70 protein-coding genes, 1 tRNA gene and 1 pseudogene (1 of these 72 only partly in view) are annotated in these 93,773 nt (G+C 63.0%); 34 read left to right on the top strand and 38 right to left on the bottom strand.

The window, feature by feature from the left end:
• On the bottom strand, window positions 1-644 hold a 644-nt coding region (locus tag MRY80_RS15480), incomplete at its 3' end, for a carboxyl transferase domain-containing protein (RefSeq protein WP_293291948.1).
• Window positions 645-968: 324 nt separating this feature from the next.
• Here MRY80_RS15480 and MRY80_RS15475 point away from each other — a divergent pair.
• Window positions 969-2,135 carry a PcfJ domain-containing protein gene (locus tag MRY80_RS15475; RefSeq protein WP_293291947.1) on the top strand — a complete coding sequence of 389 codons (1,167 nt, stop codon included), beginning with the start codon at window positions 969-971 and terminating at the stop codon, window positions 2,133-2,135.
• Between the two features lie 52 nt (window positions 2,136-2,187).
• Here MRY80_RS15475 and MRY80_RS15470 read toward each other — a convergent pair whose 3' ends face one another.
• Entirely contained in the window at window positions 2,188-3,351 is a 1,164-nt protein-coding gene (locus MRY80_RS15470; RefSeq protein WP_293291945.1) for an isovaleryl-CoA dehydrogenase, read from the bottom strand.
• A gap of 168 nt (window positions 3,352-3,519) precedes the next feature.
• Between MRY80_RS15470 and MRY80_RS15465 the strand changes: the two genes are divergently transcribed.
• Complete coding sequence (locus MRY80_RS15465) at window positions 3,520-4,296, top strand: GGDEF domain-containing protein (protein WP_293291943.1); 777 nt, start codon at window positions 3,520-3,522, stop codon at window positions 4,294-4,296.
• A 10-nt stretch (window positions 4,297-4,306) separates the two neighbouring features.
• Here MRY80_RS15465 and MRY80_RS15460 read toward each other — a convergent pair.
• Both MRY80_RS15460 and MRY80_RS15455 read right to left on the bottom strand, forming a co-directional pair.
• Window positions 4,307-4,759: pseudogene (locus MRY80_RS15460) on the bottom strand (cell wall hydrolase); the annotation flags it as partial.
• A gap of 665 nt (window positions 4,760-5,424) precedes the next feature.
• Window positions 5,425-6,438 carry a methyltransferase gene (locus MRY80_RS15455; RefSeq protein ID WP_293291941.1) on the bottom strand — a complete coding sequence of 338 codons (1,014 nt, stop codon included), beginning with the start codon at window positions 6,436-6,438 and terminating at the stop codon, window positions 5,425-5,427.
• Between the two features lie 207 nt (window positions 6,439-6,645).
• Here MRY80_RS15455 and MRY80_RS15450 point away from each other — a divergent pair, with 207 nt between their 5' ends.
• Window positions 6,646-7,056 carry a hypothetical protein gene (locus MRY80_RS15450; protein WP_293291939.1) on the top strand — a complete coding sequence of 137 codons (411 nt, stop codon included), beginning with the start codon at window positions 6,646-6,648 and terminating at the stop codon, window positions 7,054-7,056.
• Window positions 7,057-7,068: 12 nt separating this feature from the next.
• On the opposite strand, the gene MRY80_RS15445 is transcribed toward MRY80_RS15450, so the two are convergent.
• The 5 genes from MRY80_RS15445 to MRY80_RS15425 form a co-directional block, all read right to left on the bottom strand.
• Window positions 7,069-7,461 (bottom strand): hypothetical protein, encoded by a 393-nt coding sequence (locus MRY80_RS15445; RefSeq protein ID WP_293291938.1) that lies wholly within the window; start codon window positions 7,459-7,461, stop codon window positions 7,069-7,071.
• 42 nt (window positions 7,462-7,503) lie between these two features.
• Window positions 7,504-7,755 carry a hypothetical protein gene (locus tag MRY80_RS15440; RefSeq protein ID WP_293291933.1) on the bottom strand — a complete coding sequence of 84 codons (252 nt, stop codon included), beginning with the start codon at window positions 7,753-7,755 and terminating at the stop codon, window positions 7,504-7,506.
• Window positions 7,756-9,448: 1,693 nt separating this feature from the next.
• Complete coding sequence (locus tag MRY80_RS15435) at window positions 9,449-9,676, bottom strand: RHS repeat-associated core domain-containing protein (RefSeq protein WP_293291957.1); 228 nt, start codon at window positions 9,674-9,676, stop codon at window positions 9,449-9,451.
• A gap of 24 nt (window positions 9,677-9,700) precedes the next feature.
• A complete protein-coding gene (locus tag MRY80_RS15430; protein WP_293291932.1) occupies window positions 9,701-9,913 on the bottom strand; it encodes a hypothetical protein in 213 nt (70 codons plus the stop codon).
• A gap of 219 nt (window positions 9,914-10,132) precedes the next feature.
• Window positions 10,133-10,624 (bottom strand): hypothetical protein, encoded by a 492-nt coding sequence (locus tag MRY80_RS15425; RefSeq protein WP_293291931.1) that lies wholly within the window; start codon window positions 10,622-10,624, stop codon window positions 10,133-10,135.
• A gap of 536 nt (window positions 10,625-11,160) precedes the next feature.
• Between MRY80_RS15425 and MRY80_RS15420 the strand changes: the two genes are divergently transcribed.
• Window positions 11,161-11,769 (top strand): IS5 family transposase, encoded by a 609-nt coding sequence (locus MRY80_RS15420; RefSeq protein WP_346433405.1) that lies wholly within the window; start codon window positions 11,161-11,163, stop codon window positions 11,767-11,769.
• A 38-nt stretch (window positions 11,770-11,807) separates the two neighbouring features.
• Here the strand turns inward: MRY80_RS15420 and MRY80_RS15415 are convergent, their stop codons facing one another.
• Together MRY80_RS15415 and MRY80_RS15410 are read right to left on the bottom strand one after the other, a co-directional pair.
• A complete protein-coding gene (locus MRY80_RS15415) occupies window positions 11,808-12,332 on the bottom strand; it encodes an SMI1/KNR4 family protein (RefSeq protein WP_293291930.1) in 525 nt (174 codons plus the stop codon).
• 486 nt (window positions 12,333-12,818) lie between these two features.
• A tRNA-Leu gene (locus MRY80_RS15410) sits at window positions 12,819-12,903 on the bottom strand.
• Window positions 12,904-13,130: 227 nt separating this feature from the next.
• Between MRY80_RS15410 and MRY80_RS15405 the strand changes: the two genes are divergently transcribed.
• A complete protein-coding gene (locus MRY80_RS15405) occupies window positions 13,131-13,940 on the top strand; it encodes a competence/damage-inducible protein A (protein ID WP_293291929.1) in 810 nt (269 codons plus the stop codon).
• Between the two features lie 17 nt (window positions 13,941-13,957).
• Here the strand turns inward: MRY80_RS15405 and MRY80_RS15400 are convergent, their stop codons facing one another.
• Complete coding sequence (locus MRY80_RS15400; RefSeq protein ID WP_293291928.1) at window positions 13,958-15,703, bottom strand: bifunctional diguanylate cyclase/phosphodiesterase; 1,746 nt, start codon at window positions 15,701-15,703, stop codon at window positions 13,958-13,960.
• Window positions 15,704-16,041: 338 nt separating this feature from the next.
• Between MRY80_RS15400 and gpt the strand changes: the two genes are divergently transcribed.
• Window positions 16,042-16,539: a xanthine phosphoribosyltransferase gene (gpt, locus tag MRY80_RS15395; RefSeq protein ID WP_293291926.1), complete on the top strand. Its 498-nt coding sequence runs from the start codon at window positions 16,042-16,044 to the stop codon at window positions 16,537-16,539.
• A 121-nt stretch (window positions 16,540-16,660) separates the two neighbouring features.
• A complete protein-coding gene (locus MRY80_RS15390) occupies window positions 16,661-18,844 on the top strand; it encodes an autotransporter outer membrane beta-barrel domain-containing protein (protein WP_293291925.1) in 2,184 nt (727 codons plus the stop codon).
• Window positions 18,845-18,849: 5 nt separating this feature from the next.
• Here the strand turns inward: MRY80_RS15390 and MRY80_RS15385 are convergent, their stop codons facing one another.
• Complete coding sequence (locus tag MRY80_RS15385) at window positions 18,850-20,391, bottom strand: fused MFS/spermidine synthase (RefSeq protein WP_293291923.1); 1,542 nt, start codon at window positions 20,389-20,391, stop codon at window positions 18,850-18,852.
• Window positions 20,392-21,059: 668 nt separating this feature from the next.
• Between MRY80_RS15385 and MRY80_RS15380 the strand changes: the two genes are divergently transcribed.
• On the top strand, window positions 21,060-24,884 hold the full coding sequence (locus MRY80_RS15380) for a vitamin B12-dependent ribonucleotide reductase (protein ID WP_293291922.1): 3,825 nt from the start codon (window positions 21,060-21,062) through the stop codon (window positions 24,882-24,884).
• A 339-nt stretch (window positions 24,885-25,223) separates the two neighbouring features.
• Here MRY80_RS15380 and MRY80_RS15375 read toward each other — a convergent pair whose 3' ends face one another.
• On the bottom strand, window positions 25,224-25,487 hold the full coding sequence (locus tag MRY80_RS15375; protein WP_293291921.1) for a helix-turn-helix transcriptional regulator: 264 nt from the start codon (window positions 25,485-25,487) through the stop codon (window positions 25,224-25,226).
• Window positions 25,488-25,667: 180 nt separating this feature from the next.
• On the opposite strand from MRY80_RS15375, the gene MRY80_RS15370 reads away from it, so the two are divergent.
• The 5 genes from MRY80_RS15370 to MRY80_RS15350 all read left to right on the top strand — a co-directional run bounded on the left by MRY80_RS15370 (window position 25,668) and on the right by MRY80_RS15350 (window position 30,696).
• Window positions 25,668-26,009 (top strand): DUF6634 family protein, encoded by a 342-nt coding sequence (locus MRY80_RS15370; protein ID WP_293291920.1) that lies wholly within the window; start codon window positions 25,668-25,670, stop codon window positions 26,007-26,009.
• A 12-nt stretch (window positions 26,010-26,021) separates the two neighbouring features.
• Entirely contained in the window at window positions 26,022-27,551 is a 1,530-nt protein-coding gene (locus MRY80_RS15365; protein ID WP_293291919.1) for an AAA family ATPase, read from the top strand.
• A complete protein-coding gene (locus tag MRY80_RS15360) occupies window positions 27,548-28,252 on the top strand; it encodes a hypothetical protein (RefSeq protein WP_293291918.1) in 705 nt (234 codons plus the stop codon). The genes MRY80_RS15365 and MRY80_RS15360 overlap by 4 nt, the downstream gene beginning before the upstream one ends.
• Window positions 28,249-29,007, top strand: coding sequence for a metallophosphoesterase (locus MRY80_RS15355; protein ID WP_293291917.1), 759 nt, complete (start codon window positions 28,249-28,251; stop codon window positions 29,005-29,007). The genes MRY80_RS15360 and MRY80_RS15355 overlap by 4 nt, the downstream gene beginning before the upstream one ends.
• A 114-nt stretch (window positions 29,008-29,121) precedes the next feature.
• Window positions 29,122-30,696 carry an exonuclease domain-containing protein gene (locus tag MRY80_RS15350; RefSeq protein WP_293291916.1) on the top strand — a complete coding sequence of 525 codons (1,575 nt, stop codon included), beginning with the start codon at window positions 29,122-29,124 and terminating at the stop codon, window positions 30,694-30,696.
• A 177-nt stretch (window positions 30,697-30,873) separates the two neighbouring features.
• Here the strand turns inward: MRY80_RS15350 and MRY80_RS15345 are convergent, their stop codons facing one another.
• Both MRY80_RS15345 and MRY80_RS15340 read right to left on the bottom strand, forming a co-directional pair.
• Window positions 30,874-32,136, bottom strand: a complete 1,263-nt coding sequence (locus tag MRY80_RS15345; protein WP_293291915.1) for a hypothetical protein — start codon at window positions 32,134-32,136, stop codon at window positions 30,874-30,876.
• A gap of 34 nt (window positions 32,137-32,170) precedes the next feature.
• The gene (locus tag MRY80_RS15340) at window positions 32,171-33,331 is read right to left on the bottom strand and encodes a RusA family crossover junction endodeoxyribonuclease (RefSeq protein WP_293291914.1); all 1,161 of its coding nucleotides are present in this window, start codon (window positions 33,329-33,331) and stop codon (window positions 32,171-32,173) included.
• Window positions 33,332-33,625: 294 nt separating this feature from the next.
• Between MRY80_RS15340 and MRY80_RS15335 the strand changes: the two genes are divergently transcribed.
• From MRY80_RS15335 to MRY80_RS15275, 13 genes are all read left to right on the top strand, one after another.
• Window positions 33,626-35,926, top strand: a complete 2,301-nt coding sequence (locus MRY80_RS15335) for an AAA family ATPase (protein ID WP_293291913.1) — start codon at window positions 33,626-33,628, stop codon at window positions 35,924-35,926.
• A 1-nt stretch (window position 35,927) separates the two neighbouring features.
• Window positions 35,928-36,188 carry a hypothetical protein gene (locus MRY80_RS15330; RefSeq protein WP_293291912.1) on the top strand — a complete coding sequence of 87 codons (261 nt, stop codon included), beginning with the start codon at window positions 35,928-35,930 and terminating at the stop codon, window positions 36,186-36,188.
• Between the two features lie 655 nt (window positions 36,189-36,843).
• The gene (gene drmD / locus MRY80_RS15325; RefSeq protein WP_293291911.1) at window positions 36,844-40,011 is read left to right on the top strand and encodes a DISARM system SNF2-like helicase DrmD; all 3,168 of its coding nucleotides are present in this window, start codon (window positions 36,844-36,846) and stop codon (window positions 40,009-40,011) included.
• Between the two features lie 2 nt (window positions 40,012-40,013).
• Entirely contained in the window at window positions 40,014-44,003 is a 3,990-nt protein-coding gene (locus MRY80_RS15320; RefSeq protein WP_293291910.1) for a DNA methyltransferase, read from the top strand.
• Window positions 43,996-45,045: a DUF3883 domain-containing protein gene (locus MRY80_RS15315; protein WP_293291909.1), complete on the top strand. Its 1,050-nt coding sequence runs from the start codon at window positions 43,996-43,998 to the stop codon at window positions 45,043-45,045. Before MRY80_RS15320 ends, MRY80_RS15315 begins: the two co-directional genes overlap by 8 nt.
• Window positions 44,973-45,848 (top strand): hypothetical protein, encoded by an 876-nt coding sequence (locus tag MRY80_RS15310; protein WP_293291908.1) that lies wholly within the window; start codon window positions 44,973-44,975, stop codon window positions 45,846-45,848. The genes MRY80_RS15315 and MRY80_RS15310 overlap by 73 nt, the downstream gene beginning before the upstream one ends.
• Window positions 45,849-45,893: 45 nt before the next feature.
• Window positions 45,894-49,346: a DISARM system helicase DrmA gene (gene drmA / locus MRY80_RS15305; RefSeq protein ID WP_293291906.1), complete on the top strand. Its 3,453-nt coding sequence runs from the start codon at window positions 45,894-45,896 to the stop codon at window positions 49,344-49,346.
• Between the two features lie 8 nt (window positions 49,347-49,354).
• On the top strand, window positions 49,355-51,262 hold the full coding sequence (locus MRY80_RS15300; protein WP_293291905.1) for a DUF1998 domain-containing protein: 1,908 nt from the start codon (window positions 49,355-49,357) through the stop codon (window positions 51,260-51,262).
• Window positions 51,263-52,068: 806 nt separating this feature from the next.
• The gene (locus MRY80_RS15295) at window positions 52,069-53,364 is read left to right on the top strand and encodes a site-specific integrase (RefSeq protein WP_293291904.1); all 1,296 of its coding nucleotides are present in this window, start codon (window positions 52,069-52,071) and stop codon (window positions 53,362-53,364) included.
• A 262-nt stretch (window positions 53,365-53,626) separates the two neighbouring features.
• The gene (locus tag MRY80_RS15290; protein WP_293291903.1) at window positions 53,627-55,354 is read left to right on the top strand and encodes a hypothetical protein; all 1,728 of its coding nucleotides are present in this window, start codon (window positions 53,627-53,629) and stop codon (window positions 55,352-55,354) included.
• Window positions 55,355-56,042: 688 nt separating this feature from the next.
• Window positions 56,043-57,386: a hypothetical protein gene (locus tag MRY80_RS15285; protein WP_293291901.1), complete on the top strand. Its 1,344-nt coding sequence runs from the start codon at window positions 56,043-56,045 to the stop codon at window positions 57,384-57,386.
• A 15-nt stretch (window positions 57,387-57,401) separates the two neighbouring features.
• On the top strand, window positions 57,402-58,004 hold the full coding sequence (locus MRY80_RS15280; RefSeq protein WP_293291900.1) for a hypothetical protein: 603 nt from the start codon (window positions 57,402-57,404) through the stop codon (window positions 58,002-58,004).
• Between the two features lie 337 nt (window positions 58,005-58,341).
• Window positions 58,342-60,003, top strand: coding sequence for an AIPR family protein (locus tag MRY80_RS15275; protein ID WP_293291899.1), 1,662 nt, complete (start codon window positions 58,342-58,344; stop codon window positions 60,001-60,003).
• A gap of 196 nt (window positions 60,004-60,199) precedes the next feature.
• On the opposite strand, the gene MRY80_RS15270 is transcribed toward MRY80_RS15275, so the two are convergent.
• Complete coding sequence (locus MRY80_RS15270; protein WP_293291898.1) at window positions 60,200-60,490, bottom strand: GIY-YIG nuclease family protein; 291 nt, start codon at window positions 60,488-60,490, stop codon at window positions 60,200-60,202.
• 569 nt (window positions 60,491-61,059) lie between these two features.
• On the opposite strand from MRY80_RS15270, the gene MRY80_RS15265 reads away from it, so the two are divergent.
• Window positions 61,060-61,584 (top strand): hypothetical protein, encoded by a 525-nt coding sequence (locus MRY80_RS15265; RefSeq protein WP_293291897.1) that lies wholly within the window; start codon window positions 61,060-61,062, stop codon window positions 61,582-61,584.
• A 382-nt stretch (window positions 61,585-61,966) separates the two neighbouring features.
• Window positions 61,967-62,629, top strand: a complete 663-nt coding sequence (locus MRY80_RS15260; RefSeq protein ID WP_293291896.1) for a spermidine synthase — start codon at window positions 61,967-61,969, stop codon at window positions 62,627-62,629.
• 40 nt (window positions 62,630-62,669) lie between these two features.
• Here MRY80_RS15260 and scpA read toward each other — a convergent pair whose 3' ends face one another.
• The 9 genes from scpA to MRY80_RS15215 form a co-directional block, all read right to left on the bottom strand.
• Window positions 62,670-64,805: a methylmalonyl-CoA mutase gene (scpA, locus tag MRY80_RS15255; protein ID WP_293291895.1), complete on the bottom strand. Its 2,136-nt coding sequence runs from the start codon at window positions 64,803-64,805 to the stop codon at window positions 62,670-62,672.
• 188 nt (window positions 64,806-64,993) lie between these two features.
• A complete protein-coding gene (locus MRY80_RS15250; RefSeq protein ID WP_293291894.1) occupies window positions 64,994-65,374 on the bottom strand; it encodes a DUF559 domain-containing protein in 381 nt (126 codons plus the stop codon).
• A gap of 65 nt (window positions 65,375-65,439) precedes the next feature.
• A complete protein-coding gene (locus tag MRY80_RS15245) occupies window positions 65,440-67,545 on the bottom strand; it encodes an acetyl/propionyl/methylcrotonyl-CoA carboxylase subunit alpha (RefSeq protein WP_293291893.1) in 2,106 nt (701 codons plus the stop codon).
• Between the two features lie 197 nt (window positions 67,546-67,742).
• Window positions 67,743-68,120, bottom strand: a complete 378-nt coding sequence (locus MRY80_RS15240; RefSeq protein ID WP_293291891.1) for a hypothetical protein — start codon at window positions 68,118-68,120, stop codon at window positions 67,743-67,745.
• Window positions 68,120-69,031, bottom strand: coding sequence for a glutathione-dependent disulfide-bond oxidoreductase (gene yghU, locus MRY80_RS15235; RefSeq protein WP_293291890.1), 912 nt, complete (start codon window positions 69,029-69,031; stop codon window positions 68,120-68,122). Before yghU ends, MRY80_RS15240 begins: the two co-directional genes overlap by 1 nt.
• 93 nt (window positions 69,032-69,124) lie before the next feature.
• On the bottom strand, window positions 69,125-69,688 hold the full coding sequence (locus MRY80_RS15230) for an RNA 2'-phosphotransferase (RefSeq protein WP_293291889.1): 564 nt from the start codon (window positions 69,686-69,688) through the stop codon (window positions 69,125-69,127).
• Between the two features lies 1 nt (window position 69,689).
• Entirely contained in the window at window positions 69,690-69,944 is a 255-nt protein-coding gene (locus MRY80_RS15225; protein ID WP_293291887.1) for a hypothetical protein, read from the bottom strand.
• 8 nt (window positions 69,945-69,952) lie between these two features.
• Window positions 69,953-71,485, bottom strand: coding sequence for an acyl-CoA carboxylase subunit beta (locus MRY80_RS15220; RefSeq protein WP_293291886.1), 1,533 nt, complete (start codon window positions 71,483-71,485; stop codon window positions 69,953-69,955).
• Complete coding sequence (locus MRY80_RS15215) at window positions 71,485-72,063, bottom strand: biotin transporter BioY (RefSeq protein WP_293291885.1); 579 nt, start codon at window positions 72,061-72,063, stop codon at window positions 71,485-71,487. Before MRY80_RS15215 ends, MRY80_RS15220 begins: the two co-directional genes overlap by 1 nt.
• A 119-nt stretch (window positions 72,064-72,182) precedes the next feature.
• Between MRY80_RS15215 and MRY80_RS15210 the strand changes: the two genes are divergently transcribed.
• The 3 genes from MRY80_RS15210 (at window position 72,183) to MRY80_RS15200 (ending at window position 77,210) form a co-directional block, all read left to right on the top strand.
• Window positions 72,183-73,601, top strand: coding sequence for a helix-turn-helix transcriptional regulator (locus MRY80_RS15210; protein ID WP_293291884.1), 1,419 nt, complete (start codon window positions 72,183-72,185; stop codon window positions 73,599-73,601).
• Window positions 73,602-73,846: 245 nt separating this feature from the next.
• A complete protein-coding gene (locus MRY80_RS15205) occupies window positions 73,847-76,207 on the top strand; it encodes a PAS domain S-box protein (protein ID WP_293291883.1) in 2,361 nt (786 codons plus the stop codon).
• An 82-nt stretch (window positions 76,208-76,289) separates the two neighbouring features.
• The gene (locus MRY80_RS15200) at window positions 76,290-77,210 is read left to right on the top strand and encodes a DMT family transporter (RefSeq protein WP_293291882.1); all 921 of its coding nucleotides are present in this window, start codon (window positions 76,290-76,292) and stop codon (window positions 77,208-77,210) included.
• Between the two features lie 22 nt (window positions 77,211-77,232).
• On the opposite strand, the gene MRY80_RS15195 is transcribed toward MRY80_RS15200, so the two are convergent.
• Window positions 77,233-77,742, bottom strand: a complete 510-nt coding sequence (locus MRY80_RS15195; RefSeq protein ID WP_293291881.1) for a hypothetical protein — start codon at window positions 77,740-77,742, stop codon at window positions 77,233-77,235.
• Between the two features lie 679 nt (window positions 77,743-78,421).
• On the opposite strand from MRY80_RS15195, the gene MRY80_RS15190 reads away from it, so the two are divergent.
• Window positions 78,422-79,153 carry a YrbL family protein gene (locus MRY80_RS15190; RefSeq protein WP_346433404.1) on the top strand — a complete coding sequence of 244 codons (732 nt, stop codon included), beginning with the start codon at window positions 78,422-78,424 and terminating at the stop codon, window positions 79,151-79,153.
• Window positions 79,154-79,180: 27 nt separating this feature from the next.
• Here MRY80_RS15190 and MRY80_RS15185 read toward each other — a convergent pair whose 3' ends face one another.
• Window positions 79,181-80,548, bottom strand: coding sequence for an FAD-dependent oxidoreductase (locus tag MRY80_RS15185; RefSeq protein ID WP_293291880.1), 1,368 nt, complete (start codon window positions 80,546-80,548; stop codon window positions 79,181-79,183).
• Window positions 80,549-80,704: 156 nt separating this feature from the next.
• On the opposite strand from MRY80_RS15185, the gene MRY80_RS15180 reads away from it, so the two are divergent.
• The gene (locus MRY80_RS15180; protein WP_293291878.1) at window positions 80,705-80,992 is read left to right on the top strand and encodes a hypothetical protein; all 288 of its coding nucleotides are present in this window, start codon (window positions 80,705-80,707) and stop codon (window positions 80,990-80,992) included.
• Window positions 80,989-82,194: a GTP-binding protein gene (locus MRY80_RS15175; RefSeq protein ID WP_293291877.1), complete on the top strand. Its 1,206-nt coding sequence runs from the start codon at window positions 80,989-80,991 to the stop codon at window positions 82,192-82,194. The genes MRY80_RS15180 and MRY80_RS15175 overlap by 4 nt, the downstream gene beginning before the upstream one ends.
• A gap of 15 nt (window positions 82,195-82,209) precedes the next feature.
• On the opposite strand, the gene MRY80_RS15170 is transcribed toward MRY80_RS15175, so the two are convergent.
• The 10 genes from MRY80_RS15170 to ccoO form a co-directional block, all read right to left on the bottom strand.
• Window positions 82,210-83,163, bottom strand: coding sequence for an NAD(P)-dependent alcohol dehydrogenase (locus MRY80_RS15170; protein WP_293291876.1), 954 nt, complete (start codon window positions 83,161-83,163; stop codon window positions 82,210-82,212).
• Window positions 83,164-83,326: 163 nt separating this feature from the next.
• Entirely contained in the window at window positions 83,327-86,533 is a 3,207-nt protein-coding gene (locus MRY80_RS15165; RefSeq protein WP_293291875.1) for a calcium-binding protein, read from the bottom strand.
• Between the two features lie 180 nt (window positions 86,534-86,713).
• A complete protein-coding gene (ccoS, locus tag MRY80_RS15160; RefSeq protein ID WP_293291874.1) occupies window positions 86,714-86,869 on the bottom strand; it encodes a cbb3-type cytochrome oxidase assembly protein CcoS in 156 nt (51 codons plus the stop codon).
• Window positions 86,866-89,157 carry a heavy metal translocating P-type ATPase gene (locus tag MRY80_RS15155; RefSeq protein ID WP_293291873.1) on the bottom strand — a complete coding sequence of 764 codons (2,292 nt, stop codon included), beginning with the start codon at window positions 89,155-89,157 and terminating at the stop codon, window positions 86,866-86,868. Before MRY80_RS15155 ends, ccoS begins: the two co-directional genes overlap by 4 nt.
• Window positions 89,158-89,161: 4 nt before the next feature.
• Window positions 89,162-89,653, bottom strand: a complete 492-nt coding sequence (locus MRY80_RS15150) for a FixH family protein (RefSeq protein WP_346433403.1) — start codon at window positions 89,651-89,653, stop codon at window positions 89,162-89,164.
• Window positions 89,654-89,664: 11 nt separating this feature from the next.
• Window positions 89,665-91,254, bottom strand: a complete 1,590-nt coding sequence (gene ccoG / locus MRY80_RS15145) for a cytochrome c oxidase accessory protein CcoG (protein ID WP_293291872.1) — start codon at window positions 91,252-91,254, stop codon at window positions 89,665-89,667.
• 156 nt (window positions 91,255-91,410) lie between these two features.
• Window positions 91,411-92,142: an ATP-grasp domain-containing protein gene (locus MRY80_RS15140; RefSeq protein WP_293291871.1), complete on the bottom strand. Its 732-nt coding sequence runs from the start codon at window positions 92,140-92,142 to the stop codon at window positions 91,411-91,413.
• 186 nt (window positions 92,143-92,328) lie between these two features.
• The gene (gene ccoP, locus MRY80_RS15135) at window positions 92,329-93,201 is read right to left on the bottom strand and encodes a cytochrome-c oxidase, cbb3-type subunit III (RefSeq protein ID WP_293291870.1); all 873 of its coding nucleotides are present in this window, start codon (window positions 93,199-93,201) and stop codon (window positions 92,329-92,331) included.
• A gap of 3 nt (window positions 93,202-93,204) precedes the next feature.
• Window positions 93,205-93,360 carry a cbb3-type cytochrome c oxidase subunit 3 gene (locus MRY80_RS15130; RefSeq protein ID WP_293291869.1) on the bottom strand — a complete coding sequence of 52 codons (156 nt, stop codon included), beginning with the start codon at window positions 93,358-93,360 and terminating at the stop codon, window positions 93,205-93,207.
• Window positions 93,361-93,371: 11 nt separating this feature from the next.
• On the bottom strand, window positions 93,372-93,773 hold the 3' portion of the coding sequence (gene ccoO / locus MRY80_RS15125; RefSeq protein WP_293291868.1) for a cytochrome-c oxidase, cbb3-type subunit II. The gene runs 330 nt beyond the window's last position; 402 of the gene's 732 nt are visible here — the last part of the coding sequence; the start codon falls outside the window, past its right edge; its stop codon occupies window positions 93,372-93,374.

The following is a 93,773-nucleotide window of genomic DNA, read 5'->3' as shown; positions in this document are numbered from 1 at the left end:
CCGGCGAGGAAGATCGTGCCCTGTTTCTTGACGATGATCGTCTGGTCGCTCATCGCCGGCACATAGGCGCCGCCCGCCGTGCACGAGCCCATCACCACCGCGATCTGCGCGATACCCTTGGCCGACATGTTCGCCTGGTTGAAGAAGATGCGGCCGAAATGCTCCTTGTCGGGAAACACCTCGTCCTGGTTCGGCAGGTTCGCCCCGCCCGAATCCACCAGGTAGATGCAGGGCAGCCGGTTCTCCTCGGCGATCTCCTGGGCGCGCAGGTGCTTCTTGACGGTGAGCGGGTAATAGGTCCCGCCCTTCACCGTCGCGTCGTTGACGAGCACCATGCAGTCGCGCCCCTCGACGCGGCCGATGCCGGCGATCGCGCCGGCCGACGGGATGTCGTCCTCATAGACGCCCGAGGCAGCAAACAGGCCGATCTCCAGGAACGGCGAGCCGGGATCGAGCAGGCCGGCGATCCGGTCGCGCGGCAGAAGCTTGCCGCGCGCAACATGGCGCTCGCGCGAGGCCGGCGAGCCGCCCGCCATGACGCGCGCCGCCTCCGACGCAACCGCCTCATATTGCGCCTCCATCGCAACGCGGTTCGTGCCAAAATCAGCGGATGCATGGGCGACCGTGGACTGGATGACCGACATGTCAGAGAATCTCCCGCAGACACTTTTTCATCCGGTGTAGCAGCCCCCGCCCGCAAGCGACTAGCCCCAATGCCGGACCGAAGGCCGCAGAGGCGGTCGATCCGGGCGATCCCCGCGGTCCCGCGAGCCGTTGCACATCGGCAACAATGCCCTTCGGTCATGCCACGACCGCATTTGTGCCACCTTCCGGCCCGTTTCCACGCCTAAACGCCGCCTCCGACCGAAAAGGAGACAGTCAGATGAAAACGCAACCGAGTTCGCCACGATCCGTGCCGACGCTCGAATTGCGTCCGGCTGACTGTGTTCCAACAAGGTCTGAAAACCATGGCACGTTCCATGATCAAGCGTCGGCAGGAGGCCGACCGCGCCCGTATTGAAGCCTATGAAGCGACGCTTCGGACCGTCTCGTCCGAAGCGAGGCCGGCACCCGATTTTGCCCAGGCCCTGAAGGAGGCAAAGCGCGGTTTCGTCAACGACATCATCCGCGATTCCGCTTCCTGGCACCCGAAGATGAAGACCCGCAACGAGGCGCGGCTTCGGCTCGCCGCGGCGCGCCACCTCTTTGCCCGGTACACCGTTCCGGCGCCGCTGGAGCGGATCTGGCTGGACAGCGACGGGCTTTCCGAAGAGGAAGTCCGGCTTCGTAAGAGCTGGTATGTCATCGTCGCGCGGGGCGGATCGCTCTACAAGGAAGGGGCCAAGCAATGGCTCACCCGCAAGGAAGTCCATTGTTTCCTCAATCCGCCGGGCGATCTGGGTTTCGAGGAAGCCGTGTGGCACGCGGTGGCCCGTTCCTACACCGAGGATACGGGCGTCGCCCTGCGCATCGCGCGGTCCAAGGTCGCGCGCGGCCGGCGCCGTGAGTTCGACTTCTGGCGCGAGGTCGCGCGGTTCTTCGCCGTCAACCCGCTGCCGATCGAGGAGATCGACGATCTGTGCGATCTCCTCGCGGACCGGCGTCGCCGCGACGCGAAGTTCACCCTGAAGGGGCGGACGCTCGGCTCGCTGCGCCGGCAGATGCACGAATGGCATCGTGACGTCGCGGTGATCGCCCGCATCGAGGCGGCGCGCAGGCGGGCGGAAGCGGCCGCCCTGCGAACGGGAGCGCGCCTCGACGCCTCCCGTGGCGGACGGTGGGCGGGGTCGCAACTGACGAACTGGTCCTGGCACCCCTCGGCGAAGGACTCGCGCAAACCGCGCGAGGAATACGCGGTGACGCAGTTGCGAAGCGCCGAAGACCTCGTCTTCGAAAGCCGGGCGATGCAGCACTGCGTGTGGACCTACGCGTCGCGATGCATCGCCGGCCGGGCGTCGATCTGGTCGCTGCGCCGCACCGCCGAGGGCGCGACCAAGCGGCTGCTGACCATCGAACTCGACGGTCAGAACCGGGCGGTCCAGATCCGCGGCTTCGCCAACCGCCTCGCCCATGCCGACGAGCGCAAGGTGCTCGAACGCTGGGGCAAGGCGCGCGGCGTCACGCTGCGCTGCTGACAGGCCCGCGCGTCACCCCGGCGCGCGGGTCATCTCCCTGGCCGGACCGACATCACGTCGTCTCCTGGAACAGCTCCCGTCCGATCAGCATGCGGCGGATTTCGCTCGTGCCCGCGCCGATCTCGTAGAGCTTGGCGTCGCGCAGCAGCCTGCCCGTGGAATAGTCGTTGATATAGCCATTGCCGCCGAGGCACTGGATCGCTTCCAGCGCGACCTGCGTCGCCTTCTCCGCCGCATAGAGGATGCAGCCGGCGGAATCCTTGCGGCTCGTCTCGCCCCGGTCGCACGCCGCAGCCACCGCATAGACATAGGCGCGGCAGGCGTTCATCGTCGTGTACATGTCGGCGAGCTTGCCCTGCATGAGCTGGAAGGTGCCGATCGGCTGGCCGAACTGCTCGCGCTCGTGCACATAGGGCACCACGATGTCGAGCGCCGCCGCCATGATGCCGACCGGGCCGGCCGCCAGCACCACGCGCTCATAGTCGAGCCCGGACATCAAGACGTTGACGCCCCTGCCCTCCTCGCCGAGCACGTTGTCGAACGGCACCTCGCAATCCTCGAACACCAGTTCGCAAGTGTTCGACCCGCGCATGCCGAGCTTGTCGAGCTTCTGCGCCGTCGAGAAGCCGGCGAAGCCCTTCTCGATCAGGAAGGCGGTGATCCCGCGCGGCCCGGCTTCCGGGTCGGTCTTGGCATAGACGATCAGCGTCGAGGCGTCCGGCCCGTTGGTGATCCACATCTTGTTGCCGTTGAGCACGTAGCGGTCGTTGCGCTTCTCGGCCCTCAGCTTCATCGACACGACGTCCGAACCGGCGCCCGGCTCGCTCATCGCGAGCGACCCGACATGTTCCCCGGAGATCAGCTTCGGCAGGTATTTCGCCTTCTGCTCGGCCGTGCCCCAGCGGCGCAGCTGGTTGACGCACAGATTGGAATGCGCCCCGTAGGACAGCCCGACCGAGGCCGACGCCCGGCTGATCTCCTCCACCGCGACGCAATGGGCGAGATAGCCCATCGCCGAGCCGCCATCCTCTTCCGGAACGGTGATGCCGTGCAGGCCGAGCGCGCCCATCTTCTCCCACAGATCCATGGGGAACTCGTTGGTCGCGTCGATCTCGGCGGCGCGCGGCGCGATCTCGTCCGAAGCGAAGCGCCGCACCATGTCGCGCAGCGCCTCGATCTCCTCACCCAGGCCGAAGCGCATCGTGTGATCAAACATGCTCTCTCTCCCTTGCCGCGCCATTTGCTCGTCAAACGCGGGCGATGGCAAGTCCGCAAAGCGACGCGGGGTCAGATGGTCTGGGGAAAGGGCCGCCGCCCGAATGGTGAGCAATTGCTTAACGCTTTTGGGCCATATACACGCCAGCATCAAACGGGATGCTGCAAGATGAAGATTGACTGGTCATCGCGAGGAAGACCACGCATCTACGCCATCACGGTGCTCGGCACCGCGATCTGCATCGCCGTTGCCTTCGTGTTCGACAGCTACACGCCCTCCACCGGCACATGGGAGTGGGGCAGCGACCCGTGGAACAACGTCATCATCCCGCTCTTGCTGGCGCCGCCCTTCTTCTTCCTCCTGCTGTCGAAGATGCGCGAACTGGCGATCGCCCACCAGGAACTGATGTCGGTCGCCTCGACCGACAGCCTGACCGCGCTTTTGAACCGGCGCGCCTTCACCGAGATGGTCGACGGCTATCTGAAGCGCGTCGAACAGGCCAACGGGCCGCCGCGCGGCGCGCTGCTCGTCATCGACGTCGATCATTTCAAATCGATCAATGACAGTTTCGGCCACGAGAGCGGCGACGAGGCGCTGAAGCTCATCGCCGGAACCATTACCGCCAATGTCCGCGACACCGACCTCGTCGGGCGCATCGGCGGCGAGGAGTTCTGCGTCTTCATCCCGGGACAGACGCCCGACCGGGTCGTGACGGCCGCCGAGCGCATTCGCGCGGCGGTCAACGAGGCGGAATTCGTCGCCAACGGGCAACGCCGGACGCTGACCGTCAGCGTCGGCGGCATCACCTTCGACCGGGCCGCGCCGTTCAGCGACCTCTACCGCATGGCCGACCAGTATCTCTACGATGCCAAGCGCAACGGCCGGAACCGCGTCGAACTCGCGCCCTTCGACGCGAACCCCGACATCATGCCCACGATGCACTGAGAAAAAGGCGCTAGCGCCAGCCGCCGCTGCGCGTGCGGAAGAAATGATGGTCGCCGATGCTCGCCATCTTCACCATCGAGCGCGCCCAGCCGGGCCGCACATGGCTGGCGAAATAATGCGTCGAGGAACCGACTTCGCCCACATAGGTCTCGCCGGACGTGACCGCCATGGCGATCTTCTTGGCCCGGTTGTAGGCGCCGGGCTGGCGGATGTTGTCCTTGATGCCGTCGCAGGCAAACGAGAACTGGCAGCGGTTGCGCTGGTTGGCGTTCTGGTAGACCACGCCGCAGACCGTGTTGGGATAGGCCGGGTTGCGCACGCGGTTCAGGATCACCTGGGCGACGGCCGCCTGCCCCTTCGACGTCTCGCCGCGCGCCTCGAAATAGATCGCCTTGGCCAGGCAGGTCTGCTGGTCGGAGGCAAACATCCGGTTGGACAGCGGCTGGCGCATCCAGTCGTGGTCGTCGGCGCGTTCCGGCGGCATGGAGTAATAGGCGAGCGGCGACCAGACGAGCTTGCTCTTGTCATAGGGCGCATAGGCGATCGCGAAGGCTTCCGCCTGCTCGTCGGCGCGCATGTTCAACTGCGCCGGCGCAATGCCGGCCAGCCGCTCCGGCGCGACCGTCTGGAAAACCCGCGCCATCGCGCGGTCTGGATCGACGTCGACGAGATCGGGCGCGACGTCCGGCCAGGATCCGCGGCTCACCGCCCACCAGCGCGCGCTCTTGCCCGAGGCGGGCGCGACATCGGGCGCGGCGACATTGCCCAACGCGGCCATTGGGCGGGCACGTTTGGCGTCGGAACCGGGGCTGGCGTCGAAAGCTGAGAAGGCAGCGGCCGTCCATTCGGAGGAACCGAGTTCGGGAAGCGCGGCCTGGGTGGGAAGCGACAGGTTCGCAAACAGCGCGATCAGCGGCAAAACCGCGATCCGCAGTTTCCATCTGCGATGACCAGCATCTCCCCCTGAGAGCCGCACGACCCCTCCATTTCCAATTCGGGACGTTTTTTGACGAATCCTAATAATGCATTAAATCCGCTGCCGAACCTCTCTTTGCAGAATGAGGCGAAAGCGAGGCAATTGGGGCAAACCGCCACGATCCGCGGCATTCGGCCCGCAATTCAGGGCCCTCACCGCGGCTTGACCGCCTCCGCCAGCATGGTCAGTTCGGGGATCATCGGCCGCACCTCCTCCACGCGAAAGCCGATTCGCGTCAGCGTTTCGGCGAGCCAGCCATCGTCCAGCGAACGGGCATGCGGCGTGAAAGCGGTGTGCTGCAGCTGCCAGAGCGCCGTCAGGCCCGGCCCCGTACGGTCGGCCCGCACGACGAAATCATGCACCAGCAGCCGCCCGCCGGGCTTCAGCGCCCTGAAGGCCTGGCGGAACAGGTCCTCGTGCATTTCCGCCGGCACGCCGGAGAGCAGATAGGACATCAGCACGACGTCCTGATCGCCCGGCCAGGCGCCCCGCGTGGCGTCGGCATCGTCATAGGCGATGCGCTCGCTCAGCCCCGCCCTGGCGACATATTCACGGCCGACGGCGGCGACATTCGGAAAATCGACGATGACCGAATGAAGCGCCGGATTGTCGCGGCAGAAGGTGATCGAGAACGCCCCGGTGCCGCCGCCCACATCCAGCATCCTGCGTGCCGACGACAGGTCGAGCTTGCGCGACAATTGCCGCGCCGGGCCCAGCGACCCCTTGTGCTGGCTTTCGGAATAGAGCCGCGCCTGCGCCGGATCGGAGAACCAGTCCGCATAGGAGCCGGTCGCCTCGTCGTCGAGCGTGTCGGCCAACGCGTCCTCGATCTGGTCCATCAGCGGATACATCTGCTGGGCGACCTGCCGCGTCAGATAATCGGAGAAATCATATTTCGCGCCATTGACCAGGAAGGCCTCTGCGGCCGGAGAATTGGAGAACTCTCCATCCTCGACGGCCACAAGGCCGAGACCGGCGAGCGCGGTCAGGAGCGTCAGCGCGCGGTCGGCGTGCAGGCCGGACTTTTCGGCCAGTTGCTCGGCCGTCAGCGGCCCGTCGGACAGGTGGTTGAAGCAGCCGAACTCCAGCGCCGCGAACAGCGCCTTCGACCCCATGAACCCGAACGCGATATCGGAAATCTCGTGCGCCTCCGTGGCGAGCGCCATATCCTTCTCCTCTGTCGTTGCCATTGAGCGGGCGCGACCGGCCCGCGCCCTTCCTAGCATGGTTTTCCCTCCTTTCACCCCGACGGCCCGCAAGGACGCCGGCTGAATGGCCGTTTGTCACCGCGCGAAGAAAAAATTTCTCGCCGGTGAAACTTTTCGCGCGAACCGCTCGTCTGCTTGGACGTAACTCGAAAAAAGGAGATCCCCATGAAGACCCTCATTCTCGCATCCGCCACCGTCATCGCCATGTCGACCGCCGCCTTCGCGATGGATCACGCATTGAAGGTCGAAGGCATGGACCAGGACGTGTCCGGCGGCACGGTGACGGCCTCCTCCGTGATGGCCGAGAAGAACGGCTGGCTCGTCGTCCACCGCACCGGTGACGACATGAAGCCCGGCCCGGTCGTTGGCCACGCCCCGCTGAAAGCCGGCGAGAACACCGACGTCGCCGCCATCCTGACCGAGGAAGTCAAGCCCGGCGAGAAGCTGATGCTGATGCTGCACGGCGAAGACGGCGGCATGCAGACCGGCAGCTTCGAATACACCCTCGGCGCCAAGGAAGACGGCCCGGTGAAGGTCGACGGCAAGCTCGTCATGACCGTCGTCACCGCCCAGTAATCGCCCCACCCCTCACACGCCGCCCGCGAAACCGCGGGCGGCTGGTGCGATGCGCCGTTGTCGTCCGAGGACGACGCGCGCAACGGCGCATCGCCGCCGATCGGAGGGATGGACCTGCCACCCTACCTTCCGCGCCTTCGGACCAAATGGGGAAGTGTGCGACCGCCGAAATCCAACCCGCTTCCTGATCCTGTTTGACCCAGAGCCCGTCCCGACCGACGAGCGCGACAGCATTTCGCCGCCATTGCCGCAACTGAACGCCGCGTCGCGCGTGTCGTCGCCTAGATTGTCGGCCGAGAGAAGCTGGTCGAGATGGACATGGGCGTAGACCCAGCTCTCCGCCGCCGTCAGCCCGTCGATGCGGGTGATGCGGCCCGCCGAGTCGCGCGTGTAGGTGTAGTCCATCAGCGCGGTCACCCCGTCGGGCGCGATCGTCTCGATGCTGATCTAGTTCATTAATTCCGACTCTATTTCATCAATGATTCCATCCGGGCCGGAGATGGAAAGTCCTATGAAGGTTTCAGACTCAATACCAACCACGTCACTCCCGATGCGAACTGAGAGTTGGCTAAGCTCCTGAGAGCCTACGAGCGACCAATCCGACGACAAAGGCACCGCCCCGATGGCCTTAAGTTTATCAATCAAGCGACGTTTGAGTGCGTAATCAAAATCGTCCCCGATAACCACCTTCTTGGCCAATGCCGCCTCCGGGAAGTTCAAATCCTTGCCACAAGCGCGCGAGGCAGATTCGATGATCTGTTCCCACGATTTCCCTTAAGTTCGAAGCCACTCAATGGAGGGCCCAAATTTATTGCCATCAATCGTTAGGTTTCTTTCGTATATTTCTACGCCACTAGCTTCGGGGGTCAACTCTTTGAATTTGACACCCAATTCCCGTCGTTCAGCGTGTAGAGCGCGTGCAATTACCTCTGTTGATCGACCAGCGACCCGCACGCGACCTGCTTTGGCTGCCAACGTGTTTACCGGTTCGACGTACTGCTGACGCAAGATTAGACCACTTCGCATCGGTCCTTTGACGGCGCTGAAGACCAGTGCATTGGCAACACCTTGCGTCCAAGCACTTCGATACTTGCATGAATCGGCGCGATAGCTAACCTCGTTCGTTCACGGGCTTTTGCTCGAATCCCACAAAACTACGCGCATCGGCGAAGCCAAACCTGAACCTGACAACGCGAACACCGCAGCACCAGTCGGCATACCGTTGTCGATAAGATAGCAAATGGCGTGGCGGATTTCTTGTCGCGCTGATCGGCTGCTACTTTTCGGCCCACTCTCTAAGCCGTTCCAGATTGGATTCATCTACTTCTTCTGGACACCTATCTCCGCTGCTCATGTAGGCATGCCCGTTCGGATCACTCTTATTGGCGGGATCATCGAGCGCATAGGCATACCTGTTGGCGCCCCACCGCCGGCAGCACACGATCCCAGTCATCGGGCGAGATGAACTGTCCGATGTCGGGGTCCATGTAGCTTGCGTTGAGGTAGAGGAGGCCGTTCGGCGGGTGAATGACTCACTTGATCATTCGCTTGTCCGCCTCGCTCCATGCAAATGTCCGCGCGCCGTCCGTCGTTGCGTTGCCGTCATAGGCGAACGAGCACCCATCGGTTACTCCCTCCAGACACAGCTACCGGCGATCAGTCCGCGCACTGCGATTATGACGCTGGAGGATTCAACTGCGTGTATAGACCAGCCGCAGAAATCAATACAACCATCAATATGTATAAGCGAAATGCCGAACGATTCGGAATTACTAAATAGGCAATAATAAAACAAATCATAGCCGGTACAAATGCGTATAACATAGTATCGACAACAAAAAATGGATATGGTCCTTTCACTCCCCTCGGCGTCCGCATCGCAATTCCGATTAAACAAGATTCAATAATAATAATCGCGAATGAAACAGCATAAAATGCCAGCGCTAGAATTTTATTATATCGAATCATTAAAGACCACCCTTCACAATTTGCTCTGCAAGATCCTTCGCACGTTTACTAACTTCCTCATACTCGTAATTGTAATATAAATTCCGACACCACCTTGTCATATTTGCTCAATTACCCCCTTCACTGCTCTGATGATTTCAGCACCTGTCATTTCGGGACGAATCGATCACAATTTTTGGTAAGCTTGATGTATTCGCCATTTCGAACAACGTTGGCTTTTCCGGTGCGATGAATAGAATTTTGTTCAGAGGCACCGCAATAAGAATCAGACTATCGACAGCCTCTCCTTTTCGAAACATCGATAATGCTTGCCGTGCAGTTTCGACAGAGCTCCACGAATACCAGACTCGTTTAAACTGTGGGTCCTTGGAAGGCCGAGCCTGAGACGCGGCTTAGATTCCAGCATTTTTTCCTAGGTCATGGCTCATTGAATGCTTGAGCGCATACGTGTGGCGATTTGTGTCCACCCCTTCTTTTCCGGATCAAGCGCATCCGGCGAGATGAACCTGCCGAAGGCGGGGTCCATGTATCGTGCGTTGAGATATAGCAGCCCGGTCTCGGCGTCATGGCGTTCGCCGATATAGGATTTCTGGGTGGCCATCGCCTGGTTGGTCGGCTCGCCATAGGGGGCATGTTCGGTGGCTTCGAAGATACTCCTGTTCGACGAGCAATCGATTCACTGGATCGATTGCTTCATCGCGTTACCATCGGTGACCATGCGCGCCGAGGCGAAGTGATCGCGGTGCAGGACCTGCGGGGCAGGCCCGACGATCTTGATATTCATCCACGGATAGCGGGTGTAGGCAATGGCCAGACTGCCCGCCGTCAGCCCGTCACCCTTGCAATCGATGGAGGCGACCAGCCCCCGGGATCGGAAAAAGCAGGCCATCGGACGAATAGCCTCAAGGCCTGTCGTCTTGCCAGGGAAACCTGCAGAAATAGCTTGAAAAGCGGACAAAATGCCAAAACCTGAAGGCAGGTCTGCAATGCGGCATCGAGAACCGTCTGGTCATTACCGCTCAAGCAGAGGCATTTCTATTTCGCCCTTCAAGAATTTCCTAGATCTCAAACCTCTCCTCCGCATCTCTATATTCCTTCACATAATTTCTCAGGAAATAATAAAAATATAGAATTTGATAGAATCTAGATTGAAAAAATGAAAAAAACCTCCGTTCATTTCCACTCTTTTCGACATTTCATACAACGCCATAGGATATCTATTTTTCATCGAATGCATGAAACAACGCTCCATGTCTTCATTTGAAAAATTCAATTCTTTAGAGATCCTATAATAGAAATACGAGCACTCAGGATCATAATCCTTGATTTCGGCTATCTCACTCAGAGACTTATCAAGCTCTCCTTGAGCCAAATAGGCCCTGGCGAGATCTCTCTTCGCCCAGACAATTCCTTCACGGGAGGCCTTCTTCAAGTAACAAACGGCTTTTTTCAGATCCTTGTTCGCGCCATACGCTCCGCTATATATTATCCCGAGGTAATAGTTTGCCACTCCCTCATCTTCCGTTCCAGCGAGCTTGGCGAGCATAGCCGCTCCCTCATCGACCATGCCATCTGAAATGGCGTTATGAATCTTCTTCATCGATTCACTATGATAGTAGTGCTTCCTATCGGGCAATAAATACAATCCTGATATTTCAATCTACTCATACTGAAATCTATTACAACGGACCCGATAGGTAAATCGCCTTTCCTCTGCATCGCTTGAAGTTTTACAGTTTGCGTACGTGAGGAGCACAGTTGGCAAATGCCCGAGATTGCAATTTTCCAGGCAGGAATTCGCTGCGATATTGCCACTTCATGAGGTGGGGCAACTGGCTCCAGTATAGGGAATTCTGCAGGACCAATCGGTTTCACAGGCCGCTTTGTACTTAGGCCGTGTTGACAAAAGGGATTCCCAAAATCAGGCGGGCTCTGATTCAAGACTGATTTTTAGGAGGCATTCTTGGCGCGCGGCGATCTTACAGACGACGAATGGGCGGTCATCGCATCGCTCCTGCCGTCCGAACGAGGCCTCTGAGCGCGATCGGCCCAGGACAACCCTCGTTATCTTGACGGCATGGTGCATGTGCTGCGGATCGGCTGCCCCTAGCGCGACATGCATGAACGAATTGGCAAATGGAATTCGGTCTGTGTCCGCTTCCGGCGATGGGCGGAACAAGGCGTATGGGATGCGCTGCTGGAAACGCTTGTCGAGATGGGGCTGACCGACGACTGGCAACACATGGTCGACAGCACATCCGTCCGGGGTCATTCGCAGGCAGCCGGCGCAAAAGGGGGACTCACAAGGAGGGTTTTGGTCGAAGCCGCGGTGGCTTTGCGAGCAAGATCCACGCCCGTTCAGACGGTCAGGGACGCCCTCTTGGCTTCGTCCTGACTGGCGGAGAGGCTTCCGACTACAACGCCTTCACGCCCCTGTTAGAGATGCCGGTTCGCCGGCCGCGCCTCATGCTGGCCGACAAGGGATATGACGGTGACACCATCCGCGAAGCGCTGCTTCGTCGGGGCATCCTGCCGGTCATCCCACCCAAGTTGAACCGCCGGGCGCCCGTCAAATGCGACTACCGCGCCCACAAGGATCGCAACCGCATCGAGCGCAGGCTCAACCGGCTCAAACAATTCCGCCGCATCGCAACCCGTTACGATAAAACCGCCAGATCCTTTCTCGGCGTCCGATGTCTCGCTGCAGCAAGGCTCTGGCTGCCTTCTTTTGTCAATGCGGCCTAAGCTTCGTAGGAAGCCAGTAGTTTTCCGCGCAGTTATTTTCACAGCACCCGGAAATCAGAAGGATTTTGAAAAACAGATTCCGGGAATGCCCCCACGCGAATTGACCCGTCTATCATACCAGCCAGCAATTCTGTCAAACCGCACTCGAAGTGCTGGTATTCCTCACTTCTCGCTTCGTTCACGACAATTGACCAATTCTCAGGCAAATCGACAGTGAGCCAAAAAACTACATCCCCATTGTCCGTCATGGCGACCGGTAACAAACCATCGCGCTCGGGAAAAATGGCAAAAGGACTTGGCTCCCCATACTTGTCGCGCAACTCACGAAACACGTCGAGTTGGCGTTTCATTTGTTTTAGGAGGTTCAATCCAGGCTGATCTGCAAATGGATTGAAGACCGTGAGAAATCCCCCAACTGCTCCACTTCCGTAGACGCCAATGTACTCCTTGTAATCCTCGGGTAACGTTACACCAAGATTTTCTTCAACTTTTTCCCAGTTCCCTTCTGTTTCCAGGGGCCGCTGTGGGGGAGGAAGTCTTGCAGTAAGCTTACCGAGTTTCATTCATTCAGCTTCCATTACGAACGGTCACATCAAGAGCAAAACCTCCTGATCCTCTTGCACTCAAAATTATACCAAAAAGAGCCGGTTTCGATCCGTCATATATCGGTGTTTGAACAGCCCCGGTTTCATGGACGCCCTCGGGCTCGTCGAGCTTGGAAGGCAAGAGGGCGATATGGTCCAGCGACACCTAGAATTCGGGATCGCTTTCCAGTTCAGAACGTCGTAGCGCCTCAAGCGCTGACATTGGCCGTGCCGTACTCTGCCTGCGTTCGTCAGATCGTCGTGAAGGATCGTCTGTGCGTAGCTGCGCCGAACACCGTGCACACCGTTGCGGAAAACCCGGCCGGGCAAAGCGCTCAATACCTCAGTTCATGCCAGTCGGGCGTCTGGCGACAACATCGCTGCCCCGATCTCTGCCAGCGCGAATTGTCGATGACCTTCGACGTCATCGGTGGTGCCAACGGATGAAGGCCCACGATTGCGAATTGGTGCGGGCGGCGGGACTCGAACCCGCACGGCCAAGGGCCTCCAGATTTTAAGTCTGGTATGTCTACCATTCCATCACGCCCGCACGGCGCTGTTGGGCCTATATCGGGCCTCGGCGGCTGCGGGAAGGCCCAGGCGCCTGCGATCGCTGCCTTTGCGGGCCCCGCACACGGGATTTCACCTCCCTCGTGTCTGCCGGTTCCGCCAAGGAGGCACGTCCAACCGCTAGCGGGCCGGTCCCGTGCGATCAACCCGCATGGCGTGTGCGATGGGCGCTTCACAAGCCGGTGGTCGGCCCCTAGATATGGAGGCATGACCGACGCGCGCCCTGACACCCGTTTTCCTTCACTGCCGGCCGACGATGCCGGCGACGGCCTGATCATCACCGCTGCGGCGCTGGTGATCGGCGACGAGATTCTGTCCGGACGCATTCGCGAGAAGAATGCCGGCCATCTGGCCACCGTCCTCACCGCCATCGGCATCGACCTGAAGGAAGTGCGCATCGTCGGCGACGACGAGGCGGCGATCATCGAGGCGGTCAACGCGCTGCGGGCCCGCCACACCTATCTGTTCACCTCCGGCGGCATCGGCCCGACGCATGACGACATCACCGCCGAGGCGGTGTCGAAGGCGCTGGGGCTACCCTGCGAGCACGACGCCGCCGCCATGCGGCTTCTCGGCGACCACTACGAGAAGCGCGGCCTGGAATTCACCGAGGCGCGCAAGCGCATGACCCGCATGCCCGAAGGCGCGGTGCATATCGACAATCCGGTGTCGGTGGCGCCGGGCTTCGTCATCGGCAACGTGCATGTCATGGCCGGCGTGCCGGCCGTCTTCCAGGCGATGCTCGACCATGTCGTGCCGACGCTGCGCACCGGCCGCGTGCTGCTGTCGCGCTCGGTCCCCTGCCCGCATGGCGAAGGCGTGATCGGCGAGCCGCTGGCCGCCATCCAGGGCCAGTTCCCCGACATCGCCATCGGTTCCTATCCGAAATTCGACGCCGGGCGCTTCTGGACCGAGATCGTCATGCGCGGCGCCGACGACGCGCAGCTCGAGCGCGCGCAGGAGGCGGTCGCGCAGATGATCGCCGGCCTCGACGCCGACACCGCCGCCGCGTCCTGAGCGGCCCCCGCGCCTGATCAGGCGGCGCCGAGAAGCGGCCTGCCGGCCACCAGCATCTCGCGCAGGCGGTCTCCGCCCACCGGCCTGGAGAAATAGTATCCCTGCAGATAGTTGACGCCGATGCCGCGCAGCAAGTCCGCCTGCTCGGCTGTCTCGACGCCTTCGGCCACCACCTCGAAGCCGAGTTTCGCGCCCAGTTCGACGAACACCTCGACGATGCGCAGGTCGCGTTCGTTCGCACCAATGTCGGCGACGAATTCCTTGTCGATCTTCAGCCGCGTCAGCGGAAGGTCCTTCAGGAGCGACAGAGACGAATAGCCGGTGCCGAAATCGTCGATATGGATGCCGACGCCGGCGTCCTTCAGCGTTTCCAGGCAGCGTCGCGCCACGTCGATATTCGACATCAGCGCCGTCTCGGTGATCTCGACGGCCACGGCCGACGGCTCGATGCCGTATTGCAGCAGCGCGCCGGTCAGTTCCAGCGCGAAGCCGGGCTCGCGGCACTGGATCGGCGAGACGTTGACGGAGATCGGCACGCTCGGGATCCCGCTCTGCTTCATGTCGCGCATGAAGCGGCAGGCCTCGTCGATGAGATGCGCGCCGAGCGCCGAGATCCAGCCGCATTCCTCGGCGATGGGGATGAACTCGCCCGGCACGATGACCTTGTTCTTGCCGTCGCGCCAGCGCGCCAGCCCCTCCGCGCCGACGATCGCCGCGTCCGACGCCGCCACGATGGGCTGGAAGTCGAGATAGAGGCTCTGCGACAGCGAGCATGAGGTGATCTTCTTCTTGATGAGGTGCCGGTGGGTGGCGTCGCGATGCATCTTCTCGTCGTAATAGAAGACGCCGTGGCCGGGATCGCGCTTGGACTTGTACATGGCCATGTCGGCCTGGCCGACCAGCGTCGCCGCGTCCTCGCGCGGATCGTCGAAGACGGAGATGCCGATGCTGACCGACGGCTGCAGCGCATAGCCCTCCACCGCGCCGGGACTTTCGATGCAGGATTTCAGCTTGTCGGCGATCTCCAGCGCGTCGCTGATCGAACTGAGATTGCAGGCGATCACCGCGAATTCGTCGCCGCCCACCCGCGCCACGACGTCGGTGCGCCGCAGCCCGTTCGACAGGCAATTGGCGATGTGGCGCAGGATCTGGTCGCCGACCAGATGGCCGTAGATGTCGTTGATGCCCTTGAACTCGTTGACGTCGAGCAGCAGCACGGCGAAGCAGCGCGTCGTGCGCCGCGCCTGCTCGATGGCCCGTTCCAGCGCATGGTCGAAGGCGCGCCGGTTGCTCAGGCCCGTGAGCGGATCGGTCTGCGACAGCGCCTGCAATTCGCTCTCGTTCTGCTTGCGCTCGATGGCCAGGCGCACGCTGCGCCACAGCCCGTCATTGTCGATGTCGCTTTGCGAAACGACGCCCGTCGCGCCGCACCGCAGGGCCTCGATCGCGGATTCGGCGACGAACTTCTCGACGATCGTCAGCACGGCGATGCGGGTGTCGATGGCGCAGATCGCGTTCAGCGCCTGGTAGTGCGCCTCCGCGTCGAGAGCCGTGGCCAGCACCACGGCGTCATAGGAGGAGCCGCGGGCGCTCAGCTCCGCCAGAGCCCGCTCCACCGAGCGGACGACCAGGGTGTTCTGGTGGATGGCCTCCCGCCCCGCGCCCTCGGCGATCGCGGCTTTCGTCGTCCGCGTTCCCAGTCGTGCGGGCTCGACGACCAGGATCGTGAAATGCGGTTTGGCGTGCGCGTGCGGTTGCGCCATATGAATTCCCCCATTGGAGCGAAAAGCTCACGAGGTGGCCGCATCCCGGGGGGACCAATCCCGAAAAGATGCGCCACCAATGTATAATTTAGCTAGGCAAAGTATTGCAGGAAATAATTGACAGGTTTCTTCTGACCACACTCCTTCAAGTCTGCTAACGGAATAGACTGGTAATATTGCCAGTCGCCCGCACGACGTGCCGCAGGGGAACTGCTCGCGGGTGGGGAAGTCGCCACAAACCCGGGGCAAAGCCCGGGCCTTCGCCGCCGCGCGCTTGCCCCGTTTGGAGCAAACGGCTATGTGCGGCTCCACACGCGAACCCTACGACAGAGACGCCCATGGCCTTGCCCGAAAAAGCCTTCCCGGTTTCCTGGGACCAGTTTCACCGCGACGCGCGCGCGCTCGCATGGCGCATCGCCGGCTCCGGCAATGGCTGGAAGGCGATCGTCTGCATCACGCGCGGCGGCCTCGTACCGGCCGCCATCATCGCGCGCGAGCTCGACATCCGCATCATCGAGACGGTCAGCGTCGCCTCCTATCACGACTATCAGACCCAGGGTGAGATCGAGGTCCTCAAGGAAGTCGATCCCAAGCTGATGGCCAATGACGGCGAGAACATCCTCATCGTCGACGACCTGACCGACACCGGCAAGACGGCCGGCCTGGTGCGCGCCATGCTGCCCAAGGCGCATTTCGCCACGGTCTACGCCAAGCCGAAGGGCCGGCCGCTGGTCGACACCTTCGTCACCGAGGTTTCGCAGGACACCTGGATCTACTTCCCGTGGGATCTGGGCTTCACCTACCAGAAGCCGATCGCCGAGGGCCATTCGGGCTGACGCCGCCGGCTGTTGCCGTCGGGTCACATTGGCCGAAAACAGTCCCCGCGCTTGCTTGCGCCATCCGATGCGAACCGTTTACCTAGCGTGAACCAGTTCGTTTTCCGGGTCGGGGGACCACATGCGTTTCAGGGGGATTGCCGCCCACATGGCGGCGATGGGGGCGGCAGCTTTTGTCTGGACCGGCTCGACGACCGATGCGGCGGCGATTTCCGCCGGCTGCGCCGCCTTGCCGGATTCGCGCACCGAGACCGCAAGCACGTCGATCGGCAATTTCACCTTTTCCGTGACCGGCACCTTCGAGGCCGGTGAGACGGTCACCTTCACCCAGTCCGGCCATCCGCTCTATTCCTGGCAGATCAGCTTCAACAGCTTCGACGCGGGCAGCAATCCGTCGGCCAACGGATCGATCCTGGACGCCAGTTCCGTCGGCGGCACGGTTCCGCCCAGCGCGCAATACACGATCGCCCAGGACGGCTATCACGACTTCTACCAGTCCTTTCAGACCTACGATTCCAGCGGCGGATTTCCGGATTCCACCATCACCGTCACCTGCACCGAAGCGCCGGGCGACGGCGGTGGAGGAGATGGCGGAGGTGACGGTGGTGGTGACGGCGGCGGCGATGGCGGCGGCGACGGTGGAGGAGACGGCGGCGGCGGTGACGGCGGCGGCGATCCGGTCGGCGACGCGGTACCGGGTTCCGAATTCGACCAGGTCATCGACGTGCTCCTGTCGGGTCGAAGGTCCTTCGGAGGCCGCTACGGCGCCTTCGACACGGAGGCCGTCGAGGAGGTCCTCGACGTCGACCGCTTCGGCGACGGGCGCGACAGCCTCGCCATCAAGCCCAACCCGAACGCGCCGTCCAAGGCGGTCATCGCGAGCCCGGGCGGCGGCAAGGAGACGATCGATCTCGGCCTGCTGATGACGCAGTCCAGGATCCGTGCGGCCTCGCTCATGCAGGAGATCGTCTGGCTCGACGAGTTGCGCGCCACCACGACCGACCCGGCGGTCCGCGCCGAATTGTGGAACCGGCGCGCCGCCTTGCTCGACCAGTTGAAGAAAGTGGTCGAGAAGGGCGTGCAGGACCGCGTCCGGATCATGACCGCCGAAAAGCGCTACGCCGACGCCCAGGCCGCCGTCATCGAGTCGAGGATCGAGCGCGACGGCTATATCACCCGCGTCGCGATCGACGGCGTCGATGCCGGCGACAGCCTTGAACGGCAGCGCGCGGCCGACCAGGCCCGCCTCGAAGCGCTGCAGGGCGAAGCCGGCGACCTGCAGAAGACGATCGACGCGCTTGAACTCGACGCGCTCTTCCTTCTCAACAAGCTTCGTCGCGCCGGTGGCGAGGCGCCGGAGGTGCGGCCCATCCGGGGCGACCTCGTCAACGGGCAGGTGCCGCTCAGCTATGCGCCGGACGCCGAGCCCGCCTCTCCGCTCGACATCTTCATGCAGGGTGCCGACGGAAGCGTCGAATTCGCCGCCCGTTTCGCCGGCCTCGACGCCTATCGCATGGCCTCGGCCAATCGCCGCATGTCGACCTGGGTCGCCGGCGGCGTCACCCTGTTCGACGACGGTTCGGCGGCAGGCCGCGAAGGCGCGGAAGGCAGCGTCGGCGCCGGCATCGCCTATCGGCTGACGCCGCAGACCGCGATCTCGACCGTCTTCAAGGCCCGCTTCGGCTCGCTCGACATGAAGGGCCTCGACCTGGAGAACGAGTACAGCTCCGTCGGCGTTTCGGTTTCGCTGACCCGCCGCCTGTCGGAAAACCTGAACGCCTCGGTGAAGCTGTCGCATGACCACCTGTGGGTGGACACGGATGCGGCCGGCACGACCGGCAGCTTCGACGCCGGCAAGACCGCGCTGGCCGCCCGCCTCGCCGGCAAGACCGCCTTTGCCAACGGCGTCGTCGTCCGACCGTCAGCGAGCCTCGGCTACGCCTGGATCAACCGGGCCGGCTTCACCGACAGCAGCGATACCGACATTCCGGGCAGCCGGCGCGAGGCCGCGACTGCCTCCATCTCTCTCGGCCTGGAACGCAGCTATGCCTCCACCTCGTCGGCGGTGCGCAACTGGACGCCCTTCGGCGAGGTCTCGGTCCATCACGATTTCGACCGCAAGGCGACGCTGACGGTCGATGACGAGACCGTCGAGGACGCCGCCACGCAGGCGTCGTTCACCGCGGGTCTGCGGGCGAGCTTCTGGAACGACATGGCCTTCGACGCCCGCGCCACCTACTCCACGGGCTTCGACGACGGCCTGAGCACCCTTGCCTTCAGCCTGCGCCTGAACCAGCGGTTCTGACGCGGTCAGTCGAAGCGGGTCATCAGCCGGTCGATCGGGGCGTAGTCGTCGGTCAGCACCGGCGGGTCGAGCCGCGCCACCAGCGCGTCGACGGCCCGCGGCGACAGCCGCGCCGCGCGGATGAAGTCGGGTCCGGGGCCGTCCAGCGCGGCGACCGCGGTCGGCGAACGCCCGGCAAGCACGATGAAGACCAGCCTCTCGTCAATGCCCGGCGGGTTGGGCTCGGCCCAGATCTCCACGACCGGAAAGACCTCGCGCAGCGTCCGCGCGATCGCCGCCAGCGCGCTCAGCCCGTCGGCATGATCGATGACGTTCATCAGATAGACGCCGTCCGGGGTCAGCCGGTCGGCCACGAGCGCGAAGAACTCCCGCGTCACCAGATGCGCGGGCACCGCGATGTCGGTGAAGGCGTCGCCGATGATGACGTCGTGGCGCGCCGGATCGGCGGCAAGCGCGAGGCGGGCGTCCTCGTGGCGGATGTCGGCCGTTGCCGGATCGAACCAGAAATCCCGCGCGGCGACCTCGGTCACCGCCGGATCGATCTCGGCGACCGTGATGCGCGCCTTCACCCCTGTCCCGGTCCAGGCGCGCGGGATCGAATAGGAACCGCCGCCGATGAAGAAGGCGCCGAAGCCGGCCTGCGGCGTCCGTTCGCGCGCGAGCAGGTCCAGCATGGCGGTGTGCGAGGTGACCAGCCGGCCGGGATTGTCGCGCACGGCGATGCCGTGGCCGAGATGGTCGAGCACCATCAGCCGCGCCGGTTCGCCGACATCGTCCGTCACGTCGATCACCCGGATGCAGAAATAGTCGCTCTCGCGCGTGCAGGGGTCTGGCCGGGAAAGCGCCAGCGCGGCCACCCCCAGCGGCAGGACCGCCGTCGACATGATCGACGCCATGCGCCCGCCGCCGCGCCCGGCGGCGAACAATGCGGCCGCCAGCAGCACGTAGATCGCGGTCACGGCGGCCAGCGTGCCGGTGGAGCCCAGCCAGGAGATGAACAGGAAGCCGGCCAGCAGCGTGCCGGCGATGGCGCCGAGCGCGCTTGCGGCATACATCGCGCCGAGCGCCCTGCCCGCCTTGTCCGGCTGCGCCAGCACGGCGACATGCGACAGGACCGGCGCCGGAATGCCGGCGAAGAAGGACGGCAGGAAGAAGGCGAGCGTCGTCAGCACCGCGATCGAGGCGATCGGATCGCCGAACCCGCCGATCACCGGTGCCGCGCTCCAGCGCAGCACCAGCGTCGCGCCGGCCGCGGTCAGCGCCGCGCCGGCCATCGACCAGCCGGTCAGGGCGAGCGCCCGGCGGGGTTCGGCCTCGGCTATGCGCCCGCCGGCCCAGTGCCCGGCCGAGAAGCCGGCGAGCACGACCGCGATCACCGACGTCCAAGTATAGAGCGACATGCCGAGATAGGGCGCGAGCATCCGGCCCGCGACGATTTCCACAACCAGGCTCGCCGCCGCGACGGCCGCCTGCGCGACGACCAGCATGAAGACAGGCGGAAGCCCGCGCGCCCTGTCAGGTCCCTTGACCGCTTGCTCCTGCGTCATGCGATTCGCTCCCCCTGCCCGACCGGCGGAATTTTATGTTGATCCACTGCCGTCGCGGAATTGTCCACAAAATCGACGTTTGCGGCGACGGATTCCCGCGTTTCCGGACGCTTCGATTTCGCAAGCCTGATGGTCGGTTTTCCCCGCCATTCACACATGCGCGCACTACATGTTGCGTTAACCCTTTTGTCGAATCCTCTCCCTTGACCGTCCCGCCCGAGTCGCTTCTTATGAAGGACACGTGACGGGGGTCACCGTGCCGGAGCGTAGCTGTTCCGCCGGCGCTTTTCGAAATTGTTCGCGTAGTCGGCCTCGCGGCCGGGCATTTTCGCTCACCGCGGGACGGAGATTTATGTGCGTTTTGGGGCGTGTGGGCCCGGTCGATTGTGTGCGTAAACGAGCTGTTAATACTATATTTAGCATTTGCAGGAATCGTAACCACAACATAGTGTGATCCTCCCAGTCGGGAGAGACTCACCGTCAAGACCGGGTGGCAATCAGTTTTTGTGTGCGTTGCGCATCGGATCACTTCCACGGGAAGCGAATTCGGGGCCGACAGAGTGGGACGGGTGGTTTCGGTCGCCCGAAGGAAGAATCGTGTGCCGCGAAAACGGTTTTGGCCAAGAGGCCGGGCACACTATATATTGAGGGACGAAGGTTAGAAGACCATGCGCATAGAACGCCGCTTCACCAATGAAGGTCAGTCACCCTACGCAGAGATCGCCTTTCGCAAGGCGACCAGCGAAATTCGCAACCCGAACGGCTCCATCGTCTTTCGTCTCGACGATATCGACGTCCCGTCCCAGTTCAGCCAGGTTGCGGCCGACATTCTGGCCCAGAAATATTTCCGCAAGGCTGGCGTGCCCGCGCGCCTGAAGAAGGTCGAGGAAAATTCCGTTCCGTCCTGGCTGTGGCGCTCTGTCGCGGACGAGGACGCGCTTGCCGAACTGCCGGAAGACGAGCGCTTCGGCTCCGAGACCGACGCGCGCCAGGTCTTCGACCGGCTCGCCGGCACCTGGACCTACTGGGGCTGGAAGGGCGGCTATTTCGACGGCGAGGACGACGCCCGCGCCTTCTTCGACGAATTGTGCTACATGCTCGCCACCCAGCGCGTCGCGCCGAACTCCCCGCAATGGTTCAACACCGGCCTGCACTGGGCCTACGGCATCGACGGCCCCGGCCAGGGCCATTTCTACGTCGATCCCTTCACCGGCAAGCTGAAGAAATCCGATTCGGCCTACGAGCATCCGCAGCCGCATGCCTGCTTCATCCAGTCCGTCGGCGACGATCTCGTCAATGACGGCGGCATCATGGACCTGTGGGTCCGCGAGGCGCGCCTGTTCAAATACGGCTCCGGCACGGGTTCCAACTTCTCCATGCTGCGCGGCGAAGGCGAGAAGCTGTCGGGCGGCGGCAAGTCGTCGGGCCTGATGAGCTTCCTGAAGATCGGCGACCGCGCCGCCGGCGCCATCAAGTCGGGCGGCACCACGCGCCGCGCCGCCAAGATGGTCGTGGTCGACATCGACCATCCCGACATCGAAACCTACATCGACTGGAAGGTGAACGAGGAGCAGAAGGTCGCCGCCCTCGTCACCGGCTCCAAGATCGTCCGCAAGCATCTCGAAGCCATCATGAAGGCCTGCGTCAATTGCGAGGGCCACAATGACGACTGCTTCGACCCCGCCAAGAACCCGGCGCTCAAGCGCGAGATCCGGGCGGCCAAGAAGTCCATGGTGCCGGAGAACTACGTCAAGCGCGTGATCCAGTTCGCCAGGCAGGGCTACAAGGAGATCGAGTTCAAGACCTACGACACGGACTGGGATTCCGACGCCTATCTCACCGTCTCGGGCCAGAACTCCAACAACTCCATCTCGGTCAAGGACGAGTTCCTGCGCGCGGTCGAAGCCGACGGCGACTGGAACCTGATGAACCGCATCGACGGCCAGATCGCCAAGACGGTCAAGGCCGCCGAATTGTGGGAGCGCGTCGGCTACGCCGCCTGGGCATCCGCCGATCCGGGCATCCACTTCAACACGACGATGAACGACTGGCACACCTGCCCGGCCGAAGGCCCGATCCGCGCCTCCAACCCGTGCTCGGAATACATGTTCCTCGACGACACGGCCTGCAACCTGGCGTCGATCAACCTGCTGCAGTACCGCGACGCGGCGACCGGCGAATACGACATCGCCTCCTACGAGCACACCGTGCGGCTGTGGACCGTCGTGCTGGAAGTCTCCGTCATGATGGCGCAGTTCCCGTCCAGGCGCATCGCGGAACTCTCCTACAAGTACCGCACGCTCGGCCTCGGCTACGCCAATATCGGCGGCCTGCTGATGACCTCCGGCATCTCCTATGACTCGGACGAGGGCCGCGCCATCTGCGGCGCGCTGACCGCCATCATGACCGGCGTCGCCTATGCGACGTCGGCCGAGATGGCCGGCGAGCTCGGCCCCTTCCCCGGCTACAAGCCGAACGCCAAGAACATGCTGCGCGTCATGAAGAACCATCGCCGCGCCGCCTATGGCGAGGCCCAGGGCTATGAGGGCCTGTCGGTCAACCCCGTGCCGCTGAAGGCCGAGGACTGCCCCGACGCCCGCATGATCGCCCATGCCAAGGCCGCCTGGGACAAGGCGATCGAGCTCGGCGAGAAGAACGGCTACCGCAACGCCCAGGCCACCGTCATCGCGCCGACCGGCACGATCGGCCTCGTCATGGATTGCGACACCACCGGCATCGAGCCCGACTTCGCGCTGGTGAAGTTCAAGAAGCTCGCCGGCGGCGGCTACTTCAAGATCATCAACCGCGCCGTGCCGGAAGCGCTGCGCACGCTCGGCTATGCAGAGCACGAGATCGCCGAGATCGAGGCCTATGCCGTCGGCCACGGCACGCTCGACCAGGCGCCGGGCATCAACCCGGGCTCGCTGCGCGCCAAGGGCTTCTCGGAAGAGACGATCGACAAGATCAACAAGTCGCTGAAATCGGCCTTCGACATCAAGTTCGTCTTCAACCGCTGGACGGTGGGCGACGAGCAGATGGCGGCGCTGGAAGTGCCGGAGGAGAAGCTCTCCGACCCGGCCTTCGACCTGCTCGTCCATCTCGGCTTCTCCAAGGCCGACATCGAGGCCGCCAACATCCACATCTGCGGCGCGATGACGCTGGAAGGCGCCCCCTTCCTGAAGGAAGAGCATTACGCCGTCTTCGACTGCGCCAACCCCTGCGGCAAGATCGGCAAGCGCTACCTGTCGGTCGACTCTCACATCCGCATGATGGCCGCCGCCCAGCCCTTCATCTCGGGCGCGATCTCCAAGACGATCAACATGCCCAACGACGCGACGGTGGACGACTGCAAGTCGGCCTACATGCTGTCGTGGAAGCTGGCGCTGAAGGCCAACGCCCTCTACCGCGACGGTTCCAAGCTCTCGCAGCCGCTCAACGCCTCGCTGATCGAGGACGCCGACGACGAGGACGACGTGATCGAGGCGATCGTCGAGGCGCCCGCCGCCGCGCGCGCCGTCGAGGTCACCGAGCGCATCGTCGAGCGGATCATCGAGAAGGTGTCGCGCGAACAGGAAAAGCTGCCGACGCGCCGCAAGGGCTACACCCAGAAGGCCAAGATCGGCGGCCACACCGTCTTCCTGCGCACCGGCGAATATGACGACGGCCGCCTCGGCGAAATCTTCCTCGACATGAACAAGGAAGGCTCGACGCTTCGCGCGCTGATCAACAACTTCGCCATCTCCGTGTCGCTCGGCCTGCAATATGGCGTGCCGCTCGAGGAATATGTCGACGCCTTCGTCTTCACCAAGTTCGAGCCGGCCGGCATGGTCCAGGGCAACGACGCCATCAAGTCGGCGACGTCGATCCTCGACTATGTCTTCCGCGAGCTGGCGGTCTCCTATCTCGGCCGCCACGACCTCGCCCATGTCGACCAGTCCGAATTCGCCTCGACCGCGCTCGGCCGCGGCATTTCGGAAGGCAAGACGCAGCCCGTCTCCACCGGCTGGACGCGCGGCCACAAGCTGTCGGTCGTCACCGGCCAGGGTTCCGGCCGCGCGGCCGGTGATCCGGTCGGCTCCGCCGGCGGCGCCCCGGTCCGCAGCACGGCCCCGACGGCAACCGGCGGCGCCCGCGTCACCGCGGTCGGCGGCGGCACGGCCCGCGCGGCGCTCGCCGCCAAGCCGGTCGGCGAACTCTTCGAGGAAGCCTCGGCCTTCAAGCGCGACTATGCCGACCGCCAGGCCGATTTCCAGGCCGAGACGGAAGCCGAAATGGAAGCCGACGCCGTCAAGGCCGAAGCCACCGGCCTCTCCCCCGCCGCCGAACGCGACGCCAAGGCCGACATGAAGAAACTGGAAGCCGACCGCCGCATGAAGGCAATGATGCAGGGCTACACCGGCGACATGTGCCCGGAATGCTCCAACTTCACCATGGTGCGCAACGGGACGTGCCTGAAGTGCGACACGTGCGGAAGTACAAGTGGCTGCTCATAGTATGCCGAGTGTACACTTGGCATAGGCGCTGAAGAGGAGCTGTCGGGGCGGCGCGCCATCCAACTAGCGCCGTAGCCGCCCCGACAGCGAATCCATGGCACTCCAATGGACCCGGCCGCAGGCCGGGCCTTGAGACTTCAACTTCACGAAGCTCGGAAACTTATATTCGGCTGTGAAGGCCGTGTTCGGCTCGAAAAAATGGGTCCAGCCGGCTGGCAGCGGACAAAAGCCACAGGAAGTCTACGAATTGGCCCACCGTATCATTAAGGCCGCGACATAGAGCTGTTCGCGGTACGGAAGATCGCTTGAGCAAAGGGCCATCTCCCGTGACTAACCCGGTCATTCTATCTGAAACCCGACCTTCCGGACGACGCCTTTCTTTACTCGAAGGCCAGGTCCCTCCTTCTTCGTCTCCGGCAGGAACTCCACACCGGCGTCTTCCAGCGCCTTCTGAACGCGAAGGCTGGTTTCAAGCGCCACCGGTTCGCACGCTTCGATTCGCACGAGTGACCGTTTGCTCACGCCGGCGCGTTTCGCCAACTCGGCTGCGGGTATGTCCAGCGCAACGCGCGCGGCGCGGAGGAGGTCGTAGGAAGCCTGCATGAATCCCTCCTACCGGCGAGCAATCGAATCTTCCAGTGGAAAACGCCGGGCTTGGCGTCGCGACGCCAGCGAAGACTGATAGACGCCGAGCCTGTGGCGCCGTAGGGAAGGATTCGGATCTCAGAGATCGCCCGCGATCCGATCCCCCTTTTCCTCGGCCCAACTCCGGAGGTGTGCCCCATGGTGACGTTCCGCAGATACGACGAACAGGATCCGGTTTTTCACCGCGAGCTCGGACGCCTCTCTGCTCTCGTTGCCGACATGGAGGCCATCAGCCGCGGCGTTTCACCGGAACGATTGATCGAGGGCGAAGCGCCGCTGCTCGATCGCTGGATGGTCGCCAGCCGGATCATCCCATGCTTGGCCGGCATGTCGACGGGCCATCCGTTGCTGCCCGGCGACAAGAGGATGATCGGGACCTCGGATCTTTGGCTGTTGTCGGAGGACCGGACGTGGGCCCGCACGCTGTCCCGTTGGTATCGCCTCGGCCGGCCCGCCGGTCAGACCGATCTTCAATCCTGAAGGAATGGATCCTTGGCAACGGACCGACACTTCCTTCGTCGCCTGATGGCAGCCAAGTCGGGAATGCACCTGCCGAGCGAAGAGGAACTTTTGCGGGGGATGCCTTTCTTCAAGGCCGCGCTTTCGGAAGACATTTGCGAATTTGCGGTCCGACTGGGGCGCCGGATCAAACAGCGGCGCCAGAAATATCTTCTTCCCGTAGTCAAACGGCTGGATGACCTCTCTCGCGTCCCGAGCGACGACTGCGTCATTGCTCTCTTCGAAGAACTTGACCGTCTTCCGAAGACGAAGGCATTCCCGGTCGAGGCATGTCGATTACGGTGCCGGATCTATCTTGCGTTTCTTGGCGAACCCGATGCCGCCTTCAGGATGGCTGGCGAGATGGCGCGGCTTGCGTTGTACGATGTCCAGCATGGACGCCGGCACGACATGGTTTCGCGATCGCTCGGTTGGGCGATCGCCTCGACCTATCTGGACGACTGGAAGAAGCATGACGGGCAAGGCACGTCGTATCGCGTGGATAATGATGCCAACACTCATGAACACCTTTTCCAGCGTGCCTTCAGAGCTGCGTCCAGGAAGCAAGCAGAGGACTGGCAGCGCGATGATCACGATCCGGCTGTCGATGTCGAGAGGCCCCTGGTGGAACCATCGTTTCGCGACGAGGGATCCGCGCTGTCTGGCTCCGTTGTTGTCATCGGCTCCATCGGCAATGGTTCGACCTCACAAGGCAAGCGTGTCGCCGGGGAATTCGCGACGCTCCTGAACCGCCCGCTTGCGCTGAGCAAGGTTCCGGACCTCGCGGACGTGAAATCTGTGCTCGCCACGGAATTCCCCTATGCAGAGGTTGTGGTCGACAAGGTGCTCAACCCGTTGGCCGGCCGTCGGCATGTCTGGCTCCATCCCACGATCTTCGTCGGGCCCCCGGGATGCGGGAAATCGCGGTTCGCTCGCCGTCTTTCCGAGGAACTGCGGGTGCCATACGAGATGATCTCCTGTGGAGGCATGAGCGACAGCGCCATCGGCGGCGCATCACGACGCTGGTCGTCGGGAGAGCCGAGCCTTCCGGTTATGGCCGTCCGGCGACACGACTGCGCCGGACCGATCATCATCTTGGACGAGGTCGAGAAGGTCGCGACCAGCCGCCACAACGGCAACGCGCATGACGTACTCCTCGGCCTGCTGGAAGGCGAGACGGCCAAACGCTGGCACGACCCATACATCGAGGCGGAATGCAATCTCGCTTTCGTCACCTGGCTGATGACCGCCAACGCGGTCGAACCAATTCCTGCCGTGCTGCGGGACCGCTGCCGAGTGCTTCGCTTTCCCCTGCCAGGTCCCGAGCATGTGGCCTCCCTGGCACCCCGGATCCTTGAAGGGCTGTATCTCGAAGCCGGACATGACCCGCGTTGGGCAACACCGCTCGACGCCCTTGAGCTTGATGTTCTCGCCGCTGCCTGGAGCGGCGGATCGATCAGGTCGTTGAAGCGCTTCCTGGAGGGCTTGTTGGAAGCCCGCGAGCAAGAGAGGTCACGGCAATGACGGATCCCGCATCACCACGCCCGGCCGAAAGCGCTGCTGCTCGAAAACGATCACGACGACAAGCCGGAGGCGTACGCTCTCCCCGCAACGTCGACGGCCCGCAGCACGACGAATCCTTCGCAGCACCGTCGGCTCCGAAGCGCTCGGTCGAGCTCCTGCTTCGCATGGCAATCCATGAAGCGGGCCATGCCGTCACTCGCCTCTATCTCGGCCTCGGCGTCATCGAGCAGATCACCCTGGATGTTCCCGAAGGCGGCGGCATAACCTGGCGCATCGAGAGGCACGACGACTCCACCGAGGAACGGCTGACTGCCGAGCTGGTGGCTACCTTGGCCGGAAGGGCTGCCGAGGAGGTCGTCCTCGGCAACGTCGCGGCGCATTGCGGTGGCCAACCCTACAGCGACCTCGCGCTGGCAACCGATCTCGCATTCCGGATGGAGACGACATTGGGCTTCGGCCAGAAGTGGCCGCTACTCTACCGTTCGGCCGCCGACCGCTCACTCCTGCTCGCACAGGACCCCGATCTGGCAGACATGGTGCATGCACGTCTGGAGTCCGCGCATGACGCGGCGCGCGCGATCGTCGCCAATCAGAAAGAGGCTATCGAATTCCTTGCTGCGCATTTGCTGAACCACGGGACTTTCGACGGTCCCCGCCTGACGCGAATCCTCGAAAAAGTCCGGGAGCGAATGCAGCAATGAAACTCTGGATCTTCTCCGACCTTCACCTCGAATATGCCGATCTGCCGGAGCCTCTTGCCGTTCCGGAAGCGGACGTTTGCGTCGTCGCCGGCGACATCTGCAACGGTCCGGCCAACGGAGTTCGCTGGCTGGCCGAGCATGTCGCCCCCGCGATGCCCTGCGTCTACGTCGCCGGAAACCACGAGTTCTACAAGGGCTCGATCAAGGAGGGGCTCGAGGAAGGCTGCGCTGAGGCTGAAGGATTCGCGAACGTTCATTTCATCGAGAACGACTTCGTCGTCATCGACGGTGTTCGTTTCATCGGCGCCACCCTCTGGACCGACTATGAAGTCGAGGGACATTCGCAGTTGGCCATGTCTCATGCCCGGGAACGAATGAACGACCATCGGAAGATCGCCTACCAGCGAAAGCCGTGGAAACGGTTCGTTCCGGAAATAGCCCGAAGGATTCATTTCGAATCCCGGCGCTTTATCGAAACGGCATTGAAAACCGACCCGATCCGGACCGTCGTCGTCACGCACCATCTTCCCCATCCGAATTCCCTGTCCGGTCGGTTCAAGGGTGATCTGCTGAATGCCGCCTACGCGTCTGACTTAACGGATGTCATCGAAACAGGACGCCCGGCGATGTGGATTCATGGCCATGTCCACGAATGTCGGAACTATCGAATCCTCGAGACGGTGATCGTGAGCAATCCGCGCGGATACGGGGACGAGAATACCGCATTCGATCCGGCCTTCGTTGTCGAGGTCTGACACCGTCACGAGCTGCCTAATCGCAGTTGAACTCCCGCTGTGTTCCGAACTAGACCTGAAATTCGAGTCGCAGGCTTGGCAGTTTGCCGCAAAGGAATCAGAAGGATCGCAGAGATGGCGAGTTTCTTTCGCCGAGTGCCCGTAAGCCCCAGTGCACAGGATATTCTGCACCGGCTTCTCGCGGCAGAGCCTCAGCCGACTGCGGTGGCGCCTAAGGATTGCCGTGGCATATACGGCCTCGTCGATCACCTTGGAGCGCTCCGCTACATCGGCTCCACAAGTTCTGCGGAGGAGACCTTCCACAAGAGGATTCACCAGCGCCATCGCACCGGATCCGAGACAGGCAGCCACTACTTCTCGCGCATGTACAACACCGGGCGGATGTGGCGGCTGCGCAATGATCCGGCAACCAAGCCTGATGGTGACATTGCGAAGAAGCTGCGCAACGCCTTCATCGCCGAGTACTGTAAGGCGGTCTGTGTGCCTCTCCCGGATGAAATCGACATTGCGGGACTCGAGCAGGAGGTGATTGCGCTCGCACCTCGGGACGTCATCGCATGGAATCGCCGCGGCATGGATGCCTATGAAGAACCGGTAGATTTGGTGGACCGTGTCATCGGCCACTTGGGTTTTCGCGCTGCGGAACTGGCCGCCATTGATCGCCAGAAAGCGCGTTTCTTAGGCACAGCCTTCGTTCCCGCCACCATTAGTTCTGCCCAGAAGGTCTCTGTGCCACCGTTTCCGGCAGGTCCCTTCCGGTTCATGGCGCTCGACGTGGAAACAGCGAACAATGATCGCGGCAGCATCTGTCAGATTGGCGTCGCTTGCGTTCGTCCGGACAGCTCAATCGAGACATGGGTGACCTACGTCGATCCGCAGACGTCCCGCTGGATGTTCACAAGCATCCATGGGATCACCAATACGATGATTTCCGGGGCACCCACCTTCGAACAGGTGCTCCCCGTTCTGGAGGGGGCGCTTAGCGGCATTACCGTCTATCAGCATTCCGGCTTCGACCGTAGCGCGATCCGTGCGGCCTGTGCCGCCGCGGGTCATCCTGAACCGAAGTGGGAATGGCGAGACAGCGTGACTGTCGCCCGCCAAGCCTGGCCTGAACTGAAGGGCAATGGCGGTCACGGGTTGGCCTCTCTTAAGAACCATCTCGGCCTGTCATTCGACCACCATGATGCCGGCGAGGATGCGCGAGCGGCTGCGGAAGTGGTGTTGCATGCGGAAGGCGCACGCATGGCTATCGTCCCCGAAACCGAAAACGTCGAAGTGGCCGACGACATCTATGCCACAGCTTCGGAGAAGTCTATCGGCGTGGAAACGACGCCAGCCAAGGAGTCCCCTGCCTCACGAGTAGCTGAAGGCTCAGTACTCGGATATGTGACGCTCACACAGGGCAACATCAACAACAACCACTTCTACCTACGTGATGTCTTGTCAGCCTTCCCCGAGGATTGCATCGGAGGCTCCAACGCCGCAGCCGCCGCAGCCCGAACAGTCAATGTAGACTGGGGCGGACACTCTCCGGCGTTCACCGATATCGACGGATCAAAGAAGCTGTTCCGTAAGCGCGGTTGGGTTAGTGAATTCTTCAAACGGAACGGTGCCTGCGTCGGAGATCAGGTGAAGATCGAGATAATGGGCTCGTATGGCTACAGGGTATCGATCGTGAAGTCGTAAATCCGCGAACGCCCCAAAGCCGTCGAATAGCAATTCTCTCGATCACCGCTTCGCGCCCCATATCGGTCGTTCGGCGATAGATCGAGGAGGCCCAAAAGCCGCCATTCGTTCAGGCGACGAGGGAACGGCAGGGATTGGGTCGCCATCTTCCTTATGGTTTGCTGTGTCCCAGACCGGTCACTGAAGTTTCAGCTTCGCCGGAGGCCGGGGCTGGCCACGCGCGATGGGAGGCATCTCGATCTCGTATTGAACCCACTCGTGTTCGTGCATCCGGGTACGATCCAGCCTGTTGTGTGGTTCGATTATTATGACCTGGCAGTGCTTTGTGCATTCATCGATCGGGCCTGCCACCTGCCTGAAGACCTCTTTCGCGAACCCCCAGCCGGCAGCCTCGATTAGCAGCAGGGTTGGAAGAGATCGGCTTTTGAACTTCGCAAGTTCGATGGCCATCGAAAGCAGCACCTCCGTATGGACGCCGCCGCTGAAGCTCGAGAGCGGGTAGCGCTCGGCCGGCGAATACGTTTCGACGATGAGCCGCATCTTCGGCGCCCCGTCTTCGTGAATGACGCTTTCCGGTGGCTCTCCCTCATCCAGGGGGACCGGCTCGAATTCCATGTGGCGAAAGCGCTTGTTCCCGCTCGCGCCCACCTCCTCGGCGACGAGGCGGATCGTGTCGGCGTCGACCGAGAAGAACTTCGCGAGGCCGCGGAGGTCGTCCTCGGCGTCGGGCGGGAGGTAGCGTTCCCTTAGAAACACCGTGTCGATGACCAGCGGCGGAGCCAGCTGCGGGGCCCCGTCCAGCGTGAACCGAGCCGTCCCGCCAACTGGTATGCCCATGTCGAGCACGTGCTCCTTGTCGGAGGTGAAAGAGATTTCGAGGTTGATGGCGTGCAACGCGAGACTCCCGGTCCAGCGATCGAGCAATCCTTTGTCACGCACGGCTCCCACCCACTCGCAGATTGCGGTCTTGCCGGCACCATTGGTCCCGCCGATGACTGTCACCTTGCCGAGATGGAGGACGCTGTCCGGCTCGAACAGCGGCGTCCTCGTGAACCGGACGTGTTCGACCCAGCGCTCCGCTGGAGCGCCCGTACTCATTCGCTTGACCCGCGCCTCGTGCAGCTCCTTCCAGCTTCGTAGGAGGCCGGCGGGGAAGGCGTCGCCCTTGTTGTTGTCCACGTCCTTGCCGTGCAACTCGCAGGTCCAGATGCCGTTGCTTGGGTCGGCGAGCTGGGCATCGGACAATCCGCCCCGGCCGCGCGGCCCGTTCAACCCAGCGCTGTAAATGTGCGAGGCCTGCCCGACCCTGGCGGTCTGGGTCGCGGCGGCACCCGGACCGACGGTCCGGACCCGGCAATATGGCATGCTGCACTCGTGTCCGGCGCGATCCGCCAGAAGCTTCTTGATCGTCTCGGTAAAGTCGCCTGGCCTCGCGCTCAATGCTCGTTCCTCTCTGTCGCCTGCAGGCGCTTGGTTAATCTCCAGGTGCATCGCGAACCAACTGGGGCTCACGTCCGGATGGTGTTGTCAAAGCTACCACGGCAGACAGCGCATTGCGCGCCAAACCTTCGTTTGCCTGCGGCCCAAGGGTTGACGAATAAAATCCCGATGTCGCAATTGGGTCGTTGGCTGACGGGCCGCGATGCGCCCTAAGTCGGCCGTTCCACGGCTCGACGCACGAGCCCGAAAGCTGCCGCTTGCTCGGCGATCGGGCGAACAAATTGGGATGGTAAGCTGCCCGCCGATCAGTGGCCTGCCTTTGGCTGCTCGGATCGCTTAGTCGCCCGGCCGCTTGAGTTCTTCTGGAAGATGGCCGGGCCAGTAGCGCGGCTATGTTACCGTAGTTGTCTCGGACGTCCGCGACGATCCGCTCGATCTCGGCAATCTCCTCGGCATGATCGGCCCGCCACGTCTCGAACGCTGCCCGCCAATCCCGGCGGGGGTGCATGGGGAAGCCCACGATCCTGCTCCGATGAAAGCCACGGGCCGACGACGACAAGTACATGCCCTTCTGATAAGCCCTTAGCCGGTCCATACCGCTTTTGCGGAAGCGCTGGCGGGCACCCCGCTTCGCAGAACTCATCGCCTCCAAGATCAACAGGCCCGAATAGTGGTTGCGGTCAGACTGATCCTCCTGGTCGCCGTCGCTCCACATCCTGCGGCCGTGTGGATACCAGAGCCCGTCCGGCATCTCGTAAAACTCAACCGGCTTCAACATGAAGTCGTCGGGCGACCTTGATATGGACACCTCGAAGTAGGTCCGATCCCTGCCGTAGGAGTCGAGCCAGTAGATCGTGAGTGCCTGGACCTGGGTGTCGTCGAACAGGATGCCATTCGGTCCCTTCAACCCGTCCAAGATCGCCTTGGCGTAGTTGTCGACGTCGGCAGTCTCATCAGTCTCCAGCACAGTCTGCACGTCTAGGTGAAGGACGATGTCGAGCCGGACCTCGTTGGTGTAGAAGAACCGGTTCTTGAGCTCCGTCTGGATGGCCTCCTGGAAAGCCGCGCGCTTTAGCCCACCGGCCGCGTAGGAAATCGGCGCGAATTCGAACCGGTGCTGCCAATTGCCAAACATCGGGTTCAAGCCGGCGTCCGCGCCATTTCGCTCGTGCTCCAACGCCTTGTCTGAATGCATGGTCGGTTAGTCCAATCTGCGCTTATATGGCCGGCGCGATGAAGACGCCACCGAAACTCTACCGCTACGCGGGTGGAACCCAAGCGTGTCGCCTGCCGATCCGGCTTCGCGATATACCTCGGCCCACTGCGGCTTGGCCCAGTGCTGCTAAGCCACCAACTACCCGATCGAAGTGAAGCATGTGTCACCCCTGCACTCATCCGACGTGAGCCCTTACGCGGTTTAGCAGACCAATACAGAACATGTACGTAAACAGCTTTGACTCCAACTCGTTTCGGAGTCAGCTATTCATTTATGTTTAAGAAGATCGTTATTCGCAACGTGGGGGTATTGAAGGCGTTTGACGCCGGGACCTCACCGCCGCTTTCGCAGCTCACGATGTTCTACGCCCGAAATGGGCGGGGCAAGTCCACCCTCACGGCCGTAATGCGGGCGGCCCGGGATGGGTGCTCGAACACCGTCATGGCGCGGCGCTCATTGGGCAACAACGCAGCGGACCCTGAGATTACGCTCATCTCGGACAGCGGCAACCGACTGTTTAAGGGCGGCAAGTGGCAACACAAGCGCGCGCCCATCGAGGTTTTCGACGCCACATTCATTGCCGACAACGTGTTCGCCGGGGAGATGATCGACCTTCCACAGGATCGGGGGCTGTTCTCGGTCATCATCGGGGAGGAAGGGGTGCGGCTAGCCAACCTTCTCGAGCGCTTTAATGCTTACGCCAAGACGGCGGCAACGAAACTCAAGGAGGCTGAGGCGGCGATGGCGGATGACTTGCCGTCCGACATCAGCCGGGAGGCCTTCATCGCACTCGCGGCCAATCCCGCGTACGCAGACCGCCTCGACAAGGCCGAGAAGGCTCTCAAGGCGGTGCAACAAGCCGACAAGATCGCGGCGCTTAAGCAGCTCGACACCATCACTGTGCCAGAGCTCCCTGCCGACATGGCGACGGTCCTCAGCGCGACGATACCGGACATCGACGCGGCGGCGCGCGACGAGCTGGCCGACCACTTCCGACACTTCAAGCTCGGCAAGCAGGGCGAGGCGTGGGTCAACTACGGCGTGGAGCACATCCATGACGATGCCTGTCCGTTCTGCGCCCGGCCGAACGTGGACGAGCTCGGCATGGTCACGCTCTACGGGCAGATATTCGGGGAGCAGTACAAAGCCCACATGACGACCATCACCGACGCGACGACCGCGCTGGACGATGCATTGGACGAGGATGCGCGGACGACGATTGCTGCGACACTGACGGCTAATGCCGTCTCGGCAAAGGCGTGGGAGCAGTACGTTCAGCTCGGCCCCGTATTGCCCGACTGTGCGGACTTGGGGATCGACCTTGCGGAGGCCCACTCCGCCGCGAAGGACCTGTTGGACCGCAAGCGGCAATCCCCACTCGATGCTGTAGAGGATGCGATGCTGATCGCGAAGGCGAGCGGGGCGCTCTCCCGGGCTGCCGCCACGCTGACCGCCTACAACACCGCCGTTGAGACTACCAACGCCGCCACCAAGACAGCTCAGTCCGCGGCAGCGATGACTGAGGATGATGCGAAGTTGGAGGTCACGAATGCGAAGCGCCGAATTGCGCGGAACGAGGACCCGGGCGTCCAGCGCCGCATTGAAGAGTACCTCGCTGCGTCGCGGCGAGATGAGCGCGCCAAGAGCGCTCGCAAGGTGACACAGAAAAAGCTCAAGGACACCAACGAGGCGGCGGCCGATCACTACCACCTCCGCGTGAACCACTACCTCGAGCGTTTCGGGGTCTCGGCTCGAATCACGCGGCCCACGAACAGCATGGCGGGCAACGCCGGGTCCTCCGATTACTCTTTGGTCATCCGGGGTGAATCAGTGCCAAGGGGCCGTGGGCCCGGAGCCGCGCCCATCCCAAGCTTCCGCAACACCCTCTCGACCGGCGACAAGACCACGCTCGCCCTCGCCTTCTTTCTCGCCAAGCTCGACCACGATGGGGCGCTAAACCAGAAGGTTGTCGTGTTTGACGATCCGCTTGCCAGTCACGACAGCCACCGTCGCGGCAAGACGGTCGAAGCCATCAAGGAGCTCTGCGGCCGCTGTCTCCAGCTAATCGTTCTGTCTCATGACGAGTATTTCCTCCGGGATGTCGAGAAGCTCTGTGCCAGCGCAATGAAGGCGTCCTATCAGATGGAATACAGTGACGGGGGCGAGTGGTCAGCCGCGAAGCCTGTACGCCTTGCAGACCTCTGCCGGTCCGATCACACCAAGCGCCTCGACAAGCTCGCTGCCTATGCTGACCACCGGCAGGGCGACCCGGACGACATCGTGCTTCACGTGCGACAGGTGATCGAGACGCACTTCCGGCGCTCGTACACGGCCTATTTCCCGCACAACCGGAACCTCGGCCAGATGGTGTGGGACATAGACCATCACGTCGGCACGCATCCTTGCGCCGGGGTGCGGGACCGTATGGACGCCCTCAACTCAGCTACTTGCGACAACCATCACGGGGACGATGCCGACGTGATGCCCAAGAAAGGCGTTGATCCCGACGCCTTGAAGGTAATCGTCAGTGACGCACTGGAATTGGTCGGGGCGCGACGCCCGGTGCAAGAATAATATGACCGATCTCGTCTGGGTCGAAGCCCAACCCCGACGCTTGGCGCGCTACAACCGCAATCTCGCGATCGCTTATGAGCGAGCGCTAACGAAGGAGCACGACCGCGAGGGCGTGCTGATGGCGCATCTTGGGAAGGGAGCGGTCGAGCATATGCAGGTGTCACGCTTCCCGGTCGTGACAGACAATACGCGGATCGTGGCGTTCTGTAGGATCGATGGTTTCTCCGCGCGCGCCGACGCCAGCTACCCGTCGCCAGCATAGCCGCAGCCGCCGGCCCGATGAGTTTGCTCGCCCCCAATCACCCGGCCGTATCATTGAGCACTTGGCCTCGGAAGGCGTTGTCGGCCCTGCCAATGCGAGCTTTCTTCGATCGATGGCCCAAACCCGAAATCGCTTCGTGCACGGCGATCTTCGCGAAACGGTCGCCCAAAACGAAGTTAGAGGTTCGTGTACTTGCTGCGGGACCTCGTTGTCTCACCCGCGTTGCGCTCCTAAGTCATACCTATCGGCGTCGCGTTGACGCGTTCTGACAATTGCCACAGGTGCTTGACGATCGTGGGTTATCCTATGTGTCGTCAGCGTCCGCCTTCTTGCAGATGTTTCCCAGAAACCGACAGTCCGGAATCGGCCCCTTTGCAGACACCACCCGACCGACGCCAGCGCCTTTTAGCGATGAGCGGGTCACGGGCTGTACATCTGCCTTCGGAGCAAAATTTCATTCACGATCAGATCGCACTTTCACTTATACCGGAACACATTTGGTCGAGCGAAAGTCGACTTTTCGTTTCGCATCGACATTTTCATGCGCTGAGGCATGAACTGACTCAATGTTCTTCTTAATGCCGACTGAAAATAGACGGGTTGATACGCAGCGAGCTTAGCATGTTATCCCTTCTTCGTCGGGAGGCAGGGAATCATGGCACCATCCGCTGGAGAGTTCGTCCGAGTTCGTTCGCGTCGCTGGCTAGTCGAGAGCGGAGCGCAGGACGGGAAGTTCCCCGTCGTGCGACTCGCCTGCATTGACGACGATGCCGCCGGTGAGACAGTCGAGGTTCTCTGGGACGCAGAACTCGATGCCGAAGTGCTGGGTGACGAAGGCTGGGGACAGATCGCCAAGCAGGGCACAGACGATCCGGCAACCTTCTCAGCCTATCTCAAGACGCTTCGTTGGAACACGGCCACGTCGTCGGATCGGGAGCTCTTTCAGGCTCCATTCCGTGCCGGCATCCATCTCGATGCCTTCCAGCTTCTACCCCTTCGCAAAGCGCTCAGACTACCTCGTGTGAACCTGCTGATCGCCGACGACGTCGGCGCGGGTAAGACGATCGAAGCAGGCCTCGTCCTCCGCGAATTGCTGCTCCGACACCGGATCGACTTCATTCTGGTGGCCGGTCCGGCAGGGACCGTGCGCCAGTGGCAGGATGAGCTGGAGACGAAGTTCGGCCTATCATTCACGATCGTTGACCGCGAGCATCTGAACGTGCTGCGACGGGAACGGGGGTATAGTGCCGAACCTTGGTCGTCGGGCTCTCGCTTCATCCTGTCGCATTCGCTGCTGACGGACGAGACCTATGTCTCGGGATTGCGCGACCTGCTCGGCGCCTTTCGACCGCGGTCACTGCTGATCCTGGACGAGGCACATCATGCGGCGCCTGCAAGCGGCATGAAGTATGCGATCGAAAGCCAGTTCACGCGCGTTGTGCGGGGGCTTGCCGATCGATTCGAGCATCGACTGTTTCTGTCGGCCACCCCCCACAACGGCCACTCTAACTCCTTCTCCGCGCTGCTTGAGATCCTCGACCCGCAGCGCTTCACCCGGGGCGTGCCGGTCCGGCCGAAGGATCTGGATCCGGTCATGGTCCGACGGCTTAAGTCAGACCTGCGCTATTTCGGTGAGCGGTTTCCACTCCGCAAGGTCGAGCCCATCCGGATCGCCGACCTGCCGCAGAGCGCGTCCGAACTCGTGCTTTCCTCCATGCTGCGCGCATATGCGGACGCAGTGCGGACGAAGGCGGAGGGGCTGCCGCCCCGGCAAGCGGGATATGTGCGGCTGACGTTGGTCGGTCTGCAGCAGCGGCTCCTGTCCTCCATCGCGGCCTTCGCGCGCACGCTGGAGGTGCATCGCAAGGGCCTGCTGCGGGCGGCCGAAGGGGAAACCGCAAGCCACGCGGCGAGTGCGCTCGGCCAGGCTGCCGAGATGGAGGAAGAACCGCAGGACGAGGCCGCCGCCGAATTGCTGCTGGATCAGGAAGAAAACGCGGCCGCCGAAGCGGCTGGCATGGCCACGGCCGCCGTCTCCGATCTCGCCATGGTCGACGAGATGCTGAAAGTAGCGCGCCGGCACGCGCAGGAGCCTGACGCCCGTGTCGTTCGCCTTGCCCAATGGATTCGCGAGAACATGGCTCCCGGCGGGCGCTGGAACGAGCGCCGTCTCATCCTTTTCACCGAGTATGAGGATACCCGCCGCTGGCTGGAGAAGCGGCTCCAGGAGGCGCTCGACGATCTTGCGCCCGACGATCGCATCGCCTGTTTCACGGGAGCGACCTCGACGGATCACCGCGAAGAGCTGAAGCGCCGCTTCAACACCGATCCCGCGGAGGACCCGCTGCGAATCCTGATCTGCACCGATGCCGCCCGCGAAGGCATCAATCTGCAGATGCGCTGCCACGACCTGTTCCATGTTGACCTGCCTTGGAATCCTGCACGGCTAGAACAACGTAACGGCCGGATCGACCGTAAGCTGCAGCCCTCTCCCGTCGTGTACTGCCGCTATTTCTTCTACGAGCAGCGCGAGGAGGACGTCGTCTTGCAGGCGCTGGTCCGCAAGACGGAGAAGATCCAGGACGAGCTCGGTTCCGCTGGCCAGGTCATCGCCGAGCGTGTCAACCGGCGGCTGATGCAGGACGGCATCCGAGGCGCAAGCGGCCTCGCTCGTGAAATCGACGGCGACGGCGAAACCCCGGACGAGCAAACCAGAACGGCCGTCGAGGAGATGGACGACACGGTGGTCGCGCGTCGCGCTCGCCAGGCGAAGGAGCTCGACGACCTACGGTCCGCGCTGGAGGATTCGCGTGTGCGGGTCGGCGTCGATCCCAACGACCTCAAGGCGGTAATGTCGGTCGCGCTCACCCGCACGGGCACCACGCTGGACGCGCACCGCGATGGCGCGGTTGGAGAGATCCCGACCTTCCGCCTCGACCCGTCGGAACCTGCCTTCCAGACGGCAGGCTGGGCCGAGGCTCTGGACGACCTGCGGGTCCGCCGCCGCAAGCGGGGCGAGACGCTGAAGGACTGGCGTCGCGACGCGCCGGTCCGCTCCTTCAGCTTCAGGCCCGCGATCACCGAGGCAGGAGTCGATGCGGAAGGCGTCGTCCAAGTGCATCTGGAGCATCGGCTTGTCCGGCGGCTGCTCGCGCGTTTCCTGGCGCAAGGATTCGCGTCCGGCTTGTCACGGGCGAGCGTGGTGATCGGCCCCGGCGCCCAGCCGCGTGTCGTACTGATCGGTCGGCTGGCGCTGTACGGCCCGGGCGCGGCCCGCCTGCACGAGGAGATCATTCTGGTCACTGCCGCCTGGACCGAAGCCGGCCGTGGCACGAAGCCGCTGAAGCCGTTCGGGCCGACCCGGGAAGCAGCGACGCTCGCACAGCTCGAGGAAGCCTTCCGGGCAGCGCGCGTGCCAGCGTCACAGATCGTCGACCGCATCCGCCAGTTCGCTGCGCAGGACGCCGCCGATCTCGAACCGGAGCTGCGCGCACGAGCCGAGGAAGCAAAGGCCGAGGCGGCGAAGGATCTCGCCAAGATCGCCGAGGCGGAGGCGAACTCGTTGAAGCGCCTGCTCGAAGATCAGCGCGCACGCATCGCCAAGGCCGACGCCGAGCCGGACGACAGGCAAATGAGCTTCCTGCCCGAGATCGTGGAAGAGGTGGAACAGCGACGGCGGGACCGGCGGCACTGGAAGGCGAAGCTCGATCGGCTGACGAGCGACATCGAGACCGAGCCCAGGCGTGTCCGCGAATCCTATGGCGTGGTGGCAGATCGGCTCGAGACCATCGGTCTCGTTTATCTCTGGCCGGAGGGGAACTGAGAATGGCGGGGTTCGATCCGAACGAGGAATGGCTCGGCCACGTCCAGCCGGTGGGCCTGGTCGTGGCCCCGGTGGTGCTGAAGGCCTACGACCTCGTGCCCGAGCAGCAGACGCGCTCCGACACGGAGGCGGTGAAGCCGCATCTTTCGCACACGGAGAGCGGGCCCGCGCTTCTCGATCCATGGGCCTTCTTCGCCGACATTCTCGGCTGGCGGCCGGGCCGCGTCGCAGGCAGCCCCGGCGGCGCGCCGATCCCCGACGAGCTGGTTCTCCGCATCGAGGAAAGCGATATCGAGATCGCGCCGCACTGGGCCGTCGCGGATCCCGAGGGTGGTTGGCAGATGCTGGTGCGGATTGAGGCGACGGGCGTCGATCCGGACGGGCGCGGTGCGCTGGAAGGCTGGGAGGCGACGCCGCACCAGCGGCTGGAGCGCCTTTGCAAGGATCGGCAGGTCCGCACGGGAATCCTTGTGACCGACGGCGAACTGCGTCTGATTCACGCCCCACGCGGCGAGACCAGCGGCTGGCTGCGCTTCCCTCTGCGCTCGCTGGGCGAGGTTGGCGGACGGCCGATGCTGGGCGGCCTGAAGCTGCTGCTCTCCTCCTTCCGGCTGCACAACGACGCGCCGGAACGGAGGCTTCCCGCGCTGCTGCAGAAGAGCCGGGACGAGCAGGCCGAGGTGTCGACCAAGCTCGCCGCCCAAGTGCTCGGTGCGCTGCACGAGCTGATGCGCGGCCTGCACGATGCTGACCGCGCGCGCATGGAGCGGCTCGCCCGTGAGCGGCCGGAGCATGTCTATGACGGCCTCCTGACGGTCCTGCTGCGCCTCGTCTTCCTGCTCTATGCCGAGGACCGCGAGCTGATCCCGTCACGAACCGACGCCGAGGCGCGGCGGCTCTACGACCAGGGCTATGGCGTGCGGACGCTTCATGCGCGGCTGACGGAGGATCGCGCGCGCCATGAGCTGACCATGCACCTGCGCCGCGGTGCCTGGGCGCGGCTGCTCGCGCTGTTCCGGCTGGTGCATCAGGGCGACCGTTCCGGCGACTGGATTCGCGGGCGCGGCGGCAAGCTGTTCGATCCCACAACCTTTCTCTTCCTGCAGGGCCAGGACGATCCGAAGGATTCGCCGAGGCCGGCCGAAGTCTCGGACGAATGCGTGGCCAACGTGCTCGACCGCCTCCTGGTGCTGGGTGGCGAGAAGCTCTCCTACCGCACACTCGACGTCGAGCAGATCGGCAGCGTCTACGAGACGGTGATGGGTTTCACGGTGGAGACGATGGACGGCCCGGCGCTGGCCATCCGCGCGGGCAAGAACGACCGGACGCCGGTCTTCGTGGATCTGAACGGACTGCTGGCGGCGAAGCCGAACGACCGGGCCAAATTCCTAAAGGAGGAGGCCAATCGCGGCAAGGTGACGGACAAGGTAGGAAAGGCGCTGAAGGGGGCCGGCACGATCGACGAGCTGGTCGCGGCGCTGACCCCCATCGTCGACGAGCGCGCCTCGCCGGGTGCCGCGATCGCCGCCCCCGGCACGCCGCTCCTGCAGCCAACCGACGAGCGGCGGCGGACGGGCAGCCACTACACGCCGCGCTCACTCACCGCCCCGATCGTGCAGCATGCGCTGGAGCCCGCCTTCGAGCGCATCGGTCTGGATGCAAAGCCGGAAGATGTGCTGTCGCTCAAGGTCTGCGACCCGGCCATGGGCTCGGGTGCTTTCCTGGTGGAAGCCTGCCGGGCGCTGGGCGACCGGCTGGTGTTGGCTTGGGCGCGCTGGCCGCAGACCCGCCCCACCATCCCGCCCGACGAGGACGAGCCCCTGCACGCCCGCCGACTTGTGGCCCAGCGTTGCCTCTACGGCGTCGACAGGAACCCTCGCGCGGTCGACCTCGCCAAGCTGTCGCTGTGGCTGGCGACGCTCGCCCGTGACCATGAGTTCACCTTCCTAGATCACGCGTTGAAATGCGGCGACAGCCTAGTCGGGCTGACCAAGGACCAGATCGCGGCCACGCACTGGGACACGACGAAACAACCGACCTTTGTTGGAAAGCTCGTGTCCGACCATCTGAAGGAAGCCGAACGGCTGCGTTTCGAAATTCAGAAGCAGGCGGAATGGGCGAGTGCCGCAGACCTAGGCGCACAGCTGCGTATCGTCGACGGGCGGCTCGAAATGGCGCGGCTCGTTGGCGATGGCGTGCTCGCCGCGTTCTTCTCGGGAGGCAAGTCGAAGCCTCGCATCGCCGCGCTGGTGGATTTCCAGAAGATCGTCCAGACGAATATCACGGCATCGGACTGGTTCGACCGCATCGTCGCACATTCACGCAGCCTCACCACTGGTAAGGGCGCACTGCAGCCGTTCCACTGGGAAGTGGAGTTTCCCGAGGTGTTCGATCCGCGAGCCTGTGACGACAATCCGGGTTTCGATGCCATTGTCGGAAATCCGCCATTCGCTGGCAAGAACACGATCATCGCCGGAAACTGCGACCATTATCTGCCTTGGCTGCAGACGCTCCATGTAGGCGCGCACGGCAATGCCGACTTGGTAGCGCATTTCTTCCTGCGTGCCTTTCACCTGTTGCGACAGGGCGGCTCGTTGGGACTTATCGCCACCAACACCATTGGCCAAGGTGACACACGTGCTACCGGGCTGACCAAAGTCATATCCGAGGGAGGCGCTATCTCTCGCGCCACGCGGCGACTGAAATGGCCGGGCGAAGCGGCGGTCGTGGTCTCCGTCGTGCATATTGTGAAGGGTCAAGCTGTCTCGCCTGTGCTCGACATGCGAACTGTGCGCCGCATCTCGGCCTATCTGGTCGAAGGCGATCTCGATACCTCGCCGATGGCTCTTGCTGCCAACTCTGGAAAGGCATTCCAGGGCTCTATCGTGCTCGGCATGGGCTTCACATTTGATGATTTCGCCGCCGCGAAGGGCGAGGCCGAAAGCCTTGAGACCATGCGAGCATTAATCGCAAAAGATGCGAGAAACGCTGCGAGGATCTTCCCGTATTTGGGTGGGGAAGACGTCAATTCTTCGCCTGCTCACGAGCACAAAAGGTACGTCATCGATTTTGCAGACTTTCCGCTCCGTCGAGTGTCGATGGGGAAGGCGTGGAGAGACCTAACCATTCCTGACCGCGAGGAATGCCGTCGGATTGGCATCGTGCCAGCAGACTACCCCGAGCCGGTAGCTGCGGATTGGCCTGACTTGCTTCAGATCGTTGAACGACGTGCTAAGCCTCAGAGGCTCAAGCAGAAGGACAAGGTCGGAAAACGAGAATGGTGGCGTTTCTTACGACGTCGTGACGCACTCTATAGTAAGATCGCTCAGCTTGATCGCGTGATGCTAACGCCCCGCGTATCATCCTCACCGAACTTCACCATCGTACCCAACATTTATATCTTCAATGAAAAGACGATTGTTTTTTCGTTTTCTACCCTAAGTTCCTTTTCTTGCTTGCAAGCTCGGCCACACGAGGTTTGGTTAAGAGCATTCACTTCCACGCTGAAGGACGACTTGAACTACGCGCCATCGGATTGCTTTGGAAATTTTCCCTTCCCCGTCGATTCCGAGCACGAGCACTCGCTTGAAGCCATTGGTTCGGCCTACCTAGCTTTCCGTTCAGAGCTAATGATCGCCCGCAACGAAGGTCTCACCAAGACCTACAATCGCTTTCAGGATCGGGGGGAAAATGGCCCCGACATCGCACGCCTCCGGGCCCTGCACCACGAGATGGATGTTGCTGTGCTACGTGCATATGGATGGAGCGATCTGGCCAACCGCGCCTCACCGGAATTCATCGAACAAGAAGCAGATGAGGGCAAGACGCCGAAGACCCGCCTCGACTGGCCATCCGAATTCAAGGACGAAGTCCTTGCCCGCCTTCTGGCGCTGAATGCTGAACGCGCCGCCGAAGAGCGCGCCGCTGGATTGGTGGCGGCCGACGAGGGTGAAGATGAAGAGGCGGACGGAGGGGAGGACCAAAGTGCCTGATATCGTCGTTTTTCACACAGCGTGGATGGCCAGGTATGATGGCGACCGTACCAGCTTGAGTGCTGGGGGCTTCAAGTTTGCCGTCGAGAATGGCTACGGCCATGAAATGTTCAATTTTCGGGACATCGACGGTGTTCGATATGGCTATGTGCCGCCTACGGGAAACCTGCACCTGGAGAAGCATTTCGAAGTGCCTCGGCAGGCTGGAACGCTCGAAGGAGCGACCGTCGTCTGGACTGCCCCGCATCCGGAACAGGGGGGCCGCGCTGTCGTCGGCGTCTGGCGCGATGCCACGGTCTTTCGCGAGGTTCAGCACCCGACGGGCAAGCTGGCTCGCCAGAGGATGATCGACGGAGAGGCCGCCAGTTATCGCTGTACCGCGAAAGCAGAGAATTGCGTGCTCTTGGAGCCTGACGCGCGCCCGATCTTCGTCCGGCCGGGCCAGCCACGAAATGGTGAGTCGTGGCCCGGCCAGCAGAAGGTCTTCTATCCCAAGCCGGGGTCCCCTGCTCTCAAACTGCTGAACAGGATTCTCAAGGACGTCGATCCTCAACAGGCACCGAAAGGCGAGCCTGACACTCGGAAGCCGAAGGCCGGGCGGTCCAATTGGCGGGTGGATGTCGAAAGGCGCCGGAGAATCGAAGAGGCGGCTGTCCTGGCGGTTGGCATCAAACTCGAAGGCCTCGGCTTCACCATTAAATCGGTGGAGAAAGACAATCTAGGCTACGATCTGGTCGCCACCCGTGACGACGATGTTCTCCACGTCGAAGTCAAAGGTCGATCCGGAAGCGATGTCAGTGCGGAACTGACTGTAAACGAGTTTGACTGCCTCAAGAAATACCAGAGGAGCCGCAATCCAAACGCGCACTACAGGATCGCGATTGTTACCAACGCGCTCACAAACCCGATCATTAACGAGTTTGTTATGGTGCGCGGTCAGAAGTCTCAGTGGTGTACGCTCGACGGCGAATGGCGCTTGAACTTCGAGGAGCGGATGGCAGCGAGGATTACAGGTGTTTCAAACCTGGAGGCGGCAAAGTGAGAAAGGCTGAAACGATCCGCTCCGCTAAGCTCGGCAAGAAGGAGCTTCGCCTCGTCCGGATGAACGGTCGGTTCTTCGGACTCGCCGATGGCGTCCGCTGCACCGAGGGGGAGAATGCCGACGACGTCTGGCAGCAGTTGCATGACGACGCGGGCAAGACTGATCCGAAATACTTCGGCTTCGACGGCGCGCGAAAGCGCTTCCTGAAGTTCTTCCCGAACGGCTTCCATTCGGACGGATACGCTTCGCAGGAGCGCGACTACAAGCTTGCGGCGAAGGCTAAGCTCGACGAGACCGCGCCGCTCGATAAGGCGATCGACGGGACAGGATTCGGCGAAGCGGTGCTTGCCGTGTTCCGCGCTACCAACATGCTTTCACCCTTCGAGAAGACCCGTCTGCAGGACGTGCTGCGCGGTCCCCATGCCGATGACTTCGTCCGAGCAGCCGCCCGCTTCACGCTGGATGCCAGCAAGTCCCATCTTCTCGCCATGGAGCAGGCGCTGAAGCCACACGACAACGCGAAATGGACGGTTGCAACGTACCTGCCCTATCTCTGGCGGCCCGATGCGCACATGTTCCTGAAGCCGGAAGCCACCAAGGACTTCGCCGCCCGCGTCGGCCATCGCTTTGCCGATGACTACGGGGCACGGCTCAACCTGCCGGTTTACGAGAGCCTGCTCGATCTCGTTGCCAGGACCGAACGGGAACTGGCCGACCTGCGCCCGCGCGACCGGATCGACATCCAGAGCTTCATCTGGGTGGTCGGCGATTACCAGGAAGGTCGGGAAACCGTCTACGAATAAGAAGCCGGTATCGCCGGAGGCCGACGAAACCGAGAAAGTGGAAGAATGACGACCGACCCGAAATCCCCCACCGCCGTGCGCGGCCGGCTCGTCGAGACGCTGCGGCGCGACCTGATCGGTCCCGACCCGCGCGATACCGACCTGGCGGACGAAACGCTCGAAACGAATCCTTCGCGCTGGTACCTGACCGGATTCCTGGTGCCTGCCCCGGTGGACGGCGTCGACGAGGATGACCAGCTCGAAGAGACCGGCGACACCGCGACGGACGGCGAGGAGCAGAGCGACCCGGAAACGGGTCCCGCCCGTGCAGCCGACGATGCCGCCCCCGACGACCCTGCGCCGCGCCGCCCACTCGCTCCCTCGGCCTGCGGACTGACCGTTCTGGTCGACGCACGCACCCAGAGCGTCGACGTCACCGCGACCTGGGGCGACTACGTCACCGAGCCGCCGCTGCCGCCGGAGGTGTTCATCGACGAGACTGCCGCCTTCGATCCTAAGCACAAGGATGTCGTGTGGAAGCGCATTCCCGGACGGGCAAGCGTGACCATTCCGGTGCCGAAGCCCGGCGAACGCGTCAAGCGCACCCTTACAGGCTCGGCCGGACGCCAGCGGCCGGGCGGCGGGCTCGTGGTCGAAGCCTTCGCTCGACCCTACAGCCTGCCTCAGCCGGACGGCAGCAAGGCCGAGGTAGTAGCGCTGACGATCATGCTGGTGAACCGCCGCGACCCGGCGCGCCGCCGCTTCGCCGACGTGACCTTCGCCTTCCAGGTGAAGCTCGAGGTCCGGAGTGAGCTGCCGCTTCATCCGCGCATCGACATGACCGGCTTCGGTTCCGCCGATCCGGACGCCGCGACCTCCGACCTGCACTATCGCGACGTGGCCGAATATGCCGTTGGCAACGCCACCTCAGCAAGTTGGACGCCCGACGAGGATCGCCTCGTACGCGCCGCGCAGACCGACTTCCTGCCAATGGCCGAAGTTGAGCGTGTCGAGCCAAACGAGAAGATCGGCGCGACCTTCGGCATGGAGGATCTGGCGAAGCTCGCGTCAAGCGATCCGGACGCGCTGGTAGCCGCGCTATCGGGCCTCCCGGCCGAGTATGCGAACTGGATTACCGCAGAAGCAAGCGGGGTTGGCAGGATTGATGGAGAGCCGCGGCGCAAGACGGCCGAGCGCCTGCTCGACGCGGCCCGTCGCGCGCAGGGCCGGATCGAGGCCGGCATCGCGCTCCTCAAGAAGGACAAGTGGGCAAGGCTCGCCTTCCTGGCGATGAACGAGGCCGTCGCCCGCGCGGCCCGGCAGCGCACGGCGGGCCGTGGCGGCGATCCGGCGGCGCAGAAGCAGCCGACCTGGCGGCCATTCCAGCTCGCCTTCGTGCTGCTCAACCTGCCCGGCCTGAATGACAAGCTGCACGAGGACCGGGAACTCGTCGACCTGCTGTTCTTCCCCACCGGCGGCGGCAAGACGGAAGCCTATCTGGGCCTCGCCGCCTGGACCATCGCCCGCCGCCGCCTGACCGCAAGCGGGAAGCTCGGCGCGGGCGTCTCGGTGCTGATGCGCTACACGCTGCGCCTTCTGACTCTCGACCAGCTATCGCGCGCGGCAGGCGTCGTCTGCGCGCTGGAGCTGATGCGCGGTGAACCCACCTGGATGGAAGGTACGAAGCGTCTCCTCGGAGACTGGCCGATCGAGATCGGCCTCTGGGTCGGCTCCGCCGCCTCGCCGAACCGCCTCGGCGGCAAGGGCAATGCGAATCCTGATACCGCGGTCATACGCGTCAAGCGCTTCAAGACCTCGGGGCGGGAAGCGCCCGCGCCGATCAAGGCGTGTCCTTGGTGCGCCTGGCCCTTCACGGCTGACAGCTTCGCGTGCACGCCGAATCGTGACGCGCCGAAGAACATGGAAATTCGCTGCACCAACGTGGACTGCGATTTTACGGGTGCGCGGGCTCTGCCAATCCTCACAGTGGACGAGGCGATCTATCGCCGGCTTCCTGCCTTCGTCATCGCCACCGTGGACAAGTTTGCCGGGCTGCCTTGGCTCGGCGAGGCGGGCGCCTTTTTCGGCCACGTGAACCGCACGGACGAGTGGGGCTTCTACGGGGCGAACGACAAGGCGGGGGACGGAAGGCCGCTTGATAACGACTACACGCTCGACCCGCCGGACCTCATCATCCAGGACGAGCTCCATCTGATCAGCGGCCCGCTCGGGACTGTCGCGGCGCTCTACGAGGTCGCCCTCGACCGCCTTGCCACCCGTACAGTGATGGGACGCCGCGTGCGACCCAAGATCGTTGCCTCGACAGCGACCGTCCGGCGCGCGTCGGCGCAGATCAAGGCGCTGTTCGACCGCGAGACGACGGAGATTTTTCCGCCGCCCGGCCCGGACCGACGCGACAGCTTCTTTGCAAAGACCGTGCCCCCGACCGAACGTCCGGCACGCCTCTATCTAGGACTCGCCGCTCCCGGAAAGGGCCCGAAGCTCGTCTTCCTGCGCACGCTGACCACGTTGCTCGCTGCCGCCCAGAAGGAGGCGGACGACGGCAACGATGCCGACCCTTATATGACAGCGCTTGGCTACTTCAACGCGCTGCGCGAACTCGGTGGCGCGCGCCGCATCGTCGAGGACGAGGTGCGCAGCTATCTTTCCGACTATGGGGACAAGCGGCGACGCGTCGAGCCACACGACCAGCCCTTCGCGAGCCGTCGCCTGCGAGACGTGCTCGAACTCACCTCCCGCGAAAGCACCGACAAAGTAGCCGCAGCGAAGGATTCCCTTGCTGTGGTCGCCACCGACAAGGCCGGCGTGGACGTGGCGCTCGCCACCAACATGATCTCCGTCGGTCTCGACATCGGCCGTCTTGGGCTGATGCTGATGCAAGGGCAGCCGAAATCCGCGTCGGAGTACATCCAGGCATCGAGCCGTGTCGGACGATTGCCCGACAGGCCCGGCTTGGTAGTGACGCTCCTCAACGCCCAAAAGCCGCGTGACCGCCTGCACTTCGAGCGTTTCCGGCAATTCCACGCCGCCTTCTACCGCGTCGTCGAACCAACCAGCGTAACGCCCTGGGCAGCGCGAGCGATCGACCGCGCTCTCGCCGCCGTCATCGTGGCCTGCGTGCGGCATCTACATCCCGAGCTGACCGACGAGCGCGATGCCGTGGAGATGCCTGACCATGTACGAGCACAGGAGATCGTCGACGTGATCCTCTCCCGCGCGCCCGCAGACGCGGTTGTCGGCGGGCACGCGGCGTTGAAAGCGATTGTCGAGGGCTTGCTCGACACCTGGCGGCGTATCGCCGACGACCGGCGCGGAAATGCGGAGAAGCTCTACTACGGCTATCCCGGCACGCAGGCGCTCCTGCACCAGCCGCTCGACCCACTGCTGGCGGGCCTTGATCCCGACCTCAAAGCCTTCAAGGCAGGTCGTTCCATGCGAGATGTGGAGCATTCCTCGGCCCTGAAGATCATCGACAATTTCGGCAACACGCTGAGCTGAGGACCACCATGGCGAAAGTCCAAATCCGCATGGGCCAGGTGGTCGGGCTCTTCGGCCCGGGCGCTATGATGGACCTGCCCGACCGCTCGGTCCTCGTGATGGGCCTCGACCACTGGGAATCCTTCGGGCCCCAGGCATTCGAGCCGATCGAGGAACCACGGCTCGCGCAGCTCTTGGAGCGCAGGCTTGCAGGCGGCGACGACAAGCGCATTTCCTCTGACAAGCCGCTGAGCTTCCGCACGCCGCCGATCGATCCCGGCGATCCGCGCCTGCCGTCGCCGGCTATCAAGGCAAAGGTGTTTCCGGAGTGGTTCGCCTGCGATTCCATCGCCGGCGATCCGCCAAACCGTCGCCGGATCGTGCGCTTCAGCGAGCTTGAGGCACCCAAGCGGCTCGACTGGAAGGGCGACGATGGCAAGAAGCGCCACGCATCGCCGCTCCGCTTCGTCTGCGGCTGCGAGAAGGGGCACCTGCAGGATATCGAGTGGCGGCGCGTCGTGCATGCGGGCCGCTTCGGCGAGACACTTGGCGAAGGGGGTGCCTGCCGCCGCGCGATGTGGCTCGAGGATTCGGGAACCAGCGCCGACCCTCGCGACACACGGATCGTCTGCGAGTGCGGTGCGCAGCTTTCGCTGGAGGAGCTGTTTCAACCCGGCCGACTCGGTCCGTGCAGCGGCAAGCGGCTCTGGATCGGTTCGGACGATCCGGACCGCTGCGACAAGTCCCTGAGGCTTCTCACCCGCAGCGCAACCAACACCTATTTTCCCCAGATCGTTCGCGTGATCTCGCTGCCGGAATCAAACGATGCGCTCGACAAGGCGCTCGATGCGGTGTGGTCGAGCGTGGGCACCTGCTCCTCCGCGACCGAGGTCGCCATGGCGAAGCGGTTCAACCCCGTGGTCGCCGCTAACCTGGGACCCTTCTCCGATCCGGACATACTGGCTCGTATCGAAGCGCGAAGAACAGCAGGCAAGGATGCCGAGCAGTTCGACCAGCTGAATCCTCGGATCGCCGAGTTCCAGCTGATGGCAAGTGGTCGGAAACTAATCGGCGAAAACCGCCCAGATGCAAGGCTCCACGCCGAGACGCTGGACCGTGACCTGTGGGACCCGAAACGTCTGGAGATGCTGGCAGGGATCAAAGATCTGGTCGCGGTGCATAGACTTCGGGAAGTCTCCTGCCTCTATGGATTCACGCGTTTCGAACCGGCACCGCTCGCCGATGACGGCGTGGAGGATGTCGGTCTCGCAGTGAACGGCGCGCCGCTGGGTGAGACCCCGGACTGGCTCCCTGCCATCGAACAGTACGGCGAAGGCTTCTTCATTCGCCTTGACCCCAACGCGCTGATGGCATGGGCGACGCGATCAGATGTCCAGTTGCGGCGATCCGTGTTGAACGGCGGCTTGAAAGCCTGGAAGAAGTCCCGCCGCGATCGCGGCGCCTCGGACAAGATGGCCTGGGAAGGCGAACACATCGAGTACACGATGGCGCACAGCCTCTCCCATGCACTGATCAACGAGGTCGCCATCGACTGCGGTTACCCGGCAAGCTCGCTGAAAGAGCGCCTCTACCTCCTTCCGGGTCTACCGGGCCAGCCGAAGGAATGCGGCATCCTCATTTACACCGCCAGCGCCGGCAATCAGGGGACGCTAGGCGGCTTGGTCGAGGTTACCCGCCGATTCCCAATGGTCATGGCGTCCGCTCTCGGCCGTCTCGGTCTGTGTTCCGGAGACCCCATCTGTGCTGACCACGACCCCACCAGGGCCTCGGAGGACAGAGCGCTTCATGGTGCGGCCTGTCACGGATGTCTGCTGATCGCCGAGACAAGCTGCGAGCAGCGCAACGTGTTCCTCGACCGCAGCTTGTTGGTTGGGACTATTGCAGGCTCTGCCGCGTATTTCTGCACTGATGAATGATCGCGAGTCGTCCACGGCCGAGGGCCGTCTTCATGAATCTAGGGGCCATTCAGATTGCGCTGATGCATGCCGCATTACATACAATCCCTGTTGATAACAGTTAGGTTTCTGTGGATTGTGCGATCAACCCGAAGTTGCAGCTCAATGCCGGAAGGCTCACGCCAGCACCTCAGATGGGCGATTTCGGCAGGGGGGATTCGGCCCCTGGAGCAAGGACTTGCCCCTGCGCATACGTAACTGGATTTGACCACGAATCCTGATGGCGTGTGAGCCTGCCAAAAGTATCGCTCGCAGAATCCGCATCAAACGCCGTTTAAGATCAAAGGCATGCTACCGACAAAGGATTCATTTCGAGATTATGAACTAAAAGGAGAATACCATAATTTTACCTTACACCATCATGAATAGAATTACAGAACCTACGATTGGTTGAAAATACAAAGTCAAGTGGGGTTACTCAGTTGCTTGCGGACTCGAGCGAAATCAGTTCTCTTGGGCCGAAAACGGAGAATAACTCGATGCGACCCCCCTCACCCACCGAAGTAAATATCACACGATCAGGCGACGCAAAAACAACCACGCGCGTCACGCAACTTACGATCGCTAAACAACAGACAGAGCGAACGGAAACCAATGCGGCGCCTATAAGTGAGTATCATGGCATGGCCTGCTTCTTTCCGGCAGCCGCCGCAGCTTGCGACCTGCGCACGTTTCCGACGTGCGCCAATTCCCCGGGAAGCCCACCCCCCTGGGACGGACTCCTGCGCTGCGCGGAATAGCGAGAATGCGGCCTGGAGGGCAGGACGATGACAAAACTGTTTTATCCCCACGCCGAAAGGCTCCGTAGCCTGGGATTTCATGCAGCAGCCGAGGTCCCCGTACTCTTCGACGCCTCCGGACGATACTGTCGCGAACACAATCGCTATCTACGCGAACGGGCACTTGGCAAAGCTGGAATCGGGGATCGAGTTCCTTGGGAAGCCGATCGCATACCGTTGCCCAAGACTTTGGAGAACGCTGCACGCTATCTCGGAGTCTTCATCGATTGGTGCGGCTTCACGAAATCCGACTGGCGCACGCTTTGCTATAAAGTCGGAGTACTTGCCTTCCAAAACGACATGGCGCTCGGTCGGTGGTCGTTGAGCGGACGAAAGAACGATCCAAGGACAGCAAATCAACGGGCGGATGAAGCTGCAGCTTTCTTGGCTTGGGCCGCCGACCGGGGACTACGGGAGCCTTTTAATATCGAGCGACGGCTGCTTGTACGGCGCACACGCAGCGCGAGTAGTTCCCGCAAAGGTATGCGAACTGACAGGTCGAGATTAGGACGCTTGCCGGAATCTCGATCGAAGGACGTGGAGAAGGTCGGCTTCCTTCCCCGCCCACAACAAGTACGAGATTGGCTTCACGCGGTCCGCGACCAGAAAGGCTATGCGAAGTATCTCGCTTCGCGTTTCGTACTCGAGGCCGGAACGCGTTTATTTGAAACGGTCGCCATAAACGAAGACCAGATCCCTTCCCGGGAGAAGCTTGTCGAGCTTTCCTCGGCGGGGCAACTTGTAGCGCCAGTCACATTGCTTGTGACCAAGGGCGGCAGACCGCGAACGATTTTTCTAGCAATCCCGTTCCTTCTTGAAATCCGGCAATGGATCGAAGGGAAGCGACTGAGATTACGGTACCTGTGGCACAAACGTAAGAAGGCGCCCCCTTCGCCAAGACTGTTCCTGTCGGACGCTCGCGGTCATGAAGGCACACCGATTTCGAAAGCGCGGCTGTACGACTGTTTTCGTGAAGTAAACCCTCGTCCGACAGGCTGGCATACACACGCTGGCCGTCACACTTACGCATGCTTCTTCGTGCTCTACGCGCTTGAGGACGAAGCCGCGTCGGCGGGAAGAGCACTTTCCTCAATGGGTGCAGACTGGATCGTGGCGCGAGGGACTTGGTACCTCAAAACGTTGCAAAAACAGCTGGGTCACCTCAGCGAGGAAACAACAGAACTTTACCTGAGGTGGCTGGTCACCGCTTCCGGACTGTCGTCTGCGGCGACTGGATGGCACAGCTTCTTGTCCGACGGATCCGGCGAGGAGTTCGCGACATGATCCAGCCACGTCCACAGGAACCACCACCGCCGGAACGAGGCCTTTGTTTCTGGGTGAATTCTCACGATGGATCCCACTACAGAGTCGATCTGACTGAATTCGCTGCAGGCGGCAGACGTGCGAACTTGTCGCCGCGATTTCGGAAAAAGTGGCGCGGTGATTTTCGGGGTAGACCGGGATTCGCCCAGGGCCTTGCAGAGATACTGCAGGTTCTTTCTCCGCCGCCAGCTACGAGAGGTCCGTCAGGGCGCATTGCCGCCAGTTGCTGCGCTTCCTGGACCAAATAGATCCAGAAATGAGCGTTCAATCATTTGACCATCTTGAGGACAGTCATGGTGTTGCGCTCAAGCGATGGACGGAAAAGGAAGGTTATAGCGGAAACGCCTACAAACAAATCAAGGCTCTGGTGGACGCCGCACGGTTGGTGAGTGGATGCACGCCGCTCTTTTGGCCTGCTCGCTCAAGGGATCGGATTGCCCATAAAGACGACGTCGACTTGAAGGGATTCCAGCGGCTGTACAACGCAATGAAGAAGGAGGCGATGTCCATCAAGGCCATGTTCCAAGAGGGGCACATATTGGCCGAGGCAGGAAGGGATCCCAGGGGGAGCCAATCAGAGAAAGGAAGCGCTGAGTGGGAAGTGAGAGAAAACCATGCTTGGCTGGTTCAAGAGCTGACGCGCGATATCCTGCCCTCAAAGCAGAAGTTTTACGCTTCAGGTGGCAGGGGCCTTAACAAGGCAAACAGGGCGGCCCAAAAACATGACGGCCCGGAATACCTTGCGCCAGGCATGACGGAACGTGCCCGTGAGGGAATTGTCGGCAAGCTGCGCTGGTTCCATCCCAGCTACCAGGACACTGCGATCTACCTGTGGCTGTTTCTATTGGGCACCGGCTGGAATCTGGCCACGGCTGTTGAAATCGATGTATCGGAGGAGAGCGCGTGGTGCGAGCCCCATCCCCAGAAGCCAAAATTCTGCATCATCCACAGCTACAAGAATAGGCCCGGGAAGGAAGTATTCATTCCATGCCTACGGAAGCCGGAATGGCACCCGTATCGCATCCTCAGATTCATGATCGAACGGACCGCGCCGCTTAGGCGCACGGTGCTCAAACGGCTTGCTGTAGCTCGTGCAACGTTAAAGGCACAAGGCACCCCGGAAGCGGCTGCCGAAGTAGCAAGACTAGAGGCGATGTCGAAAAGCCCATGGCTGTATCATGTCGTGAATCAGGTCGGTGAGATCGGGTATCTCACCAGCAGCGATTCCTTTCACCTGAACAACATCGTTAGGCTAGTCGCTGACAAACACGGGTTGTTCGAGCAACATCCAAGCTTGGCGGCTGTTGTGACCCGCGATGGCAGGAGCGCTTGGATAGGGCATGCCTACATAACGAGCGGCAACAACATCCTGATTGCGCGGCTTGCGGCCCAGCACGCCGACTACAGTTCGCTCGTCCACTATCTCAATCGCCGACGCTATCGAGCTCAAAGCGAGGGCTTGGTCCGCAGCTTCCAAGACGCCGCTTTCAGCGAAATAGAAAGTGGGCGCGTCGTAGATGCGTCCCGAATTCGATTGATGCTGGAAAGAGGGCAGATAACGCCGGAGCAGGAGAGACGGCTGCTCGATGTTCGAAAGCGGACGCGTCTGGGTATGGGATGTCTAACCCCCACGACCCCTCCACCGGGAATTTCACCCGATCACTTGCCAGGGACCGTTTGTCGGGTTCAACGATGCACCGGATGTAGCAGCGGTATAGTGTTCGGTGACAGCATTATCCCCCTCGCCCGTGCGAGAGCAGAACTCCTCTTCATTCAGCGAACGATCCCCATGGCGGCATGGGCCGGATCATCATTCGCAGAAGAGGCAGAAGCGCTTGAGTCGACGCTGGCCGAATTCGACGCCGCAGAAGTCGAGGAATTGGTTCAAGACTGGCTCGGCAGGCTTCTGTCGGGAGAGCGTCAGGCCCATGATACGTTCCCTGCCTATTGAGCCTGCAATGGCAACCCGCCCCGAAGAGTGGGTTCCCGCCTTGACCCTCGCAGTTGGCAATTACTCGTCCCTCGGCGCTATGCCTTGGGAGCAAGTTCGTCACATCGAAATCTTCCCGAACGTTAGGGTGGGAGAGAGCACCTGGATTGTCCCCGAAGAATGGCTGCCGCCCGGGGAGCTCCGGCGGGCCCGCAGCAGGACACTGGTAGTTTCGTGCGCGCGGGAAGGCCAAGAATTAGAAGATGGAACATCGATAACAGACCAAAGCATCCGACGGTCACTCCTTGCGCTGGCTCTCCCCCGAAGGACGCGCACGGGCGTAAGGAGCTTGAAGCCTTCCAGTTGGCTGCAAAAAGCTCGGTTGCTTCTGCACATGGCGGAATGGGTTACATCAAACCGAACATCGCCGGATCGCACTCTCTGGTCCCATTTGTCCGACGAAGATTGGAAGACGATGCCGCTGGAGCTTTCGGATTCATCAGGATCCCGTGAGAGAATTCGTGCAGTGATACGGGACCTGGCCGAACTTGGGAGTCGAGGAGTCCTTTCCGACTTCCCTCTCCCTCAACCCGTAGCCGGACGAACCCCAACGGGCGTCGTACTGGAAACCCCTTCTCGAGAAGAAACTCCTCGCCGTGTTCCCGAAGAAAAGGAAGCCAGATCAACAGAACCCTTTAGCGACGCGTTCGTGAGCGAAGTGGTTCGCCGCGCCATATGGCTGCAAGATAACTTGGGTTCGCAATTGATAGAGTGCTGGGCGCTGCTACGGTCCCATGCAACAGAAGCCGCTTCGAAAGGCCGGAGTACAAGCCACCCGAAAGCGATCGAAGAACGCAGGGCAATCATAGCGTCCTTCCCTTGGCATGATGCCTCGGGCGATCCGCTAGACCACCTTCCTTGGGAAGTTTCGTGGACCAAGGAAAAACGCACGACAGCTATCTGGCCACCTCGCGACGCCAGCAGCATCAACATCATGATCGGTGTGCTGCAAGCGTTGAACTACTGTGTGGTCGGCTTCTGCACGGGTGGCCGCTCGAGCGAGCTGCTCGATGGTGATGACACTTCGGTTGATCCCGATAACTCGGGTCATTACCAGGCACGGACTGTCAAGCTCGAAGACACCGAAACAGGCCGCATTCGCGATTGGCCGATCCATCCTAGAGCTCGAAGGGCGCTGCACCTTCAGCAAGAGATCGCGCAGGTCATTCGCCCTGACGGCGAGGGACATTTATGGATGCTGCTCCAGGATGGGGCTGAACCGGCCGGCTCACCTCTTCGCAACGTGAACGAACCGGTTGTCCGAGCCATTTCTCAGCTAGGATTGAAACATCTGACGGGAAACAGTCGGCCCCATTCGCACCGATGGCGACATACGGTTGCTCGATTGATCGCCCTTTGCGTCGCATCGGCGCCTCAGGTGCTGATGGACCTTTTTGGTCACCGCGACCTGGAAATGACGCTGCACTACATGCTTTCGGATCCAGAAATCGCCCAAGAGGCAAAGAGGGTTGCTTCCGAGATCGCGTATGCAATAGCCGAGGAGGCGCTTGGCGACGTCGAGGCCGGAACAGCTGGTGGAGCCGTGGCAACTTCGCTTGAGAATGGCATTGCCGACTTCAAGATGCGACGCGGGGAACACGAACTTGGCAGCGAAAGCCTGTCGGAAGCGATCAGAATCCTGACCTTCAATGGCTCCCACTGGGAACTGGTCCGGCCAGGGGTACTTTGCACAAAAGGACTCGGAGAATTCGGTCCATGCACCCAAGGGAGAGGCTCCCCTGACCCCGGCGGCTGCCGCACCAGTTGCGAACATCGTCTCGAGATGGCGCGAGCCAAGGCGGATTGCGCGGGAGCTCTGGATCAGTTGCTGCGTGAGCACGCCATAGCCATCGAGGAACAAGCCGGTATGGTCCTCGCGAACATAGAAGGGCAAATCCTCGCGCATTTGAAGCGTTGGGACGATGTGCGGGAAAAGGTATTCGCCAGCAGCGAAACAGCAAGGTCGATTTGGTCCAGCCGCCGAACCGCATGAATGGAAGCACCTCCGATGCCGGCAAGCCAGAAGAATAAACCGCAAACGCCTCCACCGAAGACCATCGCAGCTCTCGGACGAGATGCAGCTGCCCGCAAGGCGGCTAGAACAGAAGATAAGATCGCACATGCGCAGAGGGCCATCGAGGCCGACATTGAGAAACACGGAGGAGTGTATCCATATGCCGGCGGCAGACTGAGCGCCAAAGAAGTCTTGAGGCGCGCGGGTCTCAACGAAACTCTTCTGCAAAAATCCCGGCACACAAGCCTGAAGGTTCGGGTTAACAGCTGGGTCACCGACATCAAAGAAAAGCAACTTAAAGGCAAGGACGTCGTCCGGAAAGCCGTCACCGAACGTGCGGACCGTTCCGACGACGAGCTCTTTCGGATCAGACAGCAATGGGCCGAAGCCGAACTGGAATTCGTGGAACAGGAGAACGAGATAGCGCGTCTCCAAAAAAATTGCGCCGAACTCGAAGAGGAGGTTCGCGTTCTAAGGGACAAAGCCTCCAGGGAAATCGCTTCGGACATCGAGCCGGACGCGCTGGCCGACTTGCTTCGCGAATTCTTGCGCGCCCAACACGCTGGGCCCGACCATCCTTCGAGTAAACCGCTCTAAGATCCCCGGGAGCTCGCGGTCAGCGCTCCACTTGCGGTCGATCGCTCCTAAGAGCGCCACCAGCGATTACATCCTCTTCCAAAAATGAGGTTGCGTTCCTTCGTCGAGAAGTGGCGTCCTTCACTCGCCTGAGGCTACCGTCGCAACCACCGTGGTTCGGCATATTATGAATTGGTATGCCGACTACTATCAGCTTGGTTTTGCTACAGAAATATGCCGCCGCCTGATTACTTGTGCGGGAGCACCAGCGGCTGTAGTTAAGAGGAACTAGCACCTCTTGGATTCAAAACTAGCAAGTAGTACATTCCGCGCCTCTTCGGCGCGGAATTTGATTCATATGGAAGAACAAAAACAGCAACGTGCTCATGCGGAAGACTTCACCTTATTGGGCGAGAGGGTATCCCAGCTTATTAAAGATGAAAAAATTTCGCACGCATCTAAAGCGCCGATATATTTATTACTTGCGCATAAATTCTATGCCGATGACGATAGCATCCATGACTCGTTTACAGATGGAGCGAATGATTGCGGCGTAGATGCCATTTATATTGAAAGAAGCCTAAACCAGCCACGCGTCCATATTATCCAATCAAAATACTACGAAAGCGAACGAAAGTCCCGAAATTGCTATAAAGCGAGCACGCTTGAAAAAATTCATAGATTTCTAGAAATCATAAAAGATACAAGCCTAGATCTAGATAGAATTTGCAATCCGGCACTTGTACAAAAGATTTATGAAATTCGCGACCTACAAAAGAGAGACTTTCCTGAACTGAAAGTATGGCTTGTCAGCAATGGCTCGCCATGTTCGGAAGCAGAAGTACGCCCTCTAACGAACGCGCTTAATAGAAAGAGCATCGAGGTAGAGCAATTTCACCTTTTGGAATTAGTAGAATTTTGTATCAAGAGAAGGAGCAGCCGAACAGAACATGTATTTCACGTTCGAGATATCGGCGTACTCGAACACGGACATTCGATTCTGAGGGGTTTGGTTGCCTTTATTTCTGCCAGAGAGCTATATAATTTAATAAAGGATATTAGAAACGAACGCAAAATTGACTATACGTTATTTGATATGAATGTCAGGGGGTTTCTTGGTTCCCATACTGCTGTCAATCAAGAAATATTTCGCACCGCTGACAGCACAGAGAATCGCTTTTTTGCTTCTTTTAATAACGGCATAACAATAGTCGGAACTGACTTCAAAGTTATGGCCACATCCGATCAGCCGAAGATAGGCGTAAAAAATCTGAATATTGTAAACGGGGCTCAAACATGCTCGGCGATTTTTGATGCAATGGCGCAGCATTATCCGGACACGTCTCGATTTCGCGATTTGTCTGTACTCATTCGCGTTTTTGCGACAGATGACCGCGATCTAATTGGACGAATTGCACTTTCAAGCAACAGCCAAAACCGCATCAATCCCCGAGACTTGAAGGCAAACGAGAAGGAACAGATACAACTCGAAAAGGACCTACTAGAAAGAGGAATTCAGTATGTTCGGAAACGCGGGCTCTATGAAGAATTCCCCAGCGAACTAGTGGAGTTGGATGCCCTAAAAGCAGGACAAATAGCCCTCGCATATATTCATTTGGAACCGGCTCAGGCCAAAAGAGATTCCGATGACATTTTCTTGGATACTTATGGAAAAATATTCTATAACTTAAATCTCGATAAATTGGTCGATGGATTCAGATTGTATCAAAGGATATCTAAGAAAAGAGCAGAGATAGAAGAGAATATTAGAATAAAAGGGGTGATGCGGACAGAAAATACATTTGTTACATATGGTTCTTTCCATATATTGACGATGTGCGCTGTCGGGAAAATAATTCACCCCAATGCGACCGATGACGAGCTGATAGATCTAGCGATTGAAAATATTTCAAAGGTGTTGATTCAACTAGACTCGCCAGCTTACTATTCATTCTTCAGGAACCCTGCATACACAAAGCTTCTGATTGACGAAATGCAGCAGCCTTCACTCTTCGAGTGATCGTTAAAGTATTTCGGAACTCACATCAACACCGCCCAGATCTGGTCAATCTTCCGCTTAATAGGTTGCCGAAGACGGAACCAAGTCGCCAACGTGCGAGACTAGCCCCGAAGCCCATCCCACCCGCCGTCATCCTCGGGCTTGACCCGAGGACCCATTCCGTAATGTCCGCGCCACGCCCGATGACGCAGACCACTCACCACCCCATTCCGCCGTAAAGCTCGCTCCAGTCCGGGTTCATGGACTCGATCAGCTCGATCTTCCATTGCCGCCGCCAGCGCTTCAGCGATTTCTCCCGCTGGATCGCATCGGTGATGTCGTCATGTTCCTCGTACCAGACGAGCCGGACCGCGCCGTACTGCGAGGTGAAGGCCCTCTTGTTGATTCGCTGCTTGTGGTCGTGAACACGCTGCGACAGGTCGGCGGTGACGCCGATATAGATCGTCCCGCCCTTCCTGCTTGCCAGCATGTAGACATAGCCGCCCATCGTTCGAGCTTCACGGAATGGGTCCTCGGGTCAAGCCCGAGGATGACGGACGGGAGGCATCGCGGCCAACGTCAGGCGTCGGCGATTAGCCGAGCCATTTCCCCATCCGTCATCCTAGGGCTTGACCCTAGGATCCATTCCGTGAGCGATCCACCTCACTGGAGGTGCAGAACAGCCGCTTTCCCATTCGAACACCACAGCCCTTCGCTGATTTCACGGAATGGATCCTCGGCTCAAGGCCGAGGATGACGGCGGGGGAGGAGGCATCGCGGCTAACGTCAGGCATCGGCGATTGGCCGAGCCATATCCCCACCTCCGTCATCCTAGGGCTTGACCCGAGACAAGCGAAGCGCCGTCGTCGCCCCTAGGATCCATTCCGTGAGCGATCCACTTCACTGAAGGTGAAGAACACCCGTCCTCCCGTTCGAACACGGCAACCCTTCGCTCATTTCACGGAGTGGATCCTCGGCTCAAGGCCGAGGATGACGATCGGAGTTGTCGCCCGCAGCCAATCGCCGAGACCGAAGGAAACTTATCCACCCTCCCGCCACCGCCCATACCCTTGCCCGATGACCGAGACGCATCGTCCCATCTTCGACTGGCAAGCCGCCATAGACCGCAACCGCGAGGCGCTTCTGCGCATCGTCGCGGTGCTGTTCGTGCGCGCCGGGCTGGATGAAGGCGGGGCCGATCTGGTGACGCGGCGCGCCTGGCGGACGATCCTGCGCGTGCTGCGCCCCGCCGAATCCGCCGCCCGCCGGCTGATCGTCATCGCCGCGCGCAGCATCGACGTCGGGCCCCTGAAACCGCGCCCCGCGAAAGAGCCGACGGCCCTAGAACAACTGCAAGCGGCCGGCCTCGTCGTCACCCACACCGGCCTCAATCTCGGCCTCGCCCGCATGTGGCAGCCGCAACCGGAAGTCCCGCAGCCCGCGGAACCGCTCCTCCCAACCTTCGCACTCACCGATCCGCCGCGCCGTTTCGACCCAAGGGCTGGGACGGAAAACACCCGTTCCCGTGCGGCGGGTTCGACCTTGCCGACGACCACGAGGAGGTCAGCGCCGACCACCTCTGCGCCCGTCTCAAGGCGCTGAAGCGCGCGCTGGAGGACATCGACGGACACGCAAGACGGCTCGCCCGCCTGCAGGCCCGGCGCGCCGCAGCCCTCTTCGCGCCAGCAAGCGAAGCGCAGCTTAAGGGCGCGAAGCAAAGAATATCCGCGAGAGCCAGACCTCCCCTCCGCCACGGCTGGCCACCGGGCCACCGCCCAGGCTCCACCCGCACGGTCGACAGCGTCCTGCGCGAATGCCACGCCCTCGCGCTCCAGGCGCTGCGCCCGGACACGTCGTGAGGCCGGGGACCGATCGGATCCTCGCAATCCGCGCGCGACGCCGTGTGCGGAGGCGATGGCGCGCGCCCCTTGATGCCGCGAACGCCGCGCTGCTAAACCCCGGCAGCCCCAACAGGAACCCGCCCATGCAGCCCTGGATCGAACTCGACACCGCCACCGTGCCCGGCGACGGGCAGCAATTGCGGCTGATCCGGCGCGGCGACGAATATTCCATCATGACCGGGCCGACGGCGCTGATGAACAGCCGCCAGTTCGGCTCCGAGGAGGCGCTGGCGCGGCTGGCGCGCGAGCGGGTCGGCGACCGCAAGGCGCCCGCGATCCTGATCGGCGGTCTCGGCATGGGCTTCACGCTGCGCGCCGCGCTCGCCGAATTCGGCGCCGACGCCCGCATCACCGTCGCCGAACTGGTGCCGGCGGTGGTGGAATGGGCGCGCGGGCCGCTGTCGGAGATCTTCAAGGGCAGCCTCGACGATCCGCGCGTCGCCGTGCATGTGGGCGACGTGGCCGAGGCCATCCACCAGGGCGGCTGGGACGCGATCCTGCTCGACGTCGACAACGGCCCGGAAGGGCTGACCCGCGACGAGAACGACGCGCTTTACGGGTTCGAGGGCCTGGCGCTCGCCAGGCGCGCGCTGACGCGCAAGGGCATCCTCGCCGTCTGGTCCTCACACCGCAGCCCGGCCTTCACCAAGCGGCTCAACCAGTCGGGCTTCGCGGTCGAAGAGGTCACCGCCCGCGCCCGCGGCAAGCGCGGCCCCCGCCACACCATCTGGATCGCGACCGCGTGACGGGCCGTGCGGGCGGACATGCGGTTTGGCAAGGTCAGGCTCACCGGTTGCGCCTGATCCCCTCCACCTGCGCCAGCACGGCGTTCGCCGCTTCGAGCACGTTGGAACCCGGCCCGAAGATTTCCGCGACGCCGGCGGCGCGCAGTTCGGCGTAGTCCTGTTCGGGAATGACGCCGCCGCAGACGACCTTGATGTCGCCGGCGCCGACGGCCTTCAGGCGGTCGATCAGTTCGGGCACCAGCGTCAGGTGTCCCGCGGCAAGCGAGGAGACGCCGACGACGTCGACGCCCATCGATTTCGCCTTTTCGGCGACCTCCTCGGGCGTCTCGAACATGTCGGAGAGATCGACCGTGAAGCCCATGTCGGCGAAGGCGGTGGCGATCACCTTGGCGCCGCGGTCATGGCCGTCCTGGCCCATCTTGGCGACGAGGATGTGCGGCTTGCGGCCGAGCGTCTGCGCCACTTCGCCGATGCGGGTCTGGATGGCGGCGTATTCCGGATCGTCCTTGTAGGCCTCGCCATAGACGCCGGAAATGACCCGGGTCGTGGCGTGGAAGCGGGCAAAGGCGCGCTCCATCGCGTCGGAAATCTCGCCCAGCGTCGCGCGCGCACGCGCCGCCTCGACGGCGGCTTCCAGCAGGTTGCCCTGCCCCGACGCGGCCACCTGTTCCAACGCCGCGAGCGCCTCCGCGCAGGCCTTCTGGCTGCGGGTCTCGCGCACCCGCTTCAGCTTGGCGATCTGCGAGGCGCGGACCTTAGTGATGTCGATGGCGAGGATGTCGACCTTGTCGGGATCGGCCGGGCGGAAGCGGTTGACGCCGACGATCACCTCCTCGCCCTTGTCGATGCGCGCCTGTCGGCGGGCCGCCGCCTCCTCGATGCGCATCTTCGGCAAGCCGTCCTCCACGGCCTTCGTCATGCCGCCCAGCGCCTCCACTTCCTGGATCAGTTCCCAGGCCTTGTCGGCGAGGTCCTTCGTCAGCGCCTCGACATAGTAGGAGCCGCCAAGCGGGTCGACGACATTGGCGACCCCGGTCTCGTGTTCCAGGATCAGCTGCGTGTTGCGGGCGATGCGGGCCGAGAAATCCGTCGGCAGCGCCATCGCCTCGTCGAAGGAATTGGTGTGCAGCGACTGCGTGCCGCCGAGAATCGCGGACATCGCCTCGAAGGCGGTGCGCACGATGTTGTTGTAGGGATCCTGCTCGGTCAGCGAGACGCCCGAGGTCTGGCAGTGGGTGCGCAGCATCTTGGAGCGGTCGGACTTCGCGCCGAAATCCGTCATGATCTTCGACCAGAGCTGGCGCGCGGCCCTGAGCTTTGCCGCCTCCATGAAGAAGTTCATGCCGATGCCGAAGAAGAAGGAGAGTCGGCCGGCAAAGGCGTCGACATCGAGGCCGCGCGAGGTGGCGGCGCGGACATATTCCATGCCGTCGGCGAGCGTGTAGGCGAGTTCCTGCGCCAGCGTCGCGCCGGCCTCCTGCATGTGGTAGCCGGAAATCGAGATCGAATTGAATTTCGGCATCTCGCGGGCGGTGAAGTCGATGATGTCGGCGACGATGCGCATCGACGGGTCCGGCGGGTAGATATAGGTGTTGCGGACCATGAACTCCTTGAGGATGTCGTTCTGGACCGTGCCGGTGAGCTTCGCCTTGTCGACGCCCTGTTCCTCGCCGGCGACGATGAACATGGCGAGCACCGGGATGATCGCGCCGTTCATGGTCATCGAGACGGACATTTCGGCGAGCGGGATGCCGTCGAACAGGATTTTCATGTCCTCGACCGAGTCGATCGCAACGCCCGCCTTGCCGACATCGCCGGAAACGCGCGGATGGTCAGAGTCGTAGCCGCGGTGGGTGGCGAGATCGAAGGCGACGGACAGGCCCTTCTGCCCGGCGGCGAGGTTGCGCCGGTAGAAGGCGTTGGATTCCTCCGCCGTGGAAAAGCCCGCATATTGCCGGATCGTCCACGGCCGGCCCGCATACATGGTCGCCTTGACGCCGCGCGTGAACGGCGCAAAGCCGGGCAATTCGTCGGCCGCGCCCTCGGGCAGGTCTTCCGCGGTATAGAGCGGCGCGACGGTGATGCCCTCCGGCGTGTGCCAGTCGAGGGTGGAGGGATCGCGGCCCTTCATTTCCTTGGAGGCCAGATCGAGCCAGTCGCGTTTGGTCTTAGGCATGGAAGGCCTCCCCTCGAACATCGCGCTGCACCCCTCTGTCGGCTGCGCCGACATCTCCCCCGCAAGGGGGGAGAGTGGATGGAGCCGGCGAAGCACCGTGCCCTGCGATTTTACGCCGATAATGATGCTTGGCTCCACTCTCCCCCCTTGCGGGGGAGATGTCCCGAGGGGACAGAGGGGGGGACGGCTCAGCCATTGGCGATTTCCTCCAATTCCCGGACGGCTGCGACGATGTGGTCGCAGACGGCGTCGAGTTCGTGCATCACTTCGTGGTTCCAGAACCGGATCACGGTCCAGCCGGTCCGACCCAGCTTGCCGGTTCTCTTCTCGTCAAAGGCCATCGCGCCCGCCTCCGCGTGCTGCGTCCCGTCGACCTCGACGATCAGCCGATGCTGCGGACAGGCGAAATCCGCGATATGGCCCGCAACCGGCATCTGGCGGCGGAAGCCGAGCCCCATCAGACGATGCGCGCGGATCTGGTTCCAGAGACGGCGCTCCACCTCCGTCATGTCCTTGCGCATGCGTTTTGCGTTGGCGCGAAGCTGCGGACTGACGGGCTGTCTCGGCATCGGTCCCCCCTCTGTCGGCTGCGCCGACATCTCCACCGCAAGGGGGGAGAGTGGTGCGCGGGCACTCACCGCTCGAACTCCATGATCACGGCGTCCACCGCCAGGCTGGCGCCGACTGCAACAGGGATCTTGGCGACCTTGCCGGCCTTTTCGGCGCGCAGGACGTTTTCCATCTTCATCGCCTCGATGATGGCGAGCGTCTGGCCCTCTTCCACCGCGTCGCCCTCTTCCACATGCAGCGCGACGACGAGGCCGGGCATGGGGCAGAGCAGCAGGTTGGAGGTGTCCGGCGGCTGCTTCTCCGGCATCATCGCGGCAAGCCGCGCGACATGCGGGGCAAGCACGGAAACCTTCAGGTCGGCGCCGCGATAGCGCACGCGGAAGCCGCCGGGGATCGGGCGGACCTTCATCGCGGCGATCTCGCGCCAATGCCCGGCCTCGTCCGTCTCCGCGAAGATCGTCGCCACATGGTCGCCCGGCCGCCAGGCGATCTGGTAGGCCCGCGCGCCGTCCTCGTCGGAGAAGGTCAGCCAGACCGGCGTGCCCCACTCTCCATTGGGCGGAGCCGTCAGGCTTTCCTCGTCGTAGAAGCCGCGGGTCGCCTCGTCGTCGATGGCGATGTCGAAGGTCTCGCCGCCCGCGCGCACCACGAAGGGCGTTTCGGCCGGGCCGTATTTGCGGCCCTTCTCCATGCGCCCGGTGATGAAGGCACCGCGCCGGTCGGCGATCCACTGGGCCATCGCGGCCGTGGCGGCGACAAGGCGCAGATTGTCGGACGACAATTCCGCGCCGGCGAAACCGTCGGGATATTCCTCGGCAATGAAGGCGGTGGTGATCGCGCCCGAGCGGAACCGCGGATGGTCCATCACGGCCGACAGGAACGGCAGGTTGTGGCCGATGCCCTCGACCTCGAAGGCGTCGAGGGATTCCGCCATCGCCTCGACCGCCTCGTCGCGTGACGGCGCCCAGGTGCAGAGCTTGGCGATCATCGGGTCGTAGAACATCGAGATCTCGCCGCCCTCGTAGACGCCGGTGTCGTTGCGCACGATCACGCCGTCGAAGCGCGTGCCCTCGACCGGCGGCCGGTAGCGCGTCAGCCGGCCGATCGACGGCAGGAAGTTGCGATACGGATCCTCGGCGTAAAGCCGGCTCTCGATCGCCCAGCCCTTCAGCTTCACGTCGTCCTGCGTGATCGACAGGCGCTCGCCGGCGGCGACGCGGATCATCTGCTCGACGAGGTCAACGCCGGTGATCAGTTCGGTGACGGGATGCTCCACCTGCAGGCGGGTGTTCATCTCCAGGAAGTAGAAATTGCGGTCCTTGTCGACGATGAATTCGACCGTGCCGGCGGACGCATAGCCCACCGCCTTCGCCAGCGCGACGGCCTGCTCGCCCATGGCCTTGCGGGTCTCCGCGTCCAGAAAGGGCGACGGCGCTTCCTCGATGACCTTCTGGTTGCGCCGCTGAATGGAGCATTCGCGCTCGCCCAGATAGACCGCGTTACCGTGAGAGTCGGCCAGAACCTGGATCTCGATATGGCGCGGCTCGGTGACGAACTTCTCGATGAAGATGCGGTCGTCACCGAAGGAGGACGCGGCCTCGGATTTGGAGCGCTCGAAGCCCTCGCGCGCCTCGGCGTCGTTCCAGGCGATGCGCATGCCCTTGCCGCCGCCGCCGGCAGAAGCCTTGATCATCACCGGATAACCGATCTGCGAGGCGATGCGGACGGCATGTTCGGCGTCGTCGATGAGGCCCATATAGCCCGGCACGGTGGAGACATTCGCCTCCGCCGCGATCTTCTTGGAGGTGATCTTGTCGCCCATCGCCTCGATGGCGTTCGGCGGCGGGCCGATGAAAGCGATGCCTTCCGCCTTCAGGCGCTCGGCGAACTCGGCGCGCTCCGACAGGAAGCCGTAGCCCGGATGGACGGCGTCGGCGCCGGTCTCCTTGCAGGCCTCGATGATCTTGTCGATGACAAGATAGCTCTGCGCGGCCGGGGACGGACCGATGAAGACCTTCTCGTCGGCCATCTCCACATGCAGCGCGTTGGCATCGGCCTCCGAGTGCACGGCGACCGTGCCGATGCCGAGGCGCTTTGCGGTCTTGAAGACGCGGCAGGCGATTTCACCGCGGTTGGCGACGAGGATCTTTGAGAAGAGTTCGGTGGTCATGGATGCGCCTCCTCTCTGTTCTGATGGGAACAGAACACGCCACCGTCGTCCTCGGGCTTGACCCGAGGATCCATTCCGAACGCGTCGAGGCCGCGCATGATTGTTTTCAAGTCCCGCATTCTTCTTCTTGTCCCCTCCGGAATGGATCCTCGGGTCAAGCCCGAGGATGACGACAGTGGTTTGCCCTCGCCCAAGGCCTAGACCTCCAGAACATCCACGAACGCCTCCGGGAAACTGGCCCGGGCGACGTCTTCGTCGATTTGCAGCAGGGCCTCGTAGGAGGCCGGGTCGAAAGGCTTTTCGGCCGGCACGACCTCCCTGTTGAACAGGAAGGACAGCCGCCGCGCGTCGAGGTTGCCGCGCTCGAACGGCTCCGTGCCGAACTGGTGCCAAAGCGCGTGCATGAAGGCCAGATCGGCGAGCGCCTCGTGCTTGTCCCGGTCGGGAAAGCGCTTGCGCTCGACGATTGGCGACACGCCCTTCGGATTGGCGCGCCTTATGGTGAACTGAAAGCCGGTGCCCGGCAGACCGGACGGAAAGCCGCGATGCTTGGTCATGTCGGGCAGTTTCGGCATCAGGCGGCGTCTCCGATCTTGTCCTGCGTTTTCATCTCGAAGTCGGAGGCGTCGTGGCGTTCCCACAGCTGGCTTTCAGGCTTGCCGGCCGTGCGGTTGACCATGGTGCCGCGCTTGGCCGCGGGCCGGTCGGCGATCTGCTTCGTCCAGCGCTGGACGTGCTGGTACTCGTCGACCGACAGGAAATCGCCGGCGTCGTCATAGGCCTGCTTGGCCGCCAGGCGTCCGTACCAGGGCCAAATGGCGATGTCGGCGATCGAGTATTCGGCACCGGCCATGTACTCGTTGTCGGCAAGGTGGCGGTTCAGGACGTCCATCTGGCGCTTCACCTCCATGGCATAGCGGTCGATGGCGTATTTGATCTTCACCGGCGCATAGGCGTAGAAATGCCCGAGACCGCCGCCGAGATAGGGCGCGGACCCCATCTGCCAGAACAGCCAGTTCATCGCCTCGGCGCGGCCGCGCACATCCGTCGGCAGGAAGGCGCCGAACTTCTCGGCAAGGTAGAGAAGGATCGAGCCGGATTCGAACAGCCGGACCGGATCGCCGCCGCCCTTCGGCGCGTGGTCCATCATGGCCGGGATCTTGGAATTCGGGTTGACCGAGACGAAGCCGGAGCCGAACTGGTCGCCCTTGCCGATGCTGATCAGCCAGGCGTCGTATTCGGCCTCCGAATGGCCGGCCGCGAGCAGTTCCTCCAGCATGACGGTGACCTTCACGCCGTTGGGCGTGCCCTGTGAGTAGAGCTGCAGCGGATGCTTGCCGACCGGCAGTTCCTTTTCGGACTGCGCGCCGGCGGTCGGACGGTTCGTGGAGGCGAAGGCGCCGCCATTCTGCGCGTCCCAGGTCCAGACCTGGGGCGGAACGTAGCCGGCGGGGAAATTGTTGGCGGGATCGAACTTATCGCTCATGGACCATGACTCTCTTTGGAAAAGGGATTGTGGATGCGAAGAAAATCGCACCAACAATATGGCCCGCCCCGGCGTGGAAAAAAGATCGCGGCGTCATTGCTGCCCCTCGCCGCCAGACACAACTTCGCGATCAAGGTAGCGCGGCGCAACGGCGCCGGTCAGCCAGACGCCGTTGTCGGCCTGCCAGAAAGGCTGGCCTTCGGCATGCATCGCGCCCGCCTCGACCCGCAGGATCACCGGCACGCCATAGCGCATGCCGACGCGTCTCGCCGTCTCCGTGTCGCCGGAAAGATGGACATGACGCCGGCCCATCGGCTTCAGCCCCTGCTTCAGGATCGATTGCAGGAACCGCGTCGCCGTGCCGTGGAAGAGGATCGCCGGCGGCTCCACCGGCTCTCCGACCGTGTCGACCTCGATCGAATGGCCCTGCGCGGCACGGATGCTCGCTCCGTCTTCGGAAAGGGTGAAGCGCTTCTTGTCGTTGGTCTCGACGACCTGCCTGAGAAGATCGGGATCGATCCGCTTGCCGGCCGCCCTCGCCTTCTCGATCAGTTCGTCGACCGAAACCCAGCCCTCGCTGTCCATGGCCACGCCAATGCTCTCCGGCGCGTGCCGGAGGACATAGGAGAGGAATTTGGAGGTTTCGGTGAGGGGCACGTCAGACCTTCCCGCCGCTCGTCAGCACTTGCTCCGCGCCTGTCTTCAAGACATGCTCTACGCATTCGCGCCAGTCATGCGCGGCAGCCAGGTCGTTTGTGCTTCCGTCTTTCCAGACATACGTCCCCATATCCGACAGCACCTGCACAACTGGCATATCCGGCCAACGTTCCCATTGGACTTTCAGGAAGAGGTGCATTGCAGCCAATGCCTCGACCTCCGTGAGAACCTTGTTGGTATTGTCCAGCGGCTTCATACCTTCGCTCACAACGGAATGTTGTCGTGCTTCTTGGTCGGTGCCGGGGCCTGCTTGCCTTTCAGCAGTTCGAACGCCTTGGCCACGCGGCGGCGTGTCGAATGGGGCATGATCACCTCGTCGATGAACCCGCGCTGGGCGGCGACGAAGGGGTTGGCGAAGCGGTCCTCGTATTCCTTGGTGCGCGCGGCGATCTTCTCCGGGTCGCCCAGTTCGGAGCGGTAGAGGATCTCGGTCGCGCCCTTGGCGCCCATCACGGCGATCTGCGCGGTCGGCCAGGCATAGTTGACGTCGGCGCGGATGTGTTTCGAGGCCATGACGTCATAGGCGCCGCCATAGGCCTTGCGGGTGATGACGGTGACTTTCGGCACCGTCGCCTGGGCATAGGCGAAGAGCAGCTTTGCGCCATGCTTGATGATGCCGCCATATTCCTGCGCCACGCCCGGCAGGAAGCCCGGCACGTCGACGAAGGTGAGGATCGGGATGTTGAAGGCGTCGCAGAAGCGCACGAACCGGCCGGCCTTCTTGGATGCGTCGATGTCGAGGCAGCCGGCCAGCACCATCGGCTGGTTGGCGACGACGCCGACGGTCGAACCGTTCAACCGGATGAAGCCGCACAAAATGTTGCCTGCGTGATCCTTCTGGATCTCGAAGAAGGCGCCCTCGTCGGCGACCTTGGTGACGACCTCGTGCATGTCGTAGGGCTTGTTGGCATTGTCCGGCACCAGCGTGTCGAGGCTCATCTCGATCCGGTCGCCCGGATCGGCCGTCGGGATCAGCGGCGGCGTCTCGCGGTTGGAGGCCGGCAGGAAGTCGAACATGCGGCGCACTTCCAGAAGCGCCTCGACGTCGTTCTCAAAGGCTCCGTCGGCGACCGACGACTTGCGCGAATGGGTGGACGCGCCGCCCAGCTCCTCGGCCGTGACGATCTCGTTGGTGACCGTCTTCACCACGTCCGGGCCGGTGACGAACATGTAGGACGTGTCCTTCACCATGAAGATGAAGTCGGTCATGGCCGGCGAATAGACCGCGCCGCCCGCGCACGGGCCCATGATGACGGAAATCTGCGGGATGACGCCGGACGCCTGGGCGTTGCGCCAGAACACCTCGGCATAGCCGCCGAGCGAGGCGACGCCCTCCTGGATGCGCGCACCGCCGGAATCGTTCAGGCCGATGATCGGCACGCCGTTCTGCATGGCGAGGTCCATCACCTTGCAGATCTTCTCAGCGTGCGTTTCCGACAGCGACCCGCCGAAGACGGTGAAATCTTGGCTGAAGACATAGACCGGACGGCCGTTGATCGTGCCCCAGCCGGTGACGACGCCGTCGCCCGGCGGCTGGTTGGCCTGCATGCCGAAATCGGTGCAGCGATGCGTCTTGTAGGTGTCGTATTCCTCGAACGAGCCCTCGTCGAGCAGCACTTCCAGCCGCTCGCGAGCGGTCAGCTTGCCCTTGGCGTGCTGCGCGTCGATGCGCTTCTGCCCGCCCCCGAGACGCGCCTCGGCGCGACGGTCTTCCAGTTGTTCCAGAATTTCCTGCATCAGGCGATCCCGCGCTTCTTGAGCCACATCCAGACGGCGGGAAAGACCGCGGCGGCAAGGCCGGCCTTGGCGAGGTCGCCGAAGAGGAACGGCGTCAGGCCCCAGGCGAGCACCGGCTTGTCCCAGCCGACCAGCGTTCCGAGCCACAACAGGCCCGGCACATAATCGGCGACCGTGCCGGCGAGCGCGGCGAAGAAGGCGGTGATGACGCTGCGGTCCCACCCCCGCTCGGCCAGATGGCCGGTGACGAAGGCGGCGAGCAGGTAACCGGCGAGATAACCGCCCGTCGGGCCGGTCATGTAGGCGATGCCGATGCCCTTTTCAGGCGTGCCGGAAAAGACCGGCAGGCCGGCGATGCCCTGCAGCAGGTAGAGCGCGACGGCCGCCACGCCGAGACGCGGCCCGAGCGCGAGACCGAGACCCAGGACCACGAAGGTCTGCATGGTCAGCGGAACGGGGTAGAACGGGATCGCGATCTTCGCCGAGATCGTCAGCAGCACCGAGCCGACGAGCGCGATCGCGAACTGGTGCAGAACCGTGCGTTCCTGCCCGATCGTCATCGCCTGATGAAGGGTCATGGAGTCCTCCTGTTGCCTGTGCGGTCTGGATATCCGGTTCCGCCGTAGCACAACAGGGTTGAAATGGCGACAAAGCGGATTTAGTAAAAATTCTAATAGCAAATAGCGAAATTGCAAACATGCGCGCTCGCAAGGTCTTCGCCGGACGCAAGATCCGCTCCATCCGCACCGGCCACGGCCTCACCCAGCAGGCCTTTGCCGCCCAGCTCGGCATTTCCACCTCCTATCTGAACCAGATGGAGAACAATCAGCGCCACATCACCGCGCCCGTGCTGCTGGCGCTGGCCGACACGTTCGCCGTCGACATCAAGGACCTCTCCGGCAACGAGGACGACCGGTTGCTGGCCGACCTGTCGGAGGCGCTGGCCGATCCGCTCTTTTCCGGCGACCCGCCGCCGGCGCAGGATCTCAAGCTCGTCGTCCAGAACGCGCCCTCCATGGCGCATGCCTTCCTGTCGATGCAGCAGGCGCTGCGCCGCGCCGGCGAGCGGCTGGCCGAGCTCGACGACACGCTGGAACGCTCCGGCGCGCAGACCGAGCCGACCCCCTATGAGGAGGTGCGCGACTTCTTTCACTACATGGACAACTATGTGGACTGGCTGGACCGCGCCGCCGAGGACCTCGCCGCCCAGATCGACGGCGGACAGGCCGACCGGGCCCGCGCGCTGGCCAATCACGTGGACGCGCGGCACGGGGTGCGCGTCGTCATCGGCGGAGACGCCGGCCGGCCGGGCGCGCTGCGCCGCTACGACCGAAACAGCCGCGTGCTGGCGCTCAATCCGCGCTCCTCGCACGCCACCCACGCTTTCCAGATCGCCCACCAGATCGCGCTGATCGCCCATTCCGACGCCATCGACGAGATCGTGCGCAAGGCCGATTTCCGTTCGCGCGATGCCGAGGCGATCTGCCGGATCGGGCTCGCCAACTACTTCGCCGGCGCGACCGTGCTGCCCTATGCCCGGTTCCTGGAGGCCGCGCGCGGGCTGCGCCACGACCTGGAATTGCTGGCCGAACGCTTCGGCGCGTCGCTGGAACAGGTCGCCCATCGCCTGTCCACGCTTCAGCGGCCGGGCCTGAAGGGCGTGCCCTTCTTCTTCGCCCGCGTCGACCAGGCCGGCAACATCACCAAGCGCCACTCGGCCACTAAGCTGCAATTCGCCCGTTTCGGTTCCGCCTGCCCCTTGTGGAACGTCCACTCCGCCTTCGAGACACCCAACCGGATTATCAGGCAACTGGCCGAAACCCCTGACGGGATTCGCTATTTGTGCCTGGCGACGACCGTGTCGAAACCGGGCGGCGGTTTCCGCGAGCCGGTGCAGCGCTATGCGCTGGCGCTTGGCTGCGAACTGCGCCATGCCGGCGAACTGGTCTATGCCGACGATCTCGACATCGCCCGAGACGAGGCCTTCGAGCCGATCGGCATATCGTGCCGCATCTGCGACCGCCACAATTGCCACCAGCGCGCGGTCCCGCCGCTCAAGCACAAGCTGACAGTGGACGAACAGGCGCGCGACACCGTGCCCTACGGGTTCGAATAGGGCCTGACGGCCCCAATTCGCGCCGCCTTCCCCTCCCGCCAGACGGCCTCTGCGAAGTCGTTTCACAAGCGGACAGCCGACGTAACGGCATCACAACTTACGGTATTGTTTTCTTACACTACCTTAACCTGTGCGAACCCAACATGCGTCCGGCCTGAAGCGGCCAATAGTCAATTTCAACGAGGTCTGAAGTGGTTGAGGCGAAAGTAATCCCGGCGATCGACACGGCAGACCGGTCGTCTGAAATGCATTTGTCTCTCACGCCGTCGCAAACTCGCCGCCTGCCCGACACCGGCCAATCCAGGGCGGCCGGTTCCGGCCCGATGGACCACCACCTGCTTGCCCAGGTCCTCGCCCAGATGAGCGAGGCCGTGCTGATCCTCGACACCGACCTGCGCACGACCTACGTCAACGACGCCTTTTGCCGACACACCGGGATCGCCGCGGAAGACCTGATCGGCCAGCCGATCGCGCGCCTCGGTCCGCCGCCTCTGCCCGGCATGCCGTCGGATGCCTCCGGGTTCGAAGCGTGGATCCGCGTCCGCGGCACGGTCCGCGACGAAATGATGATGCCGACCGCCGATGGCGGCGCCTTTCCGGCCTTCGTGACCATCACCCCGGTCACCGACGACGCCGACAGAATCGTTGCTTATGTCCAGACGCATCACGACCTGCGCGAGATGAAGCAGGCCGAGATGCGAAGGCGCGAGAGCGAGGAATTGTTCCGGGCGATCAGCACCGCGGCCCAGGACGCCGTCCTGCTGCTCGACGACATAGGCCGGATCGTCTTCTGGAACGACGCGGCGACCCGCATCTTCGGCTACCGCGCCCACGAAGCCATCGGCCAGGACGTGCACCTGTTTCTCGCGCCCGACCGCTATCAGGCCGCCGCCCAGGCCGCCTGGCCACGCTTTTCCGAACATGGCGGCGGCGCGGTCGTCGGGACCGTGCGCGAGGTCATGGGGCTGCGAAAGGACGGCGACGAGGTTCCCCTCGAGCTGTCCGTCTCCGCGATGCGGCTGGGCGGAAGCTGGCATGCGGTCGGCATCATGCGCGACATCTCGGAACGGGTGGAAAAGGAACGCGAGCTGCGCCTCTTCCGCGCCCTGCTCGATCATTCCAACGACGCCGTCGAGGTGATCGACATCGACACGCTGCGGATCCTCGACATGAACGAGAAAGGGTGCCGGGACCTCGGATACAGCCGCGAGGAAATCCTGACCATGTCGGTTGGCGACATCGATCCGGAATTCTCCAAGTTCGACGTCGGCATGACGGAAGCGCAGATCGCCCGAAAGGACGCGATCGTGCTGGAGCGCACGCACCGGCGCAAGGACGGCACCGAATTCCCGGTCGAGATCAGCCTGCGCTTCGTCAAGATGGACGACCACGCCTACGCGCTGGGCATTTCGCGCGACATCACCCGGCGCAAGCTGTTCGAGGAGAAGCTGAGCCGGAGCAACCGCGCCCTGCGAACGCTCAGCGCCTGCAACATCACGCTGGTTCACGCGACGCAGGAACAGGAACTGCTCGACAACATGTGCCGCACCGTCGTCGATCAGGGCGGCTACCGGCTGGCCTGGATCGGCTTCATGGAGCATGACGACGACAAGACCGTTCGCCAGGCCGCCAGCGCTGGACGTGAGTCGGAGACCGTCAAGCTGCCCGAACTGAGCTGGGCCGATAATGAGTGCGGCCAGAGCGTCGCGAGCCGGGCGATCCGCTCCGGCACGATGCAGATCGCCGAGAACCTGCCCGAGCAGTTCCAGAACCCGATCTGCCGCAGGCACGCCATCCAGTATGGCTATTCCTCCTGCATGGCTCTGCCGCTGAAGGACGATCGCGGCGAGGCCTTCGGCGTCCTGAACATCTGCGCCGTCGACACCCATTCCTTCGACGAAGGCGAGATCGACCTGCTGAAGGAACTGGCCGACGACCTTGCCTTCGGCATCCTCACCCTGCGCATCCGCGAGCAGCGCAACCATTTCCAGCAAGAAAGCCTGAAGAACCTCGACCGCTACAAGGAAGCCCTGCTCGGCACGATCCGCTCGGTCGCGTTCATGGTCGAGAAGCGCGACCCCTACACCGCCGGCCACCAGGCCCGGGTCGCCCACCTCGCCTGCGCCATCGCCCACGAGATGCAACTCGACGAGGACCGCATCGAGGGCCTGCGCCTCGGCGCGATGATCCACGACATCGGCAAGATCTCGGTCCCCGCTGAAATCCTCAACCGGCCCGGCAAGCTGAGCGATCCGGAATTCGAGATCATCAAGGGCCATGCCCAGGCCGGATACGACATCATCAAGGACATCGACTTCCCCTGGCCCGTCGCCGACATGGTGCTGCAGCATCACGAGCGCATGAACGGAAAGGGTTACCCGCAAGGCATCGCGGGCGACGCCATCTGCCTGGAGGCGCGCATCCTGGCGGTCGCCGACGTAGTGGACTCGGTCAGCGCGCACAGGCCCTATCGCCCTTCGCTCGGCATCGACACGGCACTCGGCATCATCGAGGAGGACCGCGGAGACGGGCTCGACGCCGAGGTCGTCGACGCCTGCCTCAGGCTCTTCCGCGAGAAGGGCTATGCGCTCGACGACACTGTGTAACCTGCCTCGGCGTGGCTAACCGTATCGGCAATCGCGTCCGGCCGATGGATTTCTCCTTCGTGAAGGCGTAAGGCGGGGGCGAATGCCCTACCCTAACGCCCCCATCGCCTCAGTCGAGCCGCCCGTTTCGCGCCGAACCGGTCTCGGGATCACGCTGATGATCCTCGGCTTCATGTTCTTTTCGCTGACGGATGCGACGGCGAAATTTCTGACCCAGGATTTCGCTCCGTTCCAGATTGCCTGGTTCCGCCAGCTCGGCCTGCTGAGCGCCGGCGTCTGGTTGCTGGCGTCGCGCGGACCCTCGGTTCTGAAGACCAAGCGTCCCGGCCTGCAGGTGCTGCGCGGCTTCGCCGCGGCAGGCTCGGCATCCGCCTTCGTCTTCGCGCTTGGCTACGTTCCCCTCGCCGACGCCGTCGCGGTCAGCTTCATCGCGCCTTTCGCGGTCACCATCCTCGCGGCCGTCGTGCTGCGCGAGACGGTGGGCATCCGCCGCTGGACCGCCGTCACGGTCGGGTTCATCGGAACGCTGATCGTGATCCGGCCGGGGCTCGGCCTGCTGCATCCCGCGATCTTCGTGGTCGTTGTCGCTGCCTCGCTCTTCGCCACCCGCCAGATCCTGTCGCGCGTGCTGAGCCCGCTGGACCGGACGGCCACGACGATCACCTACACGGCGATCAGCAGCACCGCGCTCCTCACCGTGCCGATGATCCTGGTCTGGCAGACGCCGACGAGCCTTCAGCAAGTGCTGCTGATCCTGCTCCTCGCCGCCGCCGCCGGTGCCGGCGAGTTGCTGATCATCCGGGCGCTCGAACTCGCCCAGGCCGCGACGCTTGCGCCGCTGCAATATTCGATGATCGTCTGGTCGAGCGGGCTGAGCTGGCTGATCTTCTCGCAATTGCCCGACGTCTGGACCCTCGTCGGGGCCGCCATCATCATGGCATCCGGCATCTACACGCTGCATCGCGAAAGGCTGGCGATGAAGGAACGGCGCCGCCAGGGGTGACGGCAGCGTCAGCGCGAGGGGTTCAACCGAGTTTGTTTCGGACCTTGGCCAGAAGCCGCACGCAGGTGAGTCTTGTCAGGTACTCCATCTCGTCGGCGTTTAGCCGCCAGCCCGCATTCACATAGGTTCGCCAGTTTGCGATCTTTCGAAACCAGGAATTCCAAGGGTATTTCTGCTTCACCGCGCAGACGACGAGCGTCTCATTGGCCTGCGCCGAATAAACGCGAGCGGTCATCACGATTTCGGGCCTCCAGGCTACAGGTACGGCGTCGTACAATAGGAAGGCTCCCCGGTCGTAATCGGCCACGGTGATGTCCAGGGCCAAATCCGTTCCGTCGGACGGAGAGCGCGTCGCCAGGGAGGGCAGCGCAACCAAATCGAGCAAGACCCTCTCGACCAACTTGTCATCGACCGGATCGAACAGCTGCGGGGAGTCCGAAACCAGTTTCTTCAGACCGGAGGCCGAAGTGACATCGACGTTCGCGAGATACAGGGAGGGGCTCCGTTTCGGCTTCCGCCTCCAGAATTGCACGCCCGCTCTCCGCTCAAGTCAGCCATAATGACAGCAAGAAACCCTTTTCTACATAAGAACGGGCCGGCAGGGGAGCAAAAAACCGGCCGCCTCTGTGTATCCGCACGTCCTGCTTCCTAAGCGTCGTCTGGACGTCGGCCAGATTGACTTCATCGAAATGCCTGTCTTGCTTGACCGAAAGGGCCGCGGCAACGCCGGCGCCCTGGCCGATGACGGGACAGCAGGCCATGTTGCGCGTCGCCGGAATACAGGCGCGTAAAGGTTGTTGACATGGGTGCGAAGATGCGCACTCGAAGCCATTTGTTCCAATCGTAGACTTGCCGGACCGAGTAGGCGTGGACCGAAATGCCTGCCCCCAAGCTAGAGTGAAGACTGGCGCACCGCACATGTCTCGTGAACATGAGGAGATGCAGCCGTCCCATTTCCCCGCCTATGCAGGTTAGACGCGAGAGGATCAAATCAAAGATCGGCCGCGCCGAAGAGCGGGAACACAGGACACGTCAACGAAATCGCGTCTTCCGCATCCATTCGGGGCGCCGTCACCCCATGAGATGCCATCATCTTACGTAAAGTAATATTCGGACGCTCTTTCTCGGAAAAACCAGCTCCGGAAAGAAAGTCTGTGTCAAAGCAACGGCAACATCTTGGCATTCATGAAATTGTCACATAAGTTTCATGAATGGGGAAATGCTCGATGCTCAAGTGGGATGACATCGCTTATCTGGATTTGGCCGGACACAGACCTGTCGCGCGCGGGGGCATGCGCAATGTCTACGAAGTGCCTGAATTCCCGGATATGCTCATCAAGACGATCCGTCGCGATCGAGCGGACGCATCGGGCTCGTTTCCGGAGTACGGACGCATCAAGAACATGAGGGCGTTCGGCGCCTATCATGTCTTTCAGCGCGAATGCTTCGAGTATCTGCGCCAGGCAAGGCTGCGCTATTCCGAGCAACAGTTTTCTCTGCCCGCCGCCCACTTTTTCGGCTTCGTCCAGACCAGCGAGGGGCTCGGCGCGGTCGTGGAAAAGGTTGCGGGCCCGAACGGCGACCTCGCGCCGACCCTGCGCGCCTTGCTCGCCGAACAAGCCTTCAAACCTGCGCACGAAGCTGCGCTGCGGGATTTCGTGGAGACCTGCAAGCGTTCGCATCTCGTCTTCGGCGACGTAAGCGCGAAGAACATCGCCTACACCGAACTGCGCTCGGGCCGGCCCGAATGGGTCTGCATCGACGGCCATGGCGAGAAGTCCGTCATCCCGATCCACAGATGGTCCAAGAAGCTGAACGCGATCCGCATCGATCGCAAGGCAAGGCCGTGGTGGAGAGATATCCGGAGCTTTCATGCCGTTGAGAGCAATCGCCTTGCCCCGCTCTCCACAGTGCATGCTTCCCCTGTCGGAACTCCCGAATAACTGGGGAGCTGTCGTGCTCGCTCGCCGCTAGTGGATCCGCACGTCCTGCTTCTTCAGCGTTGTCTGCACGTCGGCCAGATTGACGTCCTCGAAATGCTTGTCGTGCTTGACCGACAGGGCCGCGGCGACGCCGGCGCCCTGGCCGGTGACGGCGCAGCACGCCATGTTGCGCGTCGCCGCATGGGCGATGCGGTCGCCGCCGGTCGCGCGGCCCGCGACGATGAGGTTGCGCACGCCGCGTGAGACGAGCGAACGATAGGGAATGTGCATGTAGCGGCCGGTGGTCGGCAGGATCAGCACGCCGTATCCGTCGATGAATTCCGGATAGATGCCGATCGAATCCTCGAAGCGCGCCTCGTTGCGCACGTCGTCCTCGGTCATGTTGTAATGGGCGTCGATCTTGCGCGTGTCGCGAATGCCGATCGTCATGCCGAAATTGCGCAGCCGCACGCCGTCGCAACCCGGCGTGTAGCGGCGCAGAGCCTCGATGGCGTGCATGGCCTGCTTGCGGCCCTCGATCTCGAACCGCGTCATCGAATCCGGGTCGGCGCCGTCGCAGCCGGCCAGATGCACGAGGTTCATGTAGGTCATGTCGCCATTGTCGTGCACTGCGCCCCAGGTGCCGCCGATCGTGTTGAGATCGGCCGGGATGACGCCGTCGCGGATCGCCTGTTCGAAGGGTTTGCCGAGGAAGGGCGAGTACATGTCGTCCTCCTTGCCGGAGGTCTCGACCTGCCATTCGCCGCTCGACCAGTCGGCATAGGTCTGCGGATTGTCCTTCACGCCCTCCATGAAGGCCTTCTTGTCGACGCCCGTGACGTGGAACATGACGCTCGCCGCCTGCATCTGTTCGACCGGGGTCTTCCAGGTGGGCGCGCCGGCCCGGTGGGCGACGTCGGCGTCGCCGGTCGCGTCGATGACACGCCGGGCCAGGATCGCCTCGCGGCCGGCCTTGGATTCGACGATCACCCCGACGATCGCATCGCCCTCCATGATCGGCGCGACGAACTGGCGATGCAGCATCGGGTGGATGCCCGCCTCCACGACCAGCCTGTCAGCGACCAGCTTGAAGCCCTCGCTGTCGAGCTCGTAGGACAGAGACTGGCTTTCCGGCACCGCCGCGCCCATCGCCTTGGCGCGTTCCTCGAATTCCCAGCCGATGCCGCCCGCCTCGACGGTCTGTTCGTGGCGATACCAGGCGAAACCCTCGACGCCGACCGTGGTGATGTTGCCGCCGAAGCAGCCGAAACGCTCCAGCAGCGTGACCTCGACGCCGCAGCGGGCAGCCGCCAGCGCCGCCGCCAGCCCGCCCGGCCCCGAGCCGACGACCAGCACATCCGTGCGGTGCACGACAGGCGTTTCGCGCGCGGGTTCCTGAATGCTCATCGCGGTCATTGCCGATCTCCTGACTGGGGCCTCATGAGTTCGCGCATCTATGGATTCGCGCCCGGCATGTCGAGGGGGCCGGGGAAAGAATCCCGGTCGCAGTCAGCCTGTTGCAATTGTTAATGTTATAACATAACAAACAATCCGACCACAGCGGAGGACCCCATGCAGGCAGATGACGCCGGGCTGACAGCACCGAGCTTCGCGACAACCGGCACCGGCCACGAACCGGAGAGCGCGTCGCAGGTGCTGAAACGGCTGGACTGGCGCAGCAACGCACGCCCGGCGCAGACGAGCGGCGGCCAGCCCTGTGCCGCCGTCGCGACGCCGAAATGCACGGCCTGCCACGACCCGCGAACCGACGGAGTGAACGCGGCAACGTCTTCCCCGTGTGGCGAACCGCATGCGACCCGAAAACCCGAACCCCTGAGCGAGGCAGACCCCGCAAGATGACCACGACCGATACCCGCCTACCCGTCACCGTGCTTTCAGGCTTTCTCGGCGCCGGAAAGACGACGCTCCTCAACCGCGTTCTGAACAATCGCGACGGCCGCCGTGTCGCGGTGATCGTCAACGACATGTCGGAGGTGAACATCGACGCCGACCTCGTGCGCGCCGACACCGAGCTTTCGCGGACCGAGGAAACGCTGGTGGAGATGTCGAATGGCTGCATCTGCTGCACGTTGCGCGACGACCTCCTGTCCGAGGTCCGGCGACTGGCCGACGAAAAGCGCTTCGACTACCTGCTGATCGAATCCACCGGCATCGCCGAACCCCTGCCGGTCGCCGCGACCTTCGAGTTTCGCGACGAGCGCGGCGACAGCCTGTCGGACCTCGCTCGCCTCGACACGATGGTCACCGTGGTCGATGCGGTGAACCTGCTGCGCAACTATTCCAGCCACGATTTCCTGCGCGACCGCGGCGAGGTTCTCGGCGATGACGACGAGCGCACGATAGTCCATCTCCTGACAGACCAGATTGAATTCGCAGATGTCATCATCCTCAACAAGGTGGCCGACGCGGCCCCGCACCAGGTCGACGCCGCGCGCAAGATCATCCGCAGCCTTAACGCGGATGCCCGCATCATCGAGACCAACCACGCGGATGTGGAGGCCTCGGCGGTTCTCGACACCGGCCTGTTCGATTTCGAGAAGGCGCATGAGCACCCGATGTGGGCCAAGGAACTCTACGGCTTCGCCGACCACGTGCCGGAGACCGAGGAATACGGCGTCACGTCGCATGTCTACCGCGCGCGTCGCCCCTTCCTGCCAGAAGAGATTCACGAGGTGCTGAACGGCCCGATGCCCGGCGTCATTCGCGCCAAGGGCCATTTCTGGATCGCCACGCGACCCGAATTCGTGGCCGAGTTCTCGCTTGCCGGTGCGATGTCGAGCGTCAGCCCGATCGGCATGTGGTGGGCGTCGGTGCCGCAGGACCGGTGGCCGGACCACGAGACCGCCCGCGCCTACATGGACGCGCATTGGCAGGAGCCCTGGGGCGACCGTCGCCAGGAGATCGTCTTCATCGGCGCAGGCATCGACTGGCCGGCGCTGACGGCCCGCCTCGACGCAGCGCTTGTGCCCAAAGAGCTGGCCGCCACGCCCGGGACACTCGCCGACCTGCAGGATCCCTTCCCCGCATGGCGCCGGGGATGACGCGCCTTCGAGGCGCTACGGCCTGATGACCAGCTTGCCCAAGACTTCGCCGCGACCGGTGCGCGCGAGCGCGTCCGGGACTGCGGAGAGCGGCAGCACGTCGGCCAGATGCGGGGCGATCCTGCCGTCGACGGCCGCTTGCGCCACCTGCTGCGTGAGGTCGCGGCCAGACGGGACGAGCAGCATGCCGATCGACTTGCCCCGCAAGCGGAAAAGCGGATTGGAGCCGAGGAGCGAGAGCAGCACGCCGACATCACCGCCGGCGGCACGATATGTGCCGCCCTGCTCGAGCGCGCGGGCAATCGCCAGCGGTCCGCGCGTGGCGACCATGTCGAGGATCCGGTCCCATCGTTCGCCCATACGTGTGAAATCGGTCTCCCGGTAATCGATCACCGCGTCGGCTCCGAGCGACGCCAGCCAGTCCGTCTTGCCGGCGTTGTCGACCGTGGTGACCTGCGCGCCGGCGGCTTTCGCGAGTTGCAGCGCCATGGTGCCCGAACCGCCGCCCGCACCGTTGATGAGGAAGGTTTCACCCGCGACGAGGTCACGCGTTCCCCAGACAGCGATGCCGCCCGCCTGTGGCAGGCAGGCGGCGACCTCGTCTGTCAGCGCATCCGGGACGGCGACGGCATGCGAGGCCGGAACACAGGCGTAGTCCGCAAAGCCGCCGCGTGTCATCACGAAATCGCCCATGATCCGCTGGCCCGGCAAGAATCCGGTGACGTCCGGTCCGAGCCTGTCGACCGTGCCGACGATGTCGGAGCCGAGTACCGGCCGCGTCGGGCGCCTCAAGCCGCCGGCCATCCGGGCATAGAAGGGCGAACCGGTCAGATACTCCCAGTCGGACAGGTTGACGGCGCAGGCCGAAACCTTGACGCGGAGTTCGCCCGGCCCCGGCTCCGGGACAGGCAAGTCGGCAAGCCTGAGCGCTTCCGGCCCTCCGTAACGGTATTGCACGATGGCTTTCATGGCGGCACCCGGCGGCTAGCATACCAAGCATGAATGCGTACCGACGAGTTAAGGACGTCCCGGCAAACGACACAAGGGCCGATCCGGTCGCACCAGCCGCGCAGCTTCGCCGGCGGAAGGTCTAACCCCTCCGCCGGCGTATGCACATTGGCGTCAGGCCCGCTTACGCCCAGATGAACGCGTCCTCCGGATCGAAGCCGAGATTGTTCGGATCGATCCCGTTCAGAACGATCTCGTCGGTCGCGGACAGATGAAGCGTCGTTTCCGAACCGTTGAACGACGGCGGCGCATAGAAGTCGGCCGTGGAGGTGAAGCCATAGGCGCTGAGATCGATCCGGTCGCCTTCGAAGAAGTCGAAATCCTCGATCCAGTCGTATCCGTCGCCGGTCGTGAAGACGAAGGTGTCGGCGCCGTCTCCACCCTCCAGATAGTCGTTCCCAGTGCCGCCGACGAGCGTGTCGTCACCGTCCTGGCCGAACAAGTCGTCATCGCCCGCCAGGCCGTAGAGACCGTCATTGCCCTCGCGGCCCTCCAGCCTGTCGCCATTGCCGCTGCCCGTGAGGCCATCGTCGTTGCGCGACCCGCGCAGCCGCTCGATCGACACATAGGTTTCCGCGTTGCCCCAGGTGTCCGTCCCGACGCCGGTCGTCAGGTTGGCGACAACGCCCAGCAGGCCATCTTCGCTTTGATAGCTCACCCGGTCGCTGCCGGCGCCGCCGTCGTAGCTGTCAGCGCCGTCGAAGCCCCGGAAGGTGTTGTTGTCGGCATTGCCAATGATCGTGTCGTCATTGTTCGACCCGTTCACCCGCTCGATGCTGATCAACGTTTCGGCATTGCCATAGGTGTCGGTGGCCGTTCCCGCGGCAAGATCGACGAACACGCCTGACGCGCCGGTTTCCTGGTTGTATTCGACGCCGTCGCTTCCGGCGCCGCCGGTGTAGGTGTCGGCGCCGTCGAAACCGATGAAATTGTTGTCGTTGCCGTCTCCGGCAAAGACATCGGCCTGATCGGTCCCGGCGACATTCTCGATGCTGACGACCGTATCGGTATTGCCGAAGCTGTCCACGATCGTGCCGGCCGCGAGATTGGCGTTGATGCCGTTCACCCCGCCGAACTTCACCTCGCCGTAGTACCATGCGAGATCGTTGCCGCTGCCGCCATTCATGAAGTCGGCGCCGTCATTGCCGTGGAACAGGTTGTCGGCACTGTCGCCGATCAGCGTATCGGCCCACTGCGAGGCCCAGACCTTCTCGATGCTGCCGAGATAGGTTTCGACGTTCCCGTAGGTGTCGGTGCCCGTCATCGCGGCGAGATTGACGGAGACGCCCGACCCGCCGGTTTCGCGCTCGAAATCGACGGCGTCCTGTCCGTCGCCACCCTGATAGGTGTCTGCGCCTTCATAGCCGGCGAACCCATTGTCGAGTTCGTCGCCGATGAAAGTGTCAGCCTGGTTGGTGCCGGTGACGTTCTCGATGTTGTAGACCGTGTCGGTGTCGCCGAACGCGTCGATGACCGTGTCATTGGCGAGATCGACATAGACCCCGGCCGTGCCACCGAAATTGACGTCCGACAGGTAGTAGAGAACGTCGTGTCCGCCGCGACCGTCGATCGTGTCGTCGCCAGCGCGGCCTTCAAACAGCTCGCTCGCTCCCGTACCCAGGAACGTGTCGTCATAGACCGAGCCGTGCAGACGCGAGATGTTGGCGAAGGTGTCGGCGTCGCCATAGGTGTCCGTGCCGGTCCCGAGATCGAGATCGACCACGGCGCCAACGCCGCCCGTTTCGTCCTGGAACGAGACCGCGTTGTTGCCGCCGCCGCCGTCGAAGCTGTCGGCGCCGGCAAATCCCATGAAGTCGTTGTCGTTGCCGTCGCCGACGAGCACATCGTCGAAATCGGTGCCGGCGACGCTCTCGATGTTGATCAGCGTGTCGACATTGCCGAAGGAGTCGAGACCGATCCCGGCGGCGAGATTGACGTCCACGCCGCCGACACCGCCGTGATAGACCTCGGAGCGGTACCAGACGGTGTCATAGCCGTCGCGCCCGTCGATGACGTCGTCGCCACCCTCCCCCTGGAACAGGTTGTTGCCGGCGTTCCCGTACATCGTGTCGTCGTATTGGGAGCCCCAGACCTTCTCGATATTCACGAAAGTTTCGTTGTTGCCGTAGGTGTCCGTCGTCGTGCCGGCCGCGAGATCGATGGTGACGCCGTTGCCGCCGGTTTCGAACTCGAAGGCGATGGCATCGTCCCCGCCCGATCCGCCGTCATAGCTGTCAGTGCCCTCGCCGCCGCGGAAGTGGTCGTTGCCGGCCCCGCCGACGAAGGTGTCGTCCTGCGCGAACAGGTTGGCGCCGGCGTTGCCTGCCGCGGCCGACGCATCGAACGTCACTTCGTAGCCATCCATAATGGCGTCAAACGCGGCGTGACCGTCGGTGGGATAGGTTTCCAGGGCCGCGATCAGTCCCGCCGCATCCTCGTTCAGACCGTCCACAACGGCCAGGACCGTGGACCCGTCCATGAATGTCACGGAGTTGATCGTGCCGCCCTGTGGCGTGTTGGCGCCCATGCTTCCCGGGCCGTAGGTCAGGCCGGAACCGGCGAACACGATCGTCAGATCGGTGTTTGAGAGGTTTTGCGCCGTGAAACCGTTTGCCGTGACCGCGCCCACGGTCTCCACATCGAAGCCGAAGCCCGGCGAGAAGAACCCCGGTTCCAGAACCTCCCAGTTGAAGTTGCCCGCCGCATATTGCGTGATCGTCGCATGACCGGTGTCATCAGGCACGACGACGACCTCCAGCGTCTCGAAACTGCTGACCGTCAGGTCGAACGCCGTGAATGAGAAGGTCCCGCCCGAATTGGACGACAGGAAGGACTGGTAGGCCGCGATGTCCGCCTGAACGACCGCCGACGCCGCCTCGGCATCGGTCAGCACGATCCGGAGCGTGTCGTGACCCTTGCCGCCGTCATAGATATCGGTCTGGCCCGTGTTCTCGGACAGAACGTAGATGGCAGTGTCGTCGCCCTTGTCGCCATAGACGACATCGCTGCCGGCACCGCCGTCCAGCGTGTCGTTGCCATTGCCGCCATAGAGCTCGTCATCGCCGGCGCCGCCATCGAGGGTGTCATCGCCATTGTTCCCGTAGGCGATGTCGTTCCCGTCGCCGGCATAGATCAGGTCTTCGCCGTTGCCGGCATAGACGAGATCGCTCCCGTCGCCGGCGTCGATCGTGTCGCTGCCGTTGCCGCCATAGACGGTGTCGTCGCCTCCCCCGGCATCGACCACGTCGTTTCCGTTGCCTGCAGAAATAGTATCGTCATTGGCGGTTCCGACGAGGGAATCGCTCTTGTTCGTTCCGTTCACGACAGCCATTCAACTTCCTCCCACACCCGGCACCTTTCGGTGCGCTCGTGATCGCAGGTGCCACACGCACCTGACCCAGAGGAAGTATGAGCGACGCTTTCTGAAGCGCATGACCCAAATGGGCTACCGTTGGGTCAATTTCTGCCATCTACAGATGAAGCAAGAAGAAGTTCGCGCGCCCGGCCGGCGTCAAAGCGGTTTTTCGTCGCCTTCCTCGTCGAGGATTCGTTCCGCCGCACCGTCGAGATCCTGGTACTGACCGCTGCGCATCGACCAGAGAAAGGCGCCCAGGCCGAGGGCGCCGAGCGCCAGAGCGATGGGGATGAGATAGATCAGGACATTCATGCCAGCGCCTCCCTCTCCTCTTCGGCCGTCTTGCGCTTGCGCTTGAAGCCCGGCAGCAGCTTCCCGCCGCGGGCCAGGCGCATCGAGTTGGTAACGACCACGATGGAAGAGCCGGACATGGCGAGCGCCGCGATCAGCGGCGTGACGAAGCCGGCGACGGCGAGCGGCACCGCGATGATGTTGTAAATGATGGCGAGACCGAAGTTCTGCCGCACCAGCCGGCCCGCCTTGACCGCGATGTCACGGGCGAACGGCACCGACGTCAAGGTGTCGCGGGTGAAGACGAAGTCGGCGGCCATGCGGCCTATGTCGGAGGCTGTCGATGGTGCCATTGATACGTGGCCGGCGGCGAGCGCCGGGGCGTCGTTGAGGCCGTCGCCGACCATCAGGACGCGATGGTCGTCGCTCTGCAACGCCTTGATTCGCGCTATCTTTCCGGCCGGCGTGACGCTCGCGCGGAAGATGTCGATGCGGGTGCGTCGCGCGATCCCCTCGACTGCCGCGGCGCCGTCGCCGGACAGTAGTTCGACGCCCATGCCCTGGCCGGCCAGCGCCTGAACGGCTTCTGTCGCGTCCGGACGCAGGGCCTCGCTGAGCGTGAAGGCTGCCGCGGCGCCGCCTTCGCGGGCAAAGGCAAGGCCCTGCCCCGCGATCGGCCCGCTTGCGATCTCCGCCACCCAGTCGGCGCGGCCGAGGCGCACGCGGACGCCATCCAGCGTCCCCTCGACGCCGAAGCCAGGCACTTCGCGAATGTCCTCCGGCAGCGCTTCGGGCGCGTCGCCGAGATAGGCCGCGATCGCGCGCGAGGCGGGATGGATCGAGTGACGCGCCAGCGCCTTGGCGGCCGGTGCGTCCCGGCCGGAAATGGACGCGTCGGCGATGCGCGGCGTGCCGGTGGTCAGCGTGCCGGTCTTGTCGAAGACGGCCGTGTCGGCCTCGGCCAGCCGCTCCAGCGCGGAGCCGTCCTTCATCAGGATGCCCTGCCCGAAGAGCCGTGCCGCGCCGATGACATGCACCACGGGCACGGCCAGCCCGAGCGCGCAGGGACAGGTGATGATCAGGACGGAGATCGCCGTGTAGAGCGAAGCGTGCCAGTCGCCCCTGGTGGCGATCATCCAGCCGAGAAAGGCGAACAGCGCCAGGAGATGCACGGCGGGCGCGTAGATCTGCGCGGCCCGGTCGGCGATGCGCACATAGCGTCCGCGCCCGTTCTCGGCGGCTTCCATCATCTGCATGACTTCGGCGATGAAGGATTCGTCCGCCTTGCGCGTGACCGACAGGTCGATCGGCCCGGTGAGGTTGAGCGTGCCCGCCTCCACCTCGGTGTTGACCGCGACCGAGACCGGCGCGCTCTCGCCGGTGACCAGCGAACGGTCGAGATCGGACGCGCCTTTGACGATCCGCCCGTCGGCGGGAATGCGCTCGCCCGGCGCGACGCGCAGCACCATGCCCGGCTCGATCTCGTCGACCGGCACATAGGCCGTGTTGCCGGCGGCGTCGATCACCGTGCCGCCCCGCGCCGTCATCTTGGCAAGGCCGAGGACGGCGCTGCGCGCGTGATCGCGCATCAGTTCGTCGAGATAGCGGCCGATCAGGAGGAAGAAGAGCAGCGTCACGGCAGCGTCGAAATAGGCTTCCGCTCCACCGGTCAGGCTTTCATAGAGGCTCATGCCGAGCGCCAGGATCACGGCAAGCGAAATCGGCACGTCCATGTTGAGGCGGCGAGCGCGCAGCGCCTGGAAGGCCGACTGGAAGAACACCTGGCCCGAATAGGCGACCACAGGAATGGCGATCAGGCCGGAGATCAGGTGGAACAGGTCGCGTGTCGCGCCCGAGGCCCCCGACCAGACAGACACGGACAGCAGCATGATGTTGCCGGCGGCAAAACCGGCGACGGCAAGCGACTTCAACAGGCGGTCCGACTTGCGCTTCTGCTCGACATTGCCGAGGTCGCCCAGATCGACGGGCGCTGCCGGGTAGCCGAGCCGGTCGAGCGTCGAAAGCACGAAATCGGGCGACCGGTCCGCGCCGTCGAGGATGACGGTCAGGCGCTTCAGCGAGAGATTGACCCGCGCCGAGACGATGCCTTCAAGCCCGTTCAGGCCACGTTCGATGGCCGAGATGCAGGCGCCGCAATGGATGTCGGGCACGGAAAGCACGTAGCGCACCGTGCCGTCGCCTTCCGGGTGGCCGGCGCGCAGCAATTCCTCGACCCGCGCGAAATCGCCGACACCGGTCCGGCGGACCGCATTGTCGACGCCGAGATCTCCGCCGCAGCAACTGGACATGACGCTATCCCTTGACGAGGAACCGGATCGAATGGGTCCAGATCTCGCCCTTCGGCCCGGTCACGGTCAGATCGACATCCCAGAGGCCCGGCCGCAGGTCGACATCGGCGGCGTAACGGCCGCCGCGCTCGGCATTGAGCGTGACGGTCTGGTCGTCGCGCTCCTGGACGGGGTGGCCGATCTTCGCCAGCACGATGGCGTCGCGGATGTAGTTGCCGTCCTTGTCGGTCAGATCGACGGCGAAGACGCCCTTCTCATGCGTCAGGTCGGCCGACCAGCCCAGTTCCGCCTGGCGGCGCTTTTCCGCCGTCACCGTGTTGAAGCGCTGGCTCTCCACATAGGAGTTCTTCACCACCAGCCCGGTCCAGCTCGACGTGGCGAAATAGGCCATCGTGAGATTGACCCCGATGATCGTGCCGAAGAACAGCACCAGCACGCCCAGCATGTGCCAGCCGGTGAACTGCTTCAGACCGAGAACCCGTTCGATCGTCGTCATGTCTCGCGTCGTCATTTGTCGGGCGCCTCGAAGACTGCGTTGTAGGTGTCCGCCTCGAAGGACTGCTTGTCCTCGGCGATGAAGTTGAAGTTGGTCGCACCGTCCTCGGTGAACTGGCGCGGCTGCGACACGAAGACTCGCAGCGACCGCAGCTTATCCGGTTCCACCGGAATGGCGAAGCTCGTCCCGTCGGGCTGGTCGAGCCCGTTGATGCTCATCGTCGCGCCCGGAAGCCCTTCCAGCGACAGGAAGATGACGCGCGGCTCGGGGATCATGTTCAGGAGCTTGACGGTGTAGCCGTTGCGGATGGAGCCGTCGGACAGCGTCACGAAGACCGGGTTGCGGTCATGCTGCACATTGACCTCCAGCCGGTCGCGGCTGAGCAGCGCATAGAGCATCACGAGGCCGATCATCGCCCACGCGCCCATATAGATGAGCGAGCGGATGCGGAAGATGATCTTCCAGTTGAAGTGCTTGACGGTGTCGACGAAATTCCCGTCGCTGTCGCGCACCCGCGACGGCTCGATCACGCCGGTCTGCGGATCCTTCGCCACGGCCATGTTGTGGTTGTATTCGCGCAGGGTCGCGTAGGAGATCAGCCCGCGTTCCTTGCCGACCTTGTCCATGACGGAATCGCAGGCGTCGATGCACAGCGCGCAGGTGATGCATTCGAGCTGCTGGCCGTCGCGGATGTCGATGCCCATCGGGCAGACAGCCACGCAGGCGTTACAATCGACGCAATCGCCGACGGCCTTGCCCTCTGCCGCCGCCTTCTTGGCGTGACGCGAACGCGGCTCGCCGCGCCATTCATTGTAGGTGACGACGAGCGAATCCTCGTCCAGCATCGCCGCCTGGATGCGCGGCCACGGGCACATGTAGATGCAGACCTGCTCGCGCATCAGCCCGCCGAAGACATAGGTCGTCGCCGTCAGCACCGCGACGCTGGTATAGGCGGCGATCGGCGCCTGGAAGGTGAAGAAATCGCCCAGAAGCGTCGGCGCGTCGGCAAAATAGAAGATCCACGCGCCGCCCGTCGCCACCGAGATGGCGATGAAGGTGGCGTGCGTGGCCACCATCTTGCGCAGCTTGTCGAAGCTCCACGGCGCCTTCGCAAGCCGCATCCGCGCGTTGCGGTCGCCCTGCCAGAAGCGTTCGACGGCGATGAACAGGTCCGTCCACACCGTCTGCGGACAGGTGTAGCCGCACCAGGCGCGCCCGACGACCGAGGTGACCAGGAACAGCCCGACGCCGGCCATCACCAGAAGGCCGGCGACATAGAAGAATTCCTGCGGCCAAATTTCGATGAAGAAGAAATAGAAGCGGCGATTGGCCATGTCGATCAGCACCGCCTGGTCCGGCGCATGCGCGCCGCGGTCCCAGCGAAGCCAGGGCGTGACGTAGTAGATGCCCAGCGTGATCGCCATGATGATCCATTTCAGCCGCCGGAAGTTGCCTTCCGCCCGCTTCGCGAAGATCGGCTCACGCGCCGCGTAGAGCGGCTGGGCCTTCTGCTTGGCGCCTACGTTGACGGCCGTGACGTCGAGCGGCTCGACCTCGGCGCCCTTGTCCGTGACCTGCGATGCGACAGATTGATCATTCATGCTTCTGTTCCGGATTTTCGCCAGACCATGCCGCCCCGCGAAGCGTCATTGCCTTGACCTGCGTCAAGAACACATGAGAAGCCTTCTAAAAAATGCATATGCCCTGCAGCTTTTCGTCGCAACCGACTGGCCGATGACTGCCGGGCGCCGGAGACGTCAGCCGCGGGCCGACGCCCTGATCTCGTCCCATCGCGCCGTGATCAGTTCGGCGTAATAGAGCGGCGCCAGGCCGTAGGCGCCGACCGCATAGCCGTCATTGACCTCGACCACGACCGTGCGGCCGTCCCGTGTCACGCCGAAATCGGCGGCGTAGCCCATCGGCGCGTCCTCATAGGCCGCGACGGCCTCACGGATGAGGGCGGGATCGGGGAACACCAGGGAATCACCCTTGTAAGGCCTCACATCGAGCGGATCGCCACGCAGAACGAAACAACGGAATTCCGACACGAGATCGATGGGCTCGGCGCAATCGACGGGTTCGTCGTCTGCGATATGCGCGGTCGGCACGAGATCGCGAAAAACCGAAAAGAGCCGTCCGTTGAAGGCCTTCAGCCGATCCGGTCGCGGCTTGGCGAATACCGCGTCGCCATGTTCCACGCGCGATCGCAGTTCCGCCATCGTCGAGCGCCAGATGCGGCGTCCGGCAAAGGCCTGGAGCGACGCCGGAATACTCTCGATTTCGGGAACCGGCAGCCCCATCCGCTGCATGCCCCGCTGCGCGAAACCGACGCCGCCAACGACGATGTCGTCACCGTTCAGGTCGAGGCCGTCGAACGCGTCCGGTTCGAACATGTTGACCTCCGCGCCCTTGGTGAGAAATCCCATGCGCGCGCTGACCCGGTTGAGGCTGAAGACGTGATCGTCCGGAGCGAGGATGTGCACGACCATGGAAACCATCCGTTTTTCATGCAGTTGCGTTCGACTTCGAAACCGGATCGGAGCCGCGGGGACCTGTCGGCCGGCCACTGCGTGCGATCAACAGTGGCGGCCTCGGACGGCCATACCACAAACAAAAGCGGCGCCCGAAGGCGCCGCTCGATGGTGAAGGCTCCCCTTTTTCGGGAGGCTGCAGTCTTACTGACCGCCGCCGAGGCCGTGGACATAGACGGCCAGTTGCTTGACGGTGGCCTCGCCCAGACGGTCGCCCCAGGCCGGCATCACGCCCTGACGCGGGTTGGTGACCTGCGCGACGATGTCGGCATGGGTGCCACCATAGAGCCAGATCGCGTCCGAGAGGTTCGGCGCGCCGACCTCGGCCATGCCCTCGCCCTGCTCGCCGTGGCAGAAGCCGCAGTTTTCCTCGAAGATCACCGCGCCGCGCTCGGCATTGGCTTCCTCGAACTCCTGGCCCGAGAGCTTGCGCACGTACCAGGCGACATCGACGATGTCGCCGCGCTCGAGCAGTTCGTCGCGACCGAAGGCCGGCATGTCGGAGATGCGGGTGTCCTCGTCGGCCTCGTAGCGCGCACCATGCATCAGCGTGGTGTAGATGTCCTCGATCGTGCCGCCCCAGATCCAGGCGTCGTCATTGAGGTTCGGGTAGCCCGGACCGCCCTGCGCGCCGGAACCGTGGCACTGCTCGCAATAGACCTTGAAGGTCGATGCGCCGCCCGCCGTCGCGAACTGCACGAGATCGGCATCCGCGCTGATCTCGGTCACGTCGGTGGCCGCCAGCTTGTCCAGAAAGACGGCCTGGTCGGCCTTCGCCGCTTCGATGTCCTGCTGCAGTTCTGCGCGGCTCGACCAGCCGAGCACGCCGGCCGTCGCCCCCGTGATGCCCGGCCAGGCCGGGTACAGGATCGTGTAGCCGATCGTCCAGATGATCGTCGCGTAGAAGGTCCACAGCCACCAGCGCGGCAGCGGATTGTTCAGTTCCTTGATGCCGTCCCATTCGTGACCCGTGGTCTCGACGCCGGAGACTTCATCGATTTCGTTCTTGTCGGCCATGGATCAGTCCTCCTTGAAGGGGATGCGGGCCGCATCGTCACTGGATTTCTTGCCGCCGGGCCGCAGGGTCCACACGATCACGGCCAGGAAGACCGCGAACATGAAGGCCAGACCCCAGCTGTCCGCGAAGGCGCGCATGTTGTGATAGTCGAGTTCCATCATGCGTCCCCTTACCGGTAGTTCTGTTCAGGCTCGTAGACCGAGAAATCGACCAGCGTGCCGAGCATCTGGAGATAGGCGACCAGCGCGTCCATCTCCGTCAGCTTCGCCGGATCGCCGTCGAAATCGCCGAGCACCGCCTTGGGATAGCGTTCCTCGACGCCGGACCAATCCGCTTCGGGATCGGCCTGGGCCATCAGGTCGGCCTCGGCGTTCTCCACCATCTCGTCCGAATACGGGACCCCGACGCGCCGGTTGGCGATCAGGTGGCCGGAGACGTTCTCGATCTTGAGCTCCGTGTTGGCGAGGAACTCGTAGGAGGGCATGACGGATTCCGGCACCACCGACTGCGGGTGGATCAGGTGCTCGACATGCCACTCGTTGGAATAGCGTCCGCCGACACGGGCCAGGTC

Source organism: Oricola sp. (assembly GCF_022763245.1).
In the GTDB taxonomy this organism is placed as follows: Bacteria; Pseudomonadota; Alphaproteobacteria; order Rhizobiales; family Rhizobiaceae; genus Oricola.
The sequence above is the reverse complement of the archived record's forward strand: the minus strand, read 5'-3'. Positions and strand labels throughout refer to the sequence as shown.

What these genes read in the sequence shown, in the direction of transcription:
- MRY80_RS15425 (WP_293291931.1), bottom strand. Translation starts at nt 10,624, where the DNA reads ATGAAGAAGATTCATAACGCCATTTCAGATGGCATGGTCGATGAGGGA.
- MRY80_RS15250 (WP_293291894.1), bottom strand. Translation starts at nt 65,374, where the DNA reads ATGCCGAGACAGCCCGTCAGTCCGCAGCTTCGCGCCAACGCAAAACGC.
- ccoG (WP_293291872.1), bottom strand. Translation starts at nt 91,254, where the DNA reads ATGAATGATCAATCTGTCGCATCGCAGGTCACGGACAAGGGCGCCGAG.
- MRY80_RS15455 (WP_293291941.1), bottom strand. Translation starts at nt 6,438, where the DNA reads ATGGCGCTCGCCACGGAGGCGCACGAGATTTCCGATATCGCGTTCGGG.
- gpt (WP_293291926.1), top strand. Translation starts at nt 16,042, where the DNA reads ATGGCCTTGCCCGAAAAAGCCTTCCCGGTTTCCTGGGACCAGTTTCAC.
- MRY80_RS15415 (WP_293291930.1), bottom strand. Translation starts at nt 12,332, where the DNA reads ATGAAACTCGGTAAGCTTACTGCAAGACTTCCTCCCCCACAGCGGCCC.
- MRY80_RS15450 (WP_293291939.1), top strand. Translation starts at nt 6,646, where the DNA reads ATGAAGACCCTCATTCTCGCATCCGCCACCGTCATCGCCATGTCGACC.
- MRY80_RS15350 (WP_293291916.1), top strand. Translation starts at nt 29,122, where the DNA reads ATGGCGAGTTTCTTTCGCCGAGTGCCCGTAAGCCCCAGTGCACAGGAT.
- MRY80_RS15355 (WP_293291917.1), top strand. Translation starts at nt 28,249, where the DNA reads ATGAAACTCTGGATCTTCTCCGACCTTCACCTCGAATATGCCGATCTG.
- MRY80_RS15225 (WP_293291887.1), bottom strand. Translation starts at nt 69,944, where the DNA reads ATGAAGCCGCTGGACAATACCAACAAGGTTCTCACGGAGGTCGAGGCA.
- MRY80_RS15420 (WP_346433405.1), top strand. Translation starts at nt 11,161, where the DNA reads ATGGAATTCGGTCTGTGTCCGCTTCCGGCGATGGGCGGAACAAGGCGT.
- MRY80_RS15270 (WP_293291898.1), bottom strand. Translation starts at nt 60,490, where the DNA reads ATGGGCGGCTATGTCTACATGCTGGCAAGCAGGAAGGGCGGGACGATC.
- MRY80_RS15175 (WP_293291877.1), top strand. Translation starts at nt 80,989, where the DNA reads ATGACCACGACCGATACCCGCCTACCCGTCACCGTGCTTTCAGGCTTT.
- MRY80_RS15150 (WP_346433403.1), bottom strand. Translation starts at nt 89,653, where the DNA reads ATGACGACGATCGAACGGGTTCTCGGTCTGAAGCAGTTCACCGGCTGG.
- MRY80_RS15205 (WP_293291883.1), top strand. Translation starts at nt 73,847, where the DNA reads ATGCATTTGTCTCTCACGCCGTCGCAAACTCGCCGCCTGCCCGACACC.
- MRY80_RS15370 (WP_293291920.1), top strand. Translation starts at nt 25,668, where the DNA reads ATGGTGACGTTCCGCAGATACGACGAACAGGATCCGGTTTTTCACCGC.
- MRY80_RS15240 (WP_293291891.1), bottom strand. Translation starts at nt 68,120, where the DNA reads ATGCCGAAACTGCCCGACATGACCAAGCATCGCGGCTTTCCGTCCGGT.
- MRY80_RS15300 (WP_293291905.1), top strand. Translation starts at nt 49,355, where the DNA reads ATGGCGAAAGTCCAAATCCGCATGGGCCAGGTGGTCGGGCTCTTCGGC.
- scpA (WP_293291895.1), bottom strand. Translation starts at nt 64,805, where the DNA reads ATGCCTAAGACCAAACGCGACTGGCTCGATCTGGCCTCCAAGGAAATG.
- MRY80_RS15405 (WP_293291929.1), top strand. Translation starts at nt 13,131, where the DNA reads ATGACCGACGCGCGCCCTGACACCCGTTTTCCTTCACTGCCGGCCGAC.
- MRY80_RS15375 (WP_293291921.1), bottom strand. Translation starts at nt 25,487, where the DNA reads ATGCAGGCTTCCTACGACCTCCTCCGCGCCGCGCGCGTTGCGCTGGAC.
- MRY80_RS15165 (WP_293291875.1), bottom strand. Translation starts at nt 86,533, where the DNA reads ATGGCTGTCGTGAACGGAACGAACAAGAGCGATTCCCTCGTCGGAACC.
- MRY80_RS15385 (WP_293291923.1), bottom strand. Translation starts at nt 20,391, where the DNA reads ATGACGCAGGAGCAAGCGGTCAAGGGACCTGACAGGGCGCGCGGGCTT.
- MRY80_RS15130 (WP_293291869.1), bottom strand. Translation starts at nt 93,360, where the DNA reads ATGGAACTCGACTATCACAACATGCGCGCCTTCGCGGACAGCTGGGGT.
- MRY80_RS15320 (WP_293291910.1), top strand. Translation starts at nt 40,014, where the DNA reads ATGGCGGGGTTCGATCCGAACGAGGAATGGCTCGGCCACGTCCAGCCG.
- MRY80_RS15340 (WP_293291914.1), bottom strand. Translation starts at nt 33,331, where the DNA reads ATGCATTCAGACAAGGCGTTGGAGCACGAGCGAAATGGCGCGGACGCC.
- MRY80_RS15260 (WP_293291896.1), top strand. Translation starts at nt 61,967, where the DNA reads ATGCAGCCCTGGATCGAACTCGACACCGCCACCGTGCCCGGCGACGGG.
- MRY80_RS15140 (WP_293291871.1), bottom strand. Translation starts at nt 92,142, where the DNA reads ATGGTCGTGCACATCCTCGCTCCGGACGATCACGTCTTCAGCCTCAAC.
- MRY80_RS15185 (WP_293291880.1), bottom strand. Translation starts at nt 80,548, where the DNA reads ATGACCGCGATGAGCATTCAGGAACCCGCGCGCGAAACGCCTGTCGTG.
- MRY80_RS15265 (WP_293291897.1), top strand. Translation starts at nt 61,060, where the DNA reads ATGACCGAGACGCATCGTCCCATCTTCGACTGGCAAGCCGCCATAGAC.
- MRY80_RS15180 (WP_293291878.1), top strand. Translation starts at nt 80,705, where the DNA reads ATGCAGGCAGATGACGCCGGGCTGACAGCACCGAGCTTCGCGACAACC.
- ccoS (WP_293291874.1), bottom strand. Translation starts at nt 86,869, where the DNA reads ATGAATGTCCTGATCTATCTCATCCCCATCGCTCTGGCGCTCGGCGCC.
- MRY80_RS15335 (WP_293291913.1), top strand. Translation starts at nt 33,626, where the DNA reads ATGTTTAAGAAGATCGTTATTCGCAACGTGGGGGTATTGAAGGCGTTT.
- yghU (WP_293291890.1), bottom strand. Translation starts at nt 69,031, where the DNA reads ATGAGCGATAAGTTCGATCCCGCCAACAATTTCCCCGCCGGCTACGTT.
- MRY80_RS15220 (WP_293291886.1), bottom strand. Translation starts at nt 71,485, where the DNA reads ATGCAGGAAATTCTGGAACAACTGGAAGACCGTCGCGCCGAGGCGCGT.
- MRY80_RS15390 (WP_293291925.1), top strand. Translation starts at nt 16,661, where the DNA reads ATGCGTTTCAGGGGGATTGCCGCCCACATGGCGGCGATGGGGGCGGCA.
- MRY80_RS15430 (WP_293291932.1), bottom strand. Translation starts at nt 9,913, where the DNA reads ATGGCCTGCTTTTTCCGATCCCGGGGGCTGGTCGCCTCCATCGATTGC.
- drmD (WP_293291911.1), top strand. Translation starts at nt 36,844, where the DNA reads ATGGCACCATCCGCTGGAGAGTTCGTCCGAGTTCGTTCGCGTCGCTGG.
- MRY80_RS15155 (WP_293291873.1), bottom strand. Translation starts at nt 89,157, where the DNA reads ATGTCCAGTTGCTGCGGCGGAGATCTCGGCGTCGACAATGCGGTCCGC.
- MRY80_RS15215 (WP_293291885.1), bottom strand. Translation starts at nt 72,063, where the DNA reads ATGACCCTTCATCAGGCGATGACGATCGGGCAGGAACGCACGGTTCTG.
- ccoP (WP_293291870.1), bottom strand. Translation starts at nt 93,201, where the DNA reads ATGGCCGACAAGAACGAAATCGATGAAGTCTCCGGCGTCGAGACCACG.
- MRY80_RS15190 (WP_346433404.1), top strand. Translation starts at nt 78,422, where the DNA reads ATGGGGAAATGCTCGATGCTCAAGTGGGATGACATCGCTTATCTGGAT.
- MRY80_RS15470 (WP_293291945.1), bottom strand. Translation starts at nt 3,351, where the DNA reads ATGTTTGATCACACGATGCGCTTCGGCCTGGGTGAGGAGATCGAGGCG.
- MRY80_RS15170 (WP_293291876.1), bottom strand. Translation starts at nt 83,163, where the DNA reads ATGAAAGCCATCGTGCAATACCGTTACGGAGGGCCGGAAGCGCTCAGG.
- MRY80_RS15465 (WP_293291943.1), top strand. Translation starts at nt 3,520, where the DNA reads ATGAAGATTGACTGGTCATCGCGAGGAAGACCACGCATCTACGCCATC.
- MRY80_RS15360 (WP_293291918.1), top strand. Translation starts at nt 27,548, where the DNA reads ATGACGGATCCCGCATCACCACGCCCGGCCGAAAGCGCTGCTGCTCGA.
- MRY80_RS15400 (WP_293291928.1), bottom strand. Translation starts at nt 15,703, where the DNA reads ATGGCGCAACCGCACGCGCACGCCAAACCGCATTTCACGATCCTGGTC.
- MRY80_RS15295 (WP_293291904.1), top strand. Translation starts at nt 52,069, where the DNA reads ATGACAAAACTGTTTTATCCCCACGCCGAAAGGCTCCGTAGCCTGGGA.
- MRY80_RS15280 (WP_293291900.1), top strand. Translation starts at nt 57,402, where the DNA reads ATGCCGGCAAGCCAGAAGAATAAACCGCAAACGCCTCCACCGAAGACC.
- MRY80_RS15445 (WP_293291938.1), bottom strand. Translation starts at nt 7,461, where the DNA reads ATGGACTACACCTACACGCGCGACTCGGCGGGCCGCATCACCCGCATC.
- MRY80_RS15245 (WP_293291893.1), bottom strand. Translation starts at nt 67,545, where the DNA reads ATGACCACCGAACTCTTCTCAAAGATCCTCGTCGCCAACCGCGGTGAA.
- MRY80_RS15330 (WP_293291912.1), top strand. Translation starts at nt 35,928, where the DNA reads ATGACCGATCTCGTCTGGGTCGAAGCCCAACCCCGACGCTTGGCGCGC.
- MRY80_RS15475 (WP_293291947.1), top strand. Translation starts at nt 969, where the DNA reads ATGGCACGTTCCATGATCAAGCGTCGGCAGGAGGCCGACCGCGCCCGT.
- MRY80_RS15310 (WP_293291908.1), top strand. Translation starts at nt 44,973, where the DNA reads ATGGCGCTTGAACTTCGAGGAGCGGATGGCAGCGAGGATTACAGGTGT.
- MRY80_RS15200 (WP_293291882.1), top strand. Translation starts at nt 76,290, where the DNA reads ATGCCCTACCCTAACGCCCCCATCGCCTCAGTCGAGCCGCCCGTTTCG.
- MRY80_RS15380 (WP_293291922.1), top strand. Translation starts at nt 21,060, where the DNA reads ATGCGCATAGAACGCCGCTTCACCAATGAAGGTCAGTCACCCTACGCA.
- MRY80_RS15275 (WP_293291899.1), top strand. Translation starts at nt 58,342, where the DNA reads ATGGAAGAACAAAAACAGCAACGTGCTCATGCGGAAGACTTCACCTTA.
- drmA (WP_293291906.1), top strand. Translation starts at nt 45,894, where the DNA reads ATGACGACCGACCCGAAATCCCCCACCGCCGTGCGCGGCCGGCTCGTC.
- MRY80_RS15210 (WP_293291884.1), top strand. Translation starts at nt 72,183, where the DNA reads ATGCGCGCTCGCAAGGTCTTCGCCGGACGCAAGATCCGCTCCATCCGC.